Source organism: Streptomyces sp. CT34, from assembly GCF_000805335.1.
GTDB lineage: Bacteria > Actinomycetota > Actinomycetes > Streptomycetales > Streptomycetaceae > Streptomyces.
Window position 1 is genome coordinate 7,864,112 of record NZ_KN708638.1, and the last position, 105,888, is coordinate 7,969,999.

The 105,888-nt window shown below is 72.3% G+C and carries 96 protein-coding genes and 3 pseudogenes; 59 read left to right on the forward strand and 40 right to left on the reverse strand.

From position 1 onward, the window contains the following. A partial coding sequence (locus RZ84_RS33985) for an ABC transporter substrate-binding protein (RefSeq protein ID WP_043271651.1) occupies nt 1-1,536 on the reverse strand: 1,536 nt, incomplete at its 3' end. 336 nt (nt 1,537-1,872) lie between these two features. Here RZ84_RS33985 and RZ84_RS33990 point away from each other — a divergent pair. The 6 genes from RZ84_RS33990 to RZ84_RS42175 all read left to right on the forward strand — a co-directional run bounded on the left by RZ84_RS33990 (nt 1,873) and on the right by RZ84_RS42175 (nt 8,101). Then, nucleotides 1,873-2,868: a TauD/TfdA family dioxygenase gene (locus RZ84_RS33990; protein ID WP_043268446.1), complete on the forward strand. Its 996-nt coding sequence runs from the start codon at nt 1,873-1,875 to the stop codon at nt 2,866-2,868. 22 nt (nt 2,869-2,890) lie between these two features. Continuing rightward, nucleotides 2,891-3,916 carry an ornithine cyclodeaminase gene (locus tag RZ84_RS33995; RefSeq protein WP_043268448.1) on the forward strand — a complete coding sequence of 342 codons (1,026 nt, stop codon included), beginning with the start codon at nt 2,891-2,893 and terminating at the stop codon, nt 3,914-3,916. 20 nt (nt 3,917-3,936) lie between these two features. Next, complete coding sequence (locus RZ84_RS34000) at nt 3,937-5,298, forward strand: type III PLP-dependent enzyme domain-containing protein (RefSeq protein ID WP_107068211.1); 1,362 nt, start codon at nt 3,937-3,939, stop codon at nt 5,296-5,298. 26 nt (nt 5,299-5,324) lie between these two features. Then, nucleotides 5,325-6,350 carry a cysteine synthase family protein gene (locus RZ84_RS34005; RefSeq protein ID WP_043268451.1) on the forward strand — a complete coding sequence of 342 codons (1,026 nt, stop codon included), beginning with the start codon at nt 5,325-5,327 and terminating at the stop codon, nt 6,348-6,350. 8 nt (nt 6,351-6,358) lie between these two features. Then, nucleotides 6,359-7,759 (forward strand): MATE family efflux transporter, encoded by a 1,401-nt coding sequence (locus tag RZ84_RS34010; protein ID WP_043268453.1) that lies wholly within the window; start codon nt 6,359-6,361, stop codon nt 7,757-7,759. Nucleotides 7,760-7,927: 168 nt separating this feature from the next. Then, the gene (locus tag RZ84_RS42175) at nt 7,928-8,101 is read left to right on the forward strand and encodes a transcriptional repressor (protein ID WP_241777984.1); all 174 of its coding nucleotides are present in this window, start codon (nt 7,928-7,930) and stop codon (nt 8,099-8,101) included. Between the two features lie 359 nt (nt 8,102-8,460). Here RZ84_RS42175 and RZ84_RS34015 read toward each other — a convergent pair whose 3' ends face one another. Further along, nucleotides 8,461-9,051 carry a sigma-70 family RNA polymerase sigma factor gene (locus RZ84_RS34015; protein ID WP_043268455.1) on the reverse strand — a complete coding sequence of 197 codons (591 nt, stop codon included), beginning with the start codon at nt 9,049-9,051 and terminating at the stop codon, nt 8,461-8,463. A 265-nt stretch (nt 9,052-9,316) separates the two neighbouring features. After that, nucleotides 9,317-10,147 (reverse strand): PE-PGRS family protein, encoded by an 831-nt coding sequence (locus tag RZ84_RS34020; RefSeq protein ID WP_157878986.1) that lies wholly within the window; start codon nt 10,145-10,147, stop codon nt 9,317-9,319. 368 nt (nt 10,148-10,515) lie between these two features. On the opposite strand from RZ84_RS34020, the gene RZ84_RS34025 reads away from it, so the two are divergent. Together RZ84_RS34025 and RZ84_RS42180 are read left to right on the forward strand one after the other, a co-directional pair. Further along, nucleotides 10,516-11,673 (forward strand): MFS transporter, encoded by a 1,158-nt coding sequence (locus tag RZ84_RS34025; RefSeq protein WP_241777985.1) that lies wholly within the window; start codon nt 10,516-10,518, stop codon nt 11,671-11,673. A gap of 641 nt (nt 11,674-12,314) precedes the next feature. Beyond that, nucleotides 12,315-12,764 carry a hypothetical protein gene (locus RZ84_RS42180; protein ID WP_241777986.1) on the forward strand — a complete coding sequence of 150 codons (450 nt, stop codon included), beginning with the start codon at nt 12,315-12,317 and terminating at the stop codon, nt 12,762-12,764. On the opposite strand, the gene RZ84_RS34035 is transcribed toward RZ84_RS42180, so the two are convergent. Continuing rightward, the gene (locus tag RZ84_RS34035) at nt 12,733-13,905 is read right to left on the reverse strand and encodes an acyl-CoA dehydrogenase family protein (RefSeq protein ID WP_052230622.1); all 1,173 of its coding nucleotides are present in this window, start codon (nt 13,903-13,905) and stop codon (nt 12,733-12,735) included. The two genes, RZ84_RS42180 and RZ84_RS34035, sit on opposite strands and share 32 nt — an antisense overlap. Before the next feature lie 209 nt (nt 13,906-14,114). On the opposite strand from RZ84_RS34035, the gene RZ84_RS34040 reads away from it, so the two are divergent. Then, on the forward strand, nt 14,115-15,908 hold the full coding sequence (locus RZ84_RS34040; protein ID WP_078894483.1) for a CoA transferase: 1,794 nt from the start codon (nt 14,115-14,117) through the stop codon (nt 15,906-15,908). Further along, on the forward strand, nt 15,905-17,560 hold the full coding sequence (locus RZ84_RS34045) for a class I adenylate-forming enzyme family protein (RefSeq protein WP_043268461.1): 1,656 nt from the start codon (nt 15,905-15,907) through the stop codon (nt 17,558-17,560). The genes RZ84_RS34040 and RZ84_RS34045 overlap by 4 nt, the downstream gene beginning before the upstream one ends. Nucleotides 17,561-17,641: 81 nt before the next feature. On the opposite strand, the gene RZ84_RS34050 is transcribed toward RZ84_RS34045, so the two are convergent. From RZ84_RS34050 to RZ84_RS37630, 4 genes and pseudogenes are all read right to left on the reverse strand, one after another. Continuing rightward, nucleotides 17,642-18,496 carry a metal ABC transporter substrate-binding protein gene (locus RZ84_RS34050; RefSeq protein WP_052230365.1) on the reverse strand — a complete coding sequence of 285 codons (855 nt, stop codon included), beginning with the start codon at nt 18,494-18,496 and terminating at the stop codon, nt 17,642-17,644. Beyond that, nucleotides 18,412-19,317, reverse strand: coding sequence for a metal ABC transporter permease (locus RZ84_RS34055; RefSeq protein ID WP_052230366.1), 906 nt, complete (start codon nt 19,315-19,317; stop codon nt 18,412-18,414). Before RZ84_RS34055 ends, RZ84_RS34050 begins: the two co-directional genes overlap by 85 nt. Beyond that, nucleotides 19,314-19,940 (reverse strand): ABC transporter ATP-binding protein, encoded by a 627-nt coding sequence (locus RZ84_RS34060; RefSeq protein ID WP_043271665.1) that lies wholly within the window; start codon nt 19,938-19,940, stop codon nt 19,314-19,316. The genes RZ84_RS34055 and RZ84_RS34060 overlap by 4 nt, the downstream gene beginning before the upstream one ends. Nucleotides 19,941-20,704: 764 nt before the next feature. Continuing rightward, a pseudogene (locus RZ84_RS37630) lies at nt 20,705-20,899 on the reverse strand (PepSY domain-containing protein); the annotation flags it as partial. 417 nt (nt 20,900-21,316) lie between these two features. Between RZ84_RS37630 and RZ84_RS34065 the strand changes: the two are divergent. Continuing rightward, complete coding sequence (locus RZ84_RS34065) at nt 21,317-21,631, forward strand: type II toxin-antitoxin system Phd/YefM family antitoxin (RefSeq protein WP_043268463.1); 315 nt, start codon at nt 21,317-21,319, stop codon at nt 21,629-21,631. Nucleotides 21,632-21,688: 57 nt separating this feature from the next. Here the strand turns inward: RZ84_RS34065 and RZ84_RS34070 are convergent, their stop codons facing one another. Then, nucleotides 21,689-22,636, reverse strand: coding sequence for a M28 family metallopeptidase (locus tag RZ84_RS34070; RefSeq protein ID WP_043268465.1), 948 nt, complete (start codon nt 22,634-22,636; stop codon nt 21,689-21,691). 550 nt (nt 22,637-23,186) lie between these two features. Here RZ84_RS34070 and RZ84_RS34075 point away from each other — a divergent pair. The 6 genes from RZ84_RS34075 to RZ84_RS34100 all read left to right on the forward strand — a co-directional run bounded on the left by RZ84_RS34075 (nt 23,187) and on the right by RZ84_RS34100 (nt 27,935). Continuing rightward, entirely contained in the window at nt 23,187-23,489 is a 303-nt protein-coding gene (locus RZ84_RS34075; RefSeq protein ID WP_043268467.1) for an urease subunit gamma, read from the forward strand. Between the two features lie 17 nt (nt 23,490-23,506). Next, complete coding sequence (locus RZ84_RS34080; RefSeq protein ID WP_043268469.1) at nt 23,507-23,818, forward strand: urease subunit beta; 312 nt, start codon at nt 23,507-23,509, stop codon at nt 23,816-23,818. Continuing rightward, the gene (locus RZ84_RS34085) at nt 23,811-25,532 is read left to right on the forward strand and encodes an urease subunit alpha (protein WP_043268471.1); all 1,722 of its coding nucleotides are present in this window, start codon (nt 23,811-23,813) and stop codon (nt 25,530-25,532) included. The genes RZ84_RS34080 and RZ84_RS34085 overlap by 8 nt, the downstream gene beginning before the upstream one ends. A 146-nt stretch (nt 25,533-25,678) precedes the next feature. Continuing rightward, entirely contained in the window at nt 25,679-26,353 is a 675-nt protein-coding gene (locus RZ84_RS34090) for an urease accessory protein UreF (RefSeq protein ID WP_043268473.1), read from the forward strand. 59 nt (nt 26,354-26,412) lie between these two features. After that, complete coding sequence (gene ureG, locus RZ84_RS34095; protein ID WP_043268475.1) at nt 26,413-27,108, forward strand: urease accessory protein UreG; 696 nt, start codon at nt 26,413-26,415, stop codon at nt 27,106-27,108. Then, entirely contained in the window at nt 27,105-27,935 is an 831-nt protein-coding gene (locus tag RZ84_RS34100) for an urease accessory protein UreD (protein ID WP_043268477.1), read from the forward strand. Before ureG ends, RZ84_RS34100 begins: the two co-directional genes overlap by 4 nt. Nucleotides 27,936-27,939: 4 nt before the next feature. Here the strand turns inward: RZ84_RS34100 and RZ84_RS34105 are convergent, their stop codons facing one another. The 7 genes from RZ84_RS34105 to RZ84_RS34135 form a co-directional block, all read right to left on the reverse strand. Beyond that, complete coding sequence (locus RZ84_RS34105; protein ID WP_043268479.1) at nt 27,940-28,314, reverse strand: roadblock/LC7 domain-containing protein; 375 nt, start codon at nt 28,312-28,314, stop codon at nt 27,940-27,942. 55 nt (nt 28,315-28,369) lie between these two features. Then, entirely contained in the window at nt 28,370-28,765 is a 396-nt protein-coding gene (locus RZ84_RS34110) for a roadblock/LC7 domain-containing protein (RefSeq protein ID WP_043268481.1), read from the reverse strand. A 70-nt stretch (nt 28,766-28,835) separates the two neighbouring features. Beyond that, nucleotides 28,836-29,756 (reverse strand): hypothetical protein, encoded by a 921-nt coding sequence (locus RZ84_RS34115; protein ID WP_052230367.1) that lies wholly within the window; start codon nt 29,754-29,756, stop codon nt 28,836-28,838. A gap of 9 nt (nt 29,757-29,765) precedes the next feature. After that, complete coding sequence (locus tag RZ84_RS34120; RefSeq protein WP_043268483.1) at nt 29,766-30,158, reverse strand: hypothetical protein; 393 nt, start codon at nt 30,156-30,158, stop codon at nt 29,766-29,768. A 188-nt stretch (nt 30,159-30,346) separates the two neighbouring features. Next, entirely contained in the window at nt 30,347-31,336 is a 990-nt protein-coding gene (locus RZ84_RS34125; RefSeq protein ID WP_198540104.1) for an ABC transporter substrate-binding protein, read from the reverse strand. 47 nt (nt 31,337-31,383) lie between these two features. Further along, nucleotides 31,384-32,214: an ABC transporter permease gene (locus tag RZ84_RS34130; protein ID WP_052230368.1), complete on the reverse strand. Its 831-nt coding sequence runs from the start codon at nt 32,212-32,214 to the stop codon at nt 31,384-31,386. Continuing rightward, nucleotides 32,211-32,993 (reverse strand): ABC transporter ATP-binding protein, encoded by a 783-nt coding sequence (locus RZ84_RS34135; protein ID WP_052230369.1) that lies wholly within the window; start codon nt 32,991-32,993, stop codon nt 32,211-32,213. Before RZ84_RS34135 ends, RZ84_RS34130 begins: the two co-directional genes overlap by 4 nt. A gap of 185 nt (nt 32,994-33,178) precedes the next feature. Between RZ84_RS34135 and RZ84_RS34140 the strand changes: the two genes are divergently transcribed. Then, nucleotides 33,179-34,786, forward strand: coding sequence for an alpha/beta hydrolase (locus tag RZ84_RS34140; protein ID WP_043268485.1), 1,608 nt, complete (start codon nt 33,179-33,181; stop codon nt 34,784-34,786). Nucleotides 34,787-34,909: 123 nt separating this feature from the next. Here RZ84_RS34140 and RZ84_RS42185 read toward each other — a convergent pair. Together RZ84_RS42185 and RZ84_RS34145 are read right to left on the reverse strand one after the other, a co-directional pair. Next, nucleotides 34,910-35,258 (reverse strand): annotated as a pseudogene (locus RZ84_RS42185) (TIGR02452 family protein); the annotation flags it as partial. A 58-nt stretch (nt 35,259-35,316) separates the two neighbouring features. Further along, nucleotides 35,317-36,033, reverse strand: a complete 717-nt coding sequence (locus RZ84_RS34145; RefSeq protein WP_043268487.1) for a lysophospholipid acyltransferase family protein — start codon at nt 36,031-36,033, stop codon at nt 35,317-35,319. 316 nt (nt 36,034-36,349) lie between these two features. Between RZ84_RS34145 and RZ84_RS34150 the strand changes: the two genes are divergently transcribed. After that, nucleotides 36,350-36,760, forward strand: coding sequence for an SSI family serine proteinase inhibitor (locus RZ84_RS34150; protein WP_043268489.1), 411 nt, complete (start codon nt 36,350-36,352; stop codon nt 36,758-36,760). Nucleotides 36,761-36,784: 24 nt separating this feature from the next. Here the strand turns inward: RZ84_RS34150 and RZ84_RS40055 are convergent, their stop codons facing one another. The 5 genes from RZ84_RS40055 to RZ84_RS34175 form a co-directional block, all read right to left on the reverse strand. Next, nucleotides 36,785-36,943: a hypothetical protein gene (locus tag RZ84_RS40055; protein ID WP_043268491.1), complete on the reverse strand. Its 159-nt coding sequence runs from the start codon at nt 36,941-36,943 to the stop codon at nt 36,785-36,787. Between the two features lie 126 nt (nt 36,944-37,069). Continuing rightward, nucleotides 37,070-38,029 (reverse strand): cytochrome c oxidase assembly protein, encoded by a 960-nt coding sequence (locus RZ84_RS34160; RefSeq protein ID WP_043268494.1) that lies wholly within the window; start codon nt 38,027-38,029, stop codon nt 37,070-37,072. Between the two features lie 144 nt (nt 38,030-38,173). After that, nucleotides 38,174-39,199, reverse strand: coding sequence for a 6-phosphofructokinase (locus RZ84_RS34165; RefSeq protein ID WP_043268496.1), 1,026 nt, complete (start codon nt 39,197-39,199; stop codon nt 38,174-38,176). Nucleotides 39,200-39,398: 199 nt separating this feature from the next. Beyond that, nucleotides 39,399-40,130, reverse strand: a complete 732-nt coding sequence (locus tag RZ84_RS34170) for a type 1 glutamine amidotransferase (protein WP_043268497.1) — start codon at nt 40,128-40,130, stop codon at nt 39,399-39,401. 39 nt (nt 40,131-40,169) lie between these two features. Then, the gene (locus RZ84_RS34175) at nt 40,170-41,408 is read right to left on the reverse strand and encodes a MurT ligase domain-containing protein (protein WP_043268498.1); all 1,239 of its coding nucleotides are present in this window, start codon (nt 41,406-41,408) and stop codon (nt 40,170-40,172) included. Between the two features lie 186 nt (nt 41,409-41,594). Between RZ84_RS34175 and def the strand changes: the two genes are divergently transcribed. Continuing rightward, nucleotides 41,595-42,149 carry a peptide deformylase gene (gene def, locus RZ84_RS34180; RefSeq protein ID WP_043268499.1) on the forward strand — a complete coding sequence of 185 codons (555 nt, stop codon included), beginning with the start codon at nt 41,595-41,597 and terminating at the stop codon, nt 42,147-42,149. Nucleotides 42,150-42,240: 91 nt separating this feature from the next. Here the strand turns inward: def and RZ84_RS34185 are convergent, their stop codons facing one another. Next, nucleotides 42,241-42,933, reverse strand: coding sequence for a TetR/AcrR family transcriptional regulator (locus RZ84_RS34185; protein WP_078894485.1), 693 nt, complete (start codon nt 42,931-42,933; stop codon nt 42,241-42,243). Between the two features lie 212 nt (nt 42,934-43,145). Here RZ84_RS34185 and RZ84_RS34190 point away from each other — a divergent pair, with 212 nt between their 5' ends. The 4 genes from RZ84_RS34190 (at nt 43,146) to RZ84_RS34205 (ending at nt 48,517) form a co-directional block, all read left to right on the forward strand. Continuing rightward, nucleotides 43,146-44,372: an acyl-CoA dehydrogenase family protein gene (locus tag RZ84_RS34190; protein WP_043268501.1), complete on the forward strand. Its 1,227-nt coding sequence runs from the start codon at nt 43,146-43,148 to the stop codon at nt 44,370-44,372. A 371-nt stretch (nt 44,373-44,743) separates the two neighbouring features. Continuing rightward, complete coding sequence (gene gcl, locus RZ84_RS34195; RefSeq protein WP_107068212.1) at nt 44,744-46,525, forward strand: glyoxylate carboligase; 1,782 nt, start codon at nt 44,744-44,746, stop codon at nt 46,523-46,525. A 158-nt stretch (nt 46,526-46,683) separates the two neighbouring features. Next, nucleotides 46,684-47,520: a TIM barrel protein gene (locus RZ84_RS34200; RefSeq protein WP_043266962.1), complete on the forward strand. Its 837-nt coding sequence runs from the start codon at nt 46,684-46,686 to the stop codon at nt 47,518-47,520. 76 nt (nt 47,521-47,596) lie between these two features. After that, nucleotides 47,597-48,517, forward strand: coding sequence for a 2-hydroxy-3-oxopropionate reductase (locus RZ84_RS34205; RefSeq protein WP_043266960.1), 921 nt, complete (start codon nt 47,597-47,599; stop codon nt 48,515-48,517). A gap of 369 nt (nt 48,518-48,886) precedes the next feature. On the opposite strand, the gene RZ84_RS34210 is transcribed toward RZ84_RS34205, so the two are convergent. After that, entirely contained in the window at nt 48,887-49,492 is a 606-nt protein-coding gene (locus RZ84_RS34210; protein ID WP_043268506.1) for an HD domain-containing protein, read from the reverse strand. A 297-nt stretch (nt 49,493-49,789) separates the two neighbouring features. Here RZ84_RS34210 and RZ84_RS34215 point away from each other — a divergent pair, with 297 nt between their 5' ends. The 4 genes from RZ84_RS34215 (at nt 49,790) to RZ84_RS34230 (ending at nt 53,350) form a co-directional block, all read left to right on the forward strand. After that, nucleotides 49,790-50,017, forward strand: coding sequence for a hypothetical protein (locus RZ84_RS34215; RefSeq protein WP_043268508.1), 228 nt, complete (start codon nt 49,790-49,792; stop codon nt 50,015-50,017). A 468-nt stretch (nt 50,018-50,485) separates the two neighbouring features. Next, a complete protein-coding gene (locus RZ84_RS34220; protein ID WP_078894487.1) occupies nt 50,486-52,018 on the forward strand; it encodes an AlkA N-terminal domain-containing protein in 1,533 nt (510 codons plus the stop codon). Nucleotides 52,019-52,075: 57 nt separating this feature from the next. Beyond that, entirely contained in the window at nt 52,076-52,585 is a 510-nt protein-coding gene (locus RZ84_RS34225; RefSeq protein WP_043268511.1) for a methylated-DNA--[protein]-cysteine S-methyltransferase, read from the forward strand. Nucleotides 52,586-52,621: 36 nt separating this feature from the next. Further along, on the forward strand, nt 52,622-53,350 hold the full coding sequence (locus tag RZ84_RS34230) for a 2OG-Fe(II) oxygenase (RefSeq protein ID WP_043268514.1): 729 nt from the start codon (nt 52,622-52,624) through the stop codon (nt 53,348-53,350). Here the strand turns inward: RZ84_RS34230 and RZ84_RS34235 are convergent. Next, nucleotides 53,338-54,369, reverse strand: a complete 1,032-nt coding sequence (locus RZ84_RS34235) for a ScbA/BarX family gamma-butyrolactone biosynthesis protein (protein WP_078894488.1) — start codon at nt 54,367-54,369, stop codon at nt 53,338-53,340. The two genes, RZ84_RS34230 and RZ84_RS34235, sit on opposite strands and share 13 nt — an antisense overlap. A gap of 173 nt (nt 54,370-54,542) precedes the next feature. Between RZ84_RS34235 and RZ84_RS34240 the strand changes: the two genes are divergently transcribed. The 19 genes from RZ84_RS34240 (at nt 54,543) to RZ84_RS34330 (ending at nt 76,902) form a co-directional block, all read left to right on the forward strand. Then, the gene (locus RZ84_RS34240) at nt 54,543-55,238 is read left to right on the forward strand and encodes a ScbR family autoregulator-binding transcription factor (RefSeq protein ID WP_052230370.1); all 696 of its coding nucleotides are present in this window, start codon (nt 54,543-54,545) and stop codon (nt 55,236-55,238) included. 397 nt (nt 55,239-55,635) lie between these two features. After that, nucleotides 55,636-58,020 (forward strand): MFS transporter, encoded by a 2,385-nt coding sequence (locus tag RZ84_RS34245; protein ID WP_043271684.1) that lies wholly within the window; start codon nt 55,636-55,638, stop codon nt 58,018-58,020. Between the two features lie 469 nt (nt 58,021-58,489). Then, a complete protein-coding gene (locus RZ84_RS34250; RefSeq protein WP_043271686.1) occupies nt 58,490-59,686 on the forward strand; it encodes a Gfo/Idh/MocA family protein in 1,197 nt (398 codons plus the stop codon). Nucleotides 59,687-60,138: 452 nt separating this feature from the next. Next, complete coding sequence (locus RZ84_RS34255; RefSeq protein WP_052230371.1) at nt 60,139-60,834, forward strand: DUF4232 domain-containing protein; 696 nt, start codon at nt 60,139-60,141, stop codon at nt 60,832-60,834. Between the two features lie 156 nt (nt 60,835-60,990). After that, on the forward strand, nt 60,991-62,070 hold the full coding sequence (locus tag RZ84_RS34260) for an NADH-quinone oxidoreductase subunit B family protein (protein WP_043268516.1): 1,080 nt from the start codon (nt 60,991-60,993) through the stop codon (nt 62,068-62,070). A 151-nt stretch (nt 62,071-62,221) separates the two neighbouring features. Continuing rightward, nucleotides 62,222-64,006 (forward strand): nickel-dependent hydrogenase large subunit, encoded by a 1,785-nt coding sequence (locus RZ84_RS34265; RefSeq protein WP_043268518.1) that lies wholly within the window; start codon nt 62,222-62,224, stop codon nt 64,004-64,006. Next, a complete protein-coding gene (locus RZ84_RS34270; protein ID WP_043268520.1) occupies nt 64,003-64,545 on the forward strand; it encodes a hypothetical protein in 543 nt (180 codons plus the stop codon). The genes RZ84_RS34265 and RZ84_RS34270 overlap by 4 nt, the downstream gene beginning before the upstream one ends. Continuing rightward, nucleotides 64,542-65,186, forward strand: a complete 645-nt coding sequence (locus tag RZ84_RS34275) for a DUF5947 family protein (RefSeq protein ID WP_043268522.1) — start codon at nt 64,542-64,544, stop codon at nt 65,184-65,186. Before RZ84_RS34270 ends, RZ84_RS34275 begins: the two co-directional genes overlap by 4 nt. Further along, complete coding sequence (locus RZ84_RS34280) at nt 65,183-65,878, forward strand: DUF6084 family protein (RefSeq protein ID WP_043268524.1); 696 nt, start codon at nt 65,183-65,185, stop codon at nt 65,876-65,878. Before RZ84_RS34275 ends, RZ84_RS34280 begins: the two co-directional genes overlap by 4 nt. Next, a complete protein-coding gene (locus RZ84_RS34285) occupies nt 65,875-67,269 on the forward strand; it encodes a hypothetical protein (RefSeq protein WP_043268526.1) in 1,395 nt (464 codons plus the stop codon). Before RZ84_RS34280 ends, RZ84_RS34285 begins: the two co-directional genes overlap by 4 nt. Beyond that, nucleotides 67,266-67,823 carry a hydrogenase maturation protease gene (locus RZ84_RS34290; RefSeq protein ID WP_052230372.1) on the forward strand — a complete coding sequence of 186 codons (558 nt, stop codon included), beginning with the start codon at nt 67,266-67,268 and terminating at the stop codon, nt 67,821-67,823. Before RZ84_RS34285 ends, RZ84_RS34290 begins: the two co-directional genes overlap by 4 nt. A gap of 231 nt (nt 67,824-68,054) precedes the next feature. Beyond that, nucleotides 68,055-68,435, forward strand: a complete 381-nt coding sequence (locus tag RZ84_RS34295) for a hydrogenase maturation nickel metallochaperone HypA/HybF (RefSeq protein ID WP_043268528.1) — start codon at nt 68,055-68,057, stop codon at nt 68,433-68,435. A gap of 4 nt (nt 68,436-68,439) precedes the next feature. Next, nucleotides 68,440-69,225, forward strand: a complete 786-nt coding sequence (gene hypB, locus RZ84_RS34300; RefSeq protein ID WP_043268529.1) for a hydrogenase nickel incorporation protein HypB — start codon at nt 68,440-68,442, stop codon at nt 69,223-69,225. Beyond that, nucleotides 69,222-71,723 (forward strand): carbamoyltransferase HypF, encoded by a 2,502-nt coding sequence (gene hypF, locus RZ84_RS34305; RefSeq protein ID WP_043268531.1) that lies wholly within the window; start codon nt 69,222-69,224, stop codon nt 71,721-71,723. The genes hypB and hypF overlap by 4 nt, the downstream gene beginning before the upstream one ends. 67 nt (nt 71,724-71,790) lie before the next feature. After that, on the forward strand, nt 71,791-72,078 hold the full coding sequence (locus tag RZ84_RS34310; protein ID WP_043268533.1) for a HypC/HybG/HupF family hydrogenase formation chaperone: 288 nt from the start codon (nt 71,791-71,793) through the stop codon (nt 72,076-72,078). Beyond that, entirely contained in the window at nt 72,075-73,199 is a 1,125-nt protein-coding gene (gene hypD / locus RZ84_RS34315) for a hydrogenase formation protein HypD (protein ID WP_043268535.1), read from the forward strand. The genes RZ84_RS34310 and hypD overlap by 4 nt, the downstream gene beginning before the upstream one ends. Beyond that, nucleotides 73,192-74,280 (forward strand): hydrogenase expression/formation protein HypE, encoded by a 1,089-nt coding sequence (hypE, locus tag RZ84_RS34320; RefSeq protein ID WP_043268537.1) that lies wholly within the window; start codon nt 73,192-73,194, stop codon nt 74,278-74,280. Before hypD ends, hypE begins: the two co-directional genes overlap by 8 nt. Nucleotides 74,281-74,336: 56 nt before the next feature. Next, nucleotides 74,337-75,410, forward strand: a complete 1,074-nt coding sequence (locus tag RZ84_RS34325; RefSeq protein ID WP_043268539.1) for an AraC family transcriptional regulator — start codon at nt 74,337-74,339, stop codon at nt 75,408-75,410. A 316-nt stretch (nt 75,411-75,726) separates the two neighbouring features. Further along, complete coding sequence (locus RZ84_RS34330; RefSeq protein WP_043268541.1) at nt 75,727-76,902, forward strand: lipase family protein; 1,176 nt, start codon at nt 75,727-75,729, stop codon at nt 76,900-76,902. Nucleotides 76,903-77,002: 100 nt separating this feature from the next. Here the strand turns inward: RZ84_RS34330 and RZ84_RS34335 are convergent, their stop codons facing one another. Then, nucleotides 77,003-78,304: a Dyp-type peroxidase gene (locus RZ84_RS34335; protein ID WP_043268543.1), complete on the reverse strand. Its 1,302-nt coding sequence runs from the start codon at nt 78,302-78,304 to the stop codon at nt 77,003-77,005. A gap of 206 nt (nt 78,305-78,510) precedes the next feature. Here RZ84_RS34335 and RZ84_RS34340 point away from each other — a divergent pair, with 206 nt between their 5' ends. Next, nucleotides 78,511-78,732 carry an acyl-CoA carboxylase subunit epsilon gene (locus tag RZ84_RS34340; RefSeq protein ID WP_043268545.1) on the forward strand — a complete coding sequence of 74 codons (222 nt, stop codon included), beginning with the start codon at nt 78,511-78,513 and terminating at the stop codon, nt 78,730-78,732. Between the two features lie 20 nt (nt 78,733-78,752). On the opposite strand, the gene RZ84_RS34345 is transcribed toward RZ84_RS34340, so the two are convergent. After that, complete coding sequence (locus tag RZ84_RS34345) at nt 78,753-79,829, reverse strand: MFS transporter (RefSeq protein ID WP_241777987.1); 1,077 nt, start codon at nt 79,827-79,829, stop codon at nt 78,753-78,755. A 59-nt stretch (nt 79,830-79,888) separates the two neighbouring features. On the opposite strand from RZ84_RS34345, the gene RZ84_RS34350 reads away from it, so the two are divergent. The 4 genes from RZ84_RS34350 to RZ84_RS34365 all read left to right on the forward strand — a co-directional run bounded on the left by RZ84_RS34350 (nt 79,889) and on the right by RZ84_RS34365 (nt 83,757). Next, the gene (locus tag RZ84_RS34350) at nt 79,889-80,077 is read left to right on the forward strand and encodes a hypothetical protein (protein WP_043268547.1); all 189 of its coding nucleotides are present in this window, start codon (nt 79,889-79,891) and stop codon (nt 80,075-80,077) included. A gap of 175 nt (nt 80,078-80,252) precedes the next feature. Then, on the forward strand, nt 80,253-81,815 hold the full coding sequence (locus RZ84_RS34355) for an APC family permease (protein WP_241778123.1): 1,563 nt from the start codon (nt 80,253-80,255) through the stop codon (nt 81,813-81,815). 58 nt (nt 81,816-81,873) lie between these two features. Further along, entirely contained in the window at nt 81,874-82,707 is an 834-nt protein-coding gene (locus tag RZ84_RS34360) for a PP2C family protein-serine/threonine phosphatase (protein ID WP_043268551.1), read from the forward strand. A gap of 63 nt (nt 82,708-82,770) precedes the next feature. Next, the gene (locus tag RZ84_RS34365) at nt 82,771-83,757 is read left to right on the forward strand and encodes an MASE1 domain-containing protein (protein ID WP_198540181.1); all 987 of its coding nucleotides are present in this window, start codon (nt 82,771-82,773) and stop codon (nt 83,755-83,757) included. 18 nt (nt 83,758-83,775) lie between these two features. On the opposite strand, the gene RZ84_RS34370 is transcribed toward RZ84_RS34365, so the two are convergent. Then, on the reverse strand, nt 83,776-84,837 hold the full coding sequence (locus tag RZ84_RS34370; RefSeq protein ID WP_043268555.1) for an ATP-dependent DNA ligase: 1,062 nt from the start codon (nt 84,835-84,837) through the stop codon (nt 83,776-83,778). Nucleotides 84,838-84,939: 102 nt separating this feature from the next. Here RZ84_RS34370 and ligD point away from each other — a divergent pair, with 102 nt between their 5' ends. Next, complete coding sequence (ligD, locus tag RZ84_RS34375; protein WP_043268557.1) at nt 84,940-85,953, forward strand: non-homologous end-joining DNA ligase; 1,014 nt, start codon at nt 84,940-84,942, stop codon at nt 85,951-85,953. Nucleotides 85,954-85,976: 23 nt separating this feature from the next. On the opposite strand, the gene RZ84_RS39405 is transcribed toward ligD, so the two are convergent. Together RZ84_RS39405 and RZ84_RS34385 are read right to left on the reverse strand one after the other, a co-directional pair. Then, entirely contained in the window at nt 85,977-86,414 is a 438-nt protein-coding gene (locus tag RZ84_RS39405; protein WP_198540105.1) for a hypothetical protein, read from the reverse strand. Between the two features lie 126 nt (nt 86,415-86,540). Next, nucleotides 86,541-88,085, reverse strand: a complete 1,545-nt coding sequence (locus tag RZ84_RS34385; protein WP_043268561.1) for an AMP-binding protein — start codon at nt 88,083-88,085, stop codon at nt 86,541-86,543. Nucleotides 88,086-88,457: 372 nt separating this feature from the next. Between RZ84_RS34385 and RZ84_RS34390 the strand changes: the two genes are divergently transcribed. Then, entirely contained in the window at nt 88,458-90,542 is a 2,085-nt protein-coding gene (locus RZ84_RS34390; protein WP_043268563.1) for a SpoIIE family protein phosphatase, read from the forward strand. A gap of 304 nt (nt 90,543-90,846) precedes the next feature. After that, nucleotides 90,847-92,289, forward strand: a complete 1,443-nt coding sequence (locus RZ84_RS34395; RefSeq protein WP_043268565.1) for an APC family permease — start codon at nt 90,847-90,849, stop codon at nt 92,287-92,289. Nucleotides 92,290-92,300: 11 nt separating this feature from the next. Here RZ84_RS34395 and RZ84_RS34400 read toward each other — a convergent pair whose 3' ends face one another. Then, entirely contained in the window at nt 92,301-92,636 is a 336-nt protein-coding gene (locus RZ84_RS34400) for a hypothetical protein (RefSeq protein WP_043271694.1), read from the reverse strand. 406 nt (nt 92,637-93,042) lie between these two features. Between RZ84_RS34400 and RZ84_RS34405 the strand changes: the two genes are divergently transcribed. Next, nucleotides 93,043-95,754: a SpoIIE family protein phosphatase/ATP-binding protein gene (locus tag RZ84_RS34405; RefSeq protein ID WP_043268567.1), complete on the forward strand. Its 2,712-nt coding sequence runs from the start codon at nt 93,043-93,045 to the stop codon at nt 95,752-95,754. Nucleotides 95,755-95,820: 66 nt separating this feature from the next. Continuing rightward, nucleotides 95,821-97,164 (forward strand): MFS transporter, encoded by a 1,344-nt coding sequence (locus RZ84_RS34410; protein ID WP_052230373.1) that lies wholly within the window; start codon nt 95,821-95,823, stop codon nt 97,162-97,164. Between the two features lie 135 nt (nt 97,165-97,299). On the opposite strand, the gene RZ84_RS39410 is transcribed toward RZ84_RS34410, so the two are convergent. The 8 genes from RZ84_RS39410 to RZ84_RS34450 form a co-directional block, all read right to left on the reverse strand. Continuing rightward, complete coding sequence (locus RZ84_RS39410; RefSeq protein WP_157878988.1) at nt 97,300-97,584, reverse strand: hypothetical protein; 285 nt, start codon at nt 97,582-97,584, stop codon at nt 97,300-97,302. 65 nt (nt 97,585-97,649) lie between these two features. Next, on the reverse strand, nt 97,650-98,072 hold the full coding sequence (locus RZ84_RS34420) for a MarR family winged helix-turn-helix transcriptional regulator (protein WP_043268571.1): 423 nt from the start codon (nt 98,070-98,072) through the stop codon (nt 97,650-97,652). A gap of 349 nt (nt 98,073-98,421) precedes the next feature. Continuing rightward, nucleotides 98,422-99,624 (reverse strand): MFS transporter, encoded by a 1,203-nt coding sequence (locus RZ84_RS34425; protein ID WP_043268573.1) that lies wholly within the window; start codon nt 99,622-99,624, stop codon nt 98,422-98,424. An 88-nt stretch (nt 99,625-99,712) separates the two neighbouring features. Beyond that, nucleotides 99,713-101,491, reverse strand: coding sequence for a M4 family metallopeptidase (locus RZ84_RS34430; RefSeq protein ID WP_043268575.1), 1,779 nt, complete (start codon nt 101,489-101,491; stop codon nt 99,713-99,715). A 315-nt stretch (nt 101,492-101,806) separates the two neighbouring features. Continuing rightward, nucleotides 101,807-102,097: a hypothetical protein gene (locus RZ84_RS34435; protein WP_043271698.1), complete on the reverse strand. Its 291-nt coding sequence runs from the start codon at nt 102,095-102,097 to the stop codon at nt 101,807-101,809. A 281-nt stretch (nt 102,098-102,378) separates the two neighbouring features. Then, nucleotides 102,379-103,362 carry an acyl-CoA dehydrogenase family protein gene (locus RZ84_RS34440; RefSeq protein WP_043268577.1) on the reverse strand — a complete coding sequence of 328 codons (984 nt, stop codon included), beginning with the start codon at nt 103,360-103,362 and terminating at the stop codon, nt 102,379-102,381. Then, the gene (locus RZ84_RS34445; RefSeq protein WP_043268579.1) at nt 103,362-104,531 is read right to left on the reverse strand and encodes an acyl-CoA dehydrogenase family protein; all 1,170 of its coding nucleotides are present in this window, start codon (nt 104,529-104,531) and stop codon (nt 103,362-103,364) included. Before RZ84_RS34445 ends, RZ84_RS34440 begins: the two co-directional genes overlap by 1 nt. Nucleotides 104,532-104,562: 31 nt before the next feature. Next, the gene (locus RZ84_RS34450; RefSeq protein WP_043268581.1) at nt 104,563-105,447 is read right to left on the reverse strand and encodes an enoyl-CoA hydratase; all 885 of its coding nucleotides are present in this window, start codon (nt 105,445-105,447) and stop codon (nt 104,563-104,565) included. Between the two features lie 46 nt (nt 105,448-105,493). On the opposite strand from RZ84_RS34450, the gene RZ84_RS39415 reads away from it, so the two are divergent. Both RZ84_RS39415 and RZ84_RS42190 read left to right on the forward strand, forming a co-directional pair. Beyond that, the gene (locus tag RZ84_RS39415) at nt 105,494-105,790 is read left to right on the forward strand and encodes a hypothetical protein (protein ID WP_157878989.1); all 297 of its coding nucleotides are present in this window, start codon (nt 105,494-105,496) and stop codon (nt 105,788-105,790) included. Then, nucleotides 105,787-105,888 (forward strand): annotated as a pseudogene (locus tag RZ84_RS42190) (short chain dehydrogenase); the annotation flags it as partial. The gene RZ84_RS39415 and the pseudogene RZ84_RS42190, both read left to right, overlap by 4 nt.

The following is a 105,888-nucleotide window of genomic DNA, read 5'->3' on the forward strand; positions in this document are numbered from 1 at the left end:
CAGCCAGACGTTTTCGAGCTGGACGCGCCCGTAGCCGGGGAGCTTGGGCAGGCCGCGGACCTTGGGGGCGGCCAGGTCGATACCGTCGGCCATGCCCCACAGCAGGTAGCCGGATCGGTCGTACTCGACCTGCTGGAGGTCCTTCAGGGCGGCGGCGCGAGCGCCGCGGTCGGCGGTGGAGATGACCTTGTGGTAGACGGCGTCGAAGTCCTTGTCGGACCAGTCGGCCTCGTTCTGGCCGGCGCCGGTGGTCATGGTTTTGGAGGCGAAGAACACCACGGAGTCGTTGGTGCCCCAGTAGTTGGTGTAGAAGTCGCCCTTGAGCCAGGTGTCCTGGTAGAAGGTGCCGGATTCCTGCTTGGTGACCTTGACCTTGATACCGGCTTCGCGGGCCTGGGAGGCGAACAGCGTGGCGGATTCGGCGAGTCCGGCGATGTCCTCGGTGGTGACCAGTTCATAGGTCTTGGAGAGGTCGAACTCGGCGTCCTGCAGCAGCTGCTTGGCCTTGGCCAGGTCGCGATGGCGTTGCGGGATGCTCTTGGCGTAGTCGGGGTCCGCGGTGCCCAGGATGTCGTTGGCGACGGTGCCGTAGCCGGAGAGCACCTGCTTGACCATCGCCTCGCGGTCCACCACGAGCTTCATCGCCTCGCGGACCTTGGGGTCGGCGAACGGCCCGCTGGAGGTGCGCATCACGATGGGCATGGCCATGTCGTTGGGGCGTCGGACGACTTTGATGTCCTGGCGACCGCGGGCGGTACGGGCGGCCACGGCACCGGCGTTGGAGGCGACGTCGATCTGGCCGGACATCATGGCGTTCGCCATTGCCTGGGGGCTTTCGAACATGGTGACCTCGATGGCGTCGAGGTAGACCTTCCCGCCGTGCCAGTGGTCGTTCCGCACCAGGCGGGCGTTGCCGCCGCGGTACCAGTCGAGCTTGAACGGGCCGGTGCCCGGCGCCTTGGCGATCTCCTTGTCGGGGGTGTTCTTCTTCATGATGAACGTCGACAGCCGTGTGAGCATGGGGAGTTCGGCGTTGGCGAAGTCGGAGACGAGGACGACGGTGTCCTTGCCGTCGGCGGTGATGTTCTCGGCCTTGATACCGGGCAGCCGGGCGGCGCCGGCGGGGGTGTTGCGCAGGCGGCGCAGCGACCAGACCACGTCGTCGGCGGTGACCGGGGTGCCGTCGTGGAAGGTGGCGCCCTTGGCGAGGGTGAAGCGCCAGGTCTTGAGGTCCTTGGACGGCGTGAAGGACGTGGCAAGGCGGCCGACGGTGTTGGCCTTGAGGCCCGGTGCGGTGAGGGTGTCGTAGACGAGGGCGATGACGAGGTAGTCGCTCTCGTTGCCCTGATTGCCGTGTGGGTCGCGGGTGATGGCGGAGGAGTGGCCGAGGGCGCCGATGCGGAGTGTGCCGCCCTTGCGTGGCTTGCCGCCGGAGTCGGAGGAGGCCGCGTTGTTGCCGCCTCCGCAGGCAGCCAGCAACGTGGCTGCGCCTATGGCGCCGCCGGCCCACAGCACCTGTCGCCTGTTGAAGTTCACGTTGCCTCGCTCTACTCGGAACCGGTTGCTTAGGTTTGCCTACCCTAATGACGTTGCTTCCGCAAGATGAGGCACCGCCAATCGCCTTGATCGACATATGTCAACAAGCCCTTTACAGGAGGGAGTTCCCGAAAACCGGACAGAGGGTCGGAAAATTAAGTTAGGTTTGCCTTACCTAAGAGTCGCGGGTACTTTCATCACCGTCCACGGGGCATCGACACGGGGCGAAACCCCCATATCCCCGCTTTTGTGTCGACCTGTTCAGCATGCCGCGCCGTGTCCGCGTGGCATCGCCCCGGACCTCACCCGCCTTCAACGGAAACGGAAGACACCGCCATGAGCTCGGGAGCCGTACCCATCCGTCAGCTCGACGCCACCAGCGTTGGGGAACTGCGTCAGGCCGCCGAGGAGATCCTCGCCGAATTCGGTACCTCCGCCACCTCGCCCCAACTCCTGGCCAGCGTCGCCGAAGTTGCCGGCAACCTGAGCGAGCCGGTCCGTCATGAGCTGCGCCCGGTCGACACCGACGACGGGCTGTTCGTCCTTCGTGGCCTGGAGGTCGACGACAGCGGGATAGGACCCACGCCCTCCAGTTGGGCCACCGCCGGCGACAGCGGTGCCGTCCACGACATCGTGATGCTGCTGCTCGCCACGCTGATGGGCAACCCCATCGCCTGGGAGGGCCAGCAGGACGGCCGTTTCGTGCACAACATCGTCCCCGCCCCCGGCCACGAGACGGCGCAGACCGGCGCGTCCAGCAGCGTGCTGCTCAGCCCGCACACCGAGGACGCCTTCCACCCCGGCCGTGCCCATCTGCTGATGCTCTGCTGCCTGCGCAACCACGACAACATCGCCACCACCGCGGCCAGCATCCGCCACGTCCAACTGTCGGAGGCCGACGTCGCACTGCTCACGCGGCCCAAGCTGGCGATCCTGCCCGACGACGCCTACACCGAGGCGCAGGGCTTCGAGGGTGGTGAACCGGCCCCCGTCCCGACCCTCTTCCACGCCGAGGGTGGGCTGACCCTTCGCTTCGACCCCGCCTACACGCCCCTCGATGCCGCTTCGCCTGCCCACCGGGCCGCCTACGAGCGGCTGGAGGCGGAACTGGCCCGTGTGTCGCGCGCGGTGTGCCTGAGCCCCGGCGAGGTGCTGGTCGTCGACAACGACCTCGTCGTCCACGGCCGCGTCCCCTTCCAGGCCCGCTACGACGGCACCGACAGGTGGCTCAAGCGTGCCTCCGTCCGTGTCCCCGAGCGCCGTACCCGCCCCCTGGCCGAGGAGGACGAGCACGGCTACGGCCAGGCCGCCATAGAAGCCCACGCCGCCTGACCACCCGCACCGAGGACCAGAGATGACTGAGATCACCGTTGCCGACGAAGCCCACTCCATATCCGCCGACGACAAGACCCTGCGGATTCTGTCCACCAGCGACCTCGCCGGGATCGACATCTCCCTGGCCGACGTCGTCGCCACCGTCGAGGGCGCCTACCGCACCCTGGCCGCGGGACAGTCCGACAACCCGCGGAAGCTGACCGTCAAGCCCGACGACGGGCACTCGGTCTCCTACGCCATGCTCGGCCGGGACGGCACCCGCAACGTCGTGGCGATCAAGACCTCGTACAAGCACGGACTCGACAAGGGCCGCGACGAACAGCACTACTACACCGCGCTGACCCTCTACGACGACGTCACCGGACTGCCCGTCGCCATGATGGACTGCGGCCGCATCGGCTCGCTGCGCACCCCGGCCGTCTCCGCCCTCCTCGCCCGTGAGTGCGCCCGGCCCGGCGCCCGCAGCGCCCTGGTCATCGGCACCGGAACCCAGGGGCGGCTGGCCCTGCCCTTCCTGCTGACCACCCTGCCGGACCTGGACCGCCTGATGCTGTTCGGCACCCACGCCGACGGCATCGCCGCCGTGCGCGAGGAGTTGCGCAGGCACTTCCCGGACCGGGACGTGGAGACCGTCACCGACCTGCGGGCCGCGGCGGCCGACGCCGACGTCGTCGTGGCCACGGCCGGTGCGCACACCCCCGCGGCCGTGGAGGCCGACTGGCTCGGGCCCGGTGCGCTGTCGATCCTCGTGGGGCATGGGCTCGCTCCCTCAACTCTCCACCGCGCAGACCGCGTTGTGGCCACCAGCGAGGCCCAGATGAAGGTCACCGGCACCGACATGGCCGACGCCGACGGCGACTTCCCCGCCGTCGACACCGAGTTTCCCCCGGTGCTCGCCGGGATCACCACAGGCCGCCGGTCGGCACCGGAGCGCATCTTCGCCTACAACAGCGGACTGGTCGTCACCGACATCGCCCTGGGCCACCGCTTCGCCCAACTCGCCCTCGACCAGGGCCTGGGAGTGCAGGTGCCGCTGTGGCAGTGACCGACGTTGCGACAAGGACGATGCCGACGCTCCCCGCCCACCCGGACCCGGACACCGACCGGGTCGTGGACAGCGGCCTGCTGCACGAGCTGTCCCACGCCTTCGGCGGCCCCTTCCACTTCCTGCTGCCGCACCGCTTCGACGCCAACCTCACCGCCTTCCGCACCGCGCTCGCCGACGCCGGCGTGGAAGGGCGGGTGTACTACGCGAAGAAGGCCAACAAGGCGGCCGTGTGGATGGAACGGTGCGCCGCCCACCAGGCCGGCGTCGACGTGGCCAGCACGGGCGAACTGCGCGAAGCCCTCGGCCACGGAGTGCGGGGTGAGAACATCGTCGTCACCGGCCCGGCCAAGAGCGACGAACTGCTGCGCCTGGCCGTCCTGCAGGGGTGCCTCGTCGCCGTCGACGCGCTGGACGAACTCGACCTGCTCATCACGCTCGCCCTGACCGGCGTGGTGCGTCCGGCACGGCTGCTGCTGCGCCGACTGCCACCCACGCAGGCCCACAGCCGCTTCGGCATGAACGAATCCGAGCTGGAGACCGCACTGGACCGGTGCGTGCGCGCCGGGGACGCGGTCCGGATGGAGGGCTTCAGCTTCCACCTGTCCGGCTACGCCACCCAGCCCCGCGCCGACCTCGCCGGCGAACTGATCGACCTGTGCCTCAAGGCCCGCGTCCTGGGTCTGCAGGCCGACCGGATCAGCATCGGCGGCGGCTTCGCGGTCGACTACACCACAGCCGACCACTGGCACACCTTCCTCGCCGAGCAGAAGCCCGAGCACTACCACGCGAAGAAGACCTTCCGAACCGGGGACTTCTACCCGTACCACTCGCCCGCCGCAGGAGCCGACGCACTGCGCACCGTCCTGGCCAGCACCCCTGAAGGCGGGCAGCGCACGCTCGCAGCACGGCTCAAGGACACCGGCACGCTGCTGATGATGGAGCCCGGCCGCGCTCTGTTGTCGGGAGCCGGCGCGACCGTCTTCCGCATCCAAGGCGTCAAGGAGCGTGACGGGTACCGCATCGTCACGGTCGACGGGACCAGCCTGAGCCTGTCCGAGCAGTGGTTCAACAGCGAATACCTCCCCGACCCCCAACTGGTGACGCCTTCCGGCCGTATCCCCGGCGCAGCGGCCGGTGACGTGCACCCGGCCTGTGTGGGCGGCGCGTCCTGCCTGGAATCGGACATGCTCACCTGGCGCAAGGTCCCGCTGCCCGCCCGCCCGCGCGTCGGTGACCTCCTGGTCTACCCGAACACGGCCGGCTACCAGATGGACTCCAACGAGTCCCCCTTCCACGACCTTCCCCTGCCGCCCAAGGTCGTCCTGGACCGACTGGGCGAACGCCCGCGCTGGCGCCTCGACCGCCGCCCCGCATGCTGACCTTCAACCCGCCCGGGAGCCGTCCCATGAACCAGGCCCTAGCGCGCCCCGCCGTGGTCACCCGCATATCCCAACTCATCGGATACACCCCGCTGCTGGAGCTGTGCCGCACCGAGACCGGCAGCCGGCTCCTGCTCAAACTGGAGATGTACAACCCCACCGGCACGGCCAAGATCCGGATGGCCCGGGCGATGGTCGATGCCGCCGAGGAATCCGGCGAGCTGCGGCCCGGCGGCCGCATCGTCGAATCGACCTCCGGCAACACCGGACTGGGCCTGGCCGTGATCGCCGCCGAACGCGGCTACGCCTTCACCGCCGTCGTCGACAACCACGCCGCCGCCGACAAACTGCGCGGTATGAAGGCCCTGGGCACCGAACTCGTCTATGTCGTCGACGACGGCACCGAGGAGCTGGCCACCGCCGCCCGCGAGGAACTCGCCGAGGACATGGCTCGGGGCCAGGACAACACCATCTTCACCGAGCAGCACAACAACCCCGCCAACGGCGTCGGTTACTTCCCCGTCGCCCACGAACTCCACCAGGCCCTCGACGGCGACATCGACATCCTGATCGGCGCGGTCGGCACCGGCGGCGCCCTGTGCGGCACCACCCGCGAACTGCGCAAACTCCTGCCCGACTTCACCACCATCGGCGTCGAGCCCAAAGGATCCATCGCCTTCGGCGGCCCCGCCCACGACTACTACCAGTCCGGCACCGGCACCCCCGAAGGCGCCGAGATCGGCGCCCTGGTCGACTTCGACCTGATCGACGAAGGCGTCAAGGTCGGCGATATCGAAGCCTTCGCCACCGCTCGCGCCGTGGCCCGCACCGGCCTCCTCATCGGCGGCCCGGCCGGCGGCGTCGTCCACGAGGCACTGACCCGCCTGCCGTCCCTCCCGCCGGGCACCACTATGGTCGCCCTGGTCAACGACGGCGGCGAGAAGTACCTGGACACCGTCTTCAACGACGAGTGGATGAACGCCCGCAACCTCATCGACCACTCCGTAGAGCGCGAGATCGACGAGCAACTCACCAAGCTCCGCAGGATTTGATACCCATCATGCTGACCACCCTCCTCCGCGACAGCCGGGCCCTGGCCACGCTCGCCGTCCCCCTCGTCCTGACCCAGCTCGCCCAGGTGGCGCTGACCACCACCGACACCGTGATGATGGGCATGCTCGGCGCCGCCGACCTCGCGGCGGGAGGACTGGCCATCGTCATCTTCAACCAGCTGCGCACCATGGGCGTCGGGCTGATCACCTCCGTCGGCAACCAGATAGCCGCCGCCACCGCCCGCGCGGAGTCCGCGGAGGACTCCGATGCCGCCGACAGCGGCGAAGAAGTCCGCTCCATCGTCCGGGCCAGCCTGGCCCTCGCCACGCTCGCCGGGATGGTCGGCGCCGCCTTGATGCTGCTGATCGGCCAGGCCCTGCCCCTCCTCGGCCAAGAGGCGGGCGTAGCCGCCAGTGCCCAGCACATGCTGCTGGCCCTGGCTCCCGGTCTGCTGCCCTGCCTGTGGTTCCAGGCCATCCGCCAGTTCACCGTCGGCATGCGCCGCCCCCAGGCACTGCTCCAGATAACCATCGCCTCCGTCGCCGTCAACGCAGGCATCAACTGGATTTTCATCCATGGGACTTGGGGCCTGCCGAAGCTGGGCCTGCCCGGCGTCGGCGTCGCGACCTCTCTGGTCTACCTGCTGACCTTCCTGGCCCTGTACATGTTCACCCGCCGTGACGCCGTCCTCGCGCCCCTGCTCAGCCTCAACATCGCCAAGGCGGACCGGGCCACCGTCCGCCGCCTGGTGGGACTGGGCATCCCCATTGCGGCCACTTACGGTTCGGAGGCCGGTTTCTTCTCCGTGACCGCCCTGATGGCCGGCTCCTTCGGCAGCGCGGCCCTGGCCGCGCACACCGCCGTCAACCAACTCGTCTACATCGTTTTCCAGGTCGCCGTCGGCCTCTCCCACGCCGCCTCCATCAACGTCAGCCGAGAGATCGCACTGGAGCGCCCCAAGGCGGCCCTGCGCATCAAGAACACCGCCCTGGCCTGCGCCGGAGCCGTCATGGCCGTGGTGGCCGTGCTCTACGTCGCCGCCCCGAAGCTGGTGCTGGCGCCCTTCTTCGAAGGCGGTTCCGGCGACGGCGAGGCCGTCTCCATCGCCACCCACCTGCTGTTGGTGACCATGGTCCTGCAGTTCTTCGACTGCGCGCAGAACATCGGCGTCGGCCTGCTGCGCGGTCTGGACGACACCAAGAGCGGCTTCCGCATCACCCTGATCGGATACTGGCTCATCGGACTGCCGGCCGCCTGTGTCTTCGCGTACGCGGCCCGGCTCGACACCCTCGGCATCTGGCTCGGCCTGCTCAGCGGCCTCGCGGCCACCGCCATCCTCCTGCTGCGCCGCTACAACGCGGCTCTGCACGCCCGGTTCGCCGCTCCGGAGCCGGTACCGGCGGCCTGAACCTCATCCGTGCGGCCGGGTGCCGACGGCGTCACGCCACGGTGCCCGGCCGGCGTTTGCCAACTGACGTTGCGGGATCGGTGACTTCGGACACACGGTGCACTTGCGTACTCGTGCCCACGGAGACACTGCACAAACGCCGTCGGCGGCCGCGCCCCGGACCGGTGGATGACGCGTCAGCGCAGAGCGGTCACGCGCGTACTTGCGGGCTGTCAGGACTTCGTGTCGGCCCAGGAGTTGCACGCCCTTCTGGTGGCTGGCGGCCAGGCGATCGGCCTGACCACCGTCTACACCGCGCCCTGCGCAAGCTGGAGACGGACGGTGGCGTGGCGTCGTACGTGACGAGACCGGTGAGTGGCTCCACCGGCTGCGCCCCGCCGACGGGCCCCTGCACGCGGCACTGACCGACTTCTCATGGCCGACGGCGAGGGCTTGGCGCCCGCCGACCTGCTCCCCGCCCGGGACCCCTTCGGCATCGACGACACCTGCGAGCACGAGCACCCCGAACTCGTGGCGGGCCTCTGAAGACCCGGCGTGTCCGGTGTTGTCCAGAGGCTCGGGATCGGGCGGCTGAAGGCCGTCCGCCGAAGGCGATCTCGGAGGAATTGAGGGCGGCCTTCCGCCGCTGTATCCAGTGAGGGCAGAGCGTGACCAGAGCCTGTCCATGGGCCCTGTGCCGGCCCATGGACAGGTCGTTCCGGTCAGTGCGGGTTCGCGTTGAGCCATCCGCTGAGGTCCGCGCGGGCTCTGGCCACGCGGGAGCGCACGGTGCCGACGGGGCAGCCTGCCACGGCTGCGGCGTCCTGGTATGGCAGTCCGAGTACCTGGGTGAGGAGGAACGCTTCCCGCCGGGTGTCGTCGAGGGAGTCGAGCAGGTCTCGTAGCGCCACGCCTTCGTCGAATCCTGGCAGGTCGGTGGGCTGTGCCCGTTCCGCCGCGGCTTGCCAGTCCACGGAGTTGACGATGCGCGGTCGGGCGGCGGCGGACCGGTAGCGGTCTATCACCACCCGCCGGGCGATCGAGAGCAGCCAGATGCGTGCGCAGGAACGTCCCGCGTACCTTGGCAGGCTGGTCAGGGCTCGCAGGTAGGTTTCCTGGGTCAGATCGTCTGCGACGTTCACGTCGGAGCTCAGGTGGGCCACGAACCGCCATACGTCACGGTGGGTGGCCCGGACGAAGTGCTCGACCGCGTCGGGGTTTCCGCTGCGGGCGGCCAGCGCCCAGCGGGTCACTTTCTCGTCATTCCTGGTTGATCGCGATGGGCGGCCGTGTTCCACGTGGGCAGGAGTCATCGCATGGTGTCCTTCTCGGCTGCGGGGACTGCCCGGGTGCGGGCAGGACCCGTCGGTGAGTGGCCCCTCGGGCGCGGCAGGCCGGAAGTCGGCACGGTCGCAGGCACACCGGGGCCACAGGTGAAAGGGGGCCGGCGCGCATGCTGCGGGCTGGTCCCGCCGGATGACGGGGCAGGGTGCGCGGGCACGCCGGGACTCCGCTCGCCGCCGGGTCATGTCCGAGGAGGGGACACGACCGTGAGGAAGTTGCGCCCGGGGCGAGCGGTCAGCAGCAGAGGGACACGGTGGGGGGACCTCGGCGCGAGAGGGTGTGCTGCAGCAAGGCCCCGTGCAGGGGTGGGGTGAAGGCGGTTGGCGCAGGGATTGCCGGGCGCCGGATTGGTGTCCGGCCCAGCGTGGCCATGACGAACACCAGCGGTGCGAAGACCACGGCGACCAGGGCACGGGCGAGCCGGAAGGCGGCGGCCTCGCCCTGCCAGAGCCACCCCCCGCACACCACCGCGGCGAGAAGGTGGGCCAGGAACATCCCCAGGAGACCGTGGCCGGGGTGCGCGATCGACATCTGGCTCATCTGGTGGCCCAGCTGGCCGGCGGCGCTTCCCATGTGGGCCATGCTGTTGTGGGGCATACCGTCCATGCCGGGCATGGCACCCGCGGTGCCCATACCGCCGGGGGTCGGCGTGGGAAGAATGTGGGTGATCGACGCGCCCAGTCCGGCTTGATGCGGCAGTCGGTCAGCCGCCCGCTGCGAGTGCCATGCAAGGGAGTGTCCGGACATTCCGCACAGCATGCGCCGGAGCCAAGGGATGTCGTACGGATGCCCGTCGGGCGGACCGGCCGCCGATGCCTGGGCCAGGGAGAGCAGGCAGTGCAGCCCCAGCTGGGCGGCGACGGTGGAGGCGATGACGACGAGTGCGCCGCGCTCCCGGGCGGTCAGCCGCCATGCCGCCCCGAAGGTGCCGGCCAACGCCGCGGCCAGGCCCCACCAGGGCACGGTGCGCTCCGACATCAGGGTGTGTCCCAGGGCCGTTGTCGCCACGCATACGGCCGCGAAGACCGCGGCGCGTGTGGTGCGTGAAGCCGGCCCCGGAGTCATGGCCGAAATCGTGCCAGCGCCCGCACCGGGGCGACAGGGCGGACGCGGCTCCCATGCGCGCCCCCACAGCTGCCGTCGTGCGCCCTTTCCGCCTTGCGGATCGCCGCGCTGCTGCCGTGCGCCTCTCATGCGCCGGTGGTCTGTTCCGGTCAGGGATTCGGCCAGGGATTGCGGTCATCCACCGGCTGAGGGTGTCGAGCGGCTCTCCGGGAACTGGAGGGCTGGACCGTACGACTCACTGGCCGATCCCCGCGACGGGACCGGACCGATGGGAGGGTCGTGTGCGGACCAGGAAGCGTACGGAATCAGGCATATCGAGTTCCGAGGGTGGCATAGGTCGGCTGCCGGCGTCGGGCGCGGTGGTCACCGTGTTGCTGACGGCGGCGATGGCCTTCTCGATGATGCAGCTCTTTCTGATCGGAGCGCTCGGACCCCGTCTGGTCGACGAACTCGACATATCACGCACCGAGTTGGGGCTGACCACGACAGTGGGGTTCGGGATCGCGGCGCTGCTGTCGCCTGTTGCGGGCGGGCTGGTGGACAGGGTGGGGCCACGGCGGTGTCTGGTGGCGTTGTTCCTGCTCGTGGCCGTCTCGCTGACATTGATCGGGGCTGCGCCGGGTACGGCGGTGCTGTTGTCGGCGGTCGGGCTCGGCGGCTTGCCGCAGGCTCTGGCCAATCCGGCGACCAACAAGGTGATCCTGGCCGTGGTCCCGTCGGGGCGGCGCGGTGGGGTCACGGGATGGAAGCAGTCGGGAGTGCAGTTCGGCGCCTTTGCGGCGGGGTTTCCGTTGTCCGTTCTGGCGGCGGTGGTCGGGTGGCGTGAGGCGGTGTGGACGGCTGCGGGCCTGGCGGGGGTGGCGGCGGCATGGAGCATCGGCGTGCTGCCGCCCGACCGCGCATCCGTCGCTGCCCCACACGATGCCGAGCGTCCGGCAGTGCGGCCGAGGGGTGTTGTGGGGAGGCTGGCGCTCTACTCCTTGCTGCTCGGCTGTGGGATCGCCTCGGTCAACACGTATCTGGCGCTGTTCGGTTCGCAGCGCGTGGGATTGTCGCCGACGGTGGCCGCGGTGCTGGTGGCGGTGCTCGGAATCGCGGGTATCGGCGGGCGGGTGGTGTGGTCGCGTGCGGCAGGACGGCCGGGGCGGGGCGAGGTGCTGCCGGCGGTGCTGGCGGCCGGGGCGGTGGGCGCCGCGCTGACGCTGTTCGTCGCGGTCAGGGTGCCCGTCTTGGTGTGGGTGGCTGCGGTGGCAGTGGGGTCGTTCGCGGTGGCGGCGAACGCCGTGTCGATGGTCCTGGTGATCCGGCAGGCTGCCCCCGGGCGGGCCGGGCGGGATTCCGCACTCGTCTCGGCTGGTTTCTTCGCCGGGTTCGCCGTCGGTCCTCCGTTGTTCGGCGTACTGGTCTCGGCTGCGGGCTACGGGCCTGGCTGGCTGCTGGTGGCTGCGGAGTTCGCGGTAGCCGTGGCGGTGGCGGCTCCGATGGGGCTGGGGAGTGCCCGCGTTCCTGAGCGAGCGCGAACGTGAACGGAACGGAAGGCGCTGCGGATTGGGCGGTTCGGGCGTGGGAAGCGGTGCTGGAACGGGTGCGGGTGACGGCGGCCGAGGTGGGGGATCGTTTCCCGCTGTACGCGGATCCGGGTACCGGCCGGTGGACGACGACCGCGCGGGGGTCGTGGGCCGGGGGCTTCTGGGCGGGGTTGCTGTGGTTGCGTGCGCTGGCGACGTCCGACCCGTGCGACCGCGCCGTGGCAGCCGACTGCACCCGGCGACTGGAGTACTGGGTCGGGCAGGACACCGCCGCTCGCGGCCTGGTGCTCTGGTACGGCACGGCGTTGGCCGCTCGGCTCGGCGGTGACCGCGGAGCGGAGGAGTTGCGGCAGCGGGCTGCGCGGACCTGCCTCACGGCGTACCAACCGGAATGGGGTCTGGTGCCGTGGGGCGGAGCCTTCGGTGGCCCTCGTACGCTCGCGCGGGCGGACGGAGTGCCGGGACTGGTGCCGCTGCTGGCATCTCTACCGAGCGGAAGCCGGGTTGCCGCACTCCGGCATCTGACGACCCACCTGGAGCTGTGCCTTTCCGAGGAGCCGCCGCGACCGGCGTGGCAGCCTCGGCCCGGCGGCGGATGGTTTCCGTATCCGCATCCCGCGCCGGGGTGGAGCCGTACCGTGGCGTGGCTACTGTTGGGGGCCGCGGACGGGCTCCACTTCGCGTCGGAGCGACAGGGAGAGTCGGGCGCCCTACGGGCGGCGGTCCAGCGGCTGGCCGCGCTGCGCCTTGCCCGGGAGGCCCCGCTGATCCCTCCGGCGTTCCAGGGGCGCCCGTGCGGCCCGGTGGATACGTCGGCAGCCGCGATCGAGGCGGTTGCCGCGCTGAAGCTCGCCGCGCCGGCACACTCGACGGGCCACAGCTGCGCCTTGCGCGAACTGCGGCAGCGCGCCGAGGAGATCCTGTGCCGGTTGTCGACCTCGTACCTGTCGACAGCCGGTGGGTTGCTGGACGGCTGCTACGACGCCGAGCGGGGGCTCGCCACGCAGCACGAGCTGATCTGGGGCGACTTCTTCCTGGCCCTGGGGCTGGCGACGTTCATGGGGGCGGTGGAGCCGTTCGCGGTGTAGGTGTAGCCGCATGGTCGCGAAGGACACGTCGGGCCACCGAGGCGATGTGCAGTTCGTCGGGGCCGTCGAGCAGCCGGGCCGCACGGCCTGCGCAGAGCAGCCTCGGCAGGGCGGTGTCGGGGCCGAGCCCGGCCGCGCCGTGGACCTGGATGGCTGCGTCGGCGACCTGTTGCAGCATGCGTGCGGCGGCGACCTTGGCCAGCCCGGTCTCCACCCGGGCGTCGTCGCCGGCCGCGAGCCGGGTGACGGCTTCGTGCACCAGTGGTCGGGTGGTGCGGATGGCGAGCAGGGCATCGAAGACGAGTTGCTGCACGAGCTGGCGGTCGGCGAGCGGGCCGGATGCCTGGGTGCGCGACCGGGCGCGCCGGCACATCAGGTCGAAGGCGCGCTGTGCCTGTCCGAGCCAGCGCAGGCAGCGCAGCACGCGCCCCAGCCGGAGCCTTTCGCCGGCGATGCGCAGCGCCTGACCGGGCGGACCGATCACGTGGTCGGAGGGTACGACGACGCCGTCGAGGGCGATTTCCCACTGTCCTCCGGTGCCGAGCACGGGCAGTTCCCGAACCACGCGGAAGCCCGGCGCAGTGGTCGGCACAAGCAGCAGGGAGAGACCGTCGGCCTCGGGAGCTTCGCCGTGCGTACGGGCCAGGACGGTAACCAGGTCGGCCTCACCCGCTCCGGTGATGAACCACTTGCGGCCGTGCACCGTCCACGCCCCGCTGGGGTCCGCCGTGGCACGGGTCGCGGTAAGCGTTGGGTCGGTGCCAGGGGTGTCGGGTTCGGTCATGGCGAAGCAGGTGCGGAACTCACCCTCGGCGATCCGGCGCAAATACCGTTCCCGCACGGCCTCGGTGGCGTGGCGGGAGAGCATCAGCACGTCCAGGAGTGGCGCCGAGCCGAGAGCGGCCGGGCCGTGATCGCTGGCTCCCTCCACCTCTGCCAGGTGCGCGTACTGGGAGAGCTGGAGCCCCTGGCCACCGAGTTCGGTGGGGAGCGGCAGGCCCCACAACCCCGCTTGTTTCGCGTCGTGTTGGAGTCGGCGCCGAGCGAGGCGGGCGGTCGGACCGCCCGCGTCCAGTGTCCGCTCGTACGGGATGACCCGCTGCTGGATGAACGACGCCACACGCTCGCGTAGTCCGTTCAATTGGCAGGCGGGCGGCCCGGACGGGGCGGTGCCGTCCGGCGGATCCGGGGGGCTGGGTATGTCGCTCGACTCGGCGTTGATCACGACCACGGCCTCCTTCGGGGCACCGGGAACCCGGCAAGACGACAATCCGACTAACTGGCCGTGGAGTTGGTCGGTGCGCACCCCTCTCCGGTTCCCATACGTCCTTGACCACCTGAGAGAAGGCCATGGGGAATCTTCCCGTTTTCACTGCCACCCGCCCGCTGGCGGAGGCGGCCGTATGCGCCGTGGGCCCTCCCGCATTCACGGACCCAGCCCGCAGGTCCCTGCGCGCGCTCGGTGCGACGACCGTCGAGTCCGTGCCGGCGGGTGAGCGAGGGCAGCTCGCCGTCGCCTGCCTGGGGCTCGGCAAGGTCACCTCCGACACGGTGTGGGCAGATCTGTGTCCGGAGGCGGACGTCGCCGACGAGGCCACCGCGCAGGCGGCCACAGGGGTGATGCACGTCCATGGGCGACGCGACGGCCGGCCGCTCGGCCTCGCCGTCGACTACACCGCCACCTGCGCCGCCGTGGCCACCGTGCAGGGACTCCTCGCCGCTCTGCTGGGACAGGTCCGCGGTGGCGGTGCCACGCACGTCACTTGTGGCGCCGACCGGGCCGCTCTGCTGGCGGTTTCCCAGTACATCGCGGCGGCGGGGGCACCCGAGGCGGAGGCCGTTGTCCTGGAGCCGGGCGGTCCCCCGTTCACTGCGGCGTGCGGTACCCGGTTCGAACTGGAGGCGCTGGAACCTGCCACCTGGGCCGGGTTCTGGCGTGGCCTGGGCGCGCCCGAGGCGGCGATTCGCACCGGCTGGCGCCCCTTCCAGTTCCGTTACGCCATTGCCTGCGCTCCGCTGCCCGAGGAACTGCACGCGACGACGCGCGCTGCCTCCTGGGCGCGGATCCGGCAGGCCGCCGGCGCTTCGGGAGCCGAGGTGTGCCGGCTGCACACACTGGCCGACCGCGTCACCGAGGCGAGCGCCGGCGCACCGTGGACCTACGTACCGTTGGCGCCGATCCGCGTGCCGCCGTCGCCGATGGCGTCGCGTTGCGAAAGCGCCCGCCCGCTGTCGGGTTTCACCGTGCTGGAGGCGGGCCGCCGTATCCAAGCCCCCCTCGCCGCCCACCTCCTCGGGTTGCTCGGCGCCGACGTGATCCGCGTGGAACCACCCGGCGGGGATCCACTGCGCGGCATGCCCCCGTGCTGCTCCGACATCTCGGCCCGCTGGCTCGCCCTCAACCGAGGCAAGCGCGCCCTCCAGATCGACATCAAGTCCCCGGCCGGGCAAGCCGAGTTGCGTGAGCTGATCGCCGACGCCGATGTCTTCCTGCACAACTGGGCACCGGGCAAAGCGGAACGGTTCGGCCTGGACGCCGACCACCTCGCGGCCGTCAACCCCCGTCTCGTCTACGCCCACACCAGCGGTTGGGGCGGACGCCTCCCCGACGCCCCAATTGGCACCGACTTCATGGTGCAGGCCCGCACCGGCGTCGGGGAGGCGGCACGGCCCGCGGACGAGCCGACCGCCCCGTCGCTGATGACCCTGATCGATGTACTCGGCGGGCTGCTCGGCGCCGAGGCCGTGCTCGCCGCCCTCCTGCTGCGGGAACGCACCCGGCACGGCGTACGCGTGGAATCCTCACTGCTCGGCGCTGCCGAGACACTCACCGCACCCGCGCTCCGACGCGCCGCGGCGGGCCGGGAAGCGCGCCGTCCGGCCGGCTTCCGTCGCCCCTTGCCCACCGCCGACGGGTGGATGACACCGGCGGACGGCTCCGCACGAGCCGCCAACGCCCGGGCAGGCCACCTGGGCCGGCTCACCTCCCACGAGGCTGTCGCCGTCCTGCGTGACCAGGGCCTGACCGCCACCGTGGTCGCCACGGATCTCGCCGCACTGCCGGCGGACCCGCGGCTCCGCGGCGCTCTCACCCGTGACCGCTACGGCTCCCTCGTCGTTCCCTCCCCCTGGAGGTTCGAGTGACACCTCGGATCCACGACCTGGTTCCCACCGCACTGCGACGCGCATGGGCTGCCAACGGCTACTGCCCAGATCTCGACCTGTATGCGCTCTTCCGCTGCCATCGCGTCACCGGCCCGCACCGCACTGCCGTCATCGACGCGGACGGTGAAACGACGTACGCGGAACTGGACGACCGGGCACGATGCCTGGCCGCCGGGCTGGCCGAGGCAGGCGTCTGTCCCGGCGACGTCGTAGGCATCCAACTTCCCAACAGCTGGCCGGCGGTGGCGGCCGACCTCGCCACCGCCGCCCTGGGAGCGGTCGCCCTGCCCTTCCCGGTCGGACGCGGAAGCCGGGAGGCCAGGTCGCTGCTGAGCCGTTCCGGAGCCCGCGCCGTCATCGCCGCAACGGAACACCTCGGCATCGGGCACGCCGAGGAACTCGCCGCACAGGCCGACGCCCTACCCGCCCTGCGCACCGTGATCGCCGCAGGCGCCGGACCCGCTCCCGACGGCTGTGTGTCCCTGGCCGACCTCCTGCGCACCGGTGCGGATGACTTCACCCCGGCCCGCACGGACCCCGACACGGCGGCCCGGATCCTGGTGTCCTCGGGCACCGAAGCCGAACCCAAGATGATCGCCTACTCCCACAACGCACTGGCCGGAGGCCGTGGCAACACCCTCGCCGCCCTGCTGCCCGACCGAACGCGGCCCCGCTGCCTGTTCCTGACACCGCTGGGCTCCGCCTTCGGCGCCAGCGGAACCGCCGTCACCCTCGCCCGCCACGGCGGAACCCTGGTACTCCTGGACCGCTTCACACCGGACGCCGCGCTGGAGGCGATCCACGCCCACCGGCCCACCCATGTCCTGTGCGTGCCCACTATGGTCCGCATGATGCTCGGCTGGCTGGAGAAGGAAGGAAAGGCACCAACAGGGTTGACGGCGCTGGTCCTTGGCGGCTCACCGCTGGATGCGGCCACCCGCCAAGGGGCCCGCCGCGCCTTCGGCTGCCCGGTGGTCAACCTCTACGGATCAGCCGACGGCGTCCACTGCCACACCGGGCTCGCCGAGAACGCCGCACCCGACCGTGGCCCCGGGAACACGGCGGGCATACCGGATCCCGCCGTCTGCGAGATCCGCATCGCGCCGCTGCCCGGCAGTAGTCCCGGAGAGCCCGGCGAAATCATCGCCCGCGGCCCTATGACACCGCTGTCCTACGTAGGCGCTCCCGAGCTGAACATGCGCTACCGCACCGCCGACGGCTGGGTACGCACCGGCGACCTGGGAACCCTGGACGGTGACGGCGCCCTCCGAGTCGTCGGCCGCCTCAAGGACATCGTCATCCGCGGCGGCGCGAACATCAGCCCCGCCGAAATCGAAGGCGAACTCTCCTCCCACCCGGACGTCCGCGACGTGATCTGTGTCGGCGCCCCCGACCCGCTCATGGGCGAACGCCTCGCCGCCTGCGTCGTACCCAAGCACGGATGCCGGCCCACCTTGAAAAGCCTGTGCGCCCACCTCGACGCACGCGGAGTGGAACGCCGCAAGCAACCCGAGCACCTGCTCCTGGTGGACGAAGAACTGCCGCTGACCCCGGCAGGCAAGCCGGACCGGGCGGCACTGCGGGCCCGCGTCGCTGCCAGGCTCCCAATCGATCACGCACAGGCGGGCTGACGACAACAGCCAAACGCCGGCATGAAGAAGGGAGGGCCGCCGAACAGGCGGCTCTCCCCTTCCCCTTTCTGCACCGTCCGCTCAGGATCCGGCGAACGCCTTCCGCATCTGCTCGGCGGCATTGCGGTAGACCGCGAGCAGGTCGAGGTCCGCCCCGGGGTAGTTGACGATCTCCAGCTGCTTGGTGCCGGTTCCCGGCAGTACCGTCCCCGTCGACATGTTCTCGTTGTCCAGCACGAACGCCGGCTTCTTCGCGGACAGCGCGGACAGTTGGGCCGGTGTCACGGCATCCGGCCCGTAGGTCCCGGCTACCTGGGCGCCCGCGAGCTTGGCTGCCCAGGTCGTGAACGACTGGGCGACCACCACCGGGGCCTTGCCGCCGGGCCGGGCGGCCTTCAGCTGCTGGGACAGCGTGTTCCACTCCTTCGTGAAGGTGCTGTTCCACTTTGCCGCGGCCTGCTCGGTCCCGAAGAGCTTGCCCAGCCGGGTGACATTGGCCTTGGTGGTCTCCGGACTGTCGTCGAGGGGGAGTTCGACCATCTTCGCCTTCGAGCCCCCGGCGCTCTTGACCCGGCCGGCGAACGGTTCGAAGGACGCGTAGAGCACATCATCCGCTCCCGCGACGGCGGTCAGGTCGGACGGCTTGAGGTCGTAGTCGGGCGCGTGGCGGATCGACGGCGGCACGATGGACTTGACGTTCTTCGCGCCGGCCGCCTTGGCCAGCGCCGCCTCCCAGGACGAGGTGGCCACCACCACAGGCCCGGACGACCCGGTGCCGGCCGAACTGCCTGCCTTGGCGGCATCGGACGCACCGGAACCGCCGCACGCGGTCAACAGGAGCAACCCGGCACTCACCGCGGCGAAGGACCGGACGCGGACGGGGAAGTGGACTGGGCTGCGGAGGGGGAAGAGGAGGGGGACGTGGACGCGCGCCATGAGCGTGTTCTCCGTTCCGGTAGCAGGTGGACCGCGAGAGCGACCGCGCCCGCGGCGAGCACGAGAATCGGCCCGGGCGGCAGGTCCCAGGCCAGCGAGACCAGAAAGCCGACGACGTTCACCACGACGCCGATACCGACCGCCCAACAGGTGATCGCCCCCAACGACCGGCCCAGCCGCCGCGCCGCCAGCGCGGGCAGCAACGTGAGCGCGTCCACCAGCAACGCCCCCGTCAGCCGGATCGCCCCGGCCACCGCGACCGCCACCAGCACCAGCAGCACCACCGTCAGCCGCGGCACCGCCACCCCCGAGCACAGCGCCAGCTCCCGGTCGTGCAGCAGCAGCGCCAACTCCCGCCGGCGCCACACGAACAACACCGGAACCACCACCGCCAGCACGCCCAGCACGGCCAGATCCGCCGGACGCACCGCAAGAATCGACCCCCACAGCAACGCGAACGCCCCGTTCGCGTTCACCCCCGACAACGCCAGCATCAGCAGCGCGGCGGCGATCGCCAGACTCATCAGCAAGCCCATCGCCCCCGACAGGGCTTCGGCCGTACGCGCCAGCGGAGCCACCCCCGCGCCCGCCAACCCGCAGGCCACCAGCGCACACAACACCGGGTCCAGCCCCGCCAGTTGGCCGACCGCGATGCCGAACAGCGCCACGTGCATCATCGCGAAACGCACCGGCATGATGTCGAGCCCGACGATCACCACCCCGACCACCGGCAGCCCCAGCGCGGCGAGCAGCAGCCCGAAGCCCGCCCGCTGCACCGGTACCAACTGCAACAACGCACCGACCTGCTCGAACGCGCTCATCTGACCTCCCGCAGCCGGCCCGCCGCCATCTCCAGCACCCGGTCGCACCGCTCGGCCATCGCCCGGTCATGGGTGACCACCAGCAGCGTCACCCCCAGTGACGTCAGCACCTCCGCCGCCTCCTCCTGCCCGGCGAAGTCGAGGGCCGCGGTGGGCTCGTCCGCGAGCACCACCCCGGCACCCGCCGCCACGCACCCCACCGCCCGCGCCAGATGCGTCCGCTGCAACTGGCCACCCGACAGGCTGTCCAACGACCGGTCGGCCAGCGCGCCGACCCCCAACCGCCCAGCGGCTGCGGCAGCCGCCCCCTGGTCACCGCTGCTCGCCAGCAACTCCCGTGCCAGCAAAGGAAACCGCCCCGCCACCGGGCGCTGCGGAATCCACGCACACGCTCGCCGCCGCCAGGCCCACTCCGCCGCCGTCCGGGTGCCCCGGCCGCCGACCAGAAGCTCGCCGTCCACCTTCCGGTGCAGGCCGAGCATGGCCCGCAACAACGTTGTCTTCCCCGAACCGTTCGTCCCCGTCAGCGCGATCCGCTCACCCGGCGCCACATCCAGATCCACCCCCGACACCGCCTCAAGACGACCATGCCGGCACACGACACCGCGAAGCCGTACGTCCATGCCGAGGGCACCCACCTTGCTCTGCTCCACAGCCCACTAGTCGGCCGAGCGGGCCCCGGAGTTCCCAGAGACTCCGCACGTCCGGTCCTGACACCCGTGACGGGCTTACGGGCCTCGGCGACGGCCGGTCGAGAGCGGTCCCGGCCGGGCCGCCTCCGGCCTCACTTCTGCCGGGAGTACGGCCACCTGCACGGCATCGGCTGGATCGGAGTACGGCCCTTGGCCGCGGCGTACCAGGTTCCCAACCGGTCACTGGCGTCGGAGCCCTTCACCGGGGTCCGAGAGATCACGGTCCTTGCAGCAAGGCGGCCGAGGTTCAGAGGAGGCAGCGCACAGCTGGCGAACCCCCAGGATGGACGACACACGGCCTTGTCCAAGGCGCCATACCGCCCCGCCAGGTCCGGTACGTGCCAATCCGTGCCGGACGGGGCGGTAAAACGCAGTCAAGGACGGTCAGCCGCAGATGCACAGCGACCGGGAACGAAAACGGCCCCCGACCGGGAGTTCCCTGGTCAGGGGCCATCTGCCTCCGGAGGTTGTGGGATTTGAACCCACGGAGCCGGTTCGGTGGGTCGGGTACGACCACGACTCACCGCGTCATCGGGCGGGACGCCTCGCTCGGGCCGTGGACGAGCATCGAGTGGAATGGCTGCACGTAGGAGGCGGCCCAGTCAGTCGTAAGGGCCGGGTCGCCAGTTCCGATCGCCGTTCGTCTGACGGCCTTCATGCATTGAACAAGACCGGTTCATGCAGGGAGTGGCCGGTCATTCCGCAGCGGCAGGGATGTGACGCCGGCGCGCGATCGCGCCGAGAAGGGCGTCCACGATCAGGAACCCGGCGAGCGAGATGCCGAGCAGCGGTACTGGCCAGCCCAGCACGGCGACGACGAGTGCGGACGGAACCAGCACGCGGAGCGGAACCTGCTGCCAGGCGCCGCGCGGGATCGGACGCCCGAAGGACAGTCACCGGGAGCGAGCCGGGCGAAGCGTTCCGCCTCGTGTGCGCCATAGTGGCTGCCGCGCATCCCGCTCATGCCGTGTGCGGGCGGACCGAGGGCGAGGTGCACCCCCGGGGCGGGGTCGGTTGCCGTCCGCACTCGGTCGGTCAGGCCGGCCAGGTCGTCGGAGGCGTGCAGCCACAGCCAGGCGGTGTTCGCGGTGTCGGGGATGATGGGTGTCTGGTCGGTGCCGACCGTGTGGGCCAGCGCGGTCGCCGTGTGCTGCAGCCGCTCCGCTGCGGGTAGCGGGTCGTCTCACCCGGTCTCACACATCTCTCACAAACGAGAGCGCACGGGAGCACGCGAACACCTCTGACCTGGACAGTCGCTGTCGCCACGGACCACGGTGGACCAGGTGGACGTTACGTAGGCTAGGAGCATGGCCTACGAAATTCCGGTGACGCAAGCCCGAGCCGAGCTGGCGGATCTGATCAATCGCGTCGTCTACGGCGGCGAGCGGGTGGTCGTCACACGCCACGGGAAGCCGCTGGTGGCCCTCGTTTCCGCCGCTGACCTGGAGCGACTCGAAGAGCTGGGGCAGCGGGCGGCGGACCCGGAGCAGGAGCAGGTGATCAGCACGGTCTCCGCCGTCCGGCAGCTGCCGTCCGCTGCCGGCGAACGGCAGCGGTTCGGCATCGCGGCAGAACACCGCGACCCGGCCACCGGGGATCGGCGGCCGGGTCGCGGGAGGTGACCGTGCGCTGCGCCGTGGCGGTCCGTCGACGCGGGACCGCCCGGTGCTGTGGGAGCGTCAGGAGCTGAGCTGCCACAGGGCGTTGGCGATGGCGTCGCTGTTGTTGTGCAGCGCGGTGTCGTCGATGTTCTTGGAGGTGTCGCAGGACTGGTGGTAGCAGGCGTCGAACGCCTTGCCCGCGGTGCCGCCCCACTCCTTCGCCTGGGCGTCGGTCTTGATGTAGTCGGCGCCGGAGAACAGCCCGCCGACCGGGACGCCGGCGTTCTTGAAGGGCGCGTGGTCGGAGCGGCCGTCGCCCTCGGTCTCCCGCTCGGTGGGGATCTTCTTGGTGGCGAACCAGTCCTTGAAGACCTTCGTCAGCCGGGTGTCGTATTCGTAGACGAAGTAGCCCGGGTTCGGCGAGCCGATCATGTCGAAGTTCAGATACGAGTCGAGCTTCGCCTTGTCGGCGCCGAGGCTGTCGACGTAGTGCTGGGAGCCGACCATGCCGTCCTCTTCGTCGCCCCACCAGGCGAACCGCAGGTGCTTGGCGGGCTTGAGGTGCTCCCGGGAGACGGCGAGCGCGACCTCCAGCAGGCCGGCCGAGCCGGAGCCGTCGTCGTTGATGCCGGGGCCCGCGTCGACCGAGTCCAGATGGGAGCCGGCCATCACGGTCTTGTCCTCGGCGCCGCCCGGCCAGTCGGCGATGACGTTGTAGCCCTTGGCACCGCCGTGCTCGAACTCCTGGAGCCTGGTGGTGAATCCGGCGGCGTCCAGCTTGCCCTTGATGTAGTCGACCGACGCCTGGTAGCCGGGCCGGCCGTGGGCGCGGGTGCCACCGTTGGCGTCGGCTATGGACTGGAGCTTGTCGAGGTGGGCCTTGACGGCGGCCACCGGGATGTCCGGGGCGCCGAGCGGCCGGGAGGAGGTGGCCTGGGCCGCGGCGGCGGTGCCCAGCAGGGCGGCGACGGCGGTGCAGGCTCCGGTGGCCAGCACGATACGGCGGGTACGGATTGAGCGGGTCACGATGTGGCTCCGATGCTGGTGTGGGGGAAGTGTTGCCCAGCGGATTTGACGCGCTCATGAGGATTACGACCGCGTTTGAAATCAGTCAAGAGCGGATACCGGACAGTCCCGATCGTGAATCGGAATGGCGTCTGTTTTATGCGGATAGTCCCGATTGGTTGCCGTGTATCGCCGGGGCTTCGGGCTTTCCGGAACGACTTCCGGGGAGTGGAATTCGCCACCGGATTTCCGGGTGAGCTGCCGGGCTCGGGGCGGGAAAGTCTGCGGCGAACGGGAAAGTCCGCGGCGAATCCGGTCGCCATCCCGGGAGCGCTCGGTGATTTCCGGCGTGTTACGTAGAGCGCGCCTGGGCCCCGTTTCGCCCCGTCTGCCGTAACGGCGATGAAATCTCGCCGAACTAGGCTGGGTCGATGGGCAAGTTGATACCCAAGTGCTGGAGGCCGGTTTGCTCCCCCTTTAATCACTGTGTGGTACATCTAACTGCGCGGGTGTGTCAACGCCCGTGACCTGGGTAAATGCGCCCGGACGGGAACACTGTGAGGTGGAACGTATGCAACTGACCCCGCATGAGCAGGAACGGTTGATGATTCATGTGGCGGCAGACGTGGCCGAAAAGCGGCGGGCGCGGGGAGTGAAGCTGAATCACCCGGAATCCATCGCGCTGCTGACCGTGCACATCCTGGAAGGCGCCCGGGACGGCCGTTCCGTCGCCGAGCTGATGTCCTCCGGCCGGAAGGTCCTCACCCGGGACGACGTCATGGAAGGCGTCCCCGAGATGATCCACGACGTGCAGGTCGAGGCGACCTTCCCCGACGGCACCAAGCTCGTCACCGTTCACGAACCCATCAACTGACCGCGGGAGTAACGAAGATGATCCCGGGACAGATCCTCTACGCCGACGAGCCGGTACGCCTGAACGAAGGCCTTCCCCTCACGCGCATGACCGTCCTCAACGCCGCCGACCGCCCCGTCCAGGTCGGCTCGCACTACCACTTCGCCGAGGCCAATCCCGGCCTCGACTTCGACCGCGCCGCGGCGCACGGCAAGCGGCTGAACGTCGCGGCCGGCTCCGCCGTGCGCTTCGAGCCCGGTATCCCCACCGAGGTCGAGCTGGTCCCCATCGGGGGCAAGCGGATCGTCGCGGGACTGCGCGGCGAGACCGGAGGAGCGCTCGATGGCTGATCTGACCCGCCAGGAGTACGCCGACCTGTTCGGCCCCACCGCCGGCGACCGGATCCGGCTCGCCGACACCGACCTGGTCATCGAGATCACCGAGGACCGCTCGGGCGGCCCCGGCCGGGCCGGCGACGAGGCGGTGTTCGGCGGCGGCAAGGTGATCCGTGAATCGATGGGCCAGTCCCGCGCCACCCGGGCCGAAGGCACGCCCGACACCGTCATCACCGGTGTCGTGGTGCTCGACCACTGGGGCATCGTCAAGACCGACGTCGGTATCCGGGACGGCCGGATCACCGCCCTGGGCAAGGCCGGCAACCCGGACACCATGGACGGCGTCCACCCCGACCTGGTCATCGGTCCGGAGACCGAGATCATCGCGGGCAACGGCAAGATCCTCACCGCCGGCGGTATCGACACCCACGTCCACTTCATCTGCCCCCAGCAGGTGGACGAGGCGCTGTCCTCGGGCATCACCACACTCGTCGGCGGCGGCACCGGTCCCGCGGAGGGCAGCAAGGCCACCACCATCACCCCCGGCGCCTGGCACATCGCCCGGCTCTTCGAGTCGATGGACAACCTGCCGGTCAACGTCGGGCTCCTCGGCAAGGGCAACACCATGTCGCTGCCGTCGATGCGCGACCAGCTGAAGGCCGGCGTCCTCGGCTTCAAGATCCACGAGGACTGGGGCGCCACGCCCGCCGTCCTCGACGCCTGTCTGAGCGTGTGCGAGGAGAGCGGCGCCCAGCTCGCGATCCACACCGACACCCTCAACGAGGCCGGCTTCCTCGGCGACACCATCGCCGCCATCGCCGGCCGTTCCCTCCACGCGTTCCACGTCGAAGGCGCCGGCGGCGGCCACGCCCCCGACATGATCGCGATGGTCTCCGAGCCCAACGTGCTGCCCGCGTCCACCAACCCGACGCGACCGCACACCGTCAACACCGTCGAGGAGCACCTCGACATGCTGATGGTCTGCCACCACCTCAACCCCGCCGTCCCCGAGGACCTGGCGTTCGCCGAATCCCGGATACGGCCCTCCACCATCGCCGCCGAGGACATCCTGCACGACCTCGGAGCCATCTCGATCATGTCCTCCGACGCCCAGGCCATGGGCCGGATCGGCGAGGTCGTGATGCGTACGTGGCAGACCGCCCACGTCATGAGGCGCCGCCGGGGCGCCCTGCCCGGCGACGGCCACGCGGACAACCACCGTGCCCGGCGCTACGTCGCGAAGTACACCATCAACGCGGCCATCGCCCAGGGTATCGACCACGTCGTCGGCTCGGTCGAGAGCGGCAAGCTCGCCGACCTCGTCCTGTGGGACCCGGCGTTCTTCGGCGTCAAGCCGCAGCTCGTCATCAAGGGCGGCCAGATCGCCTACGCGCAGATGGGCGACGCCAACGCGTCCATCCCCACCCCGCAGCCGATCCTGCCCCGCCCGATGTTCGGCGCCTTCGGCAGGGCCCCCGGCAGCAACTCGGTCAACTTCGTCTCCCAGCAGGCCATCGAGGACAACCTCCCCGAGCGCCTCCCGCTGGCGAAGTCCTTCGAGGCCATCCGCTCCACCCGCGGCGTCAAGAAGGCCGACATGCGCAACAACGACGCCCTGCCGCGCGTCCAGGTCGACCCCGACACCTTCACGGTGACCATCGACGACGAGGTGGTCGAACCGACCCCCGCCACCGAACTCCCCATGGCACAGCGGTACTTCCTCTTCTGACGTGCCGTCCATGTCGTCATCGAATGATCCGGAGCACCACCGATGAGCGAGCGTAGCGAGCGAATCATTCAAAGGCGCGCGCTGAGCGAATGCGAAGCCGAGCGAAGCGTGGGGGTCCCCCGGTCGGAGACTGGGGGAGTGTCGGCATGAGCCGCGCAGCACTGCTCGTCCTCGCCGACGGCCGGTTCCCCGCCGGAGGGCACGCCCACTCGGGCGGCGCCGAACCGGCCGTCACCGCGGGACGTATCAAGGACGCCGCCACCCTGGAGACCTTCTGCCGGGGCCGGCTGCACACCGCCGGCCTGGTCGCCGCGGGACTCGCCGCGGCAGCCGCCGCCGGCTGCGACCCGCTCCTCCTGGACGACGCCGCCGACGCCCGTACGCCGGTACCGGCGCTGCGCCAGGTCGCCCGGCGGCTCGGCCGCCAGATGATGCGGGCCGCCCGCGCCACCTGGCCCGGACCCGAGCTCGACGCGCTCGCCGCGGCCCGCCCGCGCGGCGCCCACCAGCCGGTCGTCCTCGGCCTGGCCGCCCGGTCCGCCGGGCTGACGCCGCTGGACGCCGCCCACGCGGTGGCCTACGAGAACATCAGCGGCCCGGCCACCGCCGCGGTCCGCCTGCTGAGCCTGGACCCCTTCGACGCCACCGCGGTCCTCGCCCGCCTCGCCCCCGACCTCGAACGGGTCGCGGAACAGGGAGCCGAGGCCGCCGCCCGCGTCGCCACCGAAGGGCTCGACGCGCTGCCCGCCGCCTCCGCGCCACTGCTCGACATCACCGCCGAGGCACACGCCGCCTGGCCGGTGCGCCTCTTCGCGTCCTGACCCCCGCCGCCCACCACGCCGCGCACCCCGCGGCCGTACGAACCACCGGAGTGACCACCATGCACCTCGACCACCAGGACAGCTTCCCCGAGCGGCACACCTACAGTGCCGCCGACCCGGTGCGCGCCGACGGGACCCGGCGGGCGCCGCGCATCGGCCCGGGCGGCCCGGTCGGCACCGGCAAGACCGCCACCGTCGCCGCCCTGTGCCGCGCACTGCGCGACGAGCTGTCCATCGCCGTCGTCACCAACGACATCTACACCCGCGAGGACGCCGAATTCCTGCTCCGCGAGGCGGTGCTGCCCGCCGAGCGGATCGCCGCCGTGGAGACCGGCGCCTGCCCGCACACCGCCATCCGCGACGACATCTCCGCCAACCTGGAGGCGGTGGAGGACCTGGAGGACGGCGTCGGCCCGCTCGACCTCGTCCTGGTCGAATCCGGCGGTGACAACCTGACCGCGACCTTCTCCAAGGGCCTGGTCGACGCCCAGATATTCGTCATCGACGTGGCCGGCGGCGACGACATCCCGCGCAAGGGCGGCCCCGGCGTCACCACCGCCGACCTGCTCGTCGTCAACAAGACCGACCTCGCGCCCTACGTCGGCGTCGACCTCGAAGGCATGGCACGCGACGCCAAGGCGCAGCGCGGTGAACTGCCCGTCGCCTTCACCGCCCTCAAGCAGCCGAACGGTGTCGCCCCCGTGGCGGAGTGGGTCCGTGCCCGGCTGTCCGACTGGACCGCGGCACGGGCATGACCGCCGCCCTTCCCACCCCCGCGCCACCGCCGGCCGCCGCCCTCCCGGCCGCCGCCCTCCCGGCGGCTGGCCTGCGCGCCACCGCCCGCATCGTCGCGCGGGCCGGAACCCACGGCACGACCCGGCTGCCGGTCCTCGACGGCGGCGGCCCGTTCGCGCTGCGCCGTATCCGGCCGCACGCCGGCCAGGCCCGGGTGTGCCTGGTGGGCGCCATGAGCGCCCCGCTCGGCGGCGACCGGCTGGGCATCGAGGCGACCGCCGAAGCGGGTGCGTCGCTGCGCATCACGGCCGCCGCGGCGACCGTCGCACTGCCCGGCCGCACCGCCGAACAGGCCACCTACGACGTGCGGTTGACGGTCGGCGACGGCGCCGTGCTGGAGTGGCTGCCGGAACCGCTGATCTCCGCCGAGGGCAGCGATCTGCGGATGACCACCACCGTCGAACTCGCCCCCACCGCCCGGCTCGTGCTCCGCGAGGAGCAGGTCCTGGGCCGCAGCGGCGAGCGGACCGGCGCCCTGCGCAGCCGCCTCACGGTCCGCCGGGCCGGCCGTACGCTGCTCGACCAGGAGACCGCCTACGGCCCCGGCGCCCCCGGCTGGGACACCTCGGCCGTCCTGGACGGCAACCGTGCTGTGGGGCAACTCCTCGTCGTCAAGCCGGAGTTCGAGGCCCAGCCGGCCACGGTGCGGCTCCTGGGCGGGGAGGCCGGCGACGGCGCGGGCCAGGGCGTCCTGGCACCGCTCGCCGGCCCCGCCGCCCTGGTCACCGCGGTCGCCCCGGACGGGCTGCGGCTGCGGCGACTGCTGGACGAGGCACTGTCCGGCTGAGGTCTCACACCTCCAGCTCGGCCTCCAGACGGGCCAGGCGGTGGCGCGCCAGCGCGAGGTTGGCGCGCTTCCGGTCCAGCACCAGGTAGAGGAACAGGCCGCTGCCGTTCTTGCCCGTCACCGGCCGGATGATGTGGTACTGCGTGGTCAGCGTGATCAGCATGTCCTCGATGGCGCCCTGGAGTTCCAGCATTTCCATGGTGCGCAGCTTGGCGCGTACCACGTCGGTATTTCCGGCCGCGGCGACATTGAGGTCCAGTGTCTGGTTGTCGCCGAGCGTGGCCAGCGCCATTCCGCTGGTGTAGTCGACCAGGGCGACGCCTATGGAGCCTTCGATGGTCGACATCGCTTCGGCGAGGGCGCTTTCCATTTGAGCCATGACGGGTCGAGCCTTTCGGTGTGGGTATTGCCTTCTTGTGGTGCGCGGGCGGATATCAGCGGCCCGGCGGTGTGTCGAGCAGTCCCGCGATCCGCGCCGCGGTCCGGCGGGCCTGTAAATGAAGCCGCCCGATATTGGTGTCCGGTCCCGCCACGGCCGTGAGGACCGCGCGGTGCCCGGCGGAATAGGCCGCGATATAGCCGCCCGAGCCACGCGTGAGGGATTCCTCGAACGTGCCCTGCCCGGTGGCGTCGGCCAGCCTTTTGGCGACCCCGATCGCCGCGGCGGTGAGCGCGGCGAGGCCGTCCGGTTCGATGTCCGGCAGATCATGCGCGATGACCATGCCGTCGGCACTGGCCACCATTCCGCCGTGCATGTGCCGCACTTGGTCGCGCAGTGCGAGCAATTCCTCCCGGATTCCGGGTGCGATCGCCTCGGATTCGATCGTCATCGGTTTGCTGAATCTCCTTCTTCCGGCACGCTTGCCGAATACGTGCCTCATGGCAGGGGTTCGCAGGGGTTCACAGGTTCTCCTCCAGCGCGGTGCGCAGTCGGGCAAGGAGGGCGATGTCCGGATCGGCGGTCTCCAGGACGCCCGGGTCCGGCAGGTGCCAGCGCGGCGCGGTGCCGGGGGCTGCGGCGCGCCGGTCCGCCCCGGACGCCCCCGGGCGCCGCCGGGGCAGCGCCGCCGGCTGCGCGGGCAGCCGGATCAGCCCGGCCGCGGCCAGCCCCCGGACATCGAGGAGCGTCAGATACGCGGACTGGCCCAGCGCATGGGCGAGTTCGTACGGCGTGTGCCGGCCGTCCGCGTGCTCCAGCAGCCGCCGCTGCCGGCCGGTGACGGCCGGACGCACCCCGCCGGCCGGCCCCGCCGGGTCACCCGGGCCACCCGGCCCGTCCGACCTCGCCGGGGCGACCGGGAGCACGGGGACCACCGGCGCCTCGTCGGCCGCCGCCCAGGGCCGCAGCCGGTCGAGCAGCGCCCGCCGGCGCACCGTCGCCTCCTGGAGCGCCACCGCGCTGACCAGGCGTACCACCCCCAGCCAGTGCACCTCGCCCGGTGTGAAGGTGGTGCTTCCGGGCGCCAGCGGCAGCACGAAGAACGCCGCGTCGAGCAGTGCCCCCAGCTGGCAGATCTCCAGTTCCCCTTGGGTCAGCCACCCCTGCTCGACGAGGAACCGGCCACCGCGCCGCTGCGCACCCGCCGCCTCCGCGGCCCGCTGCCGGGACCGTGCGGAGAGCCGTCCGGCCGCGGTGAGCCGGGCCTCGGGCGCCGGTGCCGCCGGGCACTCGACGCAGTAGACCGCGCCCTCGCGGAGATAGACGCAGCCGTTCGGAGCGCGCAGCGCGCCGGTGGCGCGCTCGGCGGCGTACCGGCCGAGCAGACCGGATCCGCCGTCGTCGCCGGACGTGGTCGAACGGGCCAGCAATGGAGGTGCCATGACGGGCCGTCAACCGCTGACCAGCTCCGCGGTCAGATCCCGCAGGCGTAACCGGGCGATGGCCAGATTCGCCTGGGCGCGGTCCAGCCAGAGATAGAGGAAGGTCTGGCTGTCGAAGGCGGTGGGCACGAAGCGGATCAGGTGGTAACTGCCCGCGGCGGTGATGATCAGATCCTCCAGCGCCGGGCCCGCGCCGCCCGCTCCGCCCGTGGTGTCGAAGGTGGCGCTACGGGCCACGGCCTGCACCACCTCGGCGGTGTCCGCGGCGGCGGCGTCGTGATCGGCGTGCGGTGCCTGCCCGGCGGTACCGAGGGTCAGCCCGCTGGTCCAGTCGACGAGCCCGGCACCCAGGACTCCGGGTATCCCCATCGCTCGGGCCAACACCTGGTCGATACCGGGCACTTCAGGTCTCCTTCCGGCGGGCATACGGCAAAACGCGGAAGCTCTCCCACGTGGCGGTGAGTGGGAGAGCCTGCACGGAAGGTAACGCAAGGCGGGCGCCGGGCATACGTAAAGGGGTTATGCGTACGGCAATTGACCGGTTCTCGCCCTTCCTCGGCCCGTTGTCTGCGGCCGGTCCGCGGTGACGGTCAGCCCACCAGATCCCGCGCCGTGAGCGATCTGCCGTCGAGCAGCCCGGCCTCCCGGTACGCCGCCTGTTGCCGCATCAGCTGCCGTGCATCCGGGAGCAGTTGCGGGTCCCACTCGTACGAGGGGGTGTGCCGCAGCACGCCCAGCCGCTGCCCGGTCGCCCGGGCCAGGATGCGCAGATTGACCTCCGCAGTCCGCCCGGTCCCCTGGAGGTCCGCGGCGCCCTTGCGCAGCGCCGTCAGGAACTTCGCGGCGGCCGGCGTCGCCGCGAACCGGGTCCCGAAGAGCACCCCGGTCGCGACCGTTCCCCTGGGGGGCACGGCCAGTGGCGTGGACACCCCGGCCTCCTCCATGGCCGTGGTCAGCGGAGCGGGCGGCAGTGCCGCTGCGACGCTGCCGGTGGACAGGGCGGTGCGCATGTCGGGGAAGGCGACATCGACCACCGTGACATCCTTGAGGGTCAGCCCCGACTGCTGGAGCGCGGCGGCGAGTTGGTAGCCGCCGGCCGCACCCGGCCCGCCGGACACCGCGATCTTCCGGCCGCGCAGATCGGCGGCGGTTTTGACCTCCCCCGAGTCCAGCAGCCGCTGGGACACCTCCAGCGCGGACGGGGACGGCCCGGCCCCGGTGGCGGTGCCCATCGACGCGGCGACCTTCACCTTCAGCCCCTTGGCCACCCCGTTGAACAGCCCCGCGGAGAACCCGGCCACCACCGCGTCCACCTTCCCGGAGGCGGCCAGCGGCACCGCGTCCTGGCCGTTCCTGACCGTCTCCAACCGGACCCTGAGGCCCTGCTCCCTGAAGTAGCCCTTGGTCTCGGCGATATAGAGCGGGGCGAAGAGGGTGGAGGGGACGTGCGCGACCCGCACCGTGGACCCGCCGACCGTGTCCCCGCCCGCACCGCCGCTTCCGCAGCCGGCGATGAGCAGGGCGAGGACGGCGAGCAGCACCGACAGGGCCGACCGGACGGGCGGGAGGGGACGGGGCATGGGGGAGGGGTCCTTTCGGCAGGCATCGGTCGGTCCCGGCCAACCGGCTAAGGGGAGCGCCAGGGCATCGCCCGGCGCCCGGCCAGCGTCACCGCGGCGGAGAACAGCGAGCCCAGCATCGCGACCGCGACCAGGCCGACGTACATCCGGTCGGGCTGGAAGAGCGTCCAGGCGTTCCAGATCAGATGGCCCAGGCCGCTCTCGGACGCCACGAACTCGACCGCCACGACGACCACCACACCGAGCCCCGACGCCGTTCGCAGCCCGGTCAGCACCCCGGGGAGCGCGCCCGGCAGCAGCACGAACCGCAGCAGCCGCAGCCCCGTAGCCCCGTACGAGCGGGCCGACTCCAGCAGCCGGGGATCGATCTGGCGGACGGCGGAGGCGGTGTTGATCTGGAGGACGAAGAAGACGGTGATCGCGACGGAGAGGATCTTGGGGGTGTCGTTCAGGCCGAAGAGGAGCAGCAGCAGCGGCAGTACGGCGATCTTGGGCACGGAGTACAGCGCGGAGAAGAGCGGGCCCAGAGCGGCGCCCGCGGTGCGGGAGACGCCCATCACGAACCCGGCCAGCGCACCGGCCGCCGCCCCGATCACGTACCCGGGCACCAGCCGGCCGAGCGTGGCGGCGGTGTCGGCGCCCAGGTCCCCCGCCGCGGCCAGCTCGACGCAGCGGACCGCGATCCGCGACGGCGGCGGGAACAGCAGCGGGTCGAGCAGGCCCGCCATCCCCGCGGCCTGCCAGGCCAGCAGCAGCACGGCCGGTACGGCGATGCCCAGCGCGGCGTACCGCCAGGTCGTCCGCCGGGCCCGTACGGCCACGGCGCGGACGGCCTGGTCGGCGGGTGTGACGGCGCGCAGCCGTGGCGGGGCGGTCACCGGGCGCCCACCGACAGCTGGTCGCGCAGCAGGTCCCAGATCCGGGCGCGCAGCCGGCCGAATTCCGGGCCGTCCTGGATGCCGGGATCGCGGGGCCGGGCGAACGGCACCGTGAACTCGTCGGTCACCCGCCCCGGACGCGCCGACATCACCAGCACCCGGTCGCCCAGCAGGAGCGCCTCGTCGAGGGAGTGCGTCACCAGCACCACGGTCTTGCGCTCCTCCTGCCACAGCTCCAGCAACTGCTCCTGCATCAGCCGCCGGGTCTGCGGATCGAGCGAGCCGAGCGGCTCGTCCATCAGTAGCACCGGGCTGCCGGTGGCGAACGCCCGGGCCAGCGCCAGCCGTTGCCGCATCCCGCCGGAGAGCTGGTCCGGATACCCGTCCGCGAAGTCGTCCAGGCCCATCCGCAGCAGCCAGGCATCCGCGGCCCGTGCGGCCTCCCGCCGCCGGACCCCCGCCATCCGCAGGCCGAATGCGGCATTGCTGCGTACGGTGAGCCAGGGCAGGACGGCGAAGTCCTGGAAGACGAACGCCGCCGGGGCGGCGGGCGGCTGCCCCGGCTGCCGTGTGACGGTGCCGGCCGACGGCTCCGTCAGCCCGCCGAGTATCCGCAGCAGAGTGGACTTCCCGCAGCCCGACGGGCCGACGACGCAGACGAATTCGCCTTCCCGGACGGTCAGCGAGACACCGTCCAGGGCCTGGACGGCACGGCCGTCGGCGGTGAGGAAGAACTTGCCGATGTCCTGCGCGGACACCATAGGGGGCGGCACGGTCATGTCCGGACAGTTACCCGGCGCCACGCCGGGTGACCCCCTCTCGTCGCAACCGTGGTAATCCTACGGTCTGGTAAAGAAGTTCTGGCCGAATCTGGTCAAGGACGGCCAGGAGACGAAATGATCCCCCTGTACCGCTGTGATCACCGCCGCGACATGCGGCGCACCCTGCAGGGGGATCCCCACACATGAAACGAACAGCAGCGCTAGGCGCCGCCGGCACCCTGGTGTCCGGCGCCCTCATAGCCGGAGCGATCGCCGCGACGCCCGCCGCCGCGGGCGAGCCGCGGCCCGGCGGACCGGCCGAAGCGCGCGGCGTCCAGATCGCCGCCGCCCGCGCCGCCAAGGCAGGCATCACGTGGCAGGACTGCCCTGCCGACTGGGGCTTCAAGGCCCCCGTCCAGTGCGGCTACGTCACCGTCCCGGTCGACTACGCCCGGCCCAACGGCCGCACCATCAAGCTCGCCGTCGACCGGGCCGTCAACACCGGCGGCCCGCAGAAGCGGCAGGGCTCGCTGGTCTACAACCCGGGCGGCCCCGGCGGATCCGGCATGCGGTTCCCGAACCGCATCACCGGCAAGAGCCCCCTGTGGGCCAAGACCGCCCAGGCGTACGACTTCGTGGGCTTCGACCCCCGGGGCGTGGGCCACTCCGCACCGATCTCCTGCGAGGACCCGCAGGAGTTCGTCAAGGCCCCCAAGGCCGACCCGGTTCCGGGCAGCGAGGCCGACAAGCGCGCCCAGCGCAAGCTGGCGAAGGAGTACGCCCTCGGCTGCGCCCACCGCAGCGGCGCCTTGCTGCCGTACATGACGACGCCGAACACCGCCCGCGACCTGGACGTGATCCGCGCCGCGCTCGGTGAGAAGAAGCTCAACTACCTCGGCGTCTCCTACGGCACCTACCTGGGCGCCGTCTACGCCACGCTCTTCCCGGACCACGTCCGCCGGATGCTGGTCGACAGCGTCGTCAACCCCTCGCGCGGGAAGATCTGGTACCAGGCCAACCTCGACCAGGACATCGCCTTCGAGACCCGCTGGGGCGACTGGGAGAAGTGGGTCGCCAAGAACGACGCGACCTACCACATCGGGAACACCCCCAAGAAGGTCCAGGCCGCCTGGGCGAAGCTGCGCGCCACCGCGAAGAAGAACCCCATCGGCGGCGTCGTCGGCCCCGCCGAGCTCACCGCCTTCTTCCAGAACGCGCCGTACTACGACTCCTCGTGGGCCGAGGTCGCCCAGGCGTGGAGCGCGTACGTCGCCGGCGACAGCAAGCCGCTGATCGACAAAGCCGGACCGCACCTCGCCGACAAGGCCGCCAACATCGCGGCGGAGAACGGCAACGCCGTCTACACCGCGGTGGAGTGCACCGACACCAAGTGGCCCACCAGCTGGCAGAAGTGGGACCGCGACAACACCCGCGTCAACAAGCGGGCACCGTTCATGACCTGGTCCAACGCCTGGATGAACCTGCCCTGCGCCAGCTGGCCGGTCAAGCAGCAGACCCCGGTCGACGTGACGACCGGCAAGGGCCTGCCGCCGGTGCTGATCGTGCAGAGCACCCGTGACGCGGCGACGCCGTACGACGGCGCCGTGGAGCTGCACAAGCGGTTCGCGGGCTCCCGGATGATCACCGAGCGGGACGCCGGTTCGCACGGCGTCACCGGTCTGGTCAACCCCTGCATCAACAAGCGGGTCGACGCGTACTTCCTGGAGGGCAGGACCGACCCCAAGGACGTCACCTGCGGTCCGCACGCCACGCCCGTACCGGGCAAGCAGCCGGCCAAGTCCGCCGGCTGACACCCACCGGGGGCGGCCGGGAGCAATCCCGGCCGCCCCCGGCCTGTTCCGACCTGTCCCGTACAGGGCCGTATTGGGCCGGACCGGCCACCGCCCTCCGCGGCTCGCGGAAGGCCCCCCGGATCACACAGGAAACGCGGCGCGGAAGCCATCCCTGGTGGGGGAGTCCGCCCGCTGGTCCAGCACGGCGCACCCCACCTGCCCGAACCGAACCGGCCGGCGAACCGGACCCGGCAGCCGCGGCACCGCGAACGCCCATGCCACACCGACACCGCGAACGCCCGTGCCACACCGGCCGGTTCGTCGCGGAACACCCCGCATCCCCAGGCCCCCGGCACCAGTTGGCGGTACCCGCGGGCCGCCGCCACCTCCAGCACCCGCTCCGCGCAAACCGCCGGCAGCCGCCCGCCTCATCTGGCCGCTGCCGGGCGCTCACCCCGGAGTTCGGCGCCGCGGACGTCAGGAACCCCGCCACGGGAGGCCGCGCACCGCGAACGGTTGTCCCCATCCGCCGTGCCGCGCCCGGGAGTTCAGCTACCGCCGCCGGGTCCCCGGCGCCCGTGGGCGCGCGCCTGCGCCGCGGCCTTCGCCTCACCCGCGTACGTGTCCACGTACTCCTGGCCGGAGAGCTTCAGGATCGCGTACATGATCTCGTCGGTGACGGCCCGCAGCGCGGTGCGCTCGTCCGCCAGGCCCGCGTAGCGCGAGAACTCCATCGGCGCGCCGAACCGGATGGTGATCCGCATCGCGCGCGGCAGCCGCCGCCCGGTCGGCTGCGCCTCGAACGTGCCGATCATCGCGCACGGGATCACCGGGACGCCGGTCCGGATGGCCATCGAGGCGACTCCGGTGCGCCCCTTGTAGAGCCGTCCGTCGTGCGAGCGGGTGCCCTCCGGGTAGATGCCCAGCAGCCGCCCCTTGCGCAGCACGGCGAGCCCCGAGGCGATCGCCGCCTGCGAGGCGTGGCCCCCGGACCGGTCCACCGGGATCTGCCCGACGCCGCGGAAGAACGCCGCGGTCAGCCGCCCCTTGAGGCCGGGCCCGGTGAAGTATTCGGCCTTCGCCAGGAACGTCACCCGGCGCGGCACGATCGCCGGCATCACGAAGTGGTCGGCGAACGACAGATGGTTGCCCGCGATGATCGCCGCGCCCTCCTCGGGCACATGCTCCAGCCCCTCGATCCGCGGCCGGAACACCAGCCGCAGCAACGGCCCCAACAGGAAGTACTTCAGCACCTGGTAGAACACGGCGGCCCCCTATCCCATCCCGTGGGTCACCTGTGCGACCGCGTCGTGCCAGGTCACCGGGGACTTCCAGGGCCGTCAGTGTAGGCGCGGAAGCCGTCCTCCGTCACCGCACCGGCCCGGATCGGCCCCCTTCCGCCCAACGGAGCGCCGGGCCGTACAGGCGACCGCACGGCGTGGCCGCTTGCGCACCGGAGCGCGGCGGGGTGCCCTGGGCCTGGGGCCGCCGGGCCCAGGATCAGGCCCGGGCGACCGCCACCGCGGCGAGGCCACCGCCCCATCGAAGCCCGATGCTCCCCGAACGCTCCAGGAGACCCCGATGCCCGTCAGCCGCCGACGCCGTACCTTTCGTGCCGCCGTGACGGCGGGTGTGGCCGCGGCGCTGTACGTCGCGCTCGGCAGTGCGCCGGGTGCCGCCGCGGACCGGGACGACGAGGGCCTGTTCCTGTCGGTGTCCGGCTCCGGCGACACCTGGATCCACGGGGTCCGGCTCACCTGCCCGGACACCCACGGCAGCCATCCGCACGGAGCCGCCGCCTGCGACGCGCTGGCCTCGGCCCACGGCGATCTGGACGCCCTGCGCGGCGAACCGCACGTCTGCACAAGGGAGTACGACCCGGTCGTCGTCGCCGCGTCCGGTACGTGGCACGGTGAGCCGGTGGACTGGCGCAAGGAGTTCCCCAACGCCTGCACGATGGACGCCGCGACCGGCCCGGTCTTCCGCTTCTGACCGCTGAACCGCTCCGGGCGGCACTCAGACCCGCCGCGCGCGCACCACGCCGACCGTCACCAGCGCCAGCACCACCCACGCACACCACAGCCAGCCATTGCCGCCGAAGACCACGGTGTAGGCGGTCGCCACCACCAGCCCGCACACCGTGCACACGGCCATCGCCCTGGCAGATCCGGGCATACCCGCAACCTCCTCACGGACCGCCCGGGCGACAACGCCACGGGCCGCGGCCCCGGGACCATCGTCCCCGGCCGCGGCCCGTGCCGCCAGACGACCTGCGCATCCGCCCTCCGCCGCGGTGCCCGGTCACCGCCCCCGCGCGTTCAGCGAGGCGAGGTAGGCGTTGTAATCCGCCAGATCCTGGTCGCCGTTGCGCTCGGCGGCCCGGTCCGAGCGCTGCGACTGGCGCTCCTCGGACTTGTACCACTGGTAGACCAGCGCGATCAGCACCACCACGGACGGGATCTCGCTGAACGCCCAGGCGATCCCGCCCGCCGCCTGCTGGTCGGCCAGCGCCTCGATCCCCAGCGAGGCCGGCGGGTGCACGAACGTGTCGACCATCGGCTCGGACGCCATCATCAGCGCGATCCCGAAGAACGCGTGGAACGGCATGCCCGCGAACAGCTCCAGCATCCGCATCACGTACCCCGGCCGGTGCGGGCCCGGGTCCACGCCCATGATCGGCCAGAAGAAGACCAGACCCACCGCGAGGAAGTGCACCATCATCCCGATGTGCCCGGCCCGGGACTCCATCAGGAGGTCGAACAGCGGGGAGAAGTACAGCGCGTACAGGCTCGCGATGAACAGCGGGATGGTGAACGCGGGGTGCGTGATGACCCGCATGTAGCGGCTGTGCAGCAGCGCCACCAGCAGCTCGCGCGGCCCCTTGCGGCCCCGTCCGGCGGCCGGCAGCGCGCGCAGCGCCAACGTCACCGGCGCGCCCAGGAGCAGCAGGATCGGGGAGAGCATGCTGACGACCATGTGCTGGACCATGTGCACGCTGAACATCGCCATGCCGTAGTCGTTGAGCTTGGTGCACATCACCAGCGCGACGCTGACCACGCCCAGCGCCCAGGCGACGACCCGGCCCGTCGGCCACGCGTCCCCGCGCCGCCGCAGCCGGATCACGGCCCAGCAGTACAGCACCAGCCCCAGCAGGCAGCCGACGAGAAAGAACGGATCACCACCGAACTCCAGGGCCCGTCCCAGCGTGAACGGCGGCATATCCATGTTCATGCCGTCCATGCCGTGCCCGCTGTGATCCATCCGCTCGCTCCTGATTCGTACCGATACTCCGGCGACAAGCGTAGAGGCGCCCCCGGCCGATCCCACGGCCGGGGGCGTTTCGTCCGGTGCCGGACTACTACGGGTGGATCGCCGATGGTGTCCGGGACGGGATCCGGGCGCCGGTCACAGCACGCACTCGGCCTCGTCGTAGCGCTCCGCGGGCACCGTCTTCAGGCTCTCCACGGCCTCCGCCAGCGGCACCAGCGTGATGTCGGTGCCGCGCAGCGCCGTCATCATCCCGAACTCGCCGCGGTGCGCGGCCTCGACGGCGTGCCAGCCGAAGCGGGTGGCCAGCACCCGGTCGTACGCGGTCGGCGTCCCGCCGCGCTGGACATGGCCGAGGATGACCGGACGGGCCTCCTTGCCGAGCCGGTTCTCCAGCTCCAGCGACAGCTGCCGGGCCACACCGGCGAACCGCTCGTGGCCGTAGACGTCCGTGCCGCCGGCATCGAACGACATGGTGCCCGGACGCGGCTTGGCGCCCTCGGCGACCACCACGATCGCGAACTTCTTGCCGGCCTCGAACCGTTCGGCGACCCGCGCGGTCAGCTCCTCGATGTCGAACGGCCGCTCCGGCACCACGATCGCGTGCGCGCCGGCCGCCATCCCCGAGTGCAGCGCGATCCAGCCGGTGTGCCGCCCCATCACCTCGACGATCATCACCCGCTGGTGTGACTCGGCGGTGGTCTTGAGCCGGTCCAGCGCCTCGGTCGCCACCCCCACCGCGGTGTCGAAGCCGAAGGTGACGTCGGTGACCGCGATGTCGTTGTCGATGGTCTTCGGGACGCCGACGATCGGCAGCCCGGCGTCCGACAGCAGCCGCGCCGCCTTGAGCGTGCCCTCGCCGCCGATCGGGATGATCGCGTCCAGGCCCAGCTCGGCGACATGGCCGCGGGCCCGCTCGACGCCGTCCCGCAGATGGGCGGGCTGCACCCGCGACGACCCGAGGATGGTGCCGCCGCGCGCCAGGATGCCGCCGACCGCGTCCAGGTCGAGCTTGCGGTAGTCGCACTCCAGCAGGCCCTTCCAGCCGTCGCGGAAGCCGATCACCTCATCACCGTGGTCGGCGGTGGCACGGTGGACGACGGACCGGATGACGGCGTTCAGTCCGGGGCAGTCGCCGCCGGAGGTGAGTACACCCATACGCATTGCTCGTAGAACCCTCTGCAGCTCAACCGGAGGCCCGGACCCCGTCGTCCGGTTGGAATCGCGCCCAGCCTACAAGCGCACGGCCACCCGGCACAGGTACGCCCGCAGTGCGGACGCGCGCCCACGAAAACGCCGAACCGGCCGGATACGGGGCATAGCGCCCCTATCCGGCCGGGCTTCGCGGTGGCCGCCGGCCCGCTCAGGCGGTGGACTGCGTGGCCGCCGCGATCCGCTCCTGGCGCAGCGCCTCATACCAGGTGTCGTCGGCCGGCGGCAGCGCGTTGACGTCCAGCGCCAGCTTGATCAGCAGATCCGCGATGTGCGGGTTGCGGGCCATCACCGGGCCGTGCATGTACGTACCGAAGACGGTGTCGTTCCACGCGCCCTCGTAGCCGTCGCCGACCCCGTTGCCGTTGCCGAAGCGCACCTTGGCGAACGGCCGGGCGGTCTGGCCCAGGTGCGTCACGCCCTGGTGGTTCTCGAAACCGGTCAGCGGCGGCAGCCCCAACTGCGCGTCGATATCGGCCAGTACGTCGCCGACGCACCGCTCGCCCTCACCGCGGGTGCTCACCACGTCCAGCAGCCCCAGACCCTGCTGCCGCTCACCGAGGTCGTTGATGAACTCGTGGCCCAGGATCTGGTAGCCGGCGCAGACCGAGAAGACGATCGCGCCGTTGGAGACCGCGCGGTCCAGACCGCCGTCGCGGATCAGCCGCTCGGCCGCCAGCCGCTGCGGCCGGTCCTCACCGCCGCCGATCAGGTAGATGTCGCCGGAGGTGGGGATCTGCTGGTCGGACCGTACGTCCAGCCGCTGCACGTCCAGACCGCGCTGGCGTGCCCGGCGCTCCACCACCAGCGCGTTGCCCTGGTCGCCGTAGGTGCTCAGCAGGTCCGGGTAGATCCACACCAGCCGCAGGCTGTTGTCACTCATGCTCGCTCGTCCTTGTCCGTCAGGTCGGTGGGACCGCACTCAGTTGCCCACGCGGCGGCGCAGGTCCTGGAAGGCCGTGTAGTTGGCGATGACCTCGATACGGCCGGCCGGCGCCACCCGTACCGCCTCGTCGAGGCTCTCGCACACCTGGAAGTCGAGCCCGGCGACCTCCAGGCGCACCGCCAGGTCCAGCCTGCGGTCACCGAGCACGTAGATCGGGTGCCCGGCGAGCCGGGTGTAGTCCACGTCCCACAGCCAGGAGGTGTCCGTGCCGTCCGCGCCGCGCGCGTTGACGGACATGATCACCGGGGCCGGCGGCCCGTCGATCAGCGAGAAGGTCTCCAGCCAGCCGGCCGGGTTCTTCGCCAGCAGCAGCCGCAGCTCCCGCTCCATGAAGCTGACCACGTCGTAGCGGCCGGCCACCGCCTGCACGGAGAACATCCGCTCCAGCGCGACCTGCGGCGGCACGCCGAAGGCGGCGGCGACCGCGGCGGAGGTGGTGGCGTTCGCCTTGTTGGCGCGGCCCGGCAGCTGGAGCTTGATCGGCCAGGCGCTGCCGTGCGGGTCGAGCACATGGTCACCGGAGAGCGCCCAGCTGGGCGTCGGACGGCGGAAGCCGCACTCGGCGCAGAACCAGTCGTCGCCCGGCCGCTGCATCACACCGCCGCACGAGGGGCAGGACCAGGCGTCGTCCTTCCACTCCTGCCCGGCCGCGACCCACACCACGTTCGCGGACGACGAGGCCGCCCAGACGATCAGCGGGTCGTCCGCGTTGGCGATGATCAGGGCCTTGGAACCGGTCAGCCCCTCGCGCCAGCGCTCGGCCAGCATCCGGGTCTCCGCGGCGCGGTCGAGCTGGTCGCGCGAGAGGTTCAGCAGCGCTATGGCCTTCGGCGTGACATCCCGCGCCACTCCCGCGAGGTACTTCTCGTCCACCTCGATGACGCCGTACTTGGCGTCCGAGCCGCCCGCCAGCGCGGAGGTGATCCCCGCCGGCATGTTGGCGCCGAGCGCGTTGGAGACCACCGGACCGCTGGCCCGCAGCGCCTCGGCGATCAGCCGCGTCGTGGTGGTCTTGCCGTTGGTGGCGGACACCAGGATCACGTCCAGATGCCTGGCCAACGAGGCCAGCAGGTCGGGGTCGAGCTTGAGTGCCACCCGGCCGCCGATCACCGATCCGCTGCCGCGGCCCGCCGCGCGCGACACCGCTGCCGCGGCCTTGCCGGCCGTCACGGCCAGCTTGGCCCGCGGCGACAGCGGCTCCGTGTTGCCTGCCATCGTCCTTGATCCTCCTTGCATCCGGCGCCCTCCTGCCCTCAGGCTGCCGGTGGAACGCCCCCTCCGGGGCCGACGGCCGGCCGGAGGCTTCGGTCGGGGAGCAGCCTATCGAGATCCGGCGTCAGGCCCGAACTCCGCCACCTGTGTGACACCATCCGGTGTGCCCCGGCCCGTACGCTGGGGCGCATGCGCCTCCGCACCATCCCCGGCAGTTCCGGCCGCGTCCGCCCCCTGCGCCTCCTCGGCGACCCCGCCCTCTCCGGGCCCTGCGAGGACGTCACCGCCTTCGACGGCGAACTGGCCGCGCTGATCGAGGACATGTACGCGACGATGTACGCCGCCGGCGGTGTGGGACTGGCCGCCAACCAGATCGGCGTCCCGCTGCGGGTGTTCGTCCACGACTGCCCGGACGACGAGGACCGCCGGCACCTGGGGCACATCGTCAACCCCCGGCTCGTCGAGGCGGACGGCCCGGTCGTCCGCGGACCCGAGGGCTGCCTCTCCGTGCCCGGTATCGAGGCCGGCACACCGCGTCACGACCACGCCGTCGTGGAAGGGCTCAGTGTCACCGGCGAGCCGGTGACCGTGACCGGCACCGGGTTCTTCGCCCGCTGCCTCCAGCACGAGTGCGACCACCTCGAAGGCGGCCTCTATCTGGACCGGCTCACCGGGCTCCGGCGCCGCCGGGCGCTGCGCGCGGCGGCGCGGGCCCCTTGGGCGCCGGGGGCCGGCCGGGCGTAGGGCCTTTCCGGCTCCGACCGATCGGACAGGCCCCGGGACGGGCGTCCGCCACCGTTCACAGGCCGGTGCCGGTTCACGAGCCGGTGCCGGTTCAGAAGCCGGGACCGTTCGCCAGGTCCCGGACGGTGGCCAGCTGGCCCCACAGCAGATCGGCCAGGTGGCGCACCAACTGCTCGCGGGAGCACGGGCGTTCACGCAGCCACCAGTCCCCGGCGGCGTGCATCATGCCGACGATGCCATGACCCCAGACCCGGGCCCGCTCGGCGCCGTCCGGCCCCAGGTCGAGCCGTTCGGATATCACCGTGGCCAGTTCCTCGCCGAGTCGGCGCAGCAGGGGGGCGGAGTGCCGTCCCACGTCGAAGCCGGTCTCCGACGGGATGTCCTCGTCCGCCGGGTGCATCAGGAAGCGGTAGACCTGCGGCCGGGTCTCGATGGCGACCAGGTAGGCGTCGAGGGTGGCCTCCACCCGGTCCCGGCGCAGGACCGGGGCGTCCAGCGCGGTGCGCAGGTTGTCCAGCAGGGCGTCGGTGTGCCGCACGGCCAGGGCGCGGTAGAGCCCGCCCTTGTCGCCGAAGTGCCGGTAGAGGATCGGCTTGGTGATACCGGCCTCGGCGGCGATGGCGTTCATCGACGCCCCCGGGCCGTCGCGCAGCACGATGCGCTCGGCCGCCTCCAGGAGTTCCCGCCGTCTGCGCTCGGTCGCGGTCTGCTGCCGGTCGCCCTGCCCGGCACCGCCGTCCGCGGCGCCGCTGTGCACAGTGCCGCTGTGCTCTTCGCTGTCCATGGTCGTGCTCCCCACCCTCGTGAATCCGTGGCGCTCGCGCAACGTAACACCCGAACTGCGCAAGGCCCGAACTCCGCGGCAGATTCCGACCGCCCTGCGGATGCCCTGCGGCGCCGGTTGGGCCGCGCGAGGAGTTGACATTATCTACTGGTGAGTAACAGACTCGTGTTACCGCAAGTAACATCTGGCATGCGTGCACCACTGGAGGGGACATGGCCGAGTTCACCATGGAGCTCAACGACGAGCAGAAGGAAGTCCGTGACTGGATTCACGGCTTCGCCGCGGATGTCATGCGCCCCGCCGCCGCCGAGTGGGACGAGCGCGAGGAGACCCCCTGGCCCGTCATCCAGGAAGCCGCCAAGATCGGCCTGTACTCCCTCGACTTCTACGCCCAGCAGTTCTTCGACCCCACCGGCCTCGGCATCCCCATGACCATGGAGGAGCTGTTCTGGGGCGACGCCGGTATCGGCCTGTCCATCGTGGGCACCGGGCTCGCCGCCGTCGGCGTACTGGCCAACGGCACCGAGGAGCAGATCGGCACCTGGGTCCCGCAGATGTACGGCGACCCCGATGACGTCAAGGTCGCCGCCTTCTGCTCCTCCGAACCGGACGCCGGCTCGGACGTCGCCTCGATGCGCACCCGCGCCGTCTACGACGAGGCCAAGGACGAGTGGGTGCTCAACGGCACCAAGACCTGGGCCACCAACGGCGGCATCGCCGGCGTCCATGTCGTGGTCGCCGTCGTCGACCCGGAGCTGGGCTCCAAGGGGCACGCCTCCTTCATCGTCCCGCCGAACACCCCGGGCCTCTCCCAGGGGCAGAAGTTCAAGAAGCACGGCATCCGGGCCTCGCACACCGCCGAGGTCGTCCTGGAGGACGTCCGGGTCCCCGGCCACTGCCTGCTCGGCGGCAAGGAGAAGCTCGACGAGCGGCTGGCCCGCGCCCACGAGCGCGCCCGCAGCGGCGGGGAGCGGGTGAAGAACGCCGCGATGGCCACCTTCGAGGCGTCCCGCCCGGCCGTCGGCGCCATGGCCGTCGGCACCGCCCGCGCGGCGTACGAGGAGGCGCTGGAGTACGCCAGGACCCGCGAGCAGTTCGGCCGGCCGATCATCGACAACCAGGGCGTGGCCTTCCAACTGGCCGATATGCGGACCCAGATCGACGCCGCCCGGCTGCTGGTCTGGCGCGCCTCCTGGATGGCGACCACCGGCAAGCCCTTCACCTCCGCCGAGGGCTCCATGTCCAAGCTCTACGCCAGCGAGGTCGCCAAGAAGGTCACCGCCCAGGCCGTCCAGATCCTGGGCGGGAACGGCTTCACCCGCGAATACCCGGTCGAGCGCATGCACCGCGACGCCGCCATCTACACCATCTTCGAAGGCACCAGCGAGATCCAGCGGCTGGTGATCTCCCGCACGCTGTCGGGGATGCCGATCCGCTGACCTGCGGTCCGTCGGCTGACGTACCGTCACATCCCCCTGCCGCCACCGGTGTTCCTGATGCCGAGAGGGCATCGAGATCGCCGGCGGCGGCTTGGTGTCCGGCGTCACCCGACACCGCGCCGAAGTCCAGGCCGCCGGCCCCCGAGCGGGCGGCCCCGTCCCTCGCCGAGCCGCGCACCGGTTGCCACCGGTGCGCGGCTTTTTGCTGCCCGTACGCCGGTCCGGCCGCATCGCTCACCAGGCACCTCTTGACGGGTGGAACGTCTCGCTCTACGTTCCTTCCATAAAGCAGAACATTAATTCCGAGATGCGGAATTACCCCCGGCCGGTTCGGCCGGAATGCCCGTGACAGGCCGACGCAGGAGTACTCGATGCCTCGAATGACAGCAGCCCGTGCTGCGGTGGAGATCCTCAAGCTCGAGGGCGTGACCAACGCCTTCGGCGTGCCCGGCGCGGCGATCAACCCCTTCTACGCGGCGCTCAAGGGTGCGGGCGGCATCGATCACACGCTGGCGCGCCATGTCGAGGGCGCGTCGCACATGGCCGAGGGCTACACCCGGACCCACCCGGGCAACATCGGCGTCTGCATCGGCACTTCCGGCCCGGCCGGCACCGACATGATCACCGGCCTCTACTCCGCGACCGGTGACTCCGTCCCGATCCTCTGCATCACCGGCCAGGCGCCCACCGCGGTGATCCAGAAGGAGGACTTCCAGGCCGTCGACATCGCCGCGATCGCCAAGCCGGTCGCCAAGGCCGCGACCACGGTCATGGAGGCCGCCCAGGTCCCCGGCGTCTTCCAGCAGGCGTTCCACCTGATGCGCTCCGGCCGTCCCGGCCCGGTCCTGATCGACCTGCCGATCGACGTCCAGCTCACCGAGATCGACTTCGACCCGGAGACGTACGAGCCGCTGCCCGCCTTCAAGCCGGCCGCGACCCGCGCCCAGATCGAGAAGGCGATCACCCTCCTCAACGCGTCCGAGCGCCCGCTGATCGTCGCCGGCGGCGGCATCATCAACGCCGACGCGTCCGACCTGCTGGTCGAGTTCGCCGAGCTGACCGGCACCCCGGTCATCCCGACCCTGATGGGCTGGGGCATCGTCCCCGACGACCACGAGCTGAACGCCGGCATGGTCGGCCTCCAGACCTCGCACCGCTACGGCAACGCGAACTTCCTGGAGTCGGACTTCGTCCTCGGCATCGGCAACCGCTGGGCCAACCGCCACACCGGCAAGCTGGACCTGTACACCAAGGGCCGCAAGTTCGTCCACGTCGACATCGAGCCGACCCAGATCGGCAAGATCTTCGCCCCGGACTACGGCATCGCCTCGGACGCCAAGGCCGCCCTGGAGCTGTTCGTCGAGGTGGCGAAGGAGCTCAAGGCCGCCGGCAGGCTGCCCGACCGCAGCGACTGGGCCGCCTCCACCCAGGAGCGCAAGGCCCAGCTCCAGCGCCGTACGCACTTCGACAACATCCCGATGAAGCCGCAGCGCGTCTACGAGGAGATGAACAAGGCGTTCGGCCCGGAGACCCGCTACGTCACCACCATCGGCCTCTCCCAGATCGCCGGCGCGCAGATGCTGCACGTCTACAAGCCGCGCCACTGGATCAACTGCGGCCAGGCCGGCCCGCTGGGCTGGACCATCCCGGCCGCGCTGGGCGTCGCCAAGGCCGACCCGGAGACCCCGGTCGTCGCGCTCTCCGGTGACTACGACTTCCAGTTCATGATCGAGGAACTGGCGGTCGGCGCCCAGCACAAGATCCCCTACGTCCACGTCCTGGTGAACAACGCGTACCTGGGCCTGATCCGCCAGGCGCAGCGCAACCTCGACATCAACTTCCAGGTCAACCTGGAGTTCGAGAACATCAACTCGCCGGAGCTGGGCGTCTACGGCGTCGACCACGTGAAGGTCGCCGAGGGGCTGGGCTGCAAGGCGATCCGGGTCACCGACCCGAACCAGCTGGGTGCCGCCTTCGAGGAGGCCAAGAAGCTGGCCGCCGAGCACCGCGTCCCGGTCGTCGTCGAGGCGATCCTGGAGCGGATCACCAACATCTCCATGGCCGCGGCGGAGATCGACAAGGTGAACGAGTGGGAAGAGATCGCGACCGAGCCGGGCCACGCGCCCACCGCGATCAAGCCGCTCAAGGTCTGACGCCGGCCGAGGGCTGATTCCGGCCCGATGCGGACGGTGCCCCGGGCGCGGCTTGATCGCCGCGCCCGGCACGGCCACCATCCCGTACAGCAGAAACAGAACTCCGCCATCCGGAAGAATGGCGGAACTCAGTCATCCGGAAGGGATGCCGAGCGTTTATGGGTTTCACGGAGACGCGCTTCAACGTCAACCTGTCGATTCTGTTCACCGAGCTTCCGTTGCTGGAGCGGCCGGCCGCCGCGCGGGCGGCGGGTTTCACGGCGGTGGAGCTGTGGTGGCCGTGGGTGGACGCGCCCACTCCGGAGTCCTCCGAGCTGGATGCGCTGCGTGCGGCGATCGAGGATGCCGGGGTGCGTCTGGTGGGATTGAACTTCTATGCCGGTCAGCTGCCCGGTCCCGACCGCGGTGCGCTGTCGGTTCCCGGGGCGGAGTCGCAGCGGTTCCGGGCCAATGTGCCGGTGGCGATCGCGTTCGCCACCGCGTTGGGCTGCACCACCTTCAACGCCCTCTACGGCAACCGCGTCGAAGGCGTCGAGGCCGCCGTACAGGACGCGCTCGCCCTGGAGAACCTCACGTTCGCGGCGCGGGCGGTGGGGCGGGTCGGGGGCACGCTGCTGATCGAGGCGCTCAACGCGCCCGAATCGCCGCGGTGCCCGATCGTCTCGGCCCCCCGGGCCATCGAGGTCGTCGACGCGGTCAACGCCGCCACCGGGCTGGACAACACCCGCTTCCTGATGGACCTCTACCACCTGTCGATGAACGGCGAGGACCTCGAAGCGGTCATCGACCGCTACACCGGCAAGACCGCGCATGTGCAGATCGCCGACGCCCCCGGCCGCGGCGCCCCCGGCACCGGCACCCTCGACCTCCCCGCCCTGCTCGACCGCCTGAAGAACAACGGCTACGAGGGCTACACCGGCCTGGAATACAAGCCCAGCGGCCCCAGCGCCGACGCCTTCGCCTGGCTGCCCGCACCCCGACGCGCCGCCCACTGACCGGCCGCGGCGCCCGGTAGCCCGGGCACCACCACCCGCCGCCCCGTTTGTTGTGAGAGTTGAAAGAGGCAATCCAATGAGCAACCTGGCCGCTTCCTCCCGCCCGACCCGCCCGGTGATCGCGTGGATCGGGCTGGGCATCATGGGCTCGCCCATGGCCGAGAACCTGATCAAGGCCGGCTACCACGTCACCGGCTACACCCTGGAGAGCGACAAGCTCGAACGCCTCGCCCAGGCCGGCGGCACCCCCGCCGCCAACATCGCCGAGGCCGTCGCCGACGCCGACGTCATCATCACCATGGTCCCCGCCTCCCCCCAGGTCGAGGCCATCGCCTACGGACCCGACGGCATCTTGGACAACGCCAAGAGCGGCGCCCTGCTGATCGACATGTCCTCGATCACCCCCCAGACCTCCATCGACCTGGCCAAGGCCGCCGGCGCCAAGGGCATCCGCGTCCTGGACGCCCCCGTCTCCGGCGGCGAGGCCGGCGCCATCGAAGCCGTCCTGTCGATCATGGTCGGCGGCGAGCAGACCGACTTCGACGCCGCCCGCCCCATCCTCGAAGCCCTCGGCAAGACCATCGTCCGATGCGGACCCCACGGCTGCGGACAGACCGTCAAGGCCGCCAACCAACTCATCGTCGCCATCAACATCCAAGCCTGCGCCGAAGCCGTGGTCTTCCTGGAGAAGTCCGGCGTCGACCTCACCGCCGCCCTCGACGTCCTGGGCGGCGGACTGGCCGGCTCCACCGTCCTGGCCCGCAAGAAGGACAACTTCAAAAACCGGGACTTCAAGCCCGGCTTCCGCATCGACCTGCACCACAAGGACATGGGCATCGTCACCGACGCCGCCCGCACCGTCGGCGCCGCCCTCCCCGTCGGCACCGTCGTCGCCGGCCTCGTCGCCTCCCTGCGCGCACAGGGCGACGGCGGCCTCGACCACTCCGCCCTCCTCCGCGGCGTCGAACGCCTCTCCGGACACACCACCCAAGGCTGAACCGGTCCACGGCGCCGGCCGCGGACCGCCCCCGACCACCGGCGCCGCGACTGCCGCACTGCGGTCGCGGCGCCGGTCCGCGTATACCGCGTGTGCCGCGTATACGTGGTCCCGTGGCGGCGTCCATGCTCCGCGCCGTCCGCCGTCCGCCGCGCGCCGCTCGCTGTCCCGTCGACCGTCTTGAATGCCCCCGTTGACAGCATCTGTGATGACCGTCACGCATCCTTCATGGAACGCTCATCCGCTGTTCACCGTTCAATGGGGTGTGGGCAGTTGAGAAACGCCCCAGCCAAGCCGCCCCGGCCAGTTTCCCCCGTCTGGCCGGGGCGTTTTTGTGCCGTTCGCCGGCAGGGACGGCGGGGCCCGCGCCTACGCCCCGTATGCATCCAGGGGATTGGCGGCGATCCGGCTGGCGATACCGGCGCGTACGCACTCCGCGGCGGTACTGTCCGGTTTCCGCGCCGCCTGGTCCCGGAAGCAGGCGAGGAACTCCTCGCCGAGGCCCAGCCGCGGGTAGCGGTCCAGCACCTCGCCGCGCAGGCTCGCCGGGAGCGCGTCCGGGCGCCGCCCGGAGATGTCCAACGACGTGCCGAACGCCAGCAGATGCGACTCCGGGTCCGTCGCCACGTCCACCTCGTCCCACATGTGCCGGACGACCACGTCGGACGCCCGCGCCCGGCGCTCCACGGGCCAGCCGGCGCCTGCGGCGAACACCCACGCCACATGCCCGCCGGCGTGCTCGAAGGGCACGCGGTGGCTGTCGAACTCCTTGACCAGCCCGATGTCGTGGAACATCGCGGCCACATAGAGGAGTTCCGCGTCGAAGGCGATGCCGTGGGCCGACGCGTAGCCGGCCGACCAGAGGTAGGCCCGTACGGAGTGGTTCAGCAGCGCGGGCGAGCAGTAGGCGCTCGCCACCTCCCGTGCGGCACGGCAGGCGGTGGTCTCGGGTATCACAAGATCATCCATGGTCATGGCGCGATGGTGGCGTACCGCCGGACGCTCGGGCAAAGGGGGGGCCAGGGTCACGGGGAGGCGGGCGAGCCGGCGCATCGGCCGCGTCCGCCGCCATGTCAGCCCGTCGCCGTGGCTGGCGGTGGTCCCCTCGGCCGTCCGCCATCTGCGCAGCCACCACCACTGCCGCTGTCCCTGCCGTGATCCCCGCCGTCATCCCTGCTTCGACCGCCCCGGTGACCGCCTTCGCCGTCGGCGACCCGCTCGCCGATGCGCCGCCGAGGTGCGAGCGCGCGGAGCCCGGCGCACGCTGGAGGCATGGCCGAGCATCCGCCTGTCATCGTGCATCCGCCGACGCCCTCCGGCGGCCGTCGGGTGACGGTGCACGGGCAGATCGTCGGCCTGGCCCACGGCCGCGGAGACGTGGCCGAATTCCTGCGCCGTGCGGGCGTCGCCGACCCGGCCGAGGACATCGCGCTGGACGATCCGCGCCTGGTCGAATGGCGCGGCGGCTCGCTGGACGACTGGCCGATGCCGCGCGCGTGAAGGGTCCGGCATGCTGAGGCTTCCGCGGTGCCGAACTGAGCACCGGCGCAGTGGAGTTGCGCGCACTGAAGCTGTGCTGGCGGTGGCGGCTCGGCGTCGCCGTCGGGGGTGACCGGCCCTCGTGCGCAACGGGCCCTCGTGCGAAACGGGACTTCATGCGAACGGGCCTGGGACGGCCGGTACCTCGTCCGCGGCGATCCGGACAGGCCGGCCCGCGGCCATCCCGACAGGCCGGCGTTGCCGGCGCCCGGTGGGCAATGCCGGAGCCGCCGGAAGCGGGGCAATGTCCGGAGCCGTCGGAAGTGGGCCGATGGCCGGAGGCGGCCAGAACGGCAGGGGGGGCGGGCATGGGGCCGCGAGACCGGATTCCGAGCCGCGCGCCCGCCGCTCCGCCTCGTGGCCGCCCCCACCGCGGTGTCCGATTTCCGCCAGCACCGAGGTCCCGGGTGCCGCACAGTGGGTCATGTGATGACCGAGGACAGCAGGTACGAGGCGGTACGGAGCCGGGACGCGAGGTTCGACGGCGCGTTCTTCTTCGCCGTGTCCACGACCGGGATCTACTGCCGGCCGAGCTGCCCCGCGACCACCCCGCGGCGGCGGAACGTCCGCTTCTATCCCACCGCGGCGGCGGCCCAGGGCTCCGGATTCCGGGCCTGTCGGCGCTGCCGTCCGGACGCGGTGCCCGGCTCGGCCGACTGGAACGCGCGGGCCGACGTCGTCGGCCGGGCGATGCGGCTGATCGGCGACGGGGTGGTCGACCGCGAGGGCGTCGCCGGTCTGGCCGACCGGCTCGGCTACAGCGCCCGGCAGGTGCAGCGGCAGCTGACCGCCGAGCTGGGCGCCGGGCCGGTCGCGCTGGCCCGCGCGCAGCGCGCCCACACCGCGCGGATCCTGCTCCAGACCACCGGACTGCCGGTCTCCGAGATCGCCTTCGCGGCTGGCTTCGCCAGCGTCCGCCAGTTCAACGACACGATCAAGGAGATCTACGCGCTGACCCCGAGCGCCCTGCGCGCGGCCCGCCCCGCCGGCGCCGGCCGCCCCGGCAAGGGCGCCCGGGGCCCCGCCGCGCCGTCCGGCACGCCCGGTGTGCTCCCGCTGCGGCTGCCGTTCCGTGGCCCGTACGCGGCGCGGCAGATCTTCGACCACCTCCAGCGGCACGCGCTCACCGGGATCGAGGACGTCACCGGCGCGCCCGGCAGCCGTACGTACCGGCGTACGCTGCGGCTGCCGAACGGCACCGGTATCGCGGAGGTCGACGAGGCCACCGGAGACGGCTGGCTGGAATGCCGGTTGCGCCTCACCGAACTGCGCGATCTGACCATCGCCACACAACGGATCCGCCGGCTGTTCGACCTGGACGCCGACCCGTACGCGGTCGCCGCGCGGCTGGGCGCGGATCCGGTGCTCGCCCCGCTGGTGGCCCGCTACCCGGGCCTGCGCTCCCCGGGCGCCGCGGACCCGCAGGAGGTCGCCGTCCGCGCCGTGCTCGGCCGCCGGATGTCGGCCGACGGCGCCCGCACGCTCGGCGGCGTACTGATCGCCGCGTACGGTGAGCCGCTGCCGCAGCCGGCCGGCGCGCTCACCCATCTCTTCCCGCGCGTCGAGCAGTTGGCGCGGGCGCCGCTCACCGGACTCGGCCTGACCGGGGCCCGCCGCGCGACGCTGCGCACCCTCAGCGCCGCACTCGCCGACCGCACGGTCACCCTGGACGCCGGAACCGACCGCGACGAGGCGGAACGCGCCCTCCTCGGCCTCCCCGGCATCGGCCCCTGGACCGCCGGCTACCTCCGCATGCGGGCGCTGGGCGACCCGGATGTCCTGCCGGCCGGCGAGGCGCGGGCGATCGAGGGCGCCGATCCCTCGGCCTGGCGCCCGTGGCGCTCGTACGCGACGCACTACCTCTGGACGGCCGAGGCCGAGGGCGGCGCACCGGACCCCGGAGCGGCGAACCGGGATCGGCACACCACCGGCAACCGCCCCGAACCGACCCCGACCGGCTGACGGCACGACCGACCGACACCCCGACCGACTGACGACACGAACGAAACGAGCAGATCCATGACCCTTTACACCACCCTCGCCGGCCCGATCGGCGAACTCCTGCTGGTGGGCGAGGAATCCGCCACCGCACCGGGCGGTATCGCGCTCGCCTCGCTGTCCGTCCCGGGCCAGAAGGGCGGGGCGACCGTCCAGGACGGCTGGACGTACGACCCGGCCGCGTTCGCCGGGATCGAGCGCCAGCTGCGGGCCTACTTCGACGGCGCGCCGATCCGCTTCGAGATCCCGTACGTCACCCGCGGCACCGCCTTCCAGCAGCGCGTCTGGAAGGCGGTGGAGGACATTCCGTACGGCACCACGACCACCTACGGGCGGATCGCCGCCGACATCGGCGCGGCGCGCGGCGCGGTGCGCGCCATCGGGACCGCGATCGGCGCCAACCCCCTGCTGGTCGTCCGGCCCTGCCATCGCGTCATCGGCGCCGACGGGTCGCTCACCGGCTACGCGGGCGGCCTGGAGCGCAAGGCGCGGCTGCTCGCCCTCGAAGGCGCGCTGCCGGCCGAGAGCTGAACCGCCCGACCACCCAGCCCTCCGGAGTACACCACCATGCCCGCCACCACGACCCGCCCCGCCGTCCTCGCCGACCGCGTCGCCGCCGCCGACTGGCCGGCCCTCGCCGGCGAACTCGACTCCCTGGGCTGCGCGTTGACCCCGCCGCTGCTCACCCCCGCCGACTGCCGCGCGCTGAGCGGGCTCTACGACGAGCCCGGCCACTTTCGTTCCACCGTCGACATGGCACGCCACCGCTTCGGCTCCGGCCGGTACCGCTACTTCGCCGAACCGCTCCCCGAGCCCGTCCAGGCCCTGCGCGAGGCGTTCTACCCGCACCTGCTGCGGATCGCCCGCGACTGGGCGGCCCGGCTCGGCCGACCGGCCCCCTGGCCCGACACGCTCGCCGACTGGCTGGCGATGTGCCATGAGGCCGGCCAGTCCAAGTCCGCCCAGATTCTGCTGCGTTACGGGCCGGGCGACTGGAACGCCCTGCACCGCGACCTCTTCGGCGAACTGGTCTTCCCGCTCCAGGTGGTCATCGGGCTCGACACGCAGGGCACCGACTACACCGGTGGCGAGTTCCTGCTCGTCGAGCAGCGCCCGCGCGCCCAGTCCCGCGGTACCTCGACCGTGCTCCCGCAGGGCCGCGGGCTGGTCTTCACCACCCGGGACCGCCCCGTGCGGTCCGCCCGCGGCTGGTCGGCCGGTCCGGTGCGCCACGGTGTCAGCGCCGTGCGCTCGGGCCGGCGGCACTCCCTGGGGCTGGTCTTTCACGACGCATGAGGCACCTCCGGCGCCGGGGACGCGTCCGTCCGGCCGGGCGCGTCCAGTGCCGTGAGCGTCGACCTGAAGACCGGCTCGCCGTTCTGCGAGCCGGTGACCTGGACCATCGTGGTGCTGGGGATCGCCGACGGGACCCGGCGGGCCTCGATCACGCACGGGACGCCGTGTTCCGCGTACCGGCAGAACTCGGTGCCGAAGGCGTAGGGGACGAAGGTGTCGGGCGCGGTCACCACGTGGGCGGCCTGCTGGGCTGCGTCGAGCAGCGCCAGGCCGGGTACGTGGTCATTTGCCGGGTTGACGACCGCGGCATGGCCGGGGGCGATGCGCAGCAGCCAGCGGTCGGGCCGGTCCGTGGGGGCGAGCAGCACATCGCCGTCGGTGGCGCTGCCGGTCAGCCCGGCCGGGACGGGGGTGGGGAGCGGGCCGACGCTACGGCGTGCCGACAGGCGCTCGCCGCGGATCCGGCGGTAGACGGCGGGCGAGGTGACGCTCACGCTGGAATTGCCCGTCGCGACGATCCGCCCCTCCTTGCGGAGGGTCATGTCGAACCGGCTGCTGACCAGCGAACCGGCCCGCATCCGCATTTTGCTGCACGTGACGTCGATGGTCAGCCGGGTCGGCTCGTTCTCAACGGCGAGCTGTTCGGGGTCGGTTGTGTAGACGAGGTCCCCGAGGATGAAGTGGTGGCCGACCGGCACGCCGAGTTCGGCGTGCGAGAGCAGCAGCCCCGCCTGGCGGATGGTCTCGCCGGCGAGGATGAGGTGGTGCCGGCCGTTGGTCGGGGCGAAGTAGCCGTGATTGTGCGGCCACTGGGCGGTGACCGAGAAATGGCTCTCGTCCACCCGGCGCCACGACGTGATCAGGACATCTTCGGCGAACGGGCGGTGCACGAATTCACGCGGTACACGGGCGGTGAATCCCCGATCGGGCCGGGCGTCGGCGCGAGGGTTCCGGACCGGCTGCGCCTGACGCTGGGTCCTGGGCCGAATCGTGCCGTTGACCTGCAACGTGTCGCTCATGACTGCCCCCAGGCGTCTCTACGGGAAGAGGTACGACGCTGGTAAGATACGTACCATCCGGTTTTCTTTTCAATGGTGGCGAGGAAATTCGAGCCAACGGCTGATCTGCGGGAGACTTGGTCGGTAACCCACTGTGGAAACACCCGTGTGCTTCGAGAGACAGGAGGCGTCCTGTGGCGCAACAGGACCGTGCGATCAGAACCCGGCGGACCATCTTGGAAGCCGCGGCGTCGGTTTTCGACGACCATGGTTACGACCGCGCGACCATCGCCGAAGTCCTTGAGCGAGCCGGTGTCACCAAGGGCGCTCTCTATTTCCACTTCGCCTCGAAGGAGGAGCTCGCCCTCGCCGTGCTCGAAGAGCATGTGGTGGACATCGCGGTGGCGCCGCAGAAGATCAAGCTGCAGGAATTCGTCGACTCGGGCCAGGTCCTGGCCTACCGGCTGCGCCGCGACCCCATGCAGCGCGGTGCCGCCCGCCTCGCCGTCGAGCAGGGCTCCAACCGCCTTGATCGCAAGCGGTCGATGCTGGCGTGGACCCGGTTCGTCGAGGGGCTGCTGGACGAGGCGAAGGAGCGCGGCGAAGTGCTGGACAGCGTGGTCGTGCGGGAGACCGCCGAGCTGTTCGTCGGGGCGTTCGCCGGCCTCCAGGCGATGTCGCACGCCCTGACCAATCAGGCCGACCTCTGCGACCGGCTGGCCGTTTTCTTCGAACACACCCTGCCCAGCATCGCGGTGCCCGCGGTCCTCGCCAAGCTGAAGCTGGACCCCGAGCGCGGCGAGAAGCTCGATGCGGAGCTCCACGGCGGGGGTGCGGACGAGGACCCGTTCCTGGCGGCGGGCAACTCCCTCGCGGACGCCGCCTCGTAGGCATTCAGGACATTGCCCATGAGCCCGGAGAGGTGGGAGGTACAGGCGCATTAAGGGCGAATCGGGCTGCCGAATCAAACCGGGTGTGCGGTCCTGGCCGAGATCCCGGGCCGACCCGAGGTGATTGTCAGTGGCATGCGGTTCACTGGACTCGGTGTCCGGAACGAGACCGGGGGAGGGGCCATGAACGGGCCGGCGAGCGGGCCGCGGGGCAGGTCGGCGGGAGTGAGGGAGATCACCGGGCTCGGCGCGAGACGGTGGGAAGTTTGGCGGAATAGCGCCCTGAGATAAACCGTTCGTCATGCACGTACCGGGGGGTTGTCAACTCCCCTTCACGTTCACGGCGCGCACCGCGCACCCCTCCCTGCTCACCCCTGCCGCCCTGGAGGTCGCCCGCATGACCCAGACGACGACGGACCAGCCACCCGGAAGGGCGGCCGGCGCCTCCGCCGAGCCGCCCGCGTCCGAACCGGCCAGGGGCGCGCACCGCAGAGCGGGCGCCGGCATCGTTCCCGTTCTCGCCTTCGCCGGCATCGTCGTCGCGGTGATGCAGACACTGCTCGTGCCGGTCATCAAGGACCTGCCGACGCTGCTCAACACCCCGGCCGGCAACGCCACATGGGTCTTGACGGCCACCCTCCTCGCCGGTGCCGTCGCGACGCCCATCATGGGCCGCCTCGGCGACCTCTACGGCAAGCGGCGGATGCTGCTCACCAGCCTCGCCGTCATGGTCGGCGGCTCGCTGATCTGCGGGTTCACCGACGACCTGGTCATCATGATCGTCGGCCGGGCTCTCCAGGGCTTCGCCATGGGCGCGATACCCCTCGGTATCGGCATCATGCGCGACGAGCTGCCGCGCGAACGGCTCGGCTCCGCCATGGCGTTGATGAGTTCGTCGATCGGCGTCGGCGGCGGGCTGGCGCTGCCGGCCGCCGCCCTGGTGGCCCAACACGCCGACTGGCACGCCCTGTTCTTCGGCGCCGCCGGGCTCGGTGTGCTGTCGATCCTGCTCACCCTCGTGATCGTCCCCGAGACCGCGGTGCGGGCCCCGGGCGGCTTCGATGTCGCCGGTGCCCTCGGCCTGTCCGCCGGGCTCGTCGCCCTGCTGCTGCCGATCACCAAGGGCAGCGACTGGGGCTGGGGTTCGCCGACCACTCTCGGCCTGTTCGGGGCCGCGGCGCTGATATTGGTGCTGTGGGGCGTGATGGAGCTGCGGATCGCCGATCCGCTGGTCGACCTGCGCACCAGCGCGCGGCGCGAGGTGCTGCTCACCAACCTCGCCTCGATCACGGTCGGTGTGTCGTTCTACGCCATCTCGCTGGTGCTGCCGCAGCTGCTCCAGCTGCCGAAGTCGACCGGCTACGGCCTGGGCCAGCCCATGGTGGTGGCCGGTCTGTGCATGGCGCCCCTGGGCCTGACGATGATGCTCGTCTCCCCGGTGTACGCACGGATCGCCGCCCGGCGCGGCCCCAAGATCTCGCTGCTGCTGGGCATGCTGGTCATCGGGATCGGCTACGGCGGCGGCATCGGCCTGATGAGCGCCCCGTGGCAGACGGTCATCATCGCGGTGGTCGTCGGCGCGGGCATCGGGCTGGCGTACTCCTCGCTGCCGGCGCTGATCGTCGGCGCCGTCGACCCCTCCGAGACCGGCGCGGCGAACGGCCTCAACACCCTGATGCGCTCGATCGGCACGTCCGTGTCCAGCGCGGCGATCGGCATGGTGCTCGCCCATATGTCGACCCGCATCGGCCCGGTCTCGGTGCCCACGATGTCCGGCTTCCGGGTCTCCTTCCTGATCGCCACGGCGGTGGTCGGCCTCGGCGTGCTGGTGGCGGCCTTCCTGCCGTCCCAGCGGACCGCGTCCCGGCGGACGCCGGTCGCCCGGCACACGGACGGGGTCGACGCGCCCGATGCGGCCGACGAAACCGGTGCGGCCGGCGCGGTGGCGGCGGTGGCGGCCACGCCGGAGCCGGCGGCCGAGCGCGCCCCGGCGCGGCAGCCCGTGGCCGGACTCCGCGGGCGGGTCGTCGACGCGTCCGGTGCGCCGGTGCCGCGCGCCGGTGTCACGCTGATCGACCGGCAGGGGCAGCAGGCCGGTGTCACCACGGCCGACGCCGAGGGGCGCTATGCGCTCGCCACCCCTGGCGCCGGCACGTACGTGCTCACCGGCGCCGCCCCGGGCCACACCCCGCACGCGGTGGCGGTGACCTGCCACGGCGCGGGTGCGCTCGTCGAGACGGATCTGCTACTGGCCACCGCCGACAGTCGCCTCGGCGGGACCCTGCTCGGCGGCTCTGACGGCACCCCGCTCGCCGGTGCGAGCATCGTCGTCACCGACGCCCGGGGCGATGTGGTGACCCGTACGACGACCGGCGCCGACGGCAGTTGGGCCGTCGCCCAGCTGCCGAACGGTGACTACACCCTCGTGCTCAGCGCCCCCGGCCACCAGCCGCAGGCCCGTGCCGCCCAGCTGCCCGGCGGCGGCCCGGAGCGCCAGGACGCCCGGCTCCAGCCGACCGCCACCGTGCGCGGTACCGTCCGCGGCCCGGACGGGCAGCCCCTGCGGGACGCCGCCGTGACCCTCCTCGACGACGGTACGGTCGCCGGACACACGGTCACCGGCCCGGACGGCGCGTTCGCCTTCGCCGACCTGAGTGGCCGTCACTACACCCTCTCGGCGGCCGGCTATCCGCCGCACGCCGCGCCGATATCCCTCTCCGGAGGCGGCGACGCGGTGCTGGATCTGGACCTCGTCCAGCCGTCGGGCGCCGAGGCGCGCTGACGACCGACGGCGCGGGCCCGCCCGCGCCGCCTGAGCGCGGCGTCCCCGCACCGCGCCGATACGCGCCCGGGTCCCGCCCCCCCAGGGGGCTAACACGCCGTCAAGTACCCCCGGGCTTCGGCTGGTTCGTTCGGCCTGGAGCGTGCTGCCGACCGCCTCGGCGTCGCCGCTCGCGACGGCCTCCACCACGGCCGCGTGGCGGGCGTCGCCGTACCGGGGGTCCCGCTCGCGCAGGCCGAGCAGCTGGACGAGTGTGCGGTGCCGCACCGGCGCGGTCACCCCAGGGGGGTCCGGGCCCGGACACCTCCGTGCCGACCGCGTCCCTGCGGGCCGTCCCGGCAGCCGTCAACCGCCGCCTCCTGTCCGCCCCTTCACCGGGGCGTAAGCGGGCCGGCACCGGGGCAGACCGGCAGTCGGGTGCACCGGAACGCCGGTGCACCCGCGGACGGGCGAGCGGACGGGAGAGACCGTGGCGGCGGACCTCGGCATCGGCGTCATCGGACTCGGCATGCGCGGCAACCTGGCGGACGCCGCGCACCGGCCCGGCCGGGGCTCTGCGGTCACCGCCGTCGCCGATCTCGACCCCGGCGTCCGCAGCCGCGCAGCCGCCCGCTTCGGCGCCCGCCTCGTCACCGGCGACCACCGCCAACTCCTCGCCGACGACCGGCTCCACGCGGGCATCGTCGCCACCCCCGACGACACCCACGAGCGCATCGCCTGCGACGCGCTGGAAGCGGGCCGCCCGGTCTACGTCGAAAAGCCGCTCGGCATCACCGCCGAGAGCTGTGACACCATCCTGCGCACCGCCCGCCGGACCGGCACCCGCCTCTACGTCGGGCACAACATGCGGCACATGGGCGTGGTCCGGCTGATGCACCGTCTGATCGCCCGCGGCGACATCGGCGAGCCCAAGACGGTGTGGACCCGGCACTTCGTCTCGTACGGCGGTGACTACTACTTCAAGGACTGGCACGCCGACCGCCGCCGCACCACCGGCCTGCTGCTCCAGAAGGCCGCCCACGACATCGATGTGATCCATCTGCTCGCCGGCGGATACACCCGCCGCGTCAACGCCCTCGGCGACCTCCTCGTCTACGGCGACCTGCCGCGCCGCGCCCCCGGCACCCCGCGCCCGGACGGTTGGCTGCGGGAGTACGACTGGCCGCCGACCGCCCGCCGGGATCTGCACCACGTGGTGGACGTCGAGGACGCGTCCGTGATGAACATGCAGCTCGACAACGGAGTGATCGCCGCCTACCAGCAGTGCCACTTCACCCCCGACTACTGGCGCAACTACACCGTCATCGGCACCGAGGGCCGGCTGGAGAACTTCGGCGACGGTCCCGGCGACATCGTGCGGGTGTGGAACACCGGACCCACCGGCTACCGCCCGGAGGGCGACGTCACCCACCGGGTGCCCGAGGCCGGCGGGTCGCACGGCGGTGCCGACGCCCGGATCATCGACGAGTTCCTCCGGTTCGTCCGCGAGGGCGGGGCCACGGACACCTCACCGGTCTCCGCCCGGATGAGCGTCGCCGCGGGCGAGGCGGCCACCCGCTCACTGCGCTCCGGCGGCGTCCCGTACGAGGTGCCTCCGCTCGACGACGAGCTGCGGGGGTACTTCGAGCGCGGCCAGCAGCCCCTGCCACCGCGGCGCCGTCAATGAGCGCGGTGCGTTCACACCCGATGGTGGTGTTTCGGCCGTCTGAGGACCACCGGCCCACGTCCGGTGCCCACCGCCGTCACGCGGACCAAGCGCCCATCACCGCCCCGTACACGCCCCTGCGCGCCGGACGACCGCGCCGCGCCGCACGGCGGGGCTCCCGGGGCGGATGGGGCGGCCGGGACCGGTGGGCCGGAGGTCTGAAACGGCCGAACCTCGTAGTGCCGCGTCCGCAACCGTGAAGATTTCTGCGAGCCTGGGCGGCGCAGCGGAGTTCCGGCTGGTCACAAGGCCGCCCGGAGCTGTGTCGTACCGGGCGTGTGGCCTCGTTAGCGGTGTGTTAGTGCCCCGTTAGCGGACCGGCAGTGCCCGGGGTCACGCTGGAAGAGCAACGGACGGACCGTACGCACCCAACTTTTACGAGGGTACCCACCTACCAGACGAGGGGGAGACTCATGTCGCTCACCATCAAGACCCTCGGCCGCGGCCGGCGTGTCGCCGCCGGATCGCTGATCGCCGTCACGGCGCTGACGCTCACCGCCTGCCAGAACGGCACGGACGCCGCGTCCCGCCCCTCGTCGGCCGGCGCGCCCGCCACCTCCACGGCGAACGGGCAGTCGGCCGGCGCCAACGCGCAGACCACCGGGCACGGCGCGCGGCCGTCCAACGGTGCCAAGCCCTCCGGCTCCGCCGCGGGCCTGCCGAACGCCAGCCAGGCCAACCCCTCGGCCATGACGGAGTCGGACCGCTGCACCGCCAACAACATGTCGCTGCACCTGGGCCGCGTCGACATCGGCGCGGGCAACATCCGCGTCCCGCTGGTGTTCACCAACAAGGGCAAGAAGACCTGCTCGCTGCGCGGCTTCCCCGGCGTCTCGCTGATCCAGCGCGACGGGTCCTCCGTCGGCAAGCCCGCCAGCCGCGAGGGTGCCGCGGGCGGCACCATCCACCTCCGGCCCGGGCAGAGCGCGCACGCCCTGCTGCACACGGTCAACGAAGGTGTCTCGGGCACCCCGTGCTGGAAGAACTCGCAGATCGTCTTCGTCTACCCGCCCGGCTCCAAGGAGTCGATGACCACCGGCAGCGGCGGGCTGCGGGTGTGCGGCGGCACGTTCACCGTGACCTCGCTGGAAGCCGGTTCGCCAAGCTGACCGCGAAACCCCTCTCCGGCCGCGGGGCCGTTCCGGTGCTGGTGCGTCACCGGAACGGCCCCGCTCGGCTCTCCGGAGCCCCGCGGCGGTGTTACGAAGGTGAGCGGAAGCCGTCAGAGCGCTTTCGCTGCACCCCTCCCTAGGAGGCACACCGCCATGGATGCCGCACCCGCGACCGCGACCGACGCCGCCCGGCCGTCGGCCGAGGACGAGTCACCGATCCACGTCCTCTGGATCAACGCCGGCCTGAGCTGTGACGGCGATTCGGTCGCCCTGACCGCCGCGACCCAGCCGAGCATCGAGGAAATCGCGCTCAGCGTGCTGCCGGGACTTCCCAAGATCCAGGTCCACTGGCCGCTGATCGACTTCGAATGCGGGCCCACCCAGGGCGCGGACACCTTCATCGAGTGGTTCTTCAAGGGCGAACGCGGTGAGATCGACCCGTTCGTGCTGGTCATCGAGGGATCCATCCCCAACGAGTCGATCAAGCCGGAGGGCTACTGGTGCGGCTTCGGGGACAACCCGGAGACCGGCCAGCCGATGACCACCAGCGACTGGATCGACCGACTGGCCCCCAAGGCACTCGCCGTCGTCGCCATCGGCACCTGCGCCACCTACGGCGGCATCCACGCCATGGCCGGCAATCCGACCGGCGCCATGGGTGTGCCCGACTACCTGGGCTGGGACTGGAAGTCCAAGGCCGGCATCCCGATCGTGTGCGTACCGGGCTGCCCGATCAAGCCCGACAACTTCTCCGAGACGCTGGTCTACCTGCTCTACCAGGCGGCCGGCGCGGCACCGATGATCCCGCTGGACGAGCAGCTGCGGCCCACCTGGCTGTTCGGGGAGACCGTGCACGAGGGCTGCGACCGGGCCGGGTACTACGAGCAGGGGCAGTTCGCCACCACCTACGACTCGCCCAAGTGCCTGGTGAAGCTCGGATGCTGGGGGCCCGTGGTCAAATGCAATGTGCCCAAGCGGGGCTGGATGGACGGCATCGGCGGCTGCCCCAACGTCGGCGGGGTCTGCATCGCCTGCACCATGCCCGGCTTCCCCGACAAGTTCATGCCGTTCATGGACGAGCCGCCCGGCGCCAAGCTCTCCAGCACCACCAGTGCCGCGTACGGCACCGTCGTCCGGCGGCTCCGCGGCATCACGGCCAGGACCGTGGACCACGAACCGAAGTGGCGGCACCGCGGCGAGAAGCTGACCACCGGCTACCGGCGCCCGTGGTAACCGCCCCGGACCCGGCCGCCCCGTCGGCGGGCGGCCCGTCGGCAACCGCCTGAGCAACCCGTGCCGGACACGTTGCACACCTGCCGGACACAATGTCAGACCCCATGTCAGACCCCACCTCCCGCGCGCGCAGAAGGGCACGGCACACACCATGGCAGCGAAGACCAAGACGGCCGGTGACGGCAGCGGTCTGACGGAGATGTCCTGGGATCCGATCACCCGGATCGTGGGCAGCCTCGGTATCCACACGAAGATCGACTTCAAGCAGAAGCGGGTCGCGGAGTGCTACAGCACCTCGTCCGTCTTCCGCGGCTACAGCGTCTTCATGCGCGGCAAGGACCCGCGCGACGCCCACTTCATCACCAGCCGGATCTGCGGCATCTGCGGCGACAACCACGCCACGTGCTCGGTCTACACGCAGAACATGGCCTACGGCGTCAAGCCGCCGCACCTCGGCGAGTGGATCATCAACCTCGGCGAGTCCGCGGAGTACATGTTCGACCACAACATCTTCCAGGAGAACCTGGTCGGGGTCGACTACTGCGAGAAGATGGTCCGCGAGACCAACCCGGGTGTCTGGGAGCTCGCCCAGCGCACCGAGGCCCCGCACGCCGGCGAGCACGGCTACCGCACCATCGCCGACATCATGACCTCCCTCAACCCCATCGAGGGCGAGTTCTACCGCGAGGCGCTCCAGGTCAGCCGCTACACCCGGGAGATGTTCTGCCTGATGGAGGGCCGCCATGTGCACCCCTCCACGCTCTACCCGGGCGGCGTCGGCACCGTGGCCAGCGTCCAGCTCTTCACCGACTACCTCAGCCGGCTGATGCGCTACGTGGAGTTCATGAAGCGCGTGGTGCCGCTCCACGACGACCTGTTCGACTTCTTCTACGAGGCGCTGCCCGGCTACGAGGAGGTCGGCCGGCGGCGGGTGCTGCTCGGCTGCTGGGGCGCGCTCAACGACCCCGAGCACTGCGACTTCACCTACCGCAACATGACGGACTGGGGCCGGAAGATGTTCGTCACCCCGGGCATCATCGTCGACGGCAAGCTGGTCACCAACGACCTCACCCAGATCAACCTCGGTATCCGGATCCTGCTCGGCAGCTCCTACTACCAGGACTGGGAAGGCCAGGAGCAGTTCGTCACCCACGACCCGCTCGGCAACCCCATCGACCCGCGCCACCCCTGGAACCAGCACACCATCCCCGCCCCGCAGAAGCGGGACTTCAACGACAAGTACAGCTGGGTGATGTCGCCGCGCTGGTTCGACGGCAAGGAGCACCTGGCGCTGGACACCGGCGGCGGCCCGATCGCCCGCCTGTGGTCCACCGCGCTGTCCGGGCTCGTCGACACCCCGTACGTCAAGGCCACCGGCAACAGTGTCGTCATCGACCTGCCGCGCAGCATGACCCGGCCCGAGACCCGCCTCGAGTGGAAGATCCCGAAGTGGAGCAACGCGCTGGAGCGCAACCGCGCCCGCACCTACTTCCAGGCGTACGCGGCGGCCATGGCGCTGCACTTCGCCGAGCAGGGGCTGGAGGAGGTCCGCGCCGGACGCACCCAGACCTGGGAGAAGTTCGAGGTCCCCGACGAGTCCATCGGCTGCGGCTTCACCGAGGCGGTACGCGGCGTCCTCTCGCACCACATGGTCATCCGCGACGGCAAGATCGCCAACTACCACCCGTATCCGCCGACCCCGTGGAACGCCAGCACCCGCGACACCTACGGCACCCCGGGCCCCTACGAGGACGCGGTGCAGAACACCCCGATCTTCGAGGAGAACTCCCCGGACAACTTCAAGGGCATCGACATCATGCGGACGGTGCGCAGCTTCGACCCGTGCCTGCCCTGTGGCGTCCACATGTACGTCGGCGACGGCCGGTCCGTCCAGAGCATGCACGTGCCCACCGGGCTGAGCGGACTGGCCGGATGACCGCGCCGACCGCCGAGCTGACGGGCCGCCGGGTCGAGGAAGTACTGGACCGCCTCACCGCACAGGGCGACGGCGGATCGGCCGCAGCCGCCGAGGAACTCGTCCGCGCGCTGATGGACTTCTACGGCGCCGGGCTCACCCGGATCATGCACCTGGTGGAGCGGCGCACCGGCGAGGGCGGGCCGCGCGCCGCGCTGCTGGCCGACGAGCTGGTCAGCAGCCTGCTGGTGCTGCACGATCTGCACCCGGACGACGTCACCACCCGCATCGGCCGGGCGCTGGAGAGCGTCCGGCGGCAAATCGCCGCGGAGGTGGCGGAGTTCGACGCGGACACCGGCGCGCTGCGGCTGCGGACCGCGGGCTCCGGCGGCTGCGGCTGCCCGGGCAGCGCCGCGGGCGAGCGCGAGGCGGTGGCGGCGGCGCTGTCGTGCTTCGCGCCCGAGGTGACCTCGATCGTGTGGGAGGCCCAGGACCGCACGCCGGAGCCGGCCCTGCTGCAGATCTCCCGGCGCCCGCCGACCGCCGCCGCGGCGCCGTGAGCGCCCCGCAAACGGCCGCGCACCGCGGTCTGCGGCGGTTCCGCGCCCCGGCGCCCGCACCGCCCGAGCGCTGCGAACTGTGCGGTGCCGAACTGACCGGCCGGCACCGCCACTTGGTCGACACCAGCAACCGCGCGCTGGCCTGCGCCTGCATCCCCTGCGCGCTGCTCTTCCAGCGGCCCGGTGCCGGCGGCGGACAGTTCCGCACCGTCCCGGACCGCTGCCTCACCGACCCCGCGCACCGCCTCGATGACGCGGCCTGGGACCGGCTCCAGATCCCCGTCGGCGTCGTGTTCTTCCTGCGCAACACCGCGCTGGACCGGGTGGTGGCGCTCTACCCCAGCCCGGCCGGCGCCACCGAGAGCGAACTCGACCCGGAGCGCTGGCAGACCCTGCTGGACGCCGGCGACCTGGCCGGGCTCCTCGAACCCGATGTGGAGGCCCTGCTGCTGCGCCGCACCGACGACCGGATCGAGTGCTACCTCGTACCGGTCGACATCGCCTACGAACTCGTCGGCCGGCTGCGGCTGTTGTGGCGGGGCTTCGACGGCGGTGCCGAGGCGCGCGAGGCGCTCACCGAGTTCTTCCGCGACGTCGCCGGCCGGGCCCGGGAACCGCGCGAGGAGGACCGGCGGCCGTGAGCGAGCTGTCCTTCACCTGCCTCGGTGTCCGCGCCGACCGCTACGCCGCGGCGCCCACCCTCCTCTTCCGGCTGCGGATCAGCACCCCGGGACCGGACCGGGTGCACGCCGTCGCGCTGCGCTGCCAGCTGCGGATCGAACCGGCCCGGCGCGACTACGGCCCCGAGGAGGCCGCCGCGCTCGCCGACCTCTTCGGCGAGCGGGCGCGCTGGGGCAGCACCCTCAAACCCCTCCAGTTCGCCCAGGTCTCCCTCGTCGTGCCGGGCTTCACCGGCGAGACGGAGGTGGACCTGCCGGTGCCCTGCACCTACGACCTGGAGGTCGCCGCCGGGCGGTACTTCCACGCACTGCGGGACGGCGAGGTGCCGTTGCTGCTGCTGTTCTCCGGCACGGTGTTCGCCGGTGCCGGCGGCTTCCGGGTGATCCCGGTGCCCTGGCACAAGGAGGCGGCGTGCCGGATGCCGGTGGCCGTCTGGCAGGAAATGACCGAGACCCACTTCCCGGGCGGCGGCTGGCTGCGGCTGCCGCGGGAGACCCTGGACGCGCTCCTCGCCTTCCGGTCCCGGCACGCGCTGCCGTCCTGGGAGGCCACCGTTGAGGCGCTGCTGGCCCGCGCGGAGGACCCCGGGCCGCGCGCCCGGCTCTTCCCCGGAGCCGTCGCCCGTCCCGTCACCGAGAGGACCGAGTCGTGACGACCCACGTGCCGAACGATGCGCTGGGCGAGCGGTTCGCCGCCGTCCGGCAGGTTGCCGACGCCGTGCTGTTCGAGGGCTATGTGCTCTACCCCTACCGGGCGTCCGCCGCCAAGAACCGGCTGCGCTGGCAGTTCGGCGTGCTGGTGCCGCCCCGCTGGGGAGCGGACCGCGCCGAGCACTCCCACCAGCGCACCGAATGCCTCATGGAGCCCCGCTCGGATGCCCGGCTCCGCGCCGAGCTCCGGTTTCTGCGCGCCCAGCGGCGCACCGTCCAACGCCTGTGCCCGGACGGCGAGTTCGAGACCGTACCGGAACTGGAACTGCCCGACCGGGTGCTGGTCCCGTGGGACGAGGGAGCCGAGGAGCGCTGCCCGCTAGACGTGGCGGTCGCCGATCTCGCCGGGGACGGCGTCACCGTCCCGCTGACCTGGCCCGCGGGCGAGGACACCGAGCCGGTGCACGACGCGGACGGGAAGCCGGTCGGCCGGCTGGTGCGCCGCCGCGAGGAGGTCAGCGGCCGGCTGCGGCTGACCGCGAGCGAGATCGACGGACCGTACGCGGTACTGCGGCTGACCGCGACCGTGGAGAACACCAGCACCTGGGCACCGGAGCCGGCGGCCGACCGGGCGGCGGCGCTGCCGCGTTCGCTGGTCGCCGCGCATCTGCTGCTCGGCCTGAGCGGCGGCCGGTTCCTGTCCCTGACCGACCCGCCCGAGTGGGCCAAGGGCGCGGTCGCCGACTGCCGCAACGAGCACACCTGGCCGGTGCTCGCCGGCCCGCCCGGCAGCGCCGACGTGGTCCTGTCGTCCCCGATCATCCTGGAGGACCACCCGGCCGTCGCCCCCGAGAGCCCCGGCCCGCTCTACGACGCCCTGGAGATCGACGAGATCCTCGCCCTGCGCACGGCGGCCCTCACCGACCAGGAGAAGCGCGAGGCCCGCGGCACCGACCGCCGGGCGGCCGAGGTCATCCACCTCGCCGACAGCATGCCGCCGGAGGTGCTGGACCGGCTGCACGGCGCCGTACGGTCGCTGCGCGAGGCCACCGGACCGGATACGGGCGAGGAAGTGACCCGCACTGACGCCCCCTGGTGGGACCCCGGCAGCGACCGCTCGGTGGATCCCGAGCGCGACCGGATCGTCATCAACGGCCGGTCGGTCGGCTCCGGCAGCCGGGTGCGGCTGCGCCCCGGCAGGCGCCGTACCGACGCCCAGGACCTCTTCCTCCACGGACTCACCGCACAGGTCGAGGCCGTCCTGCACGACGTGGACGGCGGGGTGCACCTCGCGGTGACCGTGGACGGCGACCCGGGCGCCGACATCCGGCGCGAACAGGGCCGCTTCCTGTACTTCCAGCCCGACGAACTCGCGCCCCTGGAGGACGCGTGAACCGCGCCGCAGCCCGCACCGCGACCACCGGCAGGACGCTGATCGCGGGCGTCGGCAACATCTTCCTCGGCGACGACGGCTTCGGCGTCGAGGCCGTCCGCGCGCTCGGCCAACACCCCCTCCCCGAGGGCGTCGAGGTCGTCGACGCCGGTGTGCGGGGCGTCCACCTGGCCTACCAGATGCTGGACGGCTACCAGACGGTGCTGCTGGTCGACGCCTGCGCGCGCGGCGGCGAACCCGGCTCGCTCCACGTCCTCGACGCCACCGACCCCGCCGACGGACAGCGGCCCGCGACCACCCCCCTCGACGGGCACCACATGACACCGGACGCGGTGCTGGCGCTGCTCGGCACGCTCAGCGCCGGCACCGGCGGCCGGCGCCCCCCGCGCGTCCTGGTCGTCGGCTGCGAACCGGCCGACACCGCGGAAGGCATCGGACTCAGCGAACCGGTCGCCGCCGCCGTCGACGAGGCCGTACGGATCGTGCGGCAACTGGTCGGCGCGGACCGGCCGGCCCCGGCCACCACCAGTGAGAGGAACACGACACCATGCTGAAGCTGGCACTCGGCGGCGCGCTCGCCGCCGTCCTCGCGCTCGCCCTGCGCAACCTGCCCGACCTCAGGCGCTATCTGCGGATGCGCACCATGTGACGCGGGCCGGCGCGGGCCGCTGCACCGAACGTGTATGCCACCGCGCCGCCCCGGCGAGGCACCCCGGACGCCCCGGGGCCGCACCGTCTAATGAGGCCAGCGGCAACCGGTCGTCACACCCGAGAGAGACGGACCGATGCACGAGATGTCCATCGCGCTGGCGGTCGTGGACCAGGTCGAGAGCGCGGACCGGCCGGACGGGGCGACGGCGGTCAGCAGCGTCCGACTCCAGATCGGCGAACTCGCCGGAGTGGTCCCCGACGCACTCGCCTTCTCCTTCCAACTCGCCTGCGAGGGAACGGTGCTGGCGGGTGCGGAACTCATCACCGAAGCGGTCGCGGCACGCGCCCGCTGCATCCCGTGCGCGGAGAGCTGGCCGGCCGGCATGCCGCCGCAACTGAGCTGCCCCGGATGCGGCGGGGCGTCCGTGGAACTGCTGTCGGGCCGTGAACTGCGGATCGCCGACGTCAGCTGGCGCGACGCCCCGGTACCCACACCGACGCACGAGGAGCGCTGATCCCATGTGCCGTGTCATCGACCTCCAGCAGGCCGTGCTCGCCAAGAACGACGCCTGCGCCCACACCCTGCGCGAGGACCTGGCGGCCCGCGGCACCGCGGTCGTCAACCTGCTCTCCAGCCCCGGCAGCGGCAAGACCGCCCTGCTGGAGCGCGAGCTCACGCTGGCCCGCAGCCGCGGGCTGCCGGTCGCCGCGCTCACCGCCGACCTGGCCACCGAGAACGACGCCGTCCGGCTGGCCCGCTCCGGAGTGCCCGTCAAGCAGGTGCTCACCGACGGGCTCTGCCACCTGGAAGCCGAGATGCTCGGCGGGCACCTGGACGGCTGGCTGCCCGCGGACACCCGGTTGCTGTTCGTCGAGAACGTCGGCAACCTGGTCTGCCCGGCCTCCTACGACCTGGGGGAGACGCTGCGCATCGTGCTGGCGTCGGTGACCGAGGGCGAGGACAAACCGCTGAAGTACCCGACGGCCTTCGGGCTGGCCCACCTGGTGGTGATCACCAAGACCGACATCGCCCACGCGGTCGCTTTCGACGAGGCGACGTTCCGCGCCAACGTGGAGCGGGTCAACCCCGGCGTCGAGGTCGTGCGCACCTCGGTGCGCGGTGCCGAGGGCGACGGGGTGCTCCTCGACCGGGCGCTGGCGGCCCGGGACGGCGGGCCGGTCCACATCCCGGTCATGACCCGGCAGTCGCACCATGTGCACGACGTCGACCACCACCATGCGCACGACCACGGCACCGCGGACCGCGCCGGCGACTCCGGAGCCGTGGGGTCGGGCCGCTCATGACCACAGGGCGGCCCGGTGCGGGCACTGCTTCCCCCGTTCCCGCATCCTCCCCCGAGCTTGCGACCCCGATCGCGCAAGGGGGACCCCCGTATGCGGGAGAGGCCCCCCGCACCGGAGCGGCTCGCACCGCGCGCCCCACCGAGGCCGTCACGACGGCAGCCCGCCGCCGGATCGTCGTGCGCGGCATCGTCCAGGGCGTCGGGTTCCGCCCGTTCGTCCACGCTCTGGCCACCGAACTGGGGCTGACCGGCCATGTCACCAACACCGGCGAGGGCGTGGTGGCCGAGGTCGAGGGCCCGCCCGGCGCGCTGCTCCGCTTCGGCGAGCGGATCCGCGGCGAGGCGCCGCCGCTGGCCGTCGTGGAGGCCGTCGAGGGCGCGGACATCGCCGTCGCCGGGGACACCGGCTTCGCCATCCTCCCGTCCCGCAGCCACGGCCCGGCCCGCACCCTGGTCGCCCCGGACGCCGCCACCTGCGACGCCTGCCTGACCGAGCTGACCGATCCGGCCGACCGCCGCTACCGGCACCCCTTCCTGACCTGCACGCACTGCGGGCCGCGCTTCACCATCGTCCGCGCCCTGCCCTACGACCGCGCGCTGACGACCATGGGCCGTTTCCCCATGTGCCCGCGCTGCGCGGCCGAGTACGCCGATCCGGCCGACCGGCGGTTCCACGCCCAGCCGATCGCCTGCCACGACTGCGGCCCCCGGCTCCGGCTGCTGGCCGCCGACCCGGACGATCCCGCCGGTGCGCCGCGCCCGGTGTCCGGGGACCCGGTCGCCGCGACCCGCCGGCTGCTGGCCGAAGGCGCGATCGTGGCGGTCAAGGGACTCGGCGGCTATCACCTGGTCTGCGATGCCGGTGCCGACGCCGCCGTCACGCTGCTGCGGCGGCGCAAGGCCCGCGGCGACAAGCCGTTCGCACTGATGGCCCGTCATATCGCTGACGTGGAAGGGCTGGTGTCGGTCGGCGCGGCCGAACGGGAATTGCTCACCGGGCCCGTCCGGCCCATCGTGCTGCTGCGACGGCGGGACCGGGCGGCACCCGGCGCACCGGCGGTGTCGGACGCCGTCGCGCCCGGCAGCCCCGACCTGGGGGTGATGCTGCCGTACACGCCGCTGCACCACCTGCTGTTCGGACTGCCGGGCGATCCCCCGGGGCCCCGGCTGCTGGTGATGACCAGCGGGAACGTCGCGGGCGAACCGATCGTCACGGACGACGGCGAGGCCCTGGAGCGGCTGGCGCACCTTGCGGACGCCTGGCTCGGCCACGACCGGGCTATCCAGGTCCCGTGCGACGACTCGGTGGTCCGGATCAGCGACGGGGAGCCGCTGTTCGTCCGGCGCTCGCGCGGCTGCGCGCCGTATCCGATCGCCCTGCCCGTCCCCGTACGCCCCGCGCTGGCGACCGGCGGCGACCTCAAGAACGTGCTGTGCCTGGGCGAGGGTCGGCGCGCCTGGCTGTCCGCGCACATCGGCGACATGGACGACCTGGCAACCCAGTCGGCGTTCGAGCGCGCCGGGGCCCACCTGGAGACGATCACCGGAGTGCGTCCGCGGCTGCTCGCCACCGACCGGCACCCCGGATACCGCACCGGCCGGTGGGCCTGCCGCCACACCGACGGCCGGCCGCTGGTCCGGGTCCAGCACCACCATGCGCATATCGCCGCCGCCATGGCCGAACACGGACTGGACGGCCGCCGCCCGGTGATCGGCGTCGCCTTCGACGGCACCGGCTACGGCGACGACGGCGCGATCTGGGGCGGTGAGGTGCTGCTCGCCGACTACGCCGGATACCGCCGGTTCGCCCAGCTCGGCTATGTCCCGCTGCCCGGCGGCGACACCTCCGTACGCCGCCCCTACCGGATGGCGCTGGCGCATCTGCACGCCGCCGGGATCCCCTGGAGCCAGCAGCTGCCCCCGGTGGCCGTCTGCCCGCCGGACGAACGGCGGCTGCTGGCACGCCAGTTGGAGCGCGATCTCAACTGCGCGCCCACCTCCAGCATGGGCCGCCTCTTCGACGCGGTCTCCTCGCTGACCGGGATCTGCCACCACGCCGGGTACGAGGCCCAGGCCGCCGTCGCGCTGGAGGCCGCCGCGCTGACCGCCGGCGAGGAGCACGGCCCCGGCTACGCCTTCGCGCTGAGCGCCGGGGCCGGGACCGGCGGCGCCGAGCTCGTCGCCGACCCCGCCCCGGTCCTCGCCGCCGTCACCGAGGACGTCCGCGCCGGCACCGGCCGGGCGGTGATCGCGGCCCGCTTTCACGCCGCGGTCGCCGGGCTCGTCCGGCGCTGCTGCGCCCTGGCGCGGGAGCGCACCGGCCTGGCGACCGTCGCGCTGACCGGCGGGGTGTTCGCCAACACCCTGCTGGCCGAGACCGCCGCCGGGCTGCTGAGGCAGGACGGCTGCACCGTGCTGCGGCACCGGCAAGTGCCGCCCAACGACGGCGGGTTGGCGCTGGGACAGCTGCTGGTAGCGGCCCGGACGCGCGGCTCGTGACCGTTCTGTGCCCGCTGTCGAACCCGCTTGTGAACCCGCTTGTGTACCCGCACGACGAGGAGGACCCATGTGCCTGGCGGTGCCCGGCAAGGTGATGGAGATCGAGGAACGCGACGGCACCCGGATGGCCACCGTCGACTTCGGTGGCGTGGTCAAGGAGGTGTGCCTGGAGTACGTACCGGATCTGGCGGTGGGTGAGTACGCGATCGTCCATGTGGGCTTCGCGCTCCAGCGGCTGGACGAGGAGTCGGCCCGGAAGACCCTGGCGCTCTTCGAGGAACTCGGCCTGCTCCAGGAGGAGTTCGGCGACCCGTGGGAAGCGGCGGCGGAAGTGGACCGGGAGGCGCGGCAGTGAAGTACATCGACGAATTCCAGAATCCGGAGCTGGCCCGGCGGCTGTTCGACGAGATCCGCGCCACGGTGACCCGGCCGTGGGCGCTGATGGAGGTGTGCGGCGGCCAGACGCACACCATCATCCGGCACGGTATCGACCAACTCCTGCCCGACGAGGTCGAGTTGATCCACGGACCGGGGTGCCCGGTGTGCGTGACGCCGCTGGAGGTCATCGACAAGGCACTGGAGATCGCCGCCCGCCCGGACGTGATCTTCTGCTCCTTCGGCGACATGCTCCGCGTACCGGGCAGCGACCGCGACCTGTTCCAGGTGCGCGGCGAGGGGGGCGACGTCCGGGTGGTCTACTCCCCGCTCGACGCGCTGAAGATCGCCCGGCAGAACCCGGACCGCGAGGTGGTGTTCTTCGGCGTCGGCTTCGAAACCACCGCTCCGCCCAATGCCATGACGGTCTATCAGGCACGGAAGCTGGGCATTCGCAACTTCAGTCTGCTGGTCTCCCATGTCCGCGTGCCGCCCGCCATCGAGGCGATCATGACCTCGCCCAGCTGCCGCGTCCAGGCGTTCCTGGCCGCCGGCCATGTGTGCAGCGTGATGGGCATGGGGGAGTACCCCGAACTGGCCGAGCGCTTCAAGGTGCCCATCGTCGTCACCGGGTTCGAACCGCTGGACATCCTGGAGGGCATCCGGCGCGCCGTCGGCCAGCTGGAGCGCGGCGAACACACCGTCGACAACGCCTATCCGCGGGCGGTCCGCCCGGAGGGCAACCCGGCGGCGCAGGCCATGCTCGCGGATGTCTTCGAGGTCACCGACCGGTCCTGGCGCGGCATCGGCACCATCCCCGCCAGCGGCTGGCGGCTGTCCGAGCGCTACCGCGACTACGACGCCGAACACCGCTTCGCGGTCGACGGCATCACCACCTGCGAGCCCGCCGCCTGCCGCAGCGGCGAAGTGCTGCAAGGGCTGATCAAGCCGAACGAGTGCCCGTCGTTCGGCACCACCTGCACCCCGCGCACCCCGCTCGGCGCGACCATGGTCTCCAGCGAGGGCGCCTGCGCCGCCTACTACCTCTACCGCCGACTCGGCGTCACGCCCACCCCGCTGGAGGCGAGCCCCGTTGTCTGACACCACCTCCCAGAGCCCCCGCGACCTGCCCACCGTCGACATCTCCGGCTGGACCTGCCCGGCCCCGCTGCGGGAGACCCCCCGCGTCGTCATGGGGCACGGCGGGGGCGGCGCGCTCTCCGCCGAACTCGTCCAGCAGATCTTCGTCCCCGCCTTCGGCGGTGAACTCCTCGCCCAGCTCGGCGATTCCGCGGTCTTCTCCCTGGGCGGTCTCCGGCTCGCCTTCTCCACCGACTCCTATGTCGTCCGGCCGCTGTTCTTCCCCGGCGGCAGCATCGGCGACCTGGCCGTCAACGGCACCGTCAACGACCTCGCGATGAGCGGCGCCCGGGCCGCCTACCTCTCCTGCGGGTTCATCCTGGAGGAGGGCGTAGAGATGCCGGTGGTCGCCGGGGTCGCCGACGCCATGGGCGCCGCCGCGCGGGCCGCCGGGGTGGAGGTGGCGACCGGTGACACCAAGGTCGTCGAGGCCGGCCACGGCGACGGGGTCTATCTGAACACCGCGGGCATCGGGCTGATCCCGCCGGGCGTCGATCTGCGCCCGCAGCGGGTGGTCCCCGGCGACGTGGTGATCGTCAGCGGCGACATCGGCGTCCACGGCGTGGCCATCATGAGCGTCCGCGAGGGCCTGGAGTTCGGCGTGGAGATCGAGAGCGACTGCGCCGCCCTCGGCGGCCTCGTCCAGGCGATGCTGGCCGTCACCCCCGATCTGCACGTGCTGCGCGACCCCACCCGCGGCGGACTGGGCGCCGCGCTCAACGAGATCGCCACCGTCTCCGCGACCGGCGTCGTCATCAACGAGCGCGCCATCCCCGTCCCGCCCGCCGTCGCCAACGCCTGCGCCGTCCTGGGCCTCGACCCGATGTACGTCGCCAACGAGGGCAAGCTGGTGGCCTTCGTCCCCCGCGAGCACGCCGACGCGGTGCTGGACGCGATGCGCGCGCACCCCCTGGGCGCCGGGGCCGCGGTGATCGGCGAGGCGGTCGCCGCGCACCCCGGGATGGTGGTGGCACGTACGCCGCTGGGCGGTACGCGGGTGGTCGACCTGCCGCTGGGGGAGCAGCTGCCGCGGATCTGCTGACCGGGCCGGGGCACACCCGCTGACCTCTGCGCCCGCGGCGGCTACGGTGTCGGGCCATGGGTCGCCCGACGATCGCGATGCACCATGTGCGGGCCGCGCTGGGCGGGGCGCGGCGGCTCGGCATCGACACCGTGCCGCTGCTGCAGAGCGCGCGGATCCCGCCGCTGCTGCTCGGCGACGACCGGGCCCGGGTCACCGGGGAGCAGTTCGCCCTCCTGATCCGGGCCCTGCACCGCGCCACCGACGACGAGTTCCTCGGCCTGGGCCCGGTCCCCAGCCGCCGCGGCACCTTCGCGATGATGTGCCACGCCTGCCTGGGCTGCCCGGACCTGGGGTCCGCCCTGGAACGGGCCGCGTGCTTCTACGCGTTGTTCCCCGGCGGCCCGGTCATGACCGTCGACGGGGGCGCCGCCTCCGGCACCGCCGTCTTCTCCGTGCGCAGCGATCTGCGCCCGTACGACGACGCCGACTTCCTCGCCGAATGCGTACTGATCATCTTCCACCGGCTCTCCAGCTGGCTGATCGGGCGCCGCATCCCGCTGCGCTGGGCCCACTTCGCGCATCCGGCGCCCGCCCACGCCGGCGAGTACGACCTGCTCTTCGGCTGCCCGGTCCGCTTCGGCGCCGAGCACACCGCGGCCGGCTGGGACGCGCACTGGCTGGCCGCGCCCGTGGTGCGGGACGAGGCCGCGCTGACCGCGATGCTGCGGCGGGCGCCGGCCGATCTGCTGGCCCGGCGGGAGTACGGCACCACCGTCGCCGAGCAGGTGCGGCGCACCCTCGCCCGCGCGTTGCGGGCGCCGGCGCCGGCACGGCTCCCGGAGGCCGCGGAGATCGCGGCCCGGCTCGCGCTCAGCCCGGCGACCCTGCGGCGCCGGCTCCAGGCCGAGGGCACCTCGTACCAGCGGCTCAAGGACGCGGTACGCCGGGACGCGGCGATCACCGCGCTGGCCGCCGGCCGGGAGCCGATCGCCGAACTGGCGGCGCGGATCGGCTTCTCCGAGGACACCGCCTTCCACCGCGCCTTCCGCCGCTGGACGGGCACCACACCGGGCGCCTACCGGCTGCACGGCGACGGCACGGACCCGGGCGGGCGCCTGCCGCCTGCCACGCACGGTCAGCAAAGCTGAGCGTCCCGGTCAGCTCCCTCCTTACCCGCGAGTCACTACGGTCGGGCCAACCGCCCTCGGGTCTGTCCGGTGGGTCAGGGTCGGAACGGCCGCGGCGTCTGGTGCGGTGCGGCTCGGCTTCCGGTGACTGGCCGATGAGCCGAGGCGGAGCGCAAGGCGCCGGAGCGTCCTGATAGCGGAGCTATCGGGGCCGTTCGGCAACGCAGCGTGGGGGCACCTCCCAGCGTTAGCCGGGGGAGTGCCGTGCCGGACGCCGCGGGCCCCGGCCCTGACCCACCGGACGGACCCCAGCCCTCAGGTCAGTTGGGAGAGCCGTATGCACCTTCGCTCCGCGATACCGACCACCGCCACCGCCCTGGCCCTGCTGCTCGGCCTCTCCGGCGCGGGCGCCGCGACGGCAGCGCGGCCCGCGCCCGGGGACGGCCGCCCCGGCGACCTCGTGACCGCCGCCCCGACGTCCTTCCACCCGTTGCCCGGCCAGCCCACCCGGACCCGCGCCTGGCACATCACCTACCGCTCCACCACCGCCAAGGGCGCCCCCAACACCGTCTCCGGCACCGTCATCGTCCCCGACGACGGCAAGAAGGGTCCGCGCCCGCTCATCACCTACGCCGTCGGCACCGTCGGCCTCGCCGACTCCTGCGCCCCCTCGGCCGGCTTCCCCAAGGGCACCACCATGGAGGCCAACCTCATCCAGCAGCTCACCCGCCGCGGCTGGGCGGTCGCGGTCACCGACTACGAGGGGCTGGGCACCCCCGGCGACCACACCTACACCGTGGGGCGTGCCGAGGGGCAGGCCGTCCTGGACGCGGCCCGCGCCGCCGAACGGCTCCCCCAGGCGGGCGCCGCCGGGGTCACCGAGGACTCCCCGGTCGGCATCATGGGCTACTCCCAGGGCGGCCAGGCCAGCAGCTGGGCGGCCGAACTGCACCGTTCCTACGCGCCCGAGCTCAAGGTCAAGGGCACCGCGACCGGCGGCGTACCGGCCGATCTGCTCAAGGTCGCGGACGCCAACAACGGCAACATCGGCGCCGGGCTGATCCTGATGGCCGCCATCGGCCAGAACGCCGCCTTCCCGGAGCTGCACCTGGACCGCTACCTCAACGACGAGGGCCGGCACTACGTCGACTTCCTGCGCCACAACTGCGTCGTCCTCGACGTCGCCGCCGGCCTCTTCAAGAGGATCTCCGATGTGACCGTCAAGAACCCGCTGTACGAGCCGGACTGGCAGGCCCGGTTGCGGGAATCCACCCTCGGCACGCGCGCGCCGGACGCGCCGGTGTACCTCTACCACGGAACCGCCGACGAACTGATCCCGTACGGCGTCGGCAAGCAGTTGCGGGCCGACTGGTGCGCCAAGGGCGCCCAGGTGCAGTGGAGTTCGATCCCGCTGGGTGAGCATGTGGCCGGTGCGATCGTGGGCTCCGTACCGGCCGCCGACTGGCTCGCCGGCCGCTTCGCGGACAGGCCGGCGGGCGGCAACTGCGGCTGACCGGAACCGCCTTACGCACCCCGGACAACGCGCGCCCCGGGGCACCTCGTGAGCCGAGGCGCCCCGGGGCGTCTTCGCGCGGTGCGCGCCGTGCGCCGGGTCAGCCGTTGCGGGGCCGGGTGTCCCGCATCAGCCGGGATCCGAACCAGTCGTTCCGGTCCCGTACGCCGGGCAGCACGAAGAAGTAGCCGCCCCCGAACGGGGTGATGAAGCGGGACAGCGGCTCGTGCCGCAGCCGCCGCTGCACGGTGGCGAACTGCCGCTCCAGATTCTGCTGGTAGCCGACGAAGACCAGCCCCAGGTTCATCCGGCCGTGCTCGTCGAACCCCTTGCTGTAGTTGTAACTCCGCCGCAGGAAACGGGAGTCGTCGGTGCCGCGGGTGCGCGGATTGGCCAGCCGGATGTGGGAGTCGAGCGGGATCTTCCTGCCGTCCGGGTCCTTTTCGTAGTACGGCGCGTCGCTCTCGTGCACACCGTCCAGCGGGGCGCCGCTCGCCTTGCGCCGCCCGAAGATCCCCTCCTGGCGGGACACCGGCAACCGCTCCCAGGAGTCCGTGTGGAAGCGGATCAGCCGCAGCGCCTGGTAGCTGCCGCCCACGGCCCACTCCGGCTCACCGCACCGCGGCGTCACCCAGAGCAGCCGGTCCACCTCCGCCGCCGAGTCGGTGTCCGGGTTGACGATCCCGTCCTTGAAGCCGAGGAAGTTGCGTGGTGAGCCCGACGGCCGCGACGGGTTCATGAACGCGTCCATCCGCCAGCGAGGCCGCAGCAGCCCCTCCGTCTCCCGGGCCACGTCGCGCAGCACGTGCACCACGGCGTCCGGGTGCTCCGCACAGATCTGCAGCGACAGGTCGCCGTGGCAGCGCGCCGGGTCCAGCCGGTCGTCGGGGAACGCCGGCATCGCCTTCAGGTGCCGCGGCTTGTGCCCGGCGAGCCCGAACCGGTCGTCGAACAGCGCCGCCCCCACGCCGAGGGTGACGGACAGCGAGTCCGGCGTGGGCCGTTCCGCCGCCACCTTCTCGTCCGCCGGCTTCACCCCGGCCCCCAGCACCCGGAACCGCTCGGTGAGCCGCTGGAACAGCTTCTCCAGGTCCGCGCGGCTCTGCCCCACGAAGTCGTAGGCGACGAACCCGGCGAACAACTGCTGCGGTGTCACGATGCCGGCCTGGTGCAGGCCGTGGAACGACACCCGGTCCGGCGGCAGCCGCCGGCCGTCGTCCGACGTGCCGTTCGGGGCGGGGGCCACGGCCTGTGCCGACCGGCCCGCCGGTACCGCGGCGGCCCCGCCCGCCCGCCCCCCCGAGGCCGCCGTCCCCGCGAACCCCGCCGCACACCTGAGGAAGTCCCGGCGCCCGTCGTCCCGCGCCGGGCCCCGCTCTTCGCCGGTCCGCTCACGTCTCATCGTCCCGCCGTCTCCACTTCGTGATCCGCTGCCGCTGTACGTGCCCATACCTGCGCGCGATCCTGACCGCCCGCCGTGCGTGCCCGGCGCTCAACACGGCCGGGGCCGCCGGAATCACGCCTGGGGCCCCGTCCGGCCGCCCGAACGGCGCACACCGCGCCCGCTCCCGCGCGACACCGTCCGCCCCCGCTCCTAGCGTCGGCCGTGTGACCCGTCCGACCGATGACCCGTCGGAGATCCGGTTCCGGATCGTCCGGGGCCACGCCGAGCCCGAGGAACTCGCCGCTCTGACCGTCGTCCTGTGCGCCCAGCTCGCCGGCGCCCGGTCCGCGCCGAACGAGGTTCCCGACCACGGGCTCACCGCGCTCCGGCTGCGCAACCACAGCGCCCGGTTGTCCTGCTGGGCGGGGTGCTGGGTCTGCGGCTGACCCGGGGTCCGGACCACCGGCTACCGGAGGGCGGCGCGTGCCCCGACGGCCCCAGGGACGTACCGCGCCGCCAGCCCGGCCGCGGCCAGGAAGCCGGCCGCGCCGGCGAGCACCGCGGTGTGCAGCCCCGGGACGAGCCCGGCGGCGGTCAGCGTCCCGAACACGGCGACACCGAGGACGCTGCCCAGTTGGCGGGCGGCGTTGAAGACCGCAGCGGCGGCACCGCTCCGCTCACCGGGCGCCGCCTCCATCACGGCCGCGGTGGACGCCGGCATGGTCAGCGCGGTACCGAACCCGGCGGCGGCCATCGGTGCCACCAGCGCGGGATACGGCGTATCGGGGCCCGCGCACAGCCAGCCGGCCAGGCCCGCCGCGCCGATGGCCAGGCCCGCCACCATCGGGGGCCGCGGACCCGTCCGGGCCGTCAGGCGCCCGCCCAGCGCGGAGCCGGCGGCCACCGGGCCGACGGCCGGCAGCAGCGCGAAGCCGGTGCGCAGCGCGCTGTAGTGGTGGACCTGCTGGAAGTACAGCGGGGCGAGGAACAGCAGCCCGTAGAAACCGGTGTTGAGCAGCACGCCGATGACGGCGGAGGCGGCGAACGCCCGGTTGCGGAAGAGGTTCGGCGGCAGCATGGGCGCGGCCGAGCGCCGCTCCAGGAGCAGGAAGGCGGCCGACCCGAGGACCGTGACGGCGAACGCGCCGAGCACGGCGGGGTGGGCCCAGCCCAGGGCACCGGCCTCGATGCAGCCGGTGGCCAGTGCCGCCACGCTCACCGCCGCCGCGGTCTGCGCCCGGAGGTCCAGACCGGTCCGGGCCGAGGCGGCGGGGGAGCGGGGTATGCACCGCAGCGTCAGCAGCAGCGCGGCGAGCCCCACGGGCAGGTTGACGAAGAACACCGAGCGCCAGCCGAGCGCGGTGACCAGCACCCCGCCGAGCACCGGCCCGGCCCCGGCACCGAGACCGGCGACCATGCCCCAGACGCCGAAGGCACGGGCGCGGGACGCCGGGTCGGGACGGGCCGCCCGCAGCAGCGCGAGCGAGGCGGGCACCAGCAGCGCGGCACCGACCCCCTGCACCAGCCGGGCCAGGACCAGCACCGCGACCGTCGGCGCGAGGGCGCACCCGGCCGCGCCGCCGCGCCTCGGTCCGCTACTGCGTGGACTGGGCCGAACAGCGCCACCACCTGGCGGGGGCCCTCGGCGCCGCGGTCACCGCCCGGATGTTCGCCCTGGACTGGCTGCGCCACGGCACGTACCGCCGGGTCGTCCGGCTCACGGACGCCGGCCGGGACGGCCTCGTGACGACCTTCGGCGTTCCGCCCGACCGGCTCGGCCGGGGCGCCTAGCTCCCATCCGCCCCCTTCCTCACCCGCTCCGGCCGCACCGTGTCACGAACACGTCGAGTAGGGTCCTGACCAGCCGGAACAGTGAGTCGAGGAGGCCGTTTTCGTGACGGATCGTCAAGTGCCGGAGGAATCCGGCGGAAGCGGCGCACCGGACGTACGGGTGCAGGAGCGCCGGCTGCACCGGGACCTGGGGTTCTGGGGGCTGACCGGGATCGGCTTCTCCAACATCGTCGGCTCCGGCTGGCTGTTCGCCGCCCTGTACGCCGCGCAGACCGCCGGACCCGCCGCCCTGCTGTCCTGGGTGGCGGCCGGCCTGCTGTGCGGGCTGGTCGCACTGGTGATGATCGAGCTGGGCGCGTCCCGGCCGGAGGGCGGCGGTACGGTCCGCTGGCCGCTGTACGCCAGCGGCCGGCTGGTCGGCACCCTCGTCGGCTGGTCGGTGCTGCTGTCGGTCGGCGGTACCGCCGCCGAGATCAGCGCGATCATGCAGTACACCGCGCACTACCTGCCGGGCCTGTACAACGGCCACACCCTCACCGCCTCCGGGCTGGCCCTGGCCGCCGGCCTCAGTGTGCTGCTGACCGCGCTGAACTGGTTCGCGGTGCGGCTGTTCGCCCGGCTGAACACCCTGGTCTCGGTGTTCAAGATCGCCGTCCCGGTCCTCACCGTGCTCGCCCTGATCGCCTCCGGCTGGCACTCCGGGCGCCTGACGGACCACGGCGGATTCGCCCCGTACGGCTATGTCGCCTGCCTGACCGCGCTGGCCGGCGGCGGCATCGTCTACTCGGTCAACGGCTTCCAGGCCCCGCTGGACTTCTCCGGCGAGACCCGCAACCCCCGCCGCACCATCCCGTGGGCCGTCCTCGCCGGCATCGGCCTGGCCGTGCTGATGTACCTGGCGCTGCAACTGGCCTTCCTGTTCACCGTTCCCGAGAACCTGCTCGGCGGCGGCTGGAAGGGCGTCTCCTTCGACTCGCCCTTCGGACAGCTGGCGCTGATCCTCAACCTGCACTGGCTGTCCAGCCTGCTCTACGCCGACGCGGTGCTCTCGCCCGGCGGCTCGGCGTACGTGGGCGTGGCCATCGACGCCCGGCACACCTACGCGCTGGCCAAGAACGGCACGATTCCCCGCTACTTCATGAAGGTCGACGAGCGCTTCGGCGTGCCCCGCCGGGCGTTGGCGGTCAACCTCGTCGTCATCGTGCTGTTCCTGCTGCCGTTCGGCGGCTGGCAGGACATCGTGAGCGTGATGGGCGACATGTACCTGCTGATCTACGCCGCCTCCGCGGTCGCCGTCGCGGTCTTCCGCGCCGAGCCGGGCGGTCGCACGGCCGGGTGGGTGCCGGGCCTGCGCTGGATCGCGCCGGTCAGCTTCGTGGTGGCGAGCGAGTTCGTCTACTGGTCGGGCTGGCACGATCTGCGGCTGGCGCTGCCGCTGGTGCTCGCCGGACTGCTGGTCTTCCTGCTGATGCGGCGGCCCGGTGCGGAGGCGGCGGAGAGCGACGGAGCCGGGCCGCGCCGCCCGCTGGGCGCCGAACTGCGCACCGGCGCCTGGCTGGTGGTCTATCTCCTCGCCCTGACGCTGCTGTCCTGGCTGGGCACCTTCAAGGGGTCCGGGCGGCTGCCCGCCCCCTACGACTCGCTCACCGTGGCCGCCGTCGCGCTGGCCGTCTTCTTCTGGGCCGTACGGTCGGGCGTCGGCCAGCTGACGGCGTCCCGGCCGGCCGCTGCCGTGTGACGGCCGCGGCGACCCGGGCCGTCAAGCGGATGCCGGACCCCCGAAATATGATGAAGCCATGCTTCGGCGTCGTCCTCCACGGTCGGCGAGCGCCGACGATCTGTTGACCACGCTCGGGCGGCTGACCGCCCAGGCGCGGGAGGGCGCGGAACTCCAGCGGGCCCGGGTCGAGCTCGCCGAGGCGCTGCAGCGCGAGATGCTGCCGGGCGCGCTGCCCGAGCTTCCCGGACTGCGCACCGCCGCCACCTACGCCCCCGCCCGGCACGGCCTGGCCATCGGGGGCGACTGGTACGACGGCTTCCGGCTGCCGGACGGCTCGCTGGCGTTCTCGGTGGGCGATGTGCAGGGCCACGACGTCGAGGCGGCGGCCTTCATGGGCCAGATCCGGATCGGGCTGCGCGCGGTGGCCGCGCACGCCGCCGATCCCGGCGAGGTGCTCAGCCGGGCCAACGACCTGCTGCTCTCCGTGGACTGCGAACTCTTCGCCACCTGCACCTTCGTCCGCTTCGACCCGGTCCGCTGGGAGCTCACCAGCGCCCGCGCCGGGCACATACCCGGCGTCTGGGCCACCACCGACGACCGCCACGGCGTGACCGACGATCCCGGCGGCATCCCGCTGGGCATCCTGCCGGGGGAGCGGTACCCGGTCACCCGGCGGCGGCTGACCACGGCGGGCGCGTTCGTGCTGCTCACCGACGGGGTCGTCGAGGGGCCCTGCTTCCCCATCGAGGCCGGACTGGCGCAGGTGACCCGGCTGGTCAGCGCCAAGGCCGGGGACCATCCCGCCGACGTCGCCGACGCGGTGATGTGCGTCGCCGAGCTGACCGGGCACACCGACGACGCCGCGGTCATCGTGCTGCGCTTCGACGCCGCGGACGGCAGGGCCGGGTGAAGCAGGCGTCGGGCGCGCGTGTCGCGGCCGGCGCCCGGCCACCGGCGTTGTCTGATGGCAGACGTGGTACGCACCGGGGAACTCCGTCGGCCGGCAGCGGCAGCCCTGGCGAACCTCGTACTCGCCGGCGTCTACTGGGCGTCCGCGAAGGTCGGCCTGCTGGAGCAAGTCGTGGTCGCGGGTGCGGTGGTGACGCCCCTGTGGCCGCCCACCGGCATCGCGCTGAGCTGCCTGCTCCTGCTGGGCCTGTGGATGTGGCCGGGCATCGCCCTCGGCACTCTCCTGGTCATCTCCACGCTCACCAGGCTGGACTTCTCCGGCATCGGCGTGGTGGCCGGCAACACCCTCGCCCCGGTCTGCGCCTGCCTGATGCTGCGGCGGGTCGGCTTCCGCACCGAACTGGACCGGCTGCGCGACGGCGTCGCCCTGGTGTCCCTCGGCGCCTTCGCCGCGATGGTGATCAGCGCGACACTGGGCAGCGGTACCCAGGTGCTCACCGGCGCACTGCCGACCGGCGACTTCTGGCGTACCTGGTCGGCCTGGTGGGTGGGCGACGCGATGGGCGTCCTCGTCGTCGCGCCGCTGCTGCTCGCCCTCCGTACGGTCCGGCCGCCCCGGCACATCCCCCTCTACCGCTGGGCCGAGGCGGCGGCGCTGCTGGCCGGCACGGTCGTGGTCTCGCTGCTGGTGACCCGCAGCCCGCTGTCCCTGCTCTTCCTGGTCTTCCCGATGATCGTGTGGGCGGCGCTGCGGTTCCAGCTGGTGGGAGCGGCGCCCTGCGTGCTGGTGCTGTCGGTCTTCGCGATCCACGCGGCGACCGGCCGCCGCGGACCGTTCGCCGGTCACAGCCTGTTGGAGGCGATGGTCAACCTCCAGGCCCTCAACGCGTCCGCCGCGCTCACCGCGCTGCTGCTGTCGGCGATCGTCACCGAGCAGAACACCATCCGGCGGAAGATCGAGCAGGCGTGCACGGAACTGGCCGAGGTCGTCGACCGGCTCGCACCGGGGGAGAGCAGGCACCGCTGGCCGCCCGGCGGCGAGCCGGGGTGACCGGGTGACCGGCGCGGCTCAGCCGCCCAGCAGCTCCCCCAGGTCGTAGCCCACCGGCTCCTCCAGCTGGGCGTAGGTGCAGCTCTGCGGTGTGCGGTCGGGCCGCCAGTGCCGGAACCGGGCGGTGTGCCGGAACCGGCTGCCCTCCATGTGGTCGTAGGCCACCTCGCACACCAGCTCCGGGCGCAGCGGCACCCACGACAGGTCCTTGCCGCCGCTCCACCGGCTCCGCCCCCCCGGCATCCGCCGGGACGCGTGCGCCGCCTCGTCGGCCCAGTCGCCCCAGGGGTGGCCGGACACGTCGTCCATCCGCAGCGGCGCCAGCTCCTCGACGAGCCGGCGCCGCTCGGCCATGGGGAACGCGGCGCACACCCCGACGTGCTGGAGGTGCCCCGCGTCGTCGTGCAGCCCCAGCAGCAGCGAGCCGACCACCGGCCCGCTCTTGTGCAGCCGGTAGCCGGCCACGACGCAGTCCGCGGTCCGGGCATGCTTGACCTTGAACATCACGCGGTCGCCGGGCCGGTACGGCAGGTCCAGCGGCTTGGCGATCACCCCGTCCAGCCCCGCCCCCTCGAACTGCGCGAACCACCGGGTGGCCACGTCCCGGTCGAGGGTCGCCGGCGCGGTGTGCAACGGCGGCCGGGCCGGTCGCAGCGCCTCGACCAGGGCCTCCCGGCGGGCCGTCTGCGGCTCGTCCAGCAGCGCGGCGGAGCCGAGCGCCAGCAGGTCGAAGGCGACGAGCGAGGCGGGCGTACGCGAGGCGAGCGTACGGACCCGGGAGTCCGCCGGGTGAATGCGCTCCAGCAACTCCTCGAAGTGCAGCCGGCCGTCATGGGCGATGACGATCTCGCCGTCGAGCACGCAGCGCGGCGGCAGTTCCTCCCGTACGGCGTGGATCACCTCGGGGAAGTAGCGGCTGAGCGACTTCGTCGTCCGGCTGGCGATCTCCACCTCGTCGCCGTCCCGGAAGACGATGACCCGGAACCCGTCCCACTTCGCCTCGTACTGCATACCGGCGGGGATCTCCGCCACCGACTTCGCGAGCATCGGGGAGACCGGGGGCATCACGGGCAGGTCCATGCTCCCGATCCTGAGGGCAGACCGCCGCGTACGCCTGCCGGGGACGGCCGGGCGACCGCCGCCCGGCGCGCGGCGCGCCGGTACGGAACCTAGCGTGGAGGCATGGCCGGAGCCCGAGCTGTGGAGCTGGACGTCGCGGGGCGCACCGTACGGGTGTCGAACCCCGACAAGATCTACTACCCGGAGCGCGGCTTCACGAAGTGGGACGTGGTCCAGTACTACCTCGCGGTCGTGGACGGGGTGTTGCGCGGTCTGCGCGACCGGCCCACCACCATGCAGCGGTTCCCCGACGGTGTCGCGGGCGAGTTCTTCTACCAGAAGCGGGCGCCCAAGGGGCTGCCGGAGTGGCTGCCGACCGCCCGGATCACCTTCCCCAGCGGGCGGTTCGCCGACGAGATGTGCCCCACCGAACCGGCCGCCGTCCTGTGGGCCGCCAACCTGGGCTGTCTGACCTTCCACCCCTGGCCGGTCCGCCGCGGCGACACCGAGCACCCCGACGAGCTGCGCATCGACCTCGACCCGCAGCCCGGCACCGACTTCGCCGACGCGGTCGAGGTCGCCCACGAGCTGCGCGAACTGCTGGCCGCCCACGGGCTGCGCGGCTGGCCGAAGACCTCCGGCGGACGCGGGGTGCACGTCTATGTGCCGATCCGCCCCGAGTGGACGTTCACCGAGGTCAGACGGGCCGCGATCGCCGTGGCCCGGGCGCTGGAGCGACGGCTGCCACGGCTGGTGACCGCCGCCTGGTGGAAGGAGGAGCGCGGCGAGAAGGTCTTCGTGGACTACAACCAGATGGCCCGCGACCGCACCATCGCCTCGCCCTACTCGCTGCGCGCCCGCCCCCGGGCGACCGTCTCCACCCCGCTGCGCTGGGACGAGCTGCCCGACGCCGCGCCCGAGGACTTCGACCTGCGCACCGTCCCGCCCCGCTTCGCGGAACTCGGCGATGTGCACGCGGACATGACGGATTACGCCTACGGCCTGGAATCCCTCCTGGAGCTGGCCGACCGGCACGCCGCCGACGAAGGGCTGGGCGATCTGCCCTACCCGCCCGACCACCCGAAGATGCCCGGCGAACCGGCCAGGGTCCAGCCGAGCCGCGCCCGCAAGCAGTGAACACCGGACGGTGTCCGGGCGCCTCAGCGGACGCCCGGAGCCGTGCCGCATCCGGAGCAATTCCGAGAGCCGTTGGAGTGGACAGCCGCCGTGCCTGCGGAGGACGGCGGTACCGCGCGGTACGCATCACTTGTCCTATTTCCTGCCAACAGGAGAAACGCATGCGTAAGTTCATAGGGCGTACCGTCGCCGCCACGGCACTCGCCGCGGCCACTCTTGTCCCCTCCGCCGGTATGGTGCAGGCCGCCCCTCACCGCCAGACCGTCGCGGTGAGCGACGATTATGACGGCGGTGGGCACCACGGCCGTCACTTCCGTCACCACCGGCACTACGACGAGTGCGACTTTTTCGGCTTCGGCCGATTCGGTCGTGAGGGTCGTGAGGGGCGTGAGGGCCGTGAGCGTCGCCACCACGGTCGTGAGTTCCGAGAGCGCCGCGAGGGGTGCGAGGATCATCACCACCCCGGCCTCCTCGGCTGGCTTCTTCACGACCTGCTCGGCTTGCTCTGATCGGCAGGAGGCAGGTGGGCCGCCGCAGTTGCGCACTGCGGCGGCCCGCCACTGCCGGTCCGGTGCCCCGGGACCGGATCAGACCGCGTCGCCCGACTCCTCGGCACGGCGCCGGAGTTCCTTCTTGTCCGGCTTGCCCGCGTCGGTCAGCGGCAGCGCGTCCGCGAAGGTGATCTGCGCCGGCTCGTACATCGCGCCGCGGACCTCGCGCACCATCGCGCGCAGCTGCTCCGCGTCGACGTCGCCGCCGGCGGTCCGCACGACCGTCGCGTACACCCGCTCCATCCGGTCCGCGTCGCGGACGCCGTAGACGGCGCTCTGGAGTACCTGCGGGTGCGAGTTCAGCAGGTCCTCCAGCTCGGTGGTGTACACATGGCCGCCGACCACGACGATCATGTCCTTGAGCCGGTCGACGATGGTCAAGTAGCCCTCGTCGTCCAGGAATCCGACGTCGCCGGTGTGCAGCCAGCCGTCCCGCAGCACCTCGGCGGTCAGTTCGGGCTGCTTCCAGTAGCCCTGCATGATCATGGTGGAGCGGACGCAGACCTCGCCGTGCTCACCGGCCGGCAGATCGCGCCCGGACTCGTCGCGGATCGCCACCTCGACGTCGGGCAGCACCTTGCCGGCCGAACGCAGCCGGTCGGGGCGGTCCGGGTCGTGGTCCTCGGGCAGCAGCACGCTGATGCCGCCGGCCTCGTTCTGGCCGTAGCCCTGCACCAGCACCTGGCCGAACGCCCGTACCGCGTCGGCCAGCCGGGCCGGGGACGCCTGGCAGCCGCCGTAGGTGACCATGCGGAGGCTGGAGGTGTCGGTGTGCGGGCGGTCGGGGTGGTCCATCAGCTGGTAGAGCAGCGGCGGGAGCAGGAACAGCGCGGTGATCCGCTCGCGCTCGATGGCGGCGAGCGCCTCCTTGGCGTCGAAGTCGTCGTGCAGGACGACGGTGCCGCCGGAGTGGAGGACGGTGTCGGCCATGTAACCGGCCGCGTGGGCGAGGGTGGTGCAGACCAGCTGCCGGTGCCGCACGCCCTCGAACTCCGGCAGCGCCCCGGTGAACCACCGCACCTGCTCGAAGGTGGTGCAGATGCCCTTGGGGTGGCCGGTGGTGCCGCCGGTGTGGCGGATGGTGCAGATGTCGCCGGGCCGGGCGAGTGTGGCGAACGGCTCGTCGCTCTCCGCGGCGGCCAGCTCCAGCAGGTCGGCGCCGACCTTGGCCGGACCGAGTACGAGGACGTCCGGTACCGGCGCCAACTCGACCAGTTCCGCGGCCCGTTCGGCCAGTCGCGGGTCGACGACCAGGGCGCGGGTCTCGACGTCGCGCACGATCGCGGCCTGGGAGTCGGCGGAAAGCTTGTTGTAGAGGTGGTTGACCCGGGCGCCGATGAGGTTGGCGGCGTAGCGGGCGGCGATGGTCTCCGGCAGGTTGCCGCTCAGCAGGGTGATGGTTGCGCCCGGTTCGATCCCCTGGGCGCGCAGGGCGCGGGCCATCCGCAGGACCAGGGTGCGGAACTCGCCGGCGGTGACCCGGCGGCCTTGGTGGACCAGGGCTTCGCGCCCCGGGTCGAGGCTAAGTGCATCGAGATTCTCCTCCACGTACGTGCGGAACTGCTGGTCGGATATGGGCATCGAGGGCTTTCTCCTGACCCCGGCGGCGTATGGGGGTACGCCGGTGGCGCGAAATTCATTATTGGTTGCCCCTAGCAACTAATGTCAGGGTAATCCCAAGAGATCCACATCTCCAAGTCGGGAGGCCGTGCGGGGGCGTTGTGCCGTCGCGGGAGGCCGGACCAATATCGTCAACGCGGTCGCCGACCTCGGGGAGGGCGACGCATAATGCTCCATCCGGTACGGGCCCACCCCTTATGGATCTCGCTCTTCCTGCGGGGCCGTCCCGTGTGGAGGGATGATGGAGGGCAGCGGCAGCACGGCGAGAGTCGGCCGGTGCACGGAGAGCGCCACGGCTGCCGGTCCCCGGAGACCGGCGGAAGGAGTGCCTGGATGGGTGCGACCGACGCGTTCCCCGAGAGCGCCGCCCCGGTCGGAGCCGGACCGTCGCAGCCCGGCGGGCTGCTGGACGTCCTGGGCGTGGCTGCCGTGATGCTGGACGCGAACGGCCGGATCGCGCTGTGGAGCCCCCAGGCCGAGGAACTGTTCGGCTGGACGGCGGAGGAGGCGCTGGGCCGGTACGCGGCCCAGTTGCTGGTCCCCCCCGAGCACGTCGATCTCGTCCTGCGGCTGTTCTCCGACGTCATGGCCGGCGGCGAGAGCTGGGCCGGCGTCTTCCCCGTCCAGCACAAGGACGGGAGCGTCCGGCTGGTCGAGTTCCGCAACATGCGGCTGCTGGACGAGCGCGGGGAGTCCTACGCGTTGGGCATCGCCACCGATCAGGACGTGCTCCGGAGGGTGGAGCGGGACCTGGCGCTGTCCGTCCGCCTGGTGGCCCAGTCGCCGATCGGGCTGGCGGTGCTCGACACCGATCTGCGGTTCGTGATGGTCAACCCGGCGCTGGAGCGGCTCAACGACCTGCCCGCGGAGCAGCACATCGGCCGCCACGTCCGGGACGCGCTGTCCTTCCTGGACACCGACGTCATCGTGGAGCGGATGCGCGAGGTGCTGGCCACCGGCCGGCCGCTGATCGACCAGTTCACCGTCGGCCGCACCGCCGGCCATCCCGACACCGACCAGGCGTGGACGGTGTCGTACTACCGGCTGGAGGACGCCAAGGGCCGGGTGCTGGGAGTCGCCACCTCGGTCGTGGACGTCACCGAGCAGCACCGGGCCGCCACCGAGGCCGCCCGCGCCCGGCGCCGGCTCGCGGTGATCGCGGACGCCTCGGCGACCGTCGGCACCACCCTCGACGTCCACCAGACCGCCCGTGAACTCGCCGACGTCATCGTGCCGGAACTCGCCGACCTGGCCGCCGTCGACGTCCTCGACACCGTGCTGGACGGCCGCCGCCCCGCCGCGGTCCGCCGCGACGGCACCGCCCGCTTCCGGGCGCTGGCGGTCGCCGCGGCCGGCGAGACCCCCGCGGTGCGCGCCGCCGATCCCACCGGGGAGCTCGCCTCGTACGGCGCCGACCGGCTGATCACCCGCGCCGTCACCGAGGCCCGCCCGGTGCTCGTCTCCCGGGTGGGCGAGCAGGACCTGCCGCGGATCGCCGCCGACAGGGAGGGCGCCGAGCTGCTGCGGGTGGCCGGGCTGCACTCCTATCTGGCGGTGCCGCTGATCGCCCGCGGCGAGGTGCTCGGCACGCTGTCGCTGTACCGCATCGGCAACGAGGTGCCGTTCGACGACGACGATGCGGTGCTCGCCGTCGAACTGGCCGCCCGCGCGGCGGTGTGCATCGACAACGCCCGCTCGTACCAGAGTGAACGGCGCACCGCGCTCACCCTCCAGCGGCACCTGATGAACCACCGGCCGCCGCAGCCCACCGCCATGGAGATCGGCTTCCGCTACCAGCCCGCCCAGGCCGCCAGTGAGGTCGGCGGTGACTGGTTCGACGTCATCCCGGTGGCCGGCGACAAGACCGCACTGGTCGTCGGCGACGTGATGGGAAGCGGTATCAACGCCGCCGCCACCATGGGGCAGTTGCGCACCACCATCCGCGCGCTGGCCGATCTCGATCTGGAGCCCGACGAGGTGCTGCGCCACCTCGACCACATCGCCGGCGGCCTCGATCCGGCCTTCGCGACCTGCCTGTACGCCGTCCACGACCCGCACCGCGAGGAGTGCCGGATCGCCGTCGCGGGCCACCTGCCGCCGGTCGTGGTGCGCCCCGGCCGGCCGCCCGAGCTGCTCGATCTGCCGACCGGCGCCCCGCTCGGCGTCGGCGGAGTGCCCTTCGAGCAGACCACCGTGCCGCTGCGCGAGGGCGACCAGGTGGTGCTCTACACGGACGGGCTGATCGAGACCCGCGACCAGCCCATCGACGTCCGCCTGGACACCCTCCTCGGCCTGCTCGCCGAGCCCGAACGGCCGCTGGAGGAGCTGTGCGACCGCCTCCTGAGCGAGCTGCGGCACGGCAACGATCACGATGACGTCGCGCTGCTCGTGGCGCGAATCGGGGGCCGCGGCGACTGACGGCCGTCTCGCGCCGGCAAAAAACGCCGCCCGCCGCCCGTGCCCGCCGGGGAATCCGCAGCTCGCCAAGGTACGCGGAATTCGCGATGACAACGCTTTCCTCGCATGGATCAGGGTGTTCCACCCGGTATTTGCTGCGGATTTCGTTGTCTCGGCGCCTTAACAAGGCCTTGACGGGAGTCGACGTCGGCGGTTGTATTCCGGTCACCGAAGCGGACCCGGCGATTCATCCGGTCCGACCGCTTTACGGCACTCCGTCTTTTATGTGCCGCCCCTTCCTGCCTCCAGCACTGATGGGACACGGATGACCGATATGCCTTACCCGCCTGTTGCCACCGCGGCTTCGGAGCCGGACACCCGCAGTGCGACAGCGGCGGCGGACACCCCCCGACTCACCCGGTCGATCGGCGTGGTCGGCGGCACCCTGCTCACCCTGTCCTGCCTCACCCCGGCGTCCTCGCTGTTCGTGATCGTGCCGGGCTCGTTCGCCGCCCTCGGTACCGGAACGGCCCTGACCATCGCCATCGCGGGCCTGCTGTGCGTCGGAGTGGCCTTCGCCTACTCCGAGTTGGGCACCCTCGTCCCGAGCTCCGGCGGCGAGTACGCGATGGTCGGCACGCTGATGGGCCGGCTCGCCGGCTGGCTGGTCTTCGTGCTCTCGCTGATCGTCGTCATGATCGTGCCGCCCATCATCGCGCTGGGCACCGCCGACTATCTGGCGCCGCTGGTACACCTCGATCCGCAGTACACCGCCGCCGGCGTGATGCTGCTGGCCACCGCCATGGGCCTGCTCGACCTGCGCGCCAACGCGTGGATCACCGGCATCTTCCTGGTACTTGAGGTCGTGGCCAGCGCGCTCGTGGCGTTCCTCGGCTTCAGCCACCCCCACCGGTCCGCGGCCACCCTCATCCACCCCGTCATGGACGCCGGGCACGGCACGAGCACGGCCGTCACCGGCGGGCTGATCGTGACCGGACTGGCCACCGCGCTCTTCATCCTCCAGGGCTTCTCCACCGCCGTGTACCTCGCCGAGGAGATGGAGAACCCGCGGCGCAACGTCTCCCGCACCGTGCTGTGGACCCTCGCCATCGGCGCCGCCGTGGTCCTGATACCGGTCATCGCCATCACGCTCGGCGCCCCCGACCTCAAGACCCTCGGCGCCGGCGACATCGCCGGCATGGTGCAGACCTGGAGCAACTCCGCCGTCGGCACCTTCGTCAGCCTCTGTATCGCCCTGGCGATCATCAACGCGGCGATCGTCATGGTGATCCAGAACTCCCGGGTGGTCTTCTCCTCGGCGCGCGACGCGGCCTGGCCGACCCCGGTCAACCGGATCTTCTCGCACGTCGGCAAGCGCTTCGGCTCGCCCTGGGCGGCCACCCTCGCGGTGGGCGTTCCCGGTGCCGCGCTCTGCTTCGCCAAGCTCGACATGCTGAACGAGGTCACCGGCGTGGCCGTCGCCGGTATGTACGTCTTCGTCGCGCTGGGCGCCCTGGTCTCCCGCCGCGGGGAGCACCGGCACCGCCTCGCCTGGCGGATGCCGCTGTGGCCGGCGATCCCGGCACTGCTGGTCGTCGTACTGATCTGGGTGCTGTGGCAGCAGAGCGCCGTCAGCCTGCTGATCACCGGCGGTGTGGTCGCCGCGGCGGCGGTCTACTGGGCGGTCTACCTCCGCCCGCGGCAGGACAGCCACTGGGTGATCACCGTCCCGGAGGACGAACTGGCCGCCGGGGTGCCGCGGGTCTGAGCGGTCCTCTTCTACCGGCCGCCGGGCCGGGCGAGGGCGAGCGCGTCCAGCAGCAGGCACACATGGTCGACGGCATCCCGCCCGGCGGGGCCGTCGGCCGCGTGCGCATCGTCGAGAAGGCCGGCGGTCGCACGCAGCAGCGCCACCAGTCCCGCGCTGGCCGGCGCCGGCTGCGGATGCGCGAGGGCGGAGCGGATCTGCTCGCCGCTCAGCGGCAACCCCGTCTCCAGGAAGCGGTACAACGCGACGGCGGTCTGCCGGTCGGCGTCGTTGGGCTTCCACACGCCGCGCACGTGGTGGTCGATGAGCTCGGCCGCCTCGGCACGGATGTCCTCTGCAGTACGCATGCCCACGAACGTCTCATACGCGCCCGCCGGCCCCGAGCCCGGCCCCCGGTCCCGCCCCGGCGCCCCGCGCCGCTGCCGACTCCCGAGTAAGCACCCCTGACCAGGCGTGTTGCGCAAAGCGCCATGATCGCGCGGCAGATCAGGCGGGCCGCCGCAACCGTCCGGGCCTGTGGGAAGAGTTACACACAAGGGGCTCCGGCGGCGATTTCGCGGGCGGGACGTCTACCGCAGAACCGTAGCCGTGAAACATACCCGCTGGTTTACTGGCCCCCTGGTGTCCGGGCCGCGGCCACGGGATCATCGTCCTCCGACGTCTGCACACCCGTCCGTCGCGACGCGGCCCACGGCCGCTGCGCTGCGCGATGTGCAGCTCGCCCACCGTATGCGGGAGGTGTAGAAAGAGGACATGGCCGGACGCTACGGCCGCCCGCGTTCGGTTCTGCGGATGCGAACTGTCGCAGGTCAGGTCTTTCTCCTGCAAGTGGCGATCGTGCTCCTGCTCGTCGCCGCCGCCATTGCGGCCCTCGTGCTGCAGTCCGGGAACGATTCGGAACGCGAGGCCCGCAACAGATCGCTCGCCGTCGCCCAGACCTTCGCCAGTTCCCCCGGCCTCGAAGCCGCCCTCAAGAGCCCGCATCCGACCGCCGTCCTCCAGCCCCGGGCGGAAGCCGCCCGCCGCGGCTCCGGGGTCGACTTCGTCGTCGTCATGAACACCGACGGCATCCGCTACACCCACCCCATCCCCAACCGCATCGGCAAGAAGTTCGTCGGCACCATCCAGCCGGCGGTGCACGGCGGCATCGTCACCGAGAAGACCACCGGCACCATCGGCCCGCTCGTCCAGGCCGTGGTGCCGGTCTTCGGACACCGCGGCACCATCGTCGGACTGGTCTCCGCGGGCATCACGATCAGCAAGGTGAGCGGGGTCGTCAACGCCCAGTTCCCGCTGATCTTCGGCTCCGCGGCCGGCGTCCTGCTGCTCACCACCGGCGGCACGGCCCTGGTCACCCGGCGGCTGCGCCGGCAGACCCACGGCCTGGGCCCGGCCGAGATGACCCGCATGTACGAGCACCATGACGCGGTGCTGCACGCGGTCCGCGAAGGGGTCATCATCGTCCGCGGCGACGGCCGGCTGGTGCTCGCCAACGACGAGGCGCGCCGGCTGCTCGACCTCCCGCCGGACGTCGAAGGACGCCGGGTCGCCGACCTGGGACTGGACCCGGCCACCGCCGCCCTGCTGGAGTCCGGACGGATCGTCACCGACGAGGTCCACCCCGTCGGGGAGCGGCTGCTCGCCGTCAACCAGCGGTCGACCGACCGGGACGGCGGCCCGCCCGGCAGCGTCACCACCCTGCGCGACACCACCGAGCTCCAGGCCGTCACCGGCCGTGCCGACGTGGCCCGCGGACGGCTGAAGCTGCTCTACGACGCCGGCGCCGAGATCGGCACCACCCTCGACGTGGTCCGCACCTGCGAGGAGCTCGCCGGGTTCGCGGCCGCCCGCTTCAGCGACCTGGTGACCGTCGACGTGGCGGTGTCCGTCCTCAGCGGTGAGGAACCGACGGCCACCGGCGCCGGTATCGAGATGCGCCGGACGGCGGTCGGCGGCGGGCCGCCGGACGGCTCGCTCTACCCGGTCGGTGAACTGATCCGCTTCGCGCCGCACACCACGCTCGGCGCCCGCCTGCCCGCCGGTGAACCGTTCCTGGACCGCGATCTGGCGGCGTTCGCCGGCTGGCAGCACCACGACCCCGAACGGGCCCGGCAGATCGTCGCCCACGGCATCCACTCGCTGATCGCCGTTCCGCTGCGCGCCCGCGGCGTCATCCTCGGCGTCGTCCTCTTCTGGCGCTCACGCAGCCCCGAACCGTTCGAGGAGGAGGACCTCTCGCTCGCCGAGGAGCTGGTCGCCCGCGCCGCGGTGAGCATCGACAACGCCCGCCGCTACACCCGCGAGCACGCCATGGCGGTGACCCTGCAACGCAGCCTGCTGCCGCGTGCCCTGCCGGACCAGAACGCCGTGCTGGCCGCCTTCCGCTACCGGCCCGCCCATGCCGGGCTCGGCGGGCCGGGCGGCGTCGGCGGCGACTGGTTCGACATCATCCCGCTGCCCGGGGCCCGGGTGGCGCTGGTGGTCGGCGATGTCGTCGGACACGGGCTGCACGCCGCGGCCACCATGGGCCGGCTGCGGACCGCCGTCCACAACTTCGCGAACCTGGACGTACCGCCCGACGAACTCCTGTGGCATCTCGACGAACTCGTCACCCGCATCGACCAGGACGAGGGCGCCGAGAGCACCGGCGACGGCCCCAAGGCATCGGTCACCGGCGCCACTTGCCTCTACGCCATCTACGACCCGGCCTCCGGCGTCTGCACCATGGCCCGCGCCGGCCATGTCCAGCCGCTGCTGCTGCGGCCGGACGGCAGCGCCGCGTTCGTCGACGTGCCCGGCGGCCCGCCCCTGGGGCTCGGCGGGCTGCCCTTCGACACCTGCCGGCTGGAACTGCCCGAGGGCAGCAGCCTGGTGCTCTACACCGACGGGCTGGTCGAGGACCGCCACCGGGACATCGACGAGGGCATGGCGCTGCTGCGCCGTACACTCGCCGGCCGACCCGACCGCACACCGGAGGAGACCTGCGAGGCGGCGCTCGGCGCGCTGCTGCCGGACCGCCCGGCCGATGACATCGCGCTGCTCGTCGCCCGCACCCGGGTGCTGGGCGCCGCGCACATCGCCGACTGGGACGTCCCCGCCGACCCCTCCGCGGTCGCCCAGGTACGCGCCGCCGCCGTCCGCAAGCTGGCCGAATGGGGGCTGGCCGACGAGACGTTCACCAGCGAGCTGATCCTCAGCGAGCTGGTCACCAACGCCATCCGCTACGCCGTCGGACCCATCCGCGTCCGGCTGATCCGGGACCGCTCGCTGATCTGCGAGGTCGCCGACCACAGCAGCACCTCCCCGCATCTGCGGCAGGCGGCCACCACCGACGAGGGCGGGCGCGGCCTCTTCCTGATCGCGCAGCTTGCCGAGCGGTGGGGGACCCGGTACACCAGCGACGGCAAGGTCATCTGGACCGAACAGGCGCTGCCCGACGGGGAGTCCGCCGCCGACGGCGCCTGATCCGCGAAGGTATCGGCTGCTAATCTCCCGTCGCGTGAAGCGCACCTATGGGACGGCGGCCGGCCGATGACCGGCGCACCGCACGCGGACGGCGCTCCCGGGCCCGTGATTCCGGCCCGGCGCTGGGCCTACGTCATCCCGGTCGCCGCGATCATGTACATGCTGGCGTACCTGGACCGGAACAACATCTCCGTCATCCTCCCCTACATGCACGGCGATCTGGCCCTCTCCCACGCGGACCAGGGGCTCGCCGGCGGCATCTTCTTCGTCGGCTATGTCTTCCTCCAGATCCCGGCCGCGGTCCTCGCCCAGCGCTGGAGCGCCCGGAAGACCGTGCTGATCCTCATGGTCGCCTGGGGACTGTCCGCGGTGCTCTGCGGTCTCGTCCGGACCCGCGGCCAGTTCTACGTCGCCCGCTTCGTCCTCGGCTTCTTCGAGGGCGGCGTCTGGCCGGCGGTGCTGATCCTGCTCGCCTCGTGGTTCCCCCTGCGCGAACGGGCCCGCGCCAACGCGCTCTGGATGGCCTGCCTGCCGCTGTCCTCGGTCCTGATGGCGCCGCTGTCCGGCTGGATGCTCGACCATGCGGGTTGGCGCTGGGTGCTGGTGCTCCAGGGGCTGCCGCCGCTGCTGTGGGCGGTGGTCTGGTGGTCCACGGTCGCCGACCGGCCGGCGCAGGCGCGCTGGATCTCCCGGGCCGAGGCCGGCTATCTGGAGCGGGTGCTCGCCGCCGACGAGGCCGCCAAGTCCCCGGCGGGCAGCGGCTCGTACCGGGACGCGGTCCGGCAGCGGCCGGTCCTCGTCCTCATCGGCGTCTACTTCTTCTGGATCACCGGTTTCTACGGCTTCAGCCTGTGGCTGCCCTCCGCCATCAAGGAGCTGACCCACAACGGCTCCCCGACGGAAGTCGGGCTGCTCACCGCCCTCCCGTTCACCGCCGCGCTCGCCGCGATGATCGGCAACGCCGCCTGGTCCGACCGCACCGGCCGGCGGCGGCAGGCGGTGGCCGTCCCCCTGGGGGTCGGGATCGCCGCGCTGCTCCTCGGGCAGACCGTGCACGGCGCGCTGCCCCGGATGCTGCTGCTGTGCCTCACCGCCGCCGCGGTGTACGCGCCCTACGGCCCCTTCTGGGCGATCCCGGGGCAGCTGCTGCGGTTCGAGGCGGTGGCGGTCGCGATGGGCCTGATCAACGCCCTGGGCAATCTCGGCGGGTTCGCCGGACCGTATCTGGTGGGGTGGCTGACCGATGCCACGGGGTCGAGCCTGACCGGCTTCGCGGTGCTGGCCGGATTCCTCGCGGTGGCCGTCGTCCTGGTGACGCTCGGGTTGCGCCCCGGCTCCCGGCTGCCGTACCGGCCCTCCGGCTGCAGGCCCGCCTCGACGGCCAACATACCGCTGGATGCGGCGAGTTGACGTAGTCATCCCGGATCCGTGGTGGCCGGGACGCCACCGGCCTGCCACCGCCGCACGCGATCGGCGGCAGGGAGGGTCTTGTTTGCTTTCGTGGGGGTGATTCCCGACTTGCTCGATATCCCCCCTCATTCCCCCTCATCCCCCCTCGCTGTTCCTGCCGAGCGAACCGTGCGCATCCGCGCCGCGATCGCCGCCAGTGCCCTTGCCGCCACCGTCGTCCTCGGCGGCGCGAGTGCCGCACTCGCCGGCGGCACGGACCACCAGAGCCGGAGCCACTTCGGTGGCTGCTCCCTCTCCGCGGCCGTCGTCGAGGACCTCGGCCCGGTCCACGACGAGGGTTGCGGCGGCGGCAGCCGGGCGCACGGCAAGGGGTGGCGACCAGGGGTAACGGGCGTGCCCTGTCGCGTGGTTCGAGGTCATGGGACGCGGTGTCGGAAGGTGCCGGCCGGGCCGCCTGAGGGTGCCCGGCCGGCACCGTCGGTGCGTCAACGGCCGTCCGTGGCCTTGCGCGGCGACAGTTCGGCCAGGGCGTGCAGCGCCTGGAGGCCGCGCAGGAACCCGTCCCGGTCGGCGGCCGGCAGCCGGGCCGGCAATCGCTCCTCGCCGCGCTGGATGTCCGACTGGACGGCGTCGCGCAGCCGCCGGCCCTCGGGGGGCAGGGACAGCAGCCGGACCCGCCGGTCCTCCGGGTCGGGCTGACGGCGGATCAGCCCGCGGGCCGCCAGATCGTCGAGGACCGGGATGATCCGGGTCTTGTCCGCCCGAATGATCTCGGCCAGCGGGGCCTGGGTGCGGATCCGGGTCTCGTCGAGGTGCAGCAGTACCGAATACGCCCACATCGCCAGGCCGTGCGCGTCGAGTGCCGGCTGTTCCAGGGCGGTCAGCGCCCGGCCCAACGGCACCAGCATCGCCGATCGCCCGCGCGGTCCCGGACGGCGGGGCCCGGCTCACCGCCGGCAGCTCCTTCAAGCCGGGGCTGCCGGGCACCGAGGGCGCGGGGGTGCTGGAGCAGATCCTCACGGCGCTGGGGCGCGCGCCCGAGTGGCGGGCGGGGGAAGCGGTGCGGTGAGGGGCGGGTGGAGACGGTGCGTCGGCCGACGCGTCGCCCACCACCGTTTGCCGGCCCGCTACCGTTCCGTCTGCCGCATGCGCCGCGCCATCCGCGCCTGCTCCCGCGATTTCTCCGCCAACTCCGGTAGAGGGGTGCCGAAGTGGCCGGTGTGTGCACCCCGGGGTCGCGGGCGGTACGGGTGCGGCTCAGGTGGCGGGGGTCGTCGTCGGCGGGTGGCGCAGTACGTAGCCGGCGACCGCCAGGGCGAGGACGATGGCACAGGCCGCGAAGGCCAGGCCGGCCGGCCGCAGGCCCCACGCCTCGGTGAGCGCGCCGACGCCCACGACCGGTAGCGAGAGCCCGAGGTAGGCGACGAGGAAGAACGCGGAGATGGTGCCGCCGCGGTGTTCGGGCGGGGCCGCGGTGCCGACGGCGGTCAGCCCGGCGCGGAAGGCCATTCCCTGGCCGGTGCCGCCGCAGACCGCGCCGGCGACCAGGACCGGCAGGGACGCGGTGGCGAGCGAGGCGGCGACCAGGAAGAGGCCGAGTACCAGGACCAGGCAGCCGCCGGGCAGCGCGGCGCGGACGCCGAGCCGGCCGGTCAGCGACTGGCCGAGGGTCGAGCCCAGGAAGACGGTGCAGACGACCGCGCCGGAGACCGCCAGGTTGTGCACGTCCAGGGTCTGGGCGACGAAGCTCGGGGCGACCGCGGTGAACAGGCCCAGCAGCGCGAATCCGGCGAACGCGGCGACGGCGCAGGGCGCGAACAGCCCGCGGACCGGGGGCGGTGGGCGGAGTCCCCGGGGCCGCAGGATGCGGGGGAGGTGCGGGTCGGCGACGGTCTCCGGCAGCACCCCGGTCGCCGTCGCTGCCAGGGCCAGCAGGCACAGGTGCAGCAGGAAGGGGAGGGCCAGCGGCCAGGGGGTGTACTGGGCGAGCAGACCGGCCAGGAGCGGGCCGCAGCCGAGGCCGCCCATGTTGGCGGCGGTCGCGGCGAAGCCGGCGCGGGCTTGCCGGCCGGGGCGGGCCAGTTCCAGTACGGCGGCGGTGGCGGTACCGCTGAACAGCCCGGCCGTGAAGCCGGACAGCACCCGCCCGAGCAGCAGCATCGGAAGCCCGCCCTCGAAGAGGAAGCACAGCGCGCTGGCCGCGGACACGCCCAGCGCGCCGAACAGCACCGGGCGCCGGCCCACCTCGTCGGAGACGTCGCCGGCGAGGAGAAGCACAGCGATGACCCCGAGGGCGTAGACCGCGAAGACCACCGTCACCATCAGCTCGGAGAAGCCGAGTTGCCGGCGGTAGAGCCCGTACAGCGGGGTGGGCAGGGTGGTGCCGGCCATCCCGATCGCGAAGACGCCCGCCGCGACCGCGGAGCCGGGCCGTCGCATTCCGCCGGTGCGCACGCTCATGCCGGTCAACGTAGAGGGTCGGCCCGCAACGATGCGCGACGGTGCCCCCGCGCGTGGCGGGGGCACCTGCCGGACGGGGCGGGTCGGCTCACCCCTTGCCGGGGGTGTCGGCGGCGGTGACGTTGACGGCGGCCCAGGCGCGGTCGACCGTCTTGTACGCGGTGCTGCCCGCGCCGTAGAGGTCCTTGGCGGCCTTGAGGGTGGCGATCCGGGCGTCGTGGAAGTCGGTGGTGGAGACCATGTACCGGGTGAGCGCCCGGTAGAAGATCGCCGTCGCCCTGTCCCGGCCGATACCGGTCACCTTCGCGCCGTCGTAGGTGGGGGAGTCGTAGGCGAAGCCCCCGATGGTCTTCTTCCCGCTGCCCTCGGCGAGCAGGTAGAAGGCGTGCGAGGAGACGCCGGAGCCGGCGTGCACCTCGGTGTCGTGGGTCTGCTTCGACCAGTAGTCGACGGTGCCTTCGAGCTTGTCGAGGGAGGGTTTGTCCAGCCGGCGCAGGAACGTCTGCCGGAGGCCGAGCTTTTCGCCCATGAGGTAGTTCGGCGGGTTCTTCGGGTTGTTGGTGGCGAACTCGACCGCGGTGCCGAAGATGTCCGCCAGCGACTCGTTGAGCGCGCCGGGCTCGCCGAACTGGTTGCCCTCGGCGTCGACGCGGGTGGGCTGGAGGCCCGCGGTCGCGTCGACCACACCGTGGGTGAGTTCGTGACCGGTGACGTCCAGGACGACCAGCGGCTTGGTGAAGGTCCTGCCGTCGCCGTCGCCGTAGAGCATGCAGCCGCAGTCCGAGGACCAGAAGGCGTTGCCGACGTTCTTGCCGTAGTGCACCAGGGCGTGCGCGCCGGCACCGTCGTTCTTGATGCCCTTGCGGCCGAAGGTCTTCCGGTAGAAGTCCAGGGTGCTGCTGATGCCGTACTGGGCGTCGACGGCGGCGGTGGACCGGTCGCCGGCGGTGCCGTTGCCCCAGTGGTCGGTCTTGCTGGTGAGCGCCTTGCCGTCGGCGAACTTCTCGAGTTCCCGGCCGCCGGCGTCGCGGGTCTCGGTGTTGCCGCGGGTGCTGTCCTTGAGGGTGAAGGCGGCCTTGGCGGTCCGGGTGGTGGACAGTCGCACGGTGCCGACGAAGAAGGACGAGCCGGTGCCGGTCGCCGGTGCGGGGAAGCCGCCCTTCCCGCCGGGCGTGGCCGTGGCGGACGCGGCGGCGGCCGGGCCGGTCGCGGGCGTGAGCCGCTCGCCGCGCTGCCGGAGGGTGCGCTGCACGGAGGGGGACAGGAAGGAGTCGTCGGCCGGTATGTCGCTGAGCACGCCGCCCGTGGTGGCGTCGACGACGACGGTCCGGGCGCCGCCGGCCTCGGTGGTGCGGCTGTCGTCGACGCGCACCCGGTAGGCGAGCGTCGTACGGTCCTTGCGGGCGTCCACGACCAGTTGGGGCTCGCCGGCCCGGCCCTGGGCAACGGAGGCGGCCTTGGCCGCGGCCTGCCGGCCGGAGAGCTCCGGGGCGGTGGTGGTCACGTCGACCTGGTGGCCGGAGGCCCGGGTGACGCCCTCGTAGGCCGAGTCGGCGCCGAGGTGGACGACCAGATCACCGCCGAGCACCGGCAGACCGCGGTGGCTGCGGAGGAAGCGCACATGCTGCCGGCCGTCGGGGTCGATCAGGGTGTCGGTGGCCTGGAGCGTGTCCTGCCTGCCGACGCCGGTCGTCGCCGAGTGCGCGTACGCGGCGGCGCGGGCCGCGTCGACGACGGAGGGGGAGGCGGAGGAGGGGGTGGCGGGGGCGGCCGTGGTGGCGCCCGCGGTTCCGGAGGTGAGGGTGGCGGCCGTTGTCACGGCCACGGCTATCGCCAGGTGGTACCTGCGTATGTGGGGTCTACGCACCGGTGGGTCCTTTGAGCTGCGGGGGCGGCCGGCTCACCAACCGCCCGTACGCACGGTGCCGTTGGGCACCGCGGGGGTTGTGTGGCCCCGCGCAAACCCTGGTATGTCTGGCATGCGCATGTAAAGGAAAAGGATCGATTTGGGCGGCGAAGAATTCAAAAATTGACAATTCATCAGCTTTGGGTAGTCACAGGGTGACCAAGTGTGTTCTGGGCGGGGAGACGCGCAGAGGGGTGCGAGGGTTGCCCGGCATGACGGAGGCCGGGACAGCGGCTGCTGTCCCGGCCCGGATCGTCCTGGGTGTCCTCGGGGGCGCTAGATGCGGAAGAGCTCCTCCAGCGTCGCCTGCGCCTTCTCGCCGCCGCGCACCGCCTCCACGACGGCCTGGTGGAAGGCCCGGCTGTCCTCCTCCGAATGGCAGGGCACGGGGCTGCCGACCATGGTGTACCAGTCCGAGGACCCGGTGTACTGCACGGCCACGTGCGCCTCGTCCTCCGACCACGTCGTGTGAATGGTCAGGTCGCCCTGCATCGGGCCGATCTCCTCGGTGTGCACCGCGCCGGGGCGGGCGTGGATCCCCACCGTGGTCCAAGATGCCCAGGTCATGATGTTCCCCTCGGTCCCAAGGGCCTCGGCCGGCAGCCGGGCGCGGTGTTTCAAGTCTGGCACCTGAGGTGCGGTGGCGCACCGTATCGACAGGCCGCCATGGCCCCCGCTCACCGCGTCACCATCGCTCCTCCATCCTGCCGTCACGCAGTCGTCACACAGGGTGCCGGCGGGCCGGCCGGTCAGCGGCCCCGCAGCGTGCCCGGTCCGCCGCCGGCGGTCCGGTGACCTTCGGGGGCAGCCGGGCCCAGGGGGCGTACGGGGCCCGGGGTGCGGGCGGCCTATCCGGCCAGGACGCGGGCGCGGCACTCGGCCGGGGTGCCCCAGGCGTCCCGCAGCGGGCGGGCCTTGCGGAGCCGGAGGGAGAGGTCCGGCTCGTCCGTGTAGCCGAGCGCGCCGTGCAGTTGGAGCGCGGTGCGCGCCGCGGCATAGCACGCCTCGCCCGCCGCCACCTTCGCCGCCGCGATCTCCGCGCCGGCGCGGGCGGCGTCCCGGGCCAGCGCCAGGGCTGCCGCATGGACCAGCGGCCGGACGAACTCCAGGGCGAGCAGGGTGTCGGCCAGCCGGTGCCTCACCGCCTGGAACGAGCCGATCGGCACCGCGAACTGGGTGCGCCGCTTGACGTGGGCGACGGTCTCGTCCAGCAGGGCGTGGCCCAGGCCGAGCGCCTGGGCCGCGGTGAGCAGCCGGGCGGTGTCGGTGGCGTATGCGGCGGCTGCGGTGACCGCCGGGCCACGGGCGAGGACGGTGCCGCCGAGCGGGCGGAACAGCCGCCGGGCGGGGTCGAGCGTGGGCTGCACCGGGCCGTGGGACTCGGTGCGGCACGCCGTGTCACCCCGGACGACGAAGACCGCGTCGGCGGCGTCCGCGTCCAGCGCGAACGGCGCACCGTCCGCGCACAGCCCGACGACCGCGTCACCGGAGGCGATCCGGGGCAGCCAGGCGACCGCCGCCCCGGTCTCGCCGAGGCGGTCCAGGAAGGCCGCGGCGGCGGCCGTCTCCACCAGCGGGCCGGGTACCGCATGACGGCCCAACTCGACGTAGACGACGGCGAGTTCGAGGGGGAGCGGGCCCAGTCCCTCGTATGCCTGGGGGACCGCGAGGGCGAACACCCCGGTCTCCGCGAGCCGCGCCCACAGGTCGCGGCCCGGCTTGTGCTCCCCGGTAGCCCAGGCCCGTACGGCGGCCGGGGTGTCGGACGCGCCGAGCATCCCGTCCAGTGTCCGCGCGAACTCCCGCTGCTCGTCGGTCAGGAGGAACCGCATCAGCGGCGTCCCTTCGGCAGGCCGAGCAGCCGCTCGGCGATGATGTCCCGCTGGATCTCATTGGTGCCCGCGTAGATCGGGCCGGCGAGGGAGAAGGTGTAGCCCTCGGCCCAACTGCCGTGTGCGGGAGCCTCGTCGGCGCCGTCGGCGAGGGTGCCGTAGGGGCCGAGGAGATCCAGGGCGGTCTCGTGCAGGGCGATGTCCAGCTCGGACCAGAAGACCTTGTTGAGGCTGGACTCGGCACCCAGGGTGCCACCGGCGGCGAGGCGCGAGGCGTTGGCGTAGGCGAACAGCCGGTAGGCGCGGGCGCCGATCACGGCGTCGGCGACCCGGTCGCGCAGCGCCGTGTCGCCGGGGTCGGCCGCCTCGCGCCACAGCGCGGTCAGCCGGTCGGCGGCGGCCGTGAAACGGCCCGGACTGCGCAGGGTCAGTCCGCGTTCGTTGCCGGTGGTGCTCATCGCGATCCGCCAGCCCTGGCCCGGCTCGCCGATGACATCCGCGTCGGGGACGAACACCTCGTCGAGGAAGAGTTCGGCGAAGGCCGGCTTGCCGTCCAGCCGGCCGATGGGCCGCACCGTCACACCCGGCGCGTCCAGCGGGAACATCAGATACGTCAGGCCCTGGTGCGGCCTGGCGGTGCCCGGCTCGCTGCGGAACAGGCCGAAGGCGCGGTCGGCGAAGGCGGCCCGGGACGACCAGGTCTTCTGGCCGCTCAGCAGCCAGCCGCCGTCGGTCCGTACGGCCGTGGAGCGCAGCGAGGCCAGGTCCGAGCCCGACTCCGGCTCGGACCACGCCTGTGCCCAGATCACCTCGCCGGTGGCCATCGGGCCCAGGACGCGGGCGCGTTGCTCCTCCGTGCCGTGCTCGAAGAGGGTCGGTGCGAGGAGGCTGATGCCGTTCTGGCCGACCCGGCCGGGCGCGCCGGCGGCGTAGTACTCCTCCTCGAAGATCAGCCACTGGAGGAGGGAGGCGCCCCGGCCGCCGTACTCCTCGGGCCAGGAGACCACCGACCAGCGGTCGGCGGCGAGCCGGCGCTCCCAGTCGCGGTGCGCGGCGAATCCCTCGCGGGTCTCCAGCGATGGGAGGGGGGCCGCGGGTACGTTCTCGGTGAGCCAGGACCGCGCTGCGGCTCGGAAGGCGTCGTCGGCGGCGGTGAAGTCGAGATCCATCAGTCGTCAACTCCCTTGACGGCGCGTCCCATTACGCTCCCGTCTGCCGGGGGCGGGGTGGGCCGTCCGCGGCATGCCGGCGCATCGCCGCGATGTCCACGCCGGCGAGCGGGTCCGCCGCGGTCTCCGCGTTGTGGGCGTGTGCGAGGTGGTGCAGCCCGAAGACCGAGTCCAGTCCGGTGTGCAGGCCCTGAAGGTCCTCGGCCTGGTTGACCGCGCGCTTGGCCAGGGCCAGTCCCAGCCGGGGCATCTCGGCGATCCGCAGCGCCAACTCGGCGGCACACTCGGCCAGTTCGGCGCGCGCCACGACGCGGTTGACCATGCCCACCTCGTACGCCCGCTGTGCGGTCATCCGGTCGCCGGTGTAGAGGAACTCCTTGGCGATCCGCGGCGGCATCACCCACGGGTGGGCGAAGTACTCCACGCCGGGGATCCCCATCCGTACGACCGGGTCGGCGAAGAAGGCGTCCTCGGAGGCGACGATCAGATCGCAGACCCAGGCGAGCATCAACCCGCCCGCCACGCAGGCCCCTTGGACGGCGGCCAGGACGGGTTTGGGCAGCTCCCGCCAGCGGCGGCACATCCCCAGGTAGACCTCGGACTCGCGGGCGAAGCGGCTCTCCGCCCCCTCCTTGTCCGAGTGATCCCACCACAGTCCCGCCGTGCGGTCGAAGGGCAGATGGGCGTCGCGTTCGGGGGTGCCGATGTCATGGCCCGCGGAGAAGTGCCGGCCCGCGCCGGCGAGCACCACGACCTGCACGTCGTTGTCGTCGGCGGCGCGGTAGAAGGCGCGGTCCAGGGCGTAGGTCATCGCGGAATTCTGGGCGTTGCGGTAGTCCGGGCGGTTCATCGTGACGGTGGCGACCGGGCCGTGCCGCTCGTAGCGCACGACGGAGGTGTCCTCGCCGGAGGTCATCGGCGACTCCTTCCCTAACAAGTGTTTGGTAGATTAATGTACGGCCATGAGCGGCGTCGAGGCCCCACCACCGCAGGGAGCTTCCGCACCGGGTACCGCGGCCGGCTGCGGGCCGGCCTCACCGGGGAGTTCGCGGACCTGCGGGGCCGCGCCGGCCCCGGTACGGAACACGGGGCGCGCCGAACTCCCCGCCCGGGAACGGCACATGGCCGCCGTACGCGAGGGCCGGACCCGCGTCGGCCGGCCCGTCGCGTACGGCGGCCGGGGGGCGCCCCCGGCCCCGCAGGTCGCGGACACCATCGCCGAGCGGGTGCTCGGCCGGCCGAAGGAGGCACCGGCATGACCCCACCGCCCTACGTACCCGGTCACGATCTGCTCGGCGGCCGGACGGCGGTCATCACCGCCGCGGCCGGGGCGGGCATCGGCGGGGGCCCCCCCCCG

What these genes read in the sequence shown, in the direction of transcription:
- RZ84_RS34405 (WP_043268567.1), top strand. Translation starts at nt 93,043, where the DNA reads ATGGCCGGACGCTACGGCCGCCCGCGTTCGGTTCTGCGGATGCGAACT.
- RZ84_RS34360 (WP_043268551.1), top strand. Translation starts at nt 81,874, where the DNA reads ATGCTTCGGCGTCGTCCTCCACGGTCGGCGAGCGCCGACGATCTGTTG.
- RZ84_RS34235 (WP_078894488.1), bottom strand. Translation starts at nt 54,369, where the DNA reads ATGAGCGACACGTTGCAGGTCAACGGCACGATTCGGCCCAGGACCCAG.
- RZ84_RS34310 (WP_043268533.1), top strand. Translation starts at nt 71,791, where the DNA reads ATGTGCCTGGCGGTGCCCGGCAAGGTGATGGAGATCGAGGAACGCGAC.
- RZ84_RS34115 (WP_052230367.1), bottom strand. Translation starts at nt 29,756, where the DNA reads ATGGCACCTCCATTGCTGGCCCGTTCGACCACGTCCGGCGACGACGGC.
- RZ84_RS34080 (WP_043268469.1), top strand. Translation starts at nt 23,507, where the DNA reads ATGATCCCGGGACAGATCCTCTACGCCGACGAGCCGGTACGCCTGAAC.
- RZ84_RS34425 (WP_043268573.1), bottom strand. Translation starts at nt 99,624, where the DNA reads ATGAGCGTGCGCACCGGCGGAATGCGACGGCCCGGCTCCGCGGTCGCG.
- RZ84_RS34395 (WP_043268565.1), top strand. Translation starts at nt 90,847, where the DNA reads ATGACCGATATGCCTTACCCGCCTGTTGCCACCGCGGCTTCGGAGCCG.
- RZ84_RS34215 (WP_043268508.1), top strand. Translation starts at nt 49,790, where the DNA reads ATGGCCGAGCATCCGCCTGTCATCGTGCATCCGCCGACGCCCTCCGGC.
- RZ84_RS34390 (WP_043268563.1), top strand. Translation starts at nt 88,458, where the DNA reads ATGGGTGCGACCGACGCGTTCCCCGAGAGCGCCGCCCCGGTCGGAGCC.
- RZ84_RS34100 (WP_043268477.1), top strand. Translation starts at nt 27,105, where the DNA reads ATGACCGCCGCCCTTCCCACCCCCGCGCCACCGCCGGCCGCCGCCCTC.
- RZ84_RS34205 (WP_043266960.1), top strand. Translation starts at nt 47,597, where the DNA reads ATGAGCAACCTGGCCGCTTCCTCCCGCCCGACCCGCCCGGTGATCGCG.
- RZ84_RS34210 (WP_043268506.1), bottom strand. Translation starts at nt 49,492, where the DNA reads ATGACCATGGATGATCTTGTGATACCCGAGACCACCGCCTGCCGTGCC.
- RZ84_RS34110 (WP_043268481.1), bottom strand. Translation starts at nt 28,765, where the DNA reads ATGACGATCGAATCCGAGGCGATCGCACCCGGAATCCGGGAGGAATTG.
- RZ84_RS34265 (WP_043268518.1), top strand. Translation starts at nt 62,222, where the DNA reads ATGGCAGCGAAGACCAAGACGGCCGGTGACGGCAGCGGTCTGACGGAG.
- hypB (WP_043268529.1), top strand. Translation starts at nt 68,440, where the DNA reads ATGTGCCGTGTCATCGACCTCCAGCAGGCCGTGCTCGCCAAGAACGAC.
- RZ84_RS34160 (WP_043268494.1), bottom strand. Translation starts at nt 38,029, where the DNA reads ATGGATCACAGCGGGCACGGCATGGACGGCATGAACATGGATATGCCG.
- hypF (WP_043268531.1), top strand. Translation starts at nt 69,222, where the DNA reads ATGACCACAGGGCGGCCCGGTGCGGGCACTGCTTCCCCCGTTCCCGCA.
- RZ84_RS34190 (WP_043268501.1), top strand. Translation starts at nt 43,146, where the DNA reads ATGGCCGAGTTCACCATGGAGCTCAACGACGAGCAGAAGGAAGTCCGT.
- RZ84_RS34270 (WP_043268520.1), top strand. Translation starts at nt 64,003, where the DNA reads ATGACCGCGCCGACCGCCGAGCTGACGGGCCGCCGGGTCGAGGAAGTA.
- RZ84_RS34060 (WP_043271665.1), bottom strand. Translation starts at nt 19,940, where the DNA reads ATGGACGTACGGCTTCGCGGTGTCGTGTGCCGGCATGGTCGTCTTGAG.
- RZ84_RS34370 (WP_043268555.1), bottom strand. Translation starts at nt 84,837, where the DNA reads ATGGACCTGCCCGTGATGCCCCCGGTCTCCCCGATGCTCGCGAAGTCG.
- RZ84_RS34000 (WP_107068211.1), top strand. Translation starts at nt 3,937, where the DNA reads ATGCCGACGCTCCCCGCCCACCCGGACCCGGACACCGACCGGGTCGTG.
- RZ84_RS34065 (WP_043268463.1), top strand. Translation starts at nt 21,317, where the DNA reads ATGGCCTACGAAATTCCGGTGACGCAAGCCCGAGCCGAGCTGGCGGAT.
- RZ84_RS34325 (WP_043268539.1), top strand. Translation starts at nt 74,337, where the DNA reads ATGGGTCGCCCGACGATCGCGATGCACCATGTGCGGGCCGCGCTGGGC.
- RZ84_RS34090 (WP_043268473.1), top strand. Translation starts at nt 25,679, where the DNA reads ATGAGCCGCGCAGCACTGCTCGTCCTCGCCGACGGCCGGTTCCCCGCC.
- RZ84_RS34140 (WP_043268485.1), top strand. Translation starts at nt 33,179, where the DNA reads ATGAAACGAACAGCAGCGCTAGGCGCCGCCGGCACCCTGGTGTCCGGC.
- gcl (WP_107068212.1), top strand. Translation starts at nt 44,744, where the DNA reads ATGCCTCGAATGACAGCAGCCCGTGCTGCGGTGGAGATCCTCAAGCTC.
- RZ84_RS34295 (WP_043268528.1), top strand. Translation starts at nt 68,055, where the DNA reads ATGCACGAGATGTCCATCGCGCTGGCGGTCGTGGACCAGGTCGAGAGC.
- RZ84_RS34435 (WP_043271698.1), bottom strand. Translation starts at nt 102,097, where the DNA reads ATGACCTGGGCATCTTGGACCACGGTGGGGATCCACGCCCGCCCCGGC.
- RZ84_RS34185 (WP_078894485.1), bottom strand. Translation starts at nt 42,933, where the DNA reads ATGGACAGCGAAGAGCACAGCGGCACTGTGCACAGCGGCGCCGCGGAC.
- RZ84_RS34085 (WP_043268471.1), top strand. Translation starts at nt 23,811, where the DNA reads ATGGCTGATCTGACCCGCCAGGAGTACGCCGACCTGTTCGGCCCCACC.
- RZ84_RS34175 (WP_043268498.1), bottom strand. Translation starts at nt 41,408, where the DNA reads ATGGCAGGCAACACGGAGCCGCTGTCGCCGCGGGCCAAGCTGGCCGTG.
- RZ84_RS33995 (WP_043268448.1), top strand. Translation starts at nt 2,891, where the DNA reads ATGACTGAGATCACCGTTGCCGACGAAGCCCACTCCATATCCGCCGAC.
- RZ84_RS34335 (WP_043268543.1), bottom strand. Translation starts at nt 78,304, where the DNA reads ATGAGACGTGAGCGGACCGGCGAAGAGCGGGGCCCGGCGCGGGACGAC.
- RZ84_RS42175 (WP_241777984.1), top strand. Translation starts at nt 7,928, where the DNA reads ATGACGCGTCAGCGCAGAGCGGTCACGCGCGTACTTGCGGGCTGTCAG.
- RZ84_RS34170 (WP_043268497.1), bottom strand. Translation starts at nt 40,130, where the DNA reads ATGAGTGACAACAGCCTGCGGCTGGTGTGGATCTACCCGGACCTGCTG.
- RZ84_RS34245 (WP_043271684.1), top strand. Translation starts at nt 55,636, where the DNA reads ATGACCCAGACGACGACGGACCAGCCACCCGGAAGGGCGGCCGGCGCC.
- RZ84_RS34125 (WP_198540104.1), bottom strand. Translation starts at nt 31,336, where the DNA reads ATGCCCCGTCCCCTCCCGCCCGTCCGGTCGGCCCTGTCGGTGCTGCTC.
- RZ84_RS34445 (WP_043268579.1), bottom strand. Translation starts at nt 104,531, where the DNA reads ATGGATCTCGACTTCACCGCCGCCGACGACGCCTTCCGAGCCGCAGCG.
- RZ84_RS34440 (WP_043268577.1), bottom strand. Translation starts at nt 103,362, where the DNA reads ATGCGGTTCCTCCTGACCGACGAGCAGCGGGAGTTCGCGCGGACACTG.
- RZ84_RS34005 (WP_043268451.1), top strand. Translation starts at nt 5,325, where the DNA reads ATGAACCAGGCCCTAGCGCGCCCCGCCGTGGTCACCCGCATATCCCAA.
- RZ84_RS34105 (WP_043268479.1), bottom strand. Translation starts at nt 28,314, where the DNA reads ATGGCTCAAATGGAAAGCGCCCTCGCCGAAGCGATGTCGACCATCGAA.
- RZ84_RS34220 (WP_078894487.1), top strand. Translation starts at nt 50,486, where the DNA reads ATGACCGAGGACAGCAGGTACGAGGCGGTACGGAGCCGGGACGCGAGG.
- RZ84_RS39415 (WP_157878989.1), top strand. Translation starts at nt 105,494, where the DNA reads ATGAGCGGCGTCGAGGCCCCACCACCGCAGGGAGCTTCCGCACCGGGT.
- RZ84_RS34255 (WP_052230371.1), top strand. Translation starts at nt 60,139, where the DNA reads ATGTCGCTCACCATCAAGACCCTCGGCCGCGGCCGGCGTGTCGCCGCC.
- def (WP_043268499.1), top strand. Translation starts at nt 41,595, where the DNA reads ATGCGCCTCCGCACCATCCCCGGCAGTTCCGGCCGCGTCCGCCCCCTG.
- RZ84_RS34055 (WP_052230366.1), bottom strand. Translation starts at nt 19,317, where the DNA reads ATGAGCGCGTTCGAGCAGGTCGGTGCGTTGTTGCAGTTGGTACCGGTG.
- RZ84_RS34050 (WP_052230365.1), bottom strand. Translation starts at nt 18,496, where the DNA reads ATGGCGCGCGTCCACGTCCCCCTCCTCTTCCCCCTCCGCAGCCCAGTC.
- RZ84_RS34015 (WP_043268455.1), bottom strand. Translation starts at nt 9,051, where the DNA reads ATGACTCCTGCCCACGTGGAACACGGCCGCCCATCGCGATCAACCAGG.
- RZ84_RS34410 (WP_052230373.1), top strand. Translation starts at nt 95,821, where the DNA reads ATGACCGGCGCACCGCACGCGGACGGCGCTCCCGGGCCCGTGATTCCG.
- RZ84_RS34385 (WP_043268561.1), bottom strand. Translation starts at nt 88,085, where the DNA reads ATGCCCATATCCGACCAGCAGTTCCGCACGTACGTGGAGGAGAATCTC.
- RZ84_RS34225 (WP_043268511.1), top strand. Translation starts at nt 52,076, where the DNA reads ATGACCCTTTACACCACCCTCGCCGGCCCGATCGGCGAACTCCTGCTG.
- RZ84_RS39410 (WP_157878988.1), bottom strand. Translation starts at nt 97,584, where the DNA reads ATGACCTCGAACCACGCGACAGGGCACGCCCGTTACCCCTGGTCGCCA.
- ligD (WP_043268557.1), top strand. Translation starts at nt 84,940, where the DNA reads ATGGCCGGAGCCCGAGCTGTGGAGCTGGACGTCGCGGGGCGCACCGTA.
- RZ84_RS34020 (WP_157878986.1), bottom strand. Translation starts at nt 10,147, where the DNA reads ATGACTCCGGGGCCGGCTTCACGCACCACACGCGCCGCGGTCTTCGCG.
- RZ84_RS34400 (WP_043271694.1), bottom strand. Translation starts at nt 92,636, where the DNA reads ATGCGTACTGCAGAGGACATCCGTGCCGAGGCGGCCGAGCTCATCGAC.
- RZ84_RS34040 (WP_078894483.1), top strand. Translation starts at nt 14,115, where the DNA reads ATGGGGAATCTTCCCGTTTTCACTGCCACCCGCCCGCTGGCGGAGGCG.
- RZ84_RS40055 (WP_043268491.1), bottom strand. Translation starts at nt 36,943, where the DNA reads ATGCCCGGATCTGCCAGGGCGATGGCCGTGTGCACGGTGTGCGGGCTG.
- RZ84_RS34200 (WP_043266962.1), top strand. Translation starts at nt 46,684, where the DNA reads ATGGGTTTCACGGAGACGCGCTTCAACGTCAACCTGTCGATTCTGTTC.
- RZ84_RS34010 (WP_043268453.1), top strand. Translation starts at nt 6,359, where the DNA reads ATGCTGACCACCCTCCTCCGCGACAGCCGGGCCCTGGCCACGCTCGCC.
- RZ84_RS34450 (WP_043268581.1), bottom strand. Translation starts at nt 105,447, where the DNA reads ATGACCTCCGGCGAGGACACCTCCGTCGTGCGCTACGAGCGGCACGGC.
- RZ84_RS33990 (WP_043268446.1), top strand. Translation starts at nt 1,873, where the DNA reads ATGAGCTCGGGAGCCGTACCCATCCGTCAGCTCGACGCCACCAGCGTT.
- ureG (WP_043268475.1), top strand. Translation starts at nt 26,413, where the DNA reads ATGCACCTCGACCACCAGGACAGCTTCCCCGAGCGGCACACCTACAGT.
- RZ84_RS34135 (WP_052230369.1), bottom strand. Translation starts at nt 32,993, where the DNA reads ATGACCGTGCCGCCCCCTATGGTGTCCGCGCAGGACATCGGCAAGTTC.
- RZ84_RS34420 (WP_043268571.1), bottom strand. Translation starts at nt 98,072, where the DNA reads ATGCTGGTGCCGTTGGGCCGGGCGCTGACCGCCCTGGAACAGCCGGCA.
- RZ84_RS34075 (WP_043268467.1), top strand. Translation starts at nt 23,187, where the DNA reads ATGCAACTGACCCCGCATGAGCAGGAACGGTTGATGATTCATGTGGCG.
- RZ84_RS34260 (WP_043268516.1), top strand. Translation starts at nt 60,991, where the DNA reads ATGGATGCCGCACCCGCGACCGCGACCGACGCCGCCCGGCCGTCGGCC.
- RZ84_RS34230 (WP_043268514.1), top strand. Translation starts at nt 52,622, where the DNA reads ATGCCCGCCACCACGACCCGCCCCGCCGTCCTCGCCGACCGCGTCGCC.
- RZ84_RS34150 (WP_043268489.1), top strand. Translation starts at nt 36,350, where the DNA reads ATGCCCGTCAGCCGCCGACGCCGTACCTTTCGTGCCGCCGTGACGGCG.
- RZ84_RS34165 (WP_043268496.1), bottom strand. Translation starts at nt 39,199, where the DNA reads ATGCGTATGGGTGTACTCACCTCCGGCGGCGACTGCCCCGGACTGAAC.
- RZ84_RS34330 (WP_043268541.1), top strand. Translation starts at nt 75,727, where the DNA reads ATGCACCTTCGCTCCGCGATACCGACCACCGCCACCGCCCTGGCCCTG.